The following is a 113,575-nucleotide window of genomic DNA, read 5'->3' on the forward strand; positions in this document are numbered from 1 at the left end:
ATAGCGGTGGTCGTGGTCGTCGTATAGTAGCCGACGCCGATAAGGATCAATGAGATCGAGGGAACGACGTTGAGCACGTCGACGCTCGCGATGCTGACGAGACCGGTCTCGTATTCGGAGTCGGAGACCTTCGAGATGAGCAACGCCGCAATCGGCTCGCCGCCGGCCTGGCCGAACGGGGTAACGTTGTTCGCAAAGACGGCTCCGGTGTAGACGAAGAACGACGTGACGACCGGAATCTCGACCCCGAGCGAGCCGAGGACGGTTCGAAGCATGAGGCTCCAGGCGGCTAACCACCCCAATGCGAGTGCGAATGTCGCGAGAACAAACATCGGGTCCGCCGATAGCAGCGAGTCGATGACGCGCTCTGCCCCGACGACGAAGAGCAGGACGGCAAACACGATCAGCGTTCCGACGACGCCGAGAAAGAACGCTCGTCGATTTCGCTCGTCCATACTGACTTTCTCTCGGTAGCTAACTTGAAACGTCTGATTCGTCCGAGTGATGTCGATTGATTCGTCCAGCCGCCGACGAGAGACGCTTCAATCGTTTTATCAGGATTGGGACGAGTGTCTTCAGTAATGGACGGGACTCGTCACTCGAACGTCCTCTTCGTCGTTCTGGATACGGTCCGGAAGGATCATCTCGGCATGTACGGTTACGAGAAGGAGACGACACCAACGCTGTCGCAGTTCGCCGAGGACGCGACCGTCTTCGAGTCTGCGGTCGCGCCCGCACCGTGGACGCTGCCGGTCCACGCGTCGCTGTTTACCGGCCGCTACCCGAGCCAGCACGGCGCGGATCAAGGCAGTCCGTATCTCGAAGACGCAACGACACTTGCCTCTATTTTGTCTGCTGCGGGCTACGATACGGCGTGTTACTCTTCGAACGCCTGGATCACCCCCTACACTGGGCTCACTGACGGATTCGATCACCAGGATTCCTTTTTCGAAGTCCTCCCGGGCGACGTTCTCTCGGGTCCCTTGGCCAGCGCGTGGCAGGCCGTCAACGATAACGACTACCTCCGCGAACTGGCCTCGAAACTCGTCAGAGTCGGCGCGATGGCCCACGCCAAACTCGCCAGCGGCGAGGGTGCCGACTCGAAGACGCCCACGGTCATCGACCGGACCAAGTCCTTCATCGACGACAGCGACAGCGACCAGGGCTGGTTCGCGTTCGTCAACCTGATGGACGCCCATCTGCCGTACTACCCACCCGAGGAGTACCGCACCGAGTTCGCTCCCGGCGTCGATCCCGACTCCGTCTGTCAGAACTCGAAAGAGTTCAACTCGGGCGCACGCAATATCGATGACGACGAGTGGGAGGCCATCCGTGGGCTATACGACGCCGAGATCGCTCACATGGACGCCGAACTCGGGCGGCTGTTCGCCTGGCTCCGCGAGACCGGCCAATGGGAGGACACGACGGTCGTCGTCTGTGCCGATCACGGCGAACTCCACGGTGAACACGACCTCTACGGTCACGAGTTCGCCCTCTACGACGAACTCGTCAACGTCCCACTGCTGGTGAAACACCCGGAGCTGGCGGCCGATCGACGGGATGAACTCGTCGAGTTACTCGATCTTCACGAGACGGTGTTGGATGCGCTCGATGTCGATCCCGCGGCTCTCAACCTCGCCGATGGCGACGGTGCGAGCGGTGACGGGGAAGAGAACGGCGATTCGCTCGCCCGCGACCCGACGCGGTCGCTGCTGTCGAGTTCGTACCGGTCGTTCGATACTGTGGCAGATTCGGAACTGGACCCCGGCCAGCGCGCTGTCCGCGAGCAAGCGGTTGCCGACGAGACGGCTGCAACGGCCGATGGGGACCGAGACCGAAACAGAGATGGGCACACCGATTACGCGTTCATCGAGTACGCACAGCCGGTCATCGAAACCCACCACCTCGAACAGAAGGCGAGCGAAGCCGGTATTGCACTCCCCGACGACCATCGGGCCTACTCGCGGCTGCGGGCCGCTCGCAGCACCGATGCGAAGTACGTCCGCGCGGACCGCATTTCGGACGAAGGGTACCGACTCGACGAGGACCCGGCCGAGGAAACACCAGTCGATCCGGCGGCGGACGCGGTCGTCGCGGCGACCGAGCGAGCGCTCGCCCGGTTCGAGGAGGCTGCCGGCGGCGCCTGGATCGATCCGAGCGAGACCGACGACGATACTGCCGGGCTAGACGACGCCGACGAGGAGACCCGCGAGCGCTTGCGCGAACTTGGATACCTCGAGTAGCGTTCGAGCGCCGACCGCGATATCGTTGTCGCGCTACGCGAACGGTGCTGACGGAACGTGCCGGCCAGTAGCGCTGAACTCGCCACCGGAACAGCTATGCTTGCCCGATCAATTTTCGACACTATGAATAAAAACACGTTATTCACCGCCTTAATCTTATCATCGTGCTACTGATCGTTATCTTTACCCTCCTGCTTGTTTCTCTTCTTCCGCTAGAACTGTTGTCCATCGGTGGGCTCTTCTTACTCTTTTGCCTCCCTGTTCTTCTCATCGCAGCCATTCGTCTTCTTCCGTAAGAGCGCCCCCGTATTTGCCGACTCATCCGGTTCTCTCCACCGGTCGAAATACAGAAATACGTTACCGTGAAACAATCGTATTCGCATCGCTCGCCGCTATTTTCCTTCCTGCAGTGACTGTCTCGACACCAATAAGAATACATAGGTCGACTCGAAAGGTGCCCCTAATCGATGCAGGACCAGCACTTCCTTGAATCGGAGTGGGACTATTGTCTGGTGCTGGATGCGTGTCGGTACGACGTATTCAGCGAGGTATACGATGAGTACCTCGATGGGACACTCGAAAAACGCCGCAGTATCGGGTCGTCAACGCCAGAATGGGCGTCTCGAACGTTCACCGGAACGCACGATCTCGCGTACTTCTCTGGGAATCCCTTCATCAACGATCTCGGGATTCCGCTAAACGAACTCAAATGGGGGGCCAGTTGCGACTACGAGTGGACCGCATCCGATCACATCGAGACCGTCTTCGACGTCTGGAAATCCGGCTGGGACGACGACCTCGGAACGGTCCCACCGGAGAGCATCGCAGACGCGTTCCATTCCAACCAGTCCGCCGTCGAACAGGCCGACCGAACAGTACTCCACTATATGCAGCCCCACGCTCCCTATCTCTCTCGCGGAAAAGGGCAGAAACTCAAACAGATCCAGAAGGGCATCCGGCGACAGGAGGAAGCCGAAGCTGAAACCGATACCGTCTCCGATGGCGGCACGCTCTCCTCGCTCAGCGATACGATCCGCCCGAAAGTCGAGAGCCGACTCGAGGACAGCGAACTCGCACAGAAGGCTGGTCTCTGGCTCGAACTCGACCCCACTGAACTCGTCAAGAACGGCACCCGCGAAACCGCACTTGAGCTCTATGAGGAAAACCTCCGAATCGCACTCGAATCCGTCGCCGACCTCGTCACCGAACTCGATGGTCGCGTCATCGTTACGGCCGACCACGGCGAAGCCTTTGGTGAGCAAGGCGTCTGGGAACACCACATCGAGACGTATATCCCGCCGCTCATGGAGGTGCCGTGGCTCGAAGTCGAGTGACGATTCATCCCTGTAATTGATTGTCGCTCATACCGACTCTCGGTTCACAGGTATCGACCATCGAACGGAAAGGGAACAAAGAAACACACCGGGGATGCCAACGATGAAAATCAGCCACTACTTCGAGTTCGAGGATCACGTCACTGGCGGGATCCATGAGTCCGTCGTCCACCAGCGAAAGATGCTGGACGGATTGGATCTGCAGTATACAACGGTTCCAACGCTTGATGCCGATGTCTTTCACTGCAACCTTATGGGACCGCGGTCAGCCTGGTACGCACGACGGGCCCACTCTCGGGGCATTCCGGTCGTCGCGAACACACACGTGACCGCGGAGGACTTCGGCGACAGTTTCCGCTTTACGAACGCACTCGCAAAGCCACTGAAACCGTATCTCGAGCGCGCCTACGGCCTGGCCGATGCACTGGTGTGTCCATCGGCGTACAACCAGCGTCTCATCGAGACCTACACGGACGCGCCGACAACGGTCATCTCGAACGGCGTCGACCGCGAGAAACTCGGGGGATTCGAATCGCTAACCGAGGAGTACCGCGACCGCTATAACCTCGAACCGCCGGTCGTCTTCCTCGTCGGCCACGTCATCAAGCGCAAGGGACTCGAGACGTTCGTCGAATTGGCTCGCCGACTCCCGGAACTGGACTTTGCGTGGTTCGGTCCGCTCGATCTGTCCCTGAAGGGCCGCGAGACGACGGCACTGATCGAGAACTCGCCGGACAACTGTACATTTACGGGCTTTATCGACGACATTCGCGGCGCGTTCGCCGCTGGTGACATCTTCTGTTTCCCCACCCACGAGGAGAACGAGGGTATCGCACTTCTCGAAGCAATGACTGCAGGGAAACCACTTCTCGTCCGGGACATCGAAACGTTCTCCTGGCTCGAAGACGGCACGGACTGCCTCAAGGTCTCAGAATCCGGCGTTGCAGGATTCGAGGCCGCGTTGCAACGACTCGAAGATCCGACAGTCCGCAACCGTCTCGGCGCAAACGCAGCGAAGCGAAGCGAAGACTTCTCGCTCGAATCGGTAGCCAACCAATACCAGTCACTATACTCGAGGGTGACCTGAATGAAAATTGGATTTTTCACGGACAGTTACTTTCCCGAAATCGATGGCGTAACGTACACGATCAAACTCTGGCGCGAGGAGTTAGAACGGCGGGGGCACGAGGTCTACGTCGTCTACCCCGATGGGGACTACGATCCCGGCGATAGAGAGATCCCGGTTCCATCACTGCCGAACCCCTTCTATGCCGGCTACCGCATTCCACTGTTCAGACGCCCGTCGACGCTCCCTGAACTCGATGTCGTTCACTGCCACGGTCCAGCGTCGATCGGTCTTCTCGGTCGCTACTACGCGCGCAAACACGATCTGCCGACTATTTACACCCATCACACACCGCTCGAGGAGTACTTCCACCAGAACGTCAAGTTCGAATCGATCGCGACTGGTCTCTCGAAACTGTACGTTCCGCTAGAAACTGCGTTTCTCCGGTCGTTTGACATTATCACCGCCTCTACCGGCCGTATCGAACGCGACGTCGAACACATCCAGCTCCCGGTCGGTATCGACATGGAGTTCTTCCAGCCGACCAACGAGGACTGGTATCCGGACCGGACCGTAATCGGTTACAGCGGTCGACTCAGCATGGAGAAGAACGTCCACGAAATTCTCCGTGCCGCCGAAGAACTTCCGGAATACGAGTTCGTCATCGTCGGTGACGGACCCTACCGTGGTCGACTCGAACGAAACGCGCCGGACAACGTCGAACTACGGAGCTTTCTCCCGCGCGAGGAGTTGCCAGTCTTTTACTCATCAATCGATACGTTCGTGACCGCATCCACCGCCGATACGCTCGGTCTGTCGACGCTCGAGGCAAATGCCTGCGGGACGCCGGTCGTTGCAGCGGACGTGGCTCCGTTCGATCAGACGATCGGGTCTGAGAACGGCGAACGATTCGCCTACGACGATCTAGAGGCAATGACGGACTCAATTGAGAAAGCGCTTCGAACGGATCGCGACACCAGAGTGGCTGTGAGAAAGTACGACGTCCACCGAACGCTCGAAAATCTCGAGTATCTGTATCGTGACGTGCAAGCATCTGCAGACGAGATTCCAACCGCGTCCGAGGATCGATGGTTCTCTGGCGATTCACAGCATTGAACAGCGAATAGTGACTGCAGTGTGAGTGACGGTGACATCGATCACTGGTTACTGTCGAGTATCCTTGGTCGCTCTTCGAAACGAGGATAGTAATCGGACGAAGTGCTTGGTTTCCGGATACGGCCTCTCGGAAGGCTGCTATCCGTGCACGGGCGGTTGTCACGATTGCAGTTGGCGGCATTAGTAGCAGTACCACGATGGACAGTATCGTGATAAAAGTGATACTCTTCGCGAATCCTGTCTACTGCTGGCTTATTTGACCGCCATGATTTCGCTTTGGTGGCGTGTTTCTACACGCCGTCTCGAGAACTTGATCCGCCGAAATAGTATTTCTTCAGAGACGAATTATATCACTACTGGGCGAGGGATGGACGGACAGTCATCCGAGGCTTAATTTTTGTCGAGTCACTAAACTGTACCGGGGTATAATTACCCGCAAATGTAAACCAAACCGGATCGAACAGGCAGTATGGACGACTCCCTTCTCGTCCCGGTTGATGGAAGTGATCCCGCAAAGGCAGCACTAGAACAGGCCCTCGATATTGCTGCTGATACGGGCGCAACTGTTCACGTTCTCCACGTTGTCCCTACGAGCGAGTCTCGCCTCCTCCGGTTCGGCGATCGCGATATCGACGTTCTCGAGGAAGAAGGCGAAGCGATCGTTGACCGCGCTCGTTCAGCGGCCACTGAGCGCAACGTCCCCGTCGTCGATCACATTATACAGGGGGAGCCACAGGAGAAAATCCTCGCCTATGGCGAATCCCACTCCGTCGACTGTATTATCATGGGAGCGCACGGTCGACACGGATTCGAGGAGTACATCCTCGGTAGTACGACAGAGCGCGTTGTTCACCAGAGTTCGGTCCCCGTAATGACGGTCCGTGCAGGCGAAGACGTGACACAGTCGTATCCGTACCGTTCCGTTCTCGTCCCAACCGACGACAGCGACCACGCTCGTGCGGCATTGGAACTGGGGTCGACAATTGCGGCTCGACATGATTCGATGCTTCACCTGCTCTTCGTCGCCGACGAACTCCCCGAGACGATCGATCCACGATCGACGCAACTCTCTGCAGAGATCAAAGAAAGCGCTAACGAAGTGTTACAGGACGCCGCGGATCGAACAGAACTCTCGGAAGAATCTATCGTCACGGCAGTCAAAGCTGGATCGGTCCCTCACATGATTACCTCGTATGCCGAATCAACGCCTACCGATCTCATCGTGATGGGCACGCACGGCTGGACCGGGTTGGATCGGTACTTGCTCGGAAGTTTTACCGAGCGCGTGATCCGTACCTCTCCTGTCCCGGTCTTGACGACCTCCCTGCCCAAGAACGAATCCCGTTCTTGAGTTCGGTGAACCAGTGTCCCGTTGTCGTTGCGAATCGGTTGCGTGTCGAACCACGCGAGTCGCGTAGTAAGCCCACATACTGAACTCGCTGATTCACCCCTTCAACCTCGTATTCAATGCAAGGTATGAACTAGAAAGTAACGAGAAAAACATCATAAGTGATGAATATTTTCATATTATAATAATGTTGTAACCGATCTGGTATCGAATCCACAGGTAAATCGTCTCGCGTTAATCAGAACACGAATGGAGCCTGTGAGATACACAACTTCTACTAAATCCGAATAGACCAGTACTGCTCGAGAGACCCGATGGTTGCGTGGTGGTGCCATGGTGTGGAATAATTCAAAGAGAGATCCTGATCTCAAGAATGGCCAGAAGATTCTACTATGATCGGAAGTTACCAGTAACCAAGAACAAGTAAAGATGTGGGATAAAAGTGACAAGATAACGGAGAATTGGCTTATGTTGATTGATTCACTCGCGGCAACCGTGGGACCCATATGACAAAAAATACAAATATCACGTCACGAGCCGCTGAATTGTACAGAGATGGAGGTTTATCTGAACTATCCAGAGGGATCCGGGACTTTACCCTGATCCGATCTGGCCAGGCGAGATGGATTGTTGGTGCTGCTCTCAACACTACTGTTCCTGTTGAAGTTGGTGAGCATCGAATAAATTTCAAGACCGAAACAGCCATTGAGTATCGACGAGCTCGCACTCAGATGCACGAGCGGCAGGTGCTTGAGGACTTTATCAGAAGCCTCCGTTCCGATGATATTGTCTGGGACTGTGGTTCGAATGTCGGGCTCTATGCAACGTTTGCTGCCGAGATTGCATCTGAATCTGTTGCTATTGAGCCAGCCCCAAGCAATGTCTCGGCGCTCAGTTATAATCTCTCTCAAAACGACCTAGAAGACGAATCGACAATCATCGCAACCGCACTAGGATCTTCAGAGGGGACTGTCGCGGTTCCCGCAGATGCAAAACCCGGTGAGAACCATAAACTGAGCTCTTCTGGTGGATCGACACAGGTTCCCATCAAATGTGGAGACGATATCACTGGCTTGGCAGACACATCTGATCCGACCGTGCTTACGATGGATATCGAGGGAGCAGAGGCTGATGCGCTTGATGGACTGCGCGAAACGCTTACGAATGTTCGACTGGCCTACGTCGAAGTCCATGAGGATCTCTTGGCTGACTATGGCCGATCTGCTGACGATGTAATGAATATCCTCGAAGAGACCGGGTTCAACGTTTCGTGTTTAAATGAGAGACGGTCAGGGAACTACCATCTCAAGGCAGTTGCGAACTCTCGAGAATAGATGGTTCTGGAGTTGACGATGGCCCTCTCGCCGATGAGAGTTTGTGAACATTCGAATTCGACGGCACTGTCTAGTTAGAGTGTTTGAGAAGCGAGCAGGTTGTAGTGAGTGGTACTCACGACACCCACAAACCTGCTCAGAGAGACCTTAGACATGGATTGTGATGATATTTGGGAGAACGCGCACATCCCGACACCCGTCAGGATGTTCGGGGTGCGCCCGCATTCGATAGGATTGTCGGTTCGAGAGGTCGTTGTAGTACTCGCGCTACTCGGTGTTGATCGTTCTCAGGGCGTAGTTTGGAACTGGACGCAGACTTTCGGAGGCTCAGAGCACCCACCGATGCCCACGAAAGTGGCGCTCTAGTGCGGCCTCTTGGAGCGCTTTGCGCTCCAACAGTCGGCGAATCGATGATTCGACAGCAGAACGCTTCGCGTTCTGAGGACGGCGACGCCATCGCGGATCGCATTCAATGAGACTCTGATCCGTTTGACGAGTAGACGTTTCAAGAACGATTCGATTAGACCGGGCCGAACCCGTGTCGATTGAACGTACTATTTGTTCTCAGTGTGACTGCGTTATTCCTCATCAAGGTACGCCTGACAGACGCGTTCGACGCCGTCTTCAAAGTCGATCCGCGGTTCCCAACCGGTCGCCTTGCGAATCTTCGAACTATCGGCCAGCGTATCGTGGACGTAGTTCGTCAGCGGGATCGGTTCGTACACCGGGTCGATGTCGGTTCCAAGCACGCCGTTGATCAACTCAACCATCTCGTTGAACGAGTAGGACTCGCCGGTCCCGAGGTTGTAGACACCCTCGAGTTCGTGATCGGCAGCGAGTTCAAGGCCGCGGACGATGTCGTTGACGTGAGTGAAATCGCGAGTCTGCGTTCCATCGCCCCACAGGACGGGAGGGGTTCCCTGTGCGATTTTTTCGGCGAACTGCGAGACCGTGTTTGCGTACGTCCCCTTGTGGGATTCTGCACCGCCGTAGCCCTGGTAGACCGAGAAAAATCGCATCCCGGCGAGCGTGAGGTCCGTGTCGGCGTAGAAGTCGTTGTAGTATTCCGCATAGCGTTCCCGGCCGAGCATCGACGCGTCGTAGCCCGTCGCCGCTTCGACATCGACGTCCTCGGGTGTCGGCGTCGTTCGACTGCCGTAGATCGACGATGTCGAGGCGTATACGATCGTCTCACAACCGTCCGCGATCGCCTGTTCGACGACGTTGACGAAGCCATCGACGTTGACTCGGGCCCCGTGGACCGGATTGTCTTCGAGAAGTTCCCGACTCGAGAGTGCTGCAAGGTGATACACGATGTCCACGTCAGTTGGCAGGTCCTCGTCGAGTACGTCCGCCTCGATGTACTGAACACTCTCGTCGAGATTGTCACTCGTTCCGAGATAGCCGTTATCGAGCGCGATAACCTCGTTCTCTTCGGCGAGCGTATTCGCGAGATTCGATCCGATAAACCCCCCGCCACCCGTCACGAGGATGCGTGCATCTTGCATGGGTACTGATTTCTGGATACGTCATATAGGGCTACTGGATTCACGTCTGTGCGCCTTGCTTTCCATTGCCAGCCCCGACTAGCTATCACTATTTCTCATCGTCCCGTTTCCCCTATATTTATTATATCTAGCTCCATACTCAATCGTATGTATGACTTAACCGGCTTCCAGCGTGACCTCCTGTACGTCGCGGCAGGACTTGAGGAACCACACGGCCTGGCAATCAAAGACGAACTCGAGAACTACTACGAAAGCGAAATCCATCACGGCCGGCTGTACCCAAACCTCGACACGCTCGTCGACAAAGGACTGATCGAAAAGGGAACCGCCGACCGTCGAACGAACGTCTACAGCGTCACCCGACGCGGCCGACGTGAACTCGAAGATCGCCGTGATTGGGAATCACAGTACGTCTCGGAGCTGGTCTAACTCTCTGAGTGGCCACTGGAATCACCGGAGCCGATTCGTGGTGTTCGGTTCCTCTAGCTAATAGCCCGAACGCGATACCCTGTCTCTCCGTTCTCGTCGTTCGCGGTACCAGCGACCGGAAGTATGGATGTAGGCGGACCGCAGTGTGCTGTCTGGCAGCGATCGATCACGCTGCCGGCAGCATAACTGAGACCGTCGCCCCCTCGCCAGGCTCCGAGTCGATCCAGATACTGCCGCCGTGGCGCTCGACGATTCGCTCACAGAGTGCGAGCCCGATTCCCGTTCCCTCGTACTCGTCGCGACTGTGGAGTCGATCGAAGACTGTAAACACACGCCCCTGGTTTTCCGGGTCGATTCCGATACCATCGTCCTCGACCGACACAACCCATTTCTGGCCGCGCTGTGACGCATCGATATGTATTCGTGGCGACTCCTCTCCACTGTAGGTGATCGCGTTCGAGAGTACGTTCTGTACAACCTGCCGGAGCTGGCTTGCATCACCTAGCACGCGCGGCAGTTCGCCGACGGTGAGTTCGGCGTTTTGTTCTTCGATACTGAGGTGCAGATCCTCGCGAACGTCCGCGACGACCCGCTCGAGTTCAACTGGCTCCAGCGGATCACCGCGGGTTTCGACGCGGGAGTATTCGAGCAGGCCGTCGATCATCGTTCGCATGCGCTCGGCTCCGTCGACGGCGAACTCGAGGAACTCTTCGCCGTCTTCGTCGAGTTCGTTGTCGTAGCGATTGTCGAGGAGTTGGAGGTACTCGTAACCATGCGAAGCGGTTCCTGCAGATCGTGTGAGGCTGCGTAGGCGAACTGTTCGAGGCGGTCGTTCGATGCTTCGAGTTCGCGTTCACGCTGGGTTTGCTCGAGTTCGTACGTGATCCATTGGGCCATCAGATCGTAGACGGTCCGTTCGGCGTCCGAGAACGGCTGTGATCGCGAGTCGGAGTCGACGAAGAAGAACGTCCGATCGGGTTCGTTTTCGAGTTCGATACGGGTCCCGAGATAGGTCTCGACGCCGAACTCCTGGTGGGCGAGGATTTCGTCGAGGTCTACCTGCTGGGGATCTGTGACGCCGATCGTCGTCTCGGTATCGACGGTGAGTTGGCAGTACGTTTCAGAGAGTGGTGCCTGTGTCCCCGGTGTGTGATGGTCGTGAGCAGCGCTTGTGGATTCGACTTCGAACGAGTTCGTCGCGGGATTGATCCGGGAGAGGCCACCCAGTTCGAGGTCGAACCGGTCACAGCCGAGTTCGACCATCGCCTGTAGTTTTTCGTCGAACGTGCGGGTAGCATCGGCCGTAATCTCACACAGCGTCTTCTTGTAAATCAGGGGAAAAATACAGTCATTCGTGAGAGAACTTTGGATAGAGCGCGCGCATTCTCCTACGCCGTGTCGGTGTCATCGTCGAGATACGACATTGCTTGCTCGTCGCTCACCTGACCGAAGTCGCGGTAGTACTGTCCGACCGCTCGGAAATCGCTCGGCGTCTCGAGGGCGATCACGTCGTCGGCTTCCGTTTCGAGTTCGGCGATCGAGTTCGGTGAGCCGACGGGGACGGCGAGGATGACGGCGGCTGCACCGGCGTCGGTTATCTGTCTGAGACACGCGATTGCAGTGGCACCGGTCGCGACGCCATCATCGACGAGGACGACCCGTTTGTCAGCCAGGTCGGGTATACGTCCGTCGTCTCGATACTGGCGAGCCTTCCGTTGGGCAGCATCGGCCTCCTGATCCCGTTGGCCGTCGATGTACTCCTGTGGGACGTTGACTTGGTCGACGAGGTCCTCGTTGAGCCAGAGGCTGCCGTCGCTGGCGACGGCCCCGAGCGCGAGTTCGGGATTTCCGGGGGCGCTCAGTTTTGATGCGACAACGACGTCGAGTGGTACCTCGAGCGCATCGGCAACTGGTCGTGCGACCGGGAGTGCGCCGCGCGGGATGCCGAGGACGATATCGGCGTCGACTCCTTCGGCTGCGAGCCGCTCGCCGAGTCGTTCGCCGGCATCCTGCCGATTCGAAAACATATGCTGCTACTGGTCTACGGGTTCCAACCCATTGTAGATATCACCCCGTTGGAAATCTGAAACCACTCGAATACGTCGCCGGCGAGTACTCAGTCGTCCGCCGCTCGCGTCGATTCGGACGGTTCCTCGTTGTCGGCCGAACTCGACGCAAGCACCCACTCGAGCGCTTCGATCCGTCCGCGAAGCACGCTGGCCCGCGGATCGTAGTAGTCACACGACTCCATCGCGCGTTGCATCTCTTTGAGTCGGTCGCGGATGTCGTCTTGCGAGTGCATCGATAGGTGCTCTCACTACTGGCTCCGCCATAAGCCATTCATCGGCGACCCTGAACTCCAGCATCTCGATCACGAACCCGCTTTCGGATACGACGGCCGTACCGCCGCCGTCGAGAGATGAGTTTCCTCTCGACGTGAGTCACCGAATGACCACGACGGGCACCGGCGAGCGCCGAACGACTTTCTCCGCGACGCTGCCGAGCAACACCCGCGAGACTCCTTCCCGACCGTGGCTGCCGATCACGATAGTCTCGTATCCACCCGCTGTCGCTTCCTGCTCGATAACCTGTGCCGGCTTTCCCGTCTCGACTGTCGTCTCGAGTTCACCATCGAAGTCGGCGGCGATGTCGCGTGCACCCTCGAGGACTCTGTTTCCGCGTTTTTGCGCTTTCTCGTCGTCGTGTTGTTTCTGGGAATCCGATTCGAAGGCGGCCCAGTACCCCTCCGGTCGTGGAACGACGTACAGGGCGGTGATCGCCGCGTCAGGGAACGTTTCGAACGCGTATTCGATCCCCTTCCGCGCCGGTGCTGAGTCGTCGTAGGGAACCAGAACTCGGTCCGTCATAGGGGCTTACACACCGCCGATCGATATAATACCCGTCTGTGATCATCCGGAGAGATCACGCCGCTCGAAGTATTCGCTACTGACGACGACGAGGACGGCGATGGCGAGTACGAGAACGGAGAGATCGGCCCACGATACGTCGCCGTCGACGAGAACCGAACCGGGGTCGAAGTACCGCGAAAGAGCGACGTCTCCGACCCACTCGTAGTCGGTATCGAACGTGAACGTATCGAGCAAGAATAGGCCGAAGACCGACCCGGCCCCGGTAGTCTGTGCTCGGCGAACGGAGTCGAACGCAACGGAAGCGAGGAGACCGACGGCGGTGCAGGCGAGCAAGTACGCAACCGAGTATGTGTGCACGGCGAACAGGTTGCCCACATCGATCGATTCGCCGACGAGTTCGACGCCGAGGGAGACCACGAGGAACGTGATCGTGTTCACGAGGACGACGTCGGGGATGAGCGAGAGAACCTTCCCGACCACTAACCGGGTCCGCGTCACCGGTAACGACAACGTCACGCCGACCGTTCCGCACTCTACTTCTCCGGCAATCGTGGAGCCGACGCGAGTTCACCGCTGCAAGCGGGGCTCCAACAAAACGATACCGACCCCACCGCCACTGACACCGATACTAACGAACCAGTCCCAGAACAGACCGAAGACGAGGGAACGCTCCCGCTCGGTCAAGCGGCCGAGGCCGAAAACGAGTCTGCGACGGTGCCGTCACCTGAAGTCGCACGGGAATCGCCGACCGAGCAGCCTGCTGCGGCCCCGAAACTCGTCCAGGGACCCGAAGCAAACGTCACCGTCGCCGTCGCAGACAACCAGTCCGTTCGGGCGGAAACCGCGACGACAGTTACGCTCGAGGTAACGAACGATGGTGACCAGCGGGCGACCGATATCGTCGTGACGTTGCAAGCGCCGAGCGGTGCAGTGTCTCTCGGTTCGCTCGCGTCGCCCCGGTCGAGTCAGTCGCGTTACCTCGAAGACCTCTCGTCCGACGAGACTGCGACCGTCGACGTCGATGTCGCAGCTTCCACCACCGAGCCAGGAACGTATCCGCTGTTTGCGACCGTTCAGTACCGCGTCGATGAACCCGGCGATGACGCCGACACCAGCGCCGGTTCGAACGAAACGACTCCCGACGAGGACGAACGCGTCGTGACCGGCGGCCCCTCGTCGCTCGGAATCGCCGTTAGGGAGGCACCCGTTTTCGATCTGACGCCCGTCGGCGGTGACATCCCGATTGACGGGGAGGGCGTCTACGAAGTCCGGATTACGAACGACGGAACCGAGACCGTGTCGGACATCGTCACCACGGTTGATGCCGGCCCGTCGCTGTCTAGCGAGTCGCCGATGGCATACGTTGGAACGCTCTCGCCGGGCGACGCGGAGACGGTTCGGTTCGCCTTCGAATCGTCCCCGGATGCGATCGAAACGACCGCCGGTGTCGCGATGACGCTCGCGTACGATACGGACGCCGACTCCCTCATTCCGTTCGTCGCCATCGCGATCGTGTTCGTTCTCGTGGGAATCTGGTGGTTCCGCCGGCGCTAACAGCGGACCGGCCACGGGACGAGTTCGAATCAGGTGCCGGTTTCGTTTTCCAGGGGAGTGTCGTCGGTGTCGCCCTCGTCCGTGCCGCCGTAGAAGTGCATGAATACGTCCTCGATGTCGGCCTCGCGGACCTCCAGGTCGAGTACGGTGTACTCGCTCAACCGGTGGACCAGAGCGCCGAACTCGCGTGAGAGAACGAGCCGGTACTCGCCATCCTGTCGGTTGACGTGTGCCACCCCTGGGAATTCGAGCGCCGCGGCTGGCGGTTCCTCGGCCAATCGGACGGTGGCGATCGTGCCGCCGTCCGCGAGGATACTCTTGACGGAGTCGAGTTCGATCAACCGCCCGTTCTTGATAATTCCGATGCGATCGCAGACGCGATGAACCTCGCTCAGGATGTGCGAGGAGAAAAACGCCGTCTGACCCGCTTCCTGTCGCTCCTCGAGCAGCTCGTAGAACTCGTTCTGGACGAGCGGGTCCAGTCCCGATGTGGGCTCGTCCATGATCGCGAGTTCGGGGTCGTGCATGAACGCCGCGACGATGGCGAGTTTTTGTCTGTTTCCGCTCGAGTAGGCCTTCACGTTCCGATCGAGCGGCACGGGAAAGCGTTCGAGGAGTTCCTCACGGCGCGCGTCACCGCGAATCCGGGCGAAGTAATCGAGCACCTCCGTGCCGGTTACGCGGCCGTAGAACGTAACGTCGCTCGGGAGGTAGCCGAGGTGCCGTTTCGCATCGCGGAGTCCGTTTCGATCCGTAACGTCGCGTCCCAGCAGGGACGCCTCGCCGCCGGTGGGCTTCAACAGTCCGAGGAGCACGCGAATCGCCGTTGACTTCCCCGCCCCGTTCGGCCCCAGAAAACCGAAAATCTCCCCGCGTTCGACGGTGAACGTGAGGTCTTCTACACCGCGGACATCCCCGTAGTACTTCGTCACGGAATTGAACTCGATCCGGTGTTGACCAGCGCTGCTCACGCGCTAAACGACGACGGCTCGAACCTTATACGTGCGAGGGAATTACCGCCGGGATACACGCTGTCTGTGTTGATTACGCCTCCTCTCTCGTAACTGGGAACAGGACAACGCAACTCCTCGAACGCTCTGCCTGGTCATCCTCTTTGCCAATCGCACGATCCTATACGCTCGAGTTACCGATATACTGGCATTAGCTGGGCGTTCGGCGTCGATTCTCTCATGACGAAGATCTGGAGAATGTCTTTGGTGTTAGCTATCAGTATTGATGTCTATGGTGGATGATGTCTAATCACACACGTCGTACATTCGTACGCTTCGGAGCAGCAACGGTAACAGCTGGAATCATCGGAACAAGCACGGGCTTCGCACAACAGCCACCCGAAAACGGCTGGGTGCAAGCGGATTCACCAACCCAGATGCCGTTCAACGATGCTGTCGGTACTTCTCAGGGACCGTTTGCTTGCGGAGCCGATGGCAATGTGGCCGCCCGTCACGAAGACGGCTGGGAACTCGTCGTTGAGTACGGTCCGCAGGCTCGAAGTCGCCGGCTGACGGGGATCGATGTAACCGATGACAGCGAGGCCGTCTGGTTCGTCGGCGGAAGCGGTGTCATCGGCGAATACAACATCACAACTCAGACGCTGACCAACTACTCCGCACCCATGGGAATAACGAGTACGTGGGAAGACTGCGCCGTCCGCGGAACCGCTGGCGAAGACGAGCGCCTGTACTTCGTGAACGGGTCCGGCGAGTTGCTCGTCGGCGTCCGACAGGAAAGCGGTGCCGTGCAGTACAACGACGTGATCGAACCCGGCGGTGGATCGACGATTCCTGGAATCGACTTCAATACCCGGATGCGGGGACACGTCTGTAGCACCAGTCAGTTCGTCGCGGAAACGTGCGACGGGGGCGACACGTGGGAACAAATCGGGATCGACTTCGCGGGCGGCGCGTTTTTCGACATTGCAAGCCAGGCGGAAGATTCCGTGAACGTCGCCGCCGGATCCGGTATCATCTACCGATACGACGGGTTCCGGTGGACCCCACACGTCGTCGACGATGATCGCGAGGCGATTCGAGCCGTCACTCGCGATGGGGAGGCGGGACTCGCAGCGGGAGCCAACGGAAAGGTCTACGAACGCCAATCTGCCGGCCAATGGCAGCGATCTGATACGCCCGTTGAAGCCGCACTGAACGGTGTCGCTCGAGGCGGGACGTACCACGCTGCAGTCGGAGAAAATGGAATTATCGTTGAACGACAAGCTAATTCTACCGCTGCTACCGCTTCGGAGGTATCTTCGAGTTCCCCTCCACGTGCGCCACAGAATCCGTCAAATTCTGATCACTCCCTTCCGCCCGGACCACTTTCGGTAGAACACTACACCCAGGGGGAATGGGTGAGCGCTTCCGAAGGGTAACGGGTAACGACTCGTTCACTATCGTCTCTGAAAGGGCACCCGTTACAGAGTCATTTTGCACGGAGATACTCCGCGATTCTCCTTTATTTCCGTCCGTAACGCCCGTGGCTAGTGCAACTCGGCGATTTGCAAGATTCGATCTTTCACCGCCGGCTTATGGTCTCAGAAAACCGCGGTGACTAGACGTTACATCAACTACGGAGACGAAGGCGGGAACGAGGCCCCGATGGCTTTCGTCTCGAAGCTGCATGCTATTGGTTGGTATGCACCCCTCTAGATCTCTCTGTACCACTCAATATCACAACTAGCAGTGGCTTTGTACAGCTGGTGAGTTGGCCAAGATAGCGTGAGTCACCAACAAGCCATGACGGAATCCTCGTCCACCCTCGAGTCGATCGTCGTTCGATACGAAAACCAATCGGACCGGTGTACGATTACCCCCGAAGAGTGTTCCGACATCGAGCGACTCACGGCGTGGTTATCGGCGGATATGGACGCGTTCGTCGATCTCGAGACGGCCCGCTAGTACCCGTACCCGCTTCGGACGCTTTCAATCGGCTGAAGCCCCACCTCTCATAGCTATTTTGTCTCGAATCCTCTCTCAGAACTCCCTCGTAGCCGAAACGCTAGTCGAACGCTGCTGCAACCAGCAGCGGGAAGACTAGCGTCGCTTCGGCTTCGACGAGCGTATAGTTCGTCTCCTCCTCGTCTTTGATCTTCCCCCAGGAAACCGCCTCGTTAGGTGGTGCCCCCGACAGCGATCCGTCCCCTTCCATCCCGGTCGAAATGTAAATCGCGTGGTCGGCACCCCCCCGGAAGAGATTCGTCATAATCGCGTGATGCTTCGGCACCCCGCCGCCGACCGCGATGAGACCCGTCGTGTCCGAGAGCAACCCGTCCTCGATCAGCGAGTCGTAATCGTCCAGAATCTCGATACCAACCTCCGAATCGTATCCCTGCCGGTAGTAATACAGGAAGTTCCCGACTTCGGCGTCAGTTAGCGCAGGGCAGTATACGGGCACGTCGTTGTCTGCAGCCTGTTTCAAAACGGAATCCTCGTCGTCCAACGTCGCCCCTAACTCCCAGGCAAACGCCGTCGGCGTTCGGACCTTTTCCTCCGCGAAGAAGTCGTCGAAGAAGTCATAGAGGTACTCCTCGAGCCAGACGTACCGGTCCGACGGCACGAAGATGTTTCCGAGTCTGTTGATCCCGCGTTCGCGGAGTTCAGCTTCGTCTGCATCCCATTCGCCCATCTTGAACGGCTTTGCCGTCTTGATCACGTCCTCGGTGAGCGAGCCTGACGTCGTAATGATCACGTCGACGTATCCCTTCCGGACCAGCGCGGCAACGACCTCGCGCAGCCCCGAAGAGATGATGTTCGACGTGAAGGTGAGATACACTGTCGCATCGTCCTCCTGCATCTGCTCGGCGATTTCGATCGCCTCCGCGAGGTGTGTCGCCTGAAAACCAGTCGTCGCGTACGAGTTCAGCAAGTCGTCGAAGTTGAACTCGCCGCGGAAGTCGTATCCTTCGACGTCCGGAGTAGTGAGTTCTTCATCGCTTCCAGGAATCACATGGTCGCGTGAGTCGTCGGTCATATACTCACTGAGGGCTCTGTCCGGTTTGAATCACTCGGGTTCGGTCGACCCTCCGTTCAGTCGCACGTGAGACTCGCAGTTCGCTCCTGGTAGCCGTTTGTTGACTGTATGGCAGTGTTTTGATGGTATTTTTGTGCGTTTTTCTCGGCTTTCGCAGATGCTCCGGTGGAGTACATGCTGCTGGAGTACAGCCGCGGGAGTTCTCTGCACGCTGCGAACGGCTACATGGGTGCGACCCGCTCTCCACACCGGTCGATTGATCGAGTAACGGACCACACTGCATCACTATCTTCCCTCGAAGAGGGTAGAAATAACCTCTTGCGTTTTTATCATTTTAGTGCCTTTTCAGTAGTATGCGCGCTCTCGTTGCTCGGCTTTATTTACAAATAGTGTTTGTTCTACTATCACTTGTCTGCATCACGGGTGCCCTTCTATAGTAATCCCCAGAAGTCTCTGCTCACAGCTCCCGATGGATCGGTGAGAATCGACGGACAGCGGTTGGTTACGTTAGCACGTACTGCAAAGACTTCCAGATTCTACTATAGTCGGCATTTGGGTTACGTTCTACGGATTGTTTGCGTATCTCGGCCTTGGAGTAGCCAGCCAGCTATCGGCTATCATCACTGGAGCGGTAATCGTAACAATCGGGTACCTCGAATATATCTAGCAACCCACCGTCGAGCACCTGACCGATGCTGAACCAGTTCGTCCAGCGGACGCTCCAGAATTACACCAGTTGATGACGAAGGTCGCTACGCAACTCAGTATTCCCGTCCCAACACTCGCCCTCCCTGATCGTGATACACCCGAAGCCGTCGCTGTGGGTTTTCACCCACAAACTGTTCATCTCGTTCTCTCCCAAGGAGCCCTCGATTCACTTGCCACCGCTGAAGAACTCGAATCGGTGATCGCACATGAACTCGCTCACGTGAAAAACTGGGATGCAATGGTGATGACGATTGCTTCGGTTCCCGTTGTCTTAGCTGATGGTCTTCGATCACAGGCTATTGAATTCAGTGACTTCCTCCCCCACCCTACTTGCTCACGGCTGACGCCGTTCGCTCCTTGAGGGTAGCGTGAGACCGAAGGTCTCACGGACCATGCGAACGGGCGCTTCGCGCCCGTGAGCAGATGGGGCTTCCTGTTTCCANCCGTTCGCTCCTTGAGGGTAGCGTGAGACCGAAGGTCTCACGGACCATGCGAACGGGCGCTTCGCGCCCGTGAGCAGATGGGGCTTCCTGTTTCCATGACGTTGTCAGACTGTGTCTGACAGCCCGCCAGACGGAGTCTGGCGAACGCGCTTTGCAGGAACCGAATCGGTTCCCGTAGGGAGCGCAGTCTCCGCAGGCGTTCGAAAATCGCTTTGCGATTTTCGCAGCCCATCAGAATCGCTCTGCGATTCTGAGGACGTTGATTCGGGACAGCCCGTCCCTACTTGCTTCAGACCGCGTACCAAGATGTTGTAGGCCGCGTTCCAGTCCCTGTCCGCCGTGAACCCGCNGGCACGAGTGCTCGCGAACCCACAGTGGTTTGTCCGTCTCGACGCCACAGGCCGCACACTCTTTGGTCGTTCCGGCCGGATCGACGGCCACTTGTGTTGTTGAGTTCGAAGCCGGTTTGACTGTACGTGATCGAGCGGTATTCCTGCGGGCCTTTCCACTTGAGTTCGCCAACGCGGTAGCCATTGTCCTTCCGGCCCTTCAGTGTTGAGAAGGTGTCGTACAGCTGCTGTACGACTTTCTGCAGCACTTTCGAGTGGACTTGTTTGAGGTCGGTCCACCAGTTCTTGAGGTCGGGAAGGACTGACTGCTCGGAGTATGCCGAGGTTCCGTTCTCTCGGTTGAGTCGGTGCAGAAAGTGGTTGGAGACCTGTCTGCAGGTATCGACAGTCCACGCTAACTGTTCGTGGAGTTCGTCGGTCGGGTTGAGCCGATACCAGTAGTTGTAGCGCATAGTCTACTCGTTTTCGTCGGTTGGATCGGTGACGCGGACGACTTTGACAGTGGCACCTCGCCACCGCTTGGGAACGAGCACGTGAGCGCCGTTGCCGGTTGGTTTGACGTCGGCTTCGTGGACTTCGTGCCCTTCGACCTCGTATCGATCCATTACCAATGTTTACACTACGTAGAAACATAANCCGGTTGGTTTGACGTCGGCTTCGTGGACTTCGTGCCCTTCGACCTCGTATCGATCCATTACCAATGTTTACACTACGTAGAAACATAAGGCTACTGATAGCGTTGGTCTGCGGGCCTGCTGTAGAACAGTGCAAGAAACACGAGCGGCGTTGACGAGACGCTCCGCGTCTCGTTCGCGCACGAGAGTTCTGCTCTCGTGAACGCTGTATCCCCTCCCTGCTCGTGCCTTCGGGCGTCGTCAGAAATCGTTGATTTCTGACTGCCAATCAGAACGTGTCGCGTTCTGATGACGCTCGCTGAGGAAGGGGCAGTANAATCGTTGATTTCTGACTGCCAATCAGAACGTGTCGCGTTCTGATGACGCTCGCTGAGGAAGGGGCAGTAGCGCCTCGATTTAGGTAAATTTCTTTGCGCCCCCGGGAGAACGCGGAGACGATGCCTTCGAACCACGCCGACCCATGCGAGAGGAACTATCCGTCGCGCACACGTGGAGGAAACCGATGACTGACACGCGAACCATCAAGGACCGAATCGTCGAAAGCGGCGTCATCGCCGTCGTTCGCGGCGTCGACGAGGAGCAAGTCGTTCCCGTCTCGCGCGCGCTCTACGAGGCCGGCGTCGACGCCCTCGAAATCACGGCTGATGGCACCCGCGCCGCCGAGATGATCGCCGCCGTCGACCGCGAACTCGCGGACACCGACGCGATACTCGGTGCCGGAACCGTCCTCGACGCCGCGACGGCCCAGTCCGTGATCGACGCGGGCGCGACGTTCGTCGTCTCGCCCTCCACCAGCCCCGAGGTCGTTCGCACCTGCAACCGCCACGGCGTCCTCTCCGCACCGGGCGTCATGACGCCCACCGAGGCCGTCACCGCGATGGAGGCCGGCGCGGACGTGCTCAAGATGTTCCCCGCCTCGACGGTCGGCCCCGGCCACATCAGCGCACTCAGCGGCCCGCTCGGCGATGTCGACATCATTCCGACCGGCGGCGTCTCGGCGGACAACGTCGACGAGTTCTTCGACGCCGGCGCGGTTGCGGTCGGCGCGGGCGGAGCGATTCTCGACGCGGACGCCATTGACCGCGGCGATATGGACCAGGTTCGAGCGACCGCCGAATCGTTCGTCGCCGCCGTCGAGGACGCCCGCAACAACTGACCGTCGAGACCTCCCCGCCGTTCTGAACTCGTTTTCTCCCCTCCGAGACACCCGCTTCGTCTCCCGTTCGCGCTCGGAGTCGGCGATAAACGGCCCAAAACGGTCCAATAACCTCCCGTCCGGATACTGCGGTTCTTTTGTCCCTTCCTACCAGCTCGTTACTGTTGGTCCTGCACCGCTGTTCAAAAACTGCTGTTGCCAATCAGGTATTGCCTGTTTCTGACGAATCTTCAGCCGCTTCGGGCGTACCGAGCCGCAGCGAATACTAGTTAAGAGACGGGACAGTCACGGTATACAGAATGCAGCGCCGAGCGTAGTATGGTCAGTACCGGGATCCGATCGTATCCGCCCGAACAACCCCCTCACAGGCCGTTACTCGCCGTAGTCAGGAAGTGAGTGACGCTACACCGGCCGCCCATTAATATAATGAAAATTATATTTACTGGCGACGGTCGACTCCTATTCAAGGATTTACTACTGGAGAGGTAAATTTTTATTTCACCGGTTCCCAGAGTCGGGTATGAAAGCGATCGCTGTCGAACCGGGTGCTGGGGAGCCTGCTCTCGTCGAGCGGCCCCGTCCCGAACCCGAACCGGGAGAAGCGCTCGTGCGCACGCTTCGCGTCGGGATCGACGGGACCGACCACGAAGTAATCGCGGGCCATCACGGAAACCTGCCCGCGGGCGCGGACCGACTCGTCCTCGGCCACGAGGCCGTCGGCGTCGTCGAAGAGCCAAACGGCACTGAACTCGACGCCGGCGAGTTCGTCGTGCCGACCGTCCGTCGTCCGCCGGGTCGCTCCAACGAGTTCTTCGAGCGCGGCGAGCCGGATATGGCACCCGAGGGCGAGTACTTCGAGCGCGGGATCGTGGGCGCACACGGGTTCATGGCGGAGTACTTCACTAGCCCCGCCGAGTATCTCGTTTCGATCCCGCCTGAACTCGCCGAACTCGGCTTTCTCGTCGAACCGATCAGCATCACCGAAAAGGCCATCGAGCACGCCGTCGCGACACGCTCTGCGTTCGACTGGACCCCCGAGACGGCGCTCGTCCTCGGTAACGGCCCGCTCGGGCTGCTCACGCTCGCGATGTTCGAATCGGTCCTCGACATCGACCGAACCTACTGTCTCGGTCGGCGGGATCGCTCCCATCCGACCGTCGAACTCGTCGAGGATCTCGGCGCGACCTACGTCGACTCCCGCGAGACGCCGGTTTCGGAAATTCCTGACGCCCACGAAGCCGTCGATCTGGTCTACGAGGCGACCGGCCACGCCAAACACGCCTTCGAGACGGTCGACGCGCTCTCACCCAACGGGGTCGGCGTCCTGCTCGGCGTCCCCGAACCCTGGGAGTTCGAGGTCGACGGCGGCCGCCTCCACCGCGAACTCGTCTTGCACAACAAGGCGCTCCTCGGTACCGTCAACTCCCACCGCGGCCACTTCGAGGCCGCCATCGACACGCTCTCGCAACTCCCCGAATGGTTCACCGACGAACTCGTCACGGGCGTCTACGGTCTCGACGACTACACGGCAGCATTCAAGGACGGCGACGATATCGTCAAAACTGCGGTCGAGTTCGACGCGCCGGCGGGCGGCTTCTGAGTGGGACTCGTGAACCCACCACGGATTCAAAACAATTACTACCATAGGTGTAAGTGGGGTTTCTATGGGAATCGATTACTCGCAGCTTCACGACCCGAACGCCGAGTACACGATGCGCGAACTCTCGGCGGAGACGATGGGCGTTACCCGAGAACGTGGGGGCGGCCGCGACGTGGAGATCACGGACATCCAGACGACGATGATCGACGGCAACTTCCCGTGGACGCTCGTACGAATCTACACGGACGCGGGGACCGTCGGCACCGGCGAGGCCTACTGGGGCGCGGGCGTTCCGGAACTGATCGAGCGCATGACGCCGTTCCTGCAGGGCGAGAACCCGCTCGACATCGACCGGCTCACGGAACACCTCGTCCAGAAGATGTCCGGCGAGGGCTCGATCGGCGGCGTCACCGTGACCGCAATCGCGGGAATCGAAGTCGCACTCCACGACCTCGCGGGGAAAATCCTCGACGTGCCGGCCTACCAGTTGCTCGGCGGCAAGTACCGCGACGAGGTCCGCGTCTACTGCGACTGTCACACCGAGGAGGAGGCCGACCCCGACGCCTGCGCCGACGAAGCCGAGCGTGTCGTCGAAGAACTCGGCTACGACGCCCTGAAGTTCGACCTCGACGTCCCCTCGGGCCACGAAAAGGACCGCGCGAACCGCCACCTTCGCGAACCCGAGATCGAACACAAGGCCTCGATCGTCGAAGCCGTCACCGAACGCGTCGGCGACCGCGCCGACGTGGCTTTCGACTGCCACTGGACGTTCTCCGGCGGCTCCGCCAAGCGTCTCGCGGAACGCCTCGAAGCGTACGACGTCTGGTGGCTCGAAGACCCCGTTCCGCCGGAAAACCACGATGTCCAGCGGGAGGTCACGCAGGGGACCACGACGCCGATTACCGTCGGCGAAAACGTCTACCGCAAACACGGCCAGCGCCGCCTGCTCGAAGAGCAGGCCGTCGACATCATCGCCCCCGACATGCCCAAGGTCGGCGGCATGCGCGAAACGCAGAAAATCGCTGACTTCGCCGACCTCTACTACGTACCCGTTGCGATGCACAACGTTTCCTCACCCGTCGCGACGATGGCGAGCGCCCACGTCGGCGCGGCGATTCCGAACTCGCTCGCCGTCGAGTACCACTCCTACGAACTCGACTGGTGGGCGGACCTGGTCGAAGAAGACATCATCGAGGACGGCTACATCGAAATCCCCGAGAAACCGGGACTCGGCGTCACGCTCGATATGGACGCCGTCGAGGAGCACATGATCGACGGCGACGAACTCTTCGACGAGGCCTGAGACGGTCTGCTGTAGGATTCCCGGCGTACTCGCAAGGCGGGTCGCGGGCAAGACGGGTCGCGGGTCGTCGGCGCTGACTGACCGCAGTCCGTATGAGACACATGCCACTGTCTGGTTTCTTTTTCCGTTCCCGTCCCTGTTCCCGCGCCCGTGCTGGGGCGTGTTTTATCCCCTTCGTCGGGGTGGGACCCCCACGACGATGCAACGAGAACGAGAGCGAGAGCGAGCACTTCCGCGACGGCAGTTCCTTCGAACACAGGCCGGCCTGGTCGGCACAGTTGCCCTGATCGGCGGCGGGACCACGACTGTACTGGCACAGGACTCCGAGAACGAATCCGGGTCCGAGACTGGGTCCGACTCCGGAACCGAATCCGAGAGTCCGTACACCGAGATCTACGACGAGAGCATCGACGATGTCGTTCTCGTCGTTGTTGGTGGCACCGGCGACGGCACCGAGACCGAAAACCAGCAGGGCGGGCTCGGCTCCGGATTCGTCGTCGACGACCATGTCATCACCAACGCCCACGTCGTCGGCGAGGCGAGCGACGTCGAACTCCAGTTTCGCGACGAGCAATGGCGAACTGGCTCGGTCGTCGGAGCCGATCCGCACAGCGACATTGCCGTTATCGAGGTCGACGACTTCCCCGACATCGTCAACGGACTCTCATTTGCCGACGACGACCCCGTGATCGGCCAGGAGGTGCTCACGCTCGGCAACCCGCTCGGACTTGACGCCTCCGTCTCACAGGGACTCGTCAGCGGGATCGACCGCTCGCTTCCGAGTCCGACCGGCTTCGCTATCCCCGCCGCGATCCAGACCGACGCGCCGGTCAACCCCGGCAACAGCGGCGGCCCGCTCGTCACTCTCGACGGCGACGTGCTCGGCATCGTCTTCGCCGGTGCCAGCCAGACGATCGGCTTTGCCATTTCCGCACTCCTCGCGGAACGAGTCGTCCCGCAACTTATCGACACCGGGACGTACGAACACGCCTACATGGGCGTCGGCGTCCTCCCGGTCGGGCCACAGATCGCCGAGGCGAACGACCTCGACGAACCGCGCGGCGTACTCGTCGCGGAAACCGTCCCCGATTCTCCCGCCGACGGCGTCCTCGAACCGGTCTCCGAGGAGACGACCGTCGACGGAACGCCCGTCCCCGTCGGCGGCGACGTAATCGTCGCCATCGAAGGCGAACCGATCCCGAACGAGGACCGCCTTTCGACCGTCCTGGCGCTCGACACCTCCCCCGGAGACACGATCGAAATCGAGATCATCCGCGACGGAGACCACCAGACGGTCGATCTCACCCTCGAAGAGCGACCCGAACAAGAGATGCAGACCCCAACACCACCCGAACCGCCCTGAGCAGCCGCTTGCCGAGACGCGGCAGTTGCAAGCGCGCAATTGTCGGCGTCGGATCTGGTGTGACCGATTACCCGACCCATGACCGACATCGGCTACAAACTCATCTGTGAGGAACACGGCCCGAACGAACTCGTCGACTACGCTACCCTCGCCGAACAGTCTGCCTTCGAGTTCGCGATGATCTCGGATCACTTCCATCCGTGGACCTCGACGCAAGGCGAGAGCCCGTTCGCCTGGAACGTGATCGGCGCGATCGCACAGGCGACGACCGACCTCCGACTCGGCACCGCGATCACGTGCCCGATTATCCGCTACCATCCGGCGATCATCGCCCAGGCGGCCGCAACGGCCGGCGTCCAGCTCCCCGGCCGGTTCTTCCTCGGCGTCGGCACCGGCGAGCAACTGAGCGAACACATCCTCGGCGACCGGTGGCCGGAACACGAGGTCCGCCTCGAGATGCTCCGCGAGGCCGTCGACATCATCCGCACCCTCTGGGAAGGGACCACCACGAGCTATCACGGAGACTACTACACCGTCGAGAACGCTCGCATCTACACGCTCCCGGAGGATCTCCCGCCGATTCACGTCGCCGCCGACGGCCCGAAAACCGCGCGAGCCGCCGGCGACATCGGCGACGGCCTCGTCGCCGTCCGTCCCGACGACACCCTCGTCGACTCCTTCGAGACAGACAGCACCGCGGACGCACCCCGCTACGCTGAACTCGACGTCTGCTACGCCGAAGACAAACAGGAGGCGATCGAGACGGCTCACGAGATCTGGCCGCAAGCGGCACTGCCGGGGAAACTAATGTGGGAACTCGCGACGCCCGCTCACTTCGAGCAGGCGACTGAAGCGGTTACGAAGGACGAAATCGCGGAGCTAGTCGTCTGCGGGCCGGATCCCGAAGCGCACATCTCGGCGATCCAGGAGTACATCGACGCCGGCTTCGACCACGTCACGATCCACCAGATCGGGCCGAATCAGGCCGAGTTCGTCGAGTTCTACGAGAACGAAGTGATACCGGCGATCGAATGAGTACCGTGTGTTAGTCAGTTGTCTCCGCTTGATCGTCCTCCTCGTCCTCCTCGTTCTCTTCTTCCTCGCTCGTTTCTTCGAGTTCATCGTCGGCAGCCCCGCCGCGGTCGTCGCGCCGTGGGGCGCTCTGCGAGCCGACTTCGCTGCTCCCGTCGTCGGCTTCGTCGGGGTCGCGGTCGATCCGTTCGAGTTCGTCTTCGATCTCCGCCTCGCGTTCGGATTCGTACTCGTCCGCGCGGTCGGTATCGTCTTCTGCCATGTACCCGGCTTCGTTGTCGAACGGTTTGGACGACAGGCCGTCGAGTGCAACGTGGGACACGAAAGACAAATAAAAGACCCCGCGCTGTGAATAGACAAATATGGACGTTCCCTACGACCTCACCTCGTACGTTCGGGTGTTGAAAATGGCGACGACACCCACCAGTCAGGAGTTCTTCCAGGTATCGAAAATCGCCGGTGCAGGAATCCTCCTGGTCGGATTGCTCGGATTCATCATTGGAGGGATCATGCTCCTGTTGCCGGGCGGTGGTCTCTGATGGGCATCTTCGCTGTCAAAACGACGGCGAGTCAGGAGCGCACCGTCGCGGACATGATCATCAACCGCGAGGAACCCGAGATTCACGCCGCACTCGCGCCGGACTCGCTTACCTCCTACGTGATGGTCGAGGCTGACGGTGACGCCGCCCTGAGCCGCGTCCTCGAGGACATCCCACACGCCCGCAACATCGTCCCGGGCGAGTCGGATATCTCCGAAGTCGAGCACTTCCTCTCGCCGAAGCCGGATGTCGAAGGGATCGCCGAGGGCGACATCGTCGAACTCATCGCCGGCCCGTTCAAGGGCGAGAAGGCCCAGGTCCAGCGCATCGACGAGGGCAAAGATCAGGTGACGGTCGAACTCTACGAGGCGACGGTTCCGATCCCGGTGACGGTCCGCGGGGACCAGATTCGCGTGCTGGACAGCGACGAGCGCTAAGACGACCACTGTCTGGCGCATCTCGTCTCGAATTGCGAACACCTACCAGCACCGCTTTTTCCCGACTGGCACTTCGACTGTCGCGCCGACCCGCTACCGATCTAACTCAGTTGCAATCGCTTCGGTGTCCGCCACATCCTCGATCGCCGACAGCAGTTCCTCGCGCTCGCGAACCTCGGCTGAACTCGCGCCGTACGCGCGGACGTACTCCGCACGACTATGTTCCGTAAAGGCGTGCCGAATCGCGAGATAGCCGTCCGGAACAACCGTCCCACAGACGTTGCACTCACACTGGTCGTGCTCGGTCGCCTGATGGACGACGGCCGATTCGACATCCGCGAAGACCTCGCCACAGCCATCGATTCCACATTCCCAGGCCATTCGTCTTCACGGTGAACTCGAGAGGCCGTCCTAATGGTCTTTTCGCAGTATATGTGATCGCAAACAGACATAGACGTGGCACCGCCAGGGAGCGAGATGGAACTCGTGGAGATCGAATCGGTGGCGACAAGGGCAGAGACGACGAAACCACCGTGAAAAGCCGGAGTCTGATAGTGACAGCCATACACTATTCCGGCCCAGATCCAACCGTTAACCGAGTTCAGAATCAGAATTCATAACTTTTCGGTCGCGAAACGAGGGTATGTGAGCGACGTGAGCGACGGAGTGGCGTCTCGAGTCGACTGTCACACGAAGGTCCTCAACGAGGCTGTGATCGAACGGGCGACCGAGGCAGGGCTCGACGCGATGGTCTATGCACCGCACTTCCGGCGGCTACCGGAGATTCGCGAGATTGCGGCCCGGTATTCGACCGAAGAGCTGTTGGTCATCCCCGCCCGCGAGGTGTTTACCGGCACCTGGACGGACCGGAAACACGTCCTCGCGCTGGGTCTCGAGGAGCCAGTTCCCGATTTCATCTCGCTCGAAGCGGCGATGGCCGAGTTCGACCGCCAGGACGCAACGGTTCTCGTTCCCCATCCCGAGTTCGCCACCGTCAGTCTCACGGCCGCCGATCTGTACCGGTACAAGGAGACGATCGACGCGATCGAGATTTTCAACCCGAAGCATCTGCCCCACCACAACCGGCGGGCGCGGGAACTCGCAACTGAACTCGAGTACCCGCCGTATACGTCGTCCTACGCCCATCTCCCGCGTTCGGTCGGGAGCGCCTACACCGTCTTCGATCGGGCAATCGAAACGGAACGGGACCTCCTCGATGCACTCGACAACGGCGTCTCGCGGCGCGTCGTCTATAAGAACGGCCTGCGACGGTGGCGAACGACGGCGAACGAGTTGCTCCATCTGGGCTATGAGAACACCTGGGAGAAGGCCGACCGGCTGTTTCTCTCCGGCACGGAGCCGACGCATCCGGAACACATCGCATATGACGGCCGGTTCGACGATGCGGCCGTTTACTGACGACGTCGATCGTTTCTCATCGCATCACAGCATCGTTCCGTCCGCTCCTCCTCCACCTCTACGCACTCTCCCCTCCCCCTCTTCCCAGCGCCGCAGTCCAGAGCGTCGATCAGCAACCGGGCAGCGTCTCGCTAACCCGGTCCCAGTGACTGCCGCGCCAGAAATACTGCCCGCACGATTGACAGCGCCAGACCGGGGTGGGCCCCGTCGACGACCGTGACGATCCGTCGTCCCGACCGGCGGCCGACGTTTCGCTTTCGAACACGCCAGGTTCGGGCGCGTACCCCGGCGTCGATTCCGACGGATCAATCCGTTCGAGCCGTCCGTTGCACCGCCCGCAAACGGCCGGCTCCAGCGGGAGTTCGAGTTCGACGCCGGCCTCGTGCAGTTGCGCGAGTTGCTCGTCGACCTCGTGTGCCGTCAAGAGAATCGCGTCCGCGGCACGGTTCGCGAGTTCACTATCCCGCGTCACGATCGTTCGGTTGTCGGCACGAGCGGCGGCGATCACGTCGTCGTCCGCCTCCAGGTTCCGGTCGCCGGCGTAGACGGTGTCGTAGTTACACATTCGGAGGTACGAGACGAGGCCGCCGCACATGGTGTCGAGGAGAAATTGCATGGGCTGTTCGAAAACGGGCATATCCACTCAGTGCAAGAACTCGCGTACCGCCTCGGGTTCCCAGGTGTTGATCACGTCTCCCGGTTCGGCCCACCCGCGGCGGGCCGTGTGAACGCCCCAGCGCATGAACTCGAGCGTCGACGGCTGGTGGGCGTCCGTGTTGATTGCGATCTTCGCGCCCGCGTTGATGGCGGCCTGGACGGCGCTACCCCACAGGTCCAGGCGTCGCGGGTTGCTGTTGACCTCGAGTGCGGTGTCGTGTGCGGCGGCCGCCTCGCCGAGGGTGGTCGCGTCGAAGTCGAGTCCGGAGCGTTCGTTCAGCAGTCGGCCGCTCGGATGGCCCAGTACGTCGACCGCGGGGTTTTCGACCGCCCGAACGAGGCGGTTCGTCGCCCGCTCGGTGTCCTGATCGAGGGCGCTGTGCGTCGAGGCGACGATTACGTCGAGGGCGTCGATGGCCTCCGCGGAGAGGCCGATCTCGCCGTCGGCGTCGACGTTCGCCTCGATACCGGCGAAGACATCGATGTCGTTCGCGGCGTCGACTTCGCGGATCTGTTCGACCTGCTCTAGGATTTCGGTGTCTGATAGTCCCATTCCGCCGACGATACCCGGTCCCTCGGCGTGGTCGGCGAGTCCGAAGTAGTCGTAGCCGCGCCCGTCGGCGGCCTCGACCATCTCCTCGATAGTGTTGTTGCCGTCCGACCACTCCGTGTGGCTGTGGAAGTCGCCGCGGATGTCCTCGCGCATAAGCAGGTCCGGAAGCGTTCCCGCTTCTGACGCCCCGATCTCGCCCCGATCCGTCCGCAACTCGGGCGGCATCCAGTCCAGCCCGAGGGCCTCGTACATCCCCTCCTCCGTCTCGCCCGCCAGCCGGTCGCCGATGCGCTGACTGCCGTCCGTCGCCGAGCCCGACCCGTCGCCGTCGGGGCCGGCGTCGATCTCGCTAACGTCGAACACGCCGTACTCGTTTACCTTCAGCCCTCGATCGATCGCGTAGTTTCGCAGGCTGACGTTGTGGTCCTTGCTCCCCGTAAAGTACTGCAGCGCCGCGCCGAACTCGTCGGGGACGACGACGCGAAGATCCACGCGAATCTCGCCGACGAGGACACTCGCCTTCGCCGGCCCAGACTCGATCTCGCTGTCGACGGAGTCCCACCCGACGAACTGCTCGATGACGGCCTCGTTGTCGTTCGTTCCGACGAGAACGTCGACGTCGCCGATCGTCTCGCGCCACCGCCGGATCGAGCCGGCGACCTCGCAGCGTTCGACTTCCTGGATCCCCTCGAGAAACCCGAGCACGTCGTCGGCGAGCGGGCGCGCCTCGCCGAGCAGCTGGCGCGTCCCGACCTCGCGGGCGAACTCGATGTTGTCGCGGATGTTCTGCTCGGTTTTCGGGCCGAAACCCGAGACCTCTTGTATCTCGTTCGCTTCGGCGGCCGCCTCGAGATCGTCTAGCGTTTCGATACCCAGCTCGTGGTACAGCTTCCCGGCCGTCTTCGGGCCGACGCCCTCGATCCGGGTGATGTCGGCAATGTCGATCGGGAGTTCAGCCTGCAGTTCCTCGAGTTCATCGATCGAACCCGTTTCGACGTACTCGACGATTTTGGTGGCGATCGCATCGCCGACGCCGTCGATGTCTTCGATGGCGTCGCGGTCGCCCGCCTCGACGTAGTCGGCGATCGGTGACGGGTGCGCACGGACGTTTTCAGCCGCACGGCGATACGTGCGCGGTTTGTACTCCACGTCGTCGGCCTCGAGCAGGTCGGCGAACTCCTCGAAGCGGCCGGCGATTTCGGCGTTGGTCGCCATCGCGATCAGCGCCCCCTCCGTGAACTCGCGTCGTCCTCGCGGCCGAGCGCCTGTTTCAGGAACGACATCCAGCGTTTCGTGTCGGCGGCCTGCTTGGCTTGCTGCTCGCGCTCGAGATCCGTCGGGCCGAGGTTCTCGAGGGCGTTCAGACCCCGGTCGATCCCGATGATGCTCTGTGCCAACGCCTCTCCCTCCTCGCGGGTGATGTCGCCTTCCTCGATCGCCTCGATGCGCTCGACGCGTTCCCGTCGGAGGTTGCGTTTCGCCTGCTCGACGCGGTCGCGCTCGCCGGGTGGCACCGTCTCGCGGCGCTTGATCTCGAAGACGAACGTCCGGAGGTCGATCTCCTCGCCCTGGACCGTGATCGTCTCCGGAATGTCCGCGCCGACGGTCGCACCCTCGCGCTCGACGCGCTCGAGCAGTTGCTTGCGCTCGAACTCTTGCACGTCTCAGTATGGGGCTCGCGGCGCTAAAAATGTACAGTCCGGTCAGAACTCCCATACTGCTCTCGTCATGCACTCGTCAGTCACACGAACCCCAAACCCCTTAGCGACGCCGTGCATACCCCCATCAATGGCTACGTGCGACGTGTGTGGGAAAGACGAAAACATGCCGTACAACTGTCGGCACTGTGGCGGCACTTATTGTGCCGACCACCGGCTGCCAGAGAACCACGATTGTTCCGGCCTGCAAAACTGGAACGATCCGAGCGGCGTCTTCGATAGCGGCTTCGACGAGAGCGTCAACGGCGGGACAAGCACGTCGAAGAGCGCGAGTTCGCGCGTTCTCGACGCCCTCCCGATCGATACCGGACCGGGCGGGCCGCTCGCGTACTTCCGCGGGAACATGACCTACACGTTCCTCGCGTTGATGTGGCTCACGTTCCTCGCTCAGTGGCTCACGCTTCTCATCGGGGGTGGGGCCCTCCACCGAACGTTGTTCGTGCTGACTCCCCAACATCCCGAATACGTCTGGACCTGGGTAACCTCGGTATTCTCTCACAGTCCCGGTGATATATTACACATCGTGTTCAACAGCATCGTGATATTCTTCTTCGGCCCGCTCGTCGAGCGCTACGTCGGGTCGCGGAAGTTCGCGGCGCTGTTTATCGTCAGCGGTGCCCTGGCCGGACTCAGCCAGGTTGCCATCCAAATCTATCAGGGGCCGGTCATCCCGGGCGTTGGCGGCGTCCTCGGTGCCAGCGGCGCAGCCCTCGCGATCATGGGCGTGCTCACCGTCCTGAACCCGAAACTCACCGTCTACCTCTACATGATCGTCCCAGTCCCGATCTGGCTTCTCACGGCCGGGACCGCGATTATCAGCGTCTTCTTCATCGGTCTCGGTACGAGCGGTGCTGGAAACGTCGCCCATGCCGCCCACCTCGTCGGTCTCCTCGTCGGCCTCGCCTACGGCGAGTACGTCAAACGAACCAAAACCGTCCGCACGTCGGGTCAGTTCAGACTCGGCGGTGGCGGACCGGGTGGCCCGGGCGGTCCAGGCGGGCCCGGCGGTCGTCGGCGCTTCTAACGGATCTCTCCGTCTTCTTTCCACGCCCGCATCCGGGGAGTTTGCCACACGGTCCTTCTCACGTCCGCAGTTTTGCACACCGTATCATCGACTACGCAGCGCTTCGGCACGTCTTCGCAGAACCATCCCCTACACACCGCCATCCGATTTTCCACATCCCAACCGCTATACCGCCACCGCGCTCTATCATCCTCAACGCCTATTTTCGCTCGGTCCCAACAGCCACTACCACGACCAATGTGTGCACCTCCGCCCCGCCCCGACCTTGCACCCGATCCCGAACTCGACCGCGCGGCAATGGAATCCCTCCAGCGCGAAATCGCCGACGTCGCCGTCTTCACCGACGAGTTCACGTTCGACAGTGAGTCGCTGACGAACCCGCTGGCCGCAAGCGCCGCGGCCGATGGCGATCCGCCGACCGTCGTCGGCATCGACCAATCGTTTCTCACGAACGAGGCGGGTGACCAGGACCGAGCACTGAGCGCCGTCATCGCCGTTCGCGGCGGCGAAGTGATCGAGCGCGTTGCCGCCGTGACTGAACTCGAAACGCCCTACATCCCGGGGCTGCTGTCCTTCCGCGAGGGCGGTGCCATCCTCGCGGCGCTCGCCGAACTCTCGGTCGAACCCGACCTCTTCCTCTTCGACGGGAGCGGCCGCATTCACTTCCGGCAGGCCGGAATCGCGACCCACATCGGCGTCGTGCGTGACGTGCCGAGCGTCGGCGTCGCGAAGAGTCTCCTCTGTGGCACGCCGTGCGAGGAAACGGCGGACCTGCAGACCGGAACGCGCGTCGGCATCGAGGCGAACGCGAAGGTCGACGCACCGGAGGGGACGCTGCTCGGCTACGCCGTCCAGACGCGCCAGTACGATTCGCCGAACCGGTACATCAACCCGCTGTACGTCAGCCCCGGCCACCGCGTCGGTCCCGAGACGGCCGCCGATATCGCGCTCGCGTTGGCGTCTTCCTACAAGCTACCGGAGCCCGTCCGCCTCGCCGATAGCTACGCCACCGAGGCCAAGCGCGACTACGTGGACTCCTGAATCCTGATCCCTGAATCCGCATTCGCGTCCCGCCGAACGCGGTGTTCGATACGCAGACGGCACCGGGATTCCGCTATCGGCAGCCTGATATGACGGATCCACCTCTTGCCAACATAGAGACAGATGGTCGACCGATCGCGCGTGCTCTCAGTCTGGCGACGGACGATCTCGCTGTCCTGGCCGATCGCGCTCCAGCAGACGTTCAACACGCTGATGCGGACGGTCGACATCGTCGTCACCGGACTCTTCTCGCCGGCCGCTGTCGCCGCAATCGGGCTCGCGGACCTCTACGCGCAGATTCCGCTTCGAATCGGACTCGGACTCGGGACCGGTTCGATCGCCCTCTCCAGTCAGGATACCGGCAGGGAGGCGACGACGACGCGCGACCGGGCGATCACCCAGGCGATCCTCATCGGGTTCCTGGCCGGCCTGCCGCTGATCGCCGTCGGCCTCGCTCTCTCGGACTCCCTGATCGCCGTCCTCGGTGCCGAACCCGATGTCGTCCGAATGGGCGGCCAGTACCTCGCGCTCATCTTCGTCGCAGCGCCCATGCGAATCGTCGGCCTCGTCGGCGCGCGGTCGCTCCAGGGAACCGGCGACACGCGGACGCCGATGGCCGTCAACGTCGTCGCGAACGGGGTCAACATCGTCATGACGGTCGGACTCGGACTGGGAACCGGCGTCTTTCCCGAACTCGGCATCGTCGGCGTCGGGCTGGCGACGGCGGTCAGTCGAACGATCGAAGCCATCATGATAACCGCCGCAATCGCGAGCGCCTGGACTGAACTCTCGTTCGCCCGCCCGCGATCGGTGACGATCACGCGCCAGTTGGTCGCCGTCAGCCTCCCGAACTTCGCAGAGGGGATGAGCACGTCGCTTGCGAACTTCCCGTTCAACGCGCTGTTACTCACGTTCGGCACGGAGGTAAACGCCGCCTATCACATCGGCCGCCGAATCTACCAGCAACTCACCGGACCGCTGTATCGATCGTTCAACGTCGCCGCGAGCATCGTCGTCGGGCAGACCCTGGGTGACGGCAGACCGGATGAGGCACGGTTTTCGGGGCTCGCAATGACCGCGCTCAGCGTCCTGACGCTCGGAATTGCCGGCGTTGTTCTGGTCGTCGGTGCAACGCCGATCGCCCGCGTGTTCACGAACGACGCCGAAACGCTCACCCACGCCGCCACGTTCACCCGCGTCTTCGGCGTCTCGATGCTGTTCTTCGGTATCTTCTTCCCGATCTCCGGAAGCCTCCGAGGCGCAGGTGACACGCGGACGCCGTTTTACGCCCGCTTTACCGGCACGTTCGGCTTCATGCTCGGCGTGTCCTACCTCGCGGGAATTACGCTCGACTACGGCCTTCCCGGCGTGTACGTCGGTATCATCCTCAGTTACGCCTGGTGGACGCTCGTCGTCACGGCGGGCTTCCTCTGGAGCGACTGGGCCGACACGGCAGCAGCACTCATCGATGAGCGGAGCGACCTTCCGGAGTGAACACTCGGCGCTGCACTCGTCCCCGTCACAGAACTGACTATCATCGCCGATAGAACTCCCACCGAGCGCGACAAACCGTCGATACTTAGGTATCGTCTCACGAACGGGTCACACATGGCCACCGCTGAGGAAGACGAGAGTCCCGCGGAATCCGACGAGGTCGGGGCCGACAGCGCCGACACTGATCGATCCCGGGAATCGACCGATCCCGAGACCGCGACCAGAACAACGACATCCCAGTCCGACCGTGACGACCACATGTCGTCGAATACCGACACCGACGACGACCGGTACACCCGAAAACAATCCGTCCTGATCACCGGCTGTTCGTCCGGTATCGGCCGTGCGACCGCCCGCGCATTTCTCCAGCGAGACTGGCAAGTCATCGCAACGGCCCGTAACACGGACGACATCACCGATCTCGAGGAGGCGGGTTGTACGATACTCGAACTCGACGTGACCGATCCCGACCAGATCGCATCCGTCGTCGAACGAACCGTCGATATCGCCGGTGCGATCGACTGTCTCGTCAATAACGCCGGGTACGCCCAGATGGGTCCCCTCGAAGACATTTCGACGGCAGATCTCCACCGCCAGTTCGATGTCAACGTCTACGGCCCCCACCGGCTCATCCGCGCCGCACTGCCACATATGCGCGCCCAGGGCGAGGGCCGGATCATCAACGTCTCGAGCGTGATCGGCCGCATCTCGATCCCCGGCTCCGGCACCTACGCTGGCTCGAAACACGCACTCGAGGCGATGACCGACTCGCTGCGCGCCGAGGTCGACGAGTTCGGTATCGATGTCACCCTGATCGAACCCGGCCCGGTCGAGACGAACTTCACGAACCGCGTCGACGAGGAACTGCCCGAAGACGAGCGGACCCCAGCCTACGAGTCGCTGTACGAACTTTACGACGAGGCGCAGTTGATCGGCGGTGGGGCAGGTGGCCCCTTCGCGTCCGAAGCCGACGATGTTGCGGCGGCGATTCTCGATGCGGCTTCGACGCCGGAGCCGCCGGCACGGTATCCGGTCGGTCCGCTGGCCCAGTACGGTGTCTACGCCCGCTTCCTGCCGGATCGGCTGCGAGATGCGGCCTACGGACTCCTTCGGAAACTCGCCTGACGCTGTCGTGACACGGTAGAACCGCTATTCTCTACGCCGACGAGGACGGGCCAGACGTTGGTCTTCCTGTCTCCACCAGTTCCGGAGAGTTCAACCACTATTGACCACTACAGCACTCGACAGCAACACCATCGACAGCAACGCCAGCAACACGACCAACGCCACTGCACTCACCACTTGTAACTAGTCACTGTACAGACCAGCGACAGGTCAATCCGCAGCCGCCTGCCGTACTGACGCTCCAGAACAGGTCAACGTGTACGCGCCACCCGGACGTCTATTCACGTAGCCCGCCCGCTGCAGCGCTCGACAGTGTCGGTCGACCGTCATCGGGTGGATCGTCATCTCGAGTGCCGTCGCGATCTCCGCAACGGTTATCGCCTGCGTCGTCTCGAGAACGGCGAGAATCGAACGTTCCTGGGCTGAAAGCGATGTCATGGGACAGAAGGGCCGAAGGATGACGAGTACAATGCTATGGGTGCGCAGTCTCCAAGCATGGCGTTTCGCCTGGGGACAGGTCGGGCGTCAGCGGAACTCGGCTGCGTCGGCGCATCGTGGTCATCGTGCCCGTGCCTATCGTTGGCGAGTTTCCCAATCAAGCGGCGCGCTGATTCTCAGTTGGTGGGAACGGTCCGGTATCCCGGACGAACGTCGGCTCGGGTGGAGTTAGCCGCCCCAGGCCTCGCCGAACTCGGTGGGGAGCGTTCCCAGGTCGATACCCCACGCCATCGGGAGCCACAGCAGTGCGACGAGCGTGATCAATACGATCCCGATGACGTTGAGTCCGACGCCGACGCGGGCCATCTGGGGGAGCGAGATGTAGCCACTTCCGAAGACGATGGCGTTGGGTGGTGTCGCAACTGGGAGCAGTATCGATTCCCGTCTTTCGACGGAGTTGGGCGGTACCACAGACGTTCAGCCATCGGTCGTCTGGAGATGGACGGAGCTCCGCTCATCGTCGTCACAGCAGCACAATCGCGAAGCACGACCAGTTGTGACGGATCGGACTACTCTGAGTCGGTCTCATCCCGTTTCTGCGTCTGCCACCAGTGGATCGCCCAGTTTGGGAGGAATAGCAGAACCACGGCTATAACGCTTACAAACGCGATTACCAGTGTCTCGATCATTGACGCTGAAATCGGATACCACGTGGTTTGTGGTATCTGTTTTGCTGCCGTACCGAACGAGTTCAAAGCGGTGTCCACCGGTGGAAATCCTGACAGTCGGAAGGGGGTGCCAATCAGTACCGATATATACGACTTCCCGTCCACGCGACTGATGGAACACACCGGCACCGATACGCCTTCAGGCGGAACTGCTCTTGGCGTAAAAACTCTTGCGGGCGACACGGGTCTCTGTGCGTTCGCCGTGGCCGGTTTCGGCATGTTCTCTATCGTCGAGCCTGAGCCACGTCTCGTGTCGAGAACTCTTTTGTCACTCGTCGCCCCGGCGTTGCTGCTCGGATTCGGCCTCGGTATGCTCGTTCTAGCCGCAGGATTGTGGAGCGGACTGTACTGGGCCTGGAGTTGGACGATACTCCTCTATACCGGGAGTACGTTCGGTGGTCTCGCCGCAGGAATCACCGCCGGCGACCTCTCAGCGCTCGGTAGCGCCGCTGTTTCGGGTCTCATTGCAGCATACCTCTACCGTCACCGCAACGAGTTCAAAACGACGACTCGCTGAGCGCTCCGCTTTCGTTGAGGTCGTAACCGGGCACGAGAGAAGGTAAACGCCGTTCTCGATCTTCCTGTGTCGTCAGACGGAGACGAGATCACTGTGGACGTACTCTACGTCCACGAGGAGGTGACCGGTCCCGATGCGGAATGGGCCGCAGGCGGTTTTCCGAGACTTACGCCGAAGAGATGACCGAGAACGCCGAGCGCTTCACTCGCCTGCCGGATACTATCGGTCTCGTGAGCGAACACCTCGAGTCGGCCGCCCTCGCGCATGCGGTCCACGAGACGAGCGGCGATTTGGCCGAGGCGATTCTCGACGCTGCAGCCGAGTTCGAGAGCGACACCATCGTTCTCGGCGTTCGGGACCGCTCGCCCGTCGGCAAAGTGCTGTTCGGCAGCGTCGTCCAGGCGGTGATTCTCGACAGCGACCGACCGGTGATGACGGTGCCGCCGGTATCGACGTGACGACCGGATCGCCTCGACGGATTCGAGAGCCGTTTCGACGCGAGACGATCGAGTGGCCGGCTACCGGAGACAGGCCGCAACGACCTCGAGCATCCCGATGCCGCGGACCTCGTCGGCGAACAGCGGCACTCGCCGCACGTCCGGTCCCCGAAAGAGGTCCTGGGCCTCCGCGAGCGCCGACTGCTGGACGTCCCAGCGGCGCTGACAGAACTCACAATCGTCCAGGTTCGGCTGCAAGAACTCGCCGTCGACATCGTCGGTGACGTTAGAAAGCGGCTCCATCACGCGGTTGACGACGACCGTGCCGACGGGAATCTCGAACTCCCGTAACTGCTCGCGCAGCCGCGTCGACTCGTAGACGCTCATCTCCTCGGGGATCATCACGATCCGAAAGTCCGTGCGCGTGGGATCCTGGAGCGCCGACCGGAGCCGTTCGATACGCGTTCGCAACTCCTTCAGGTCGGACAGATCCTGCGTCTGCTCCTCGTCGTCCTGGCCGCCGAACAGCCCCTTCATTCCCTCGAACATGCCGCTTAGTCGCTGGCGGAACTTGAGCATCCGGCCGACCATCGTGTCCATGACCTCCGGCAACTGAAGCAATCGCAAGGTGTGGCCCGTCGGTGCCGTGTCGACGACGACGCGGTCGAATCGCTCGTCGTCCATGTACGCAAGCAACAACTGCATCGCCGCGGCCTCGTCCGCACCGGGCATCGCACCACCAAGCATCGCTTCCATGGGATTCTCCCCGCCGAGCATGTCGCCGAGGCCCCCGAGTTCACCCAGCCCGCCGGCCTCGCTCTGGTCACTGGAGCCGCCGAACGGGCCGCCCTCGCCGAATCCATCGGACCCGTCGCCCGCACCGAACTCGGCGTCCTCACCGCCGCCACCGAAAATCGCCTGGCCGCGTTCCGCAGCCGCTTCGGGGTCGATTTCGGCACCGTAGAGCGGCACGTCCTCCCGAAGTCGGGCCGGTTCGGCGGGCACGTCGATTTCGAACGTATCGGAGAGCGAGTGTGCAGGGTCCGTCGAGACGACCAGCGTACTAGTCCCGCCGCGGGCGCTATCGAGCGCCGTCGCGGCGGCCATCGTCGTCTTGCCGACGCCACCTTTCCCGCCGTAGAGGACGTACTCCGGCCCGTCGATCGGCTCATCGGACGGCTCGACATCGACCGTTTCCCGCGCTGGCTCCTCGTCAGGCGAACTCGTCGGCGTGACCTCGATCGTATTCGAGTCGTCACTGTCGGTTTCGCCACCGTCTGCACCGGCGACAGTCTCCGTCTCGTCCTCGTCGACGACTCCAACGTCGATTCCACTCATGTCAGTCGCTTCGATTCGATCACACGAGTATTCGTCGGTCCAGCGTGGGTCTCGGGCCGAACGAAGGACAGAGACACGACGGGCAACACGAGTTATCGGACGACCGCAACCGGGACCGGTGACCGTCGAACGACGCTCTCCGCGACGCTCCCGAGCAACACGCGAGACACGCCGTCCCGCCCGTGGCTCCCGATAACGATCGTCTCGTAGCCTTCATCGGTCACCCGATCCACGATCCGCCGCTCCGGCTTGCCCGCTGCAACTTCCGTCTCGAGTTCACGATCCGCGCTCGCTGCGAGCGCGGTCGCCTCCTCGAGGAGGTCGGTCGCATACTCGCGGGCCTGCTCGGTGATGGGCAGGCGGAGTTCCGGTCCCTCGAGCGGTTCGACCGTCGTTTCTGCGATCGGGATCACGTAGAGGGCGGTGATCGCCGCGTCGGGGAACGTTTCGAGCGCGAACTCGAGTGCGGCCGTTGCCGGTTCCGAGCCATCGTAGGGGACGAGTATGCGGCTGTCACCGGCGTGCTCTCGGGTCATTCGAGAGTGGACTCGTCGATCAGTTCGAACAGCGGATCGAAATCCTCCGGCAAGCCGTTCCGTACTTTCTCAATGTTCCCTGAAGGAACCACAGCCGCGACGATGGCGACCAGTTGCTGGGCGTGGTAGTTCGCATCGGAACGATCGACGCCTTCCCGTTCGGCAACTCGGTCGAGAAACTCCTGATAATCGAAGCGCTGTCCGTGATCGGCCGCGATCAGATACCGGTCGATCTCCATCGGGAGTGGGCTGGCGAGGTCGGTTGCCTCTCCCTCCTGGAGCCGTTCTCCCAGTGTCGTCAGGACGGCTCGGGTCGCCCGAACGGCCTGGCCGGCCTGTGCGTACTCGAGTTCGTGTTGGACCTGGCCGATGAACTCGGTGTAGTTCATAGCGATAGGGATGACGACATCGACCCGGCTGATAAAGCTAGCAGTGGCAGCGGTACCCGGTATCCACTCGCTATAGCTGCTTCAGCGGCGTTCGAAAGCGCGAACTCGGGGGTCGTCAGTGTTCGAGCAGTGGAGCGAACTCGATTCGGCAGGAGTGGCCGATCAATCGAAGTACTGCGCCAACCGTTCCGCGGCTTCCTCGACGCGCGGGGTGACGAGGGCGAACCGGAGCCAGTCGCTGCGAGAGTCCCCGAACGCGTCGCCGGGCATCCCCGCGACGCCGATCTCGTCGATCAATTGCTCGATGTTTGCGAGTGTCCCCGGATACCCTTCGAACCGAGCCATGACGTAGAACGCACCTTGGGGCGTTGTATAGGCCGCGCCCGCGGCGTCCAGCGCATCGGTGAACGTCTCGACGCGCTCGCGCAGCAGCTCGCGGTTGCGCCGATAGTAGTCCGGGTCCGTCTCGCGCAGGGCGTGTAGCACCGCGTACTGGGCCGGGCGACTCCCGGCGACGTTGACGAGCATGTGCCGACTCCGCGCGTTTGCGACGAGTTCAGGCGGGAAGATAGCGTACCCGACTCGGAAGCCGGTGATCGCGAGCGATTTCGAGAAGGAGTTGGTGACGATTCGGTGATCGGAGTCGACGCCGAGGGCGCTCGAGAACTGGCCCGAGAGATCGAAGTGGTCGTAGACCTCGTCGCTGATGAGGATCGCGTCGTACGCGTCGGCGATGGCGACGAGTTCGCGAACGGTTTCCTCGGGGTATACCGCGCCCGTCGGGTTGTTCGGCGAGTTGACGACGATAGCGGCCGTCTCGTCGCTCGCGGCGGCGCGCACGTCGGCGGGATCGAGTTGGCCCGTCTCGTCCGTCGGGACGAAACGCTGCGTCCCGCCGAGCATCGTCGTCTTGCCGGGGTAGTAGGGGTAGACGGGTTCGGTCAACAGGATCTCGCTCCCCCGGTTGCGTTCCATCGCCCGGGCCATCGCGAGGTAGTTCGCCTCGCCCGCCCCGTTCGTGATGACGACCTGGTCGATGTCGACGCCGCGGCGGTCGGCGATTTCCGCGCGGAGTTCGACCAGTCCGTCGCTCGGGGGATACTGGAATCGGCCCGGGTCGGCGTCGGCGAACTCGTGGAGGCCGGTTCGAAGCGCCTCGGGTGGCTCCCAGTCGGGGTTGCCGCTGACCATGTCGATGACGTCGGTCTCCGCACGGTCGGCGTACTCCATGACGTGGAAGAAAAGCGGCGTCTCGTACTCCATGGGCGTGTATGGAACTGCCCGTACCGTCGTTCTTTCTGTTCCATCGTTCTCTCCGTTCCGTCGCTCTCGGTGGCCGCTTGGCCGTTCCATCCGTCGCCTCCGACGGTGAGCCAACCGCGCCTTGACAACGCTGGATCCCCTTCGGACAGCCATGAACGACGACATCGATCGCACCCTTCCGATGGACGTTGCCGATGCGCTTCGAGAGACCGAAGAGACGCTTTCGGTCGCCGAATCCTGTACCGGCGGCCTGATCGGGGCGGCGATCACCGCCGTGCCGGGCGCGAGCGACTACTTCGAGTCCGGGCTGACGACCTACGCCTACGACGCCAAACGCCGTCACCTCGGCGTTGGTCGAGAACCGCTCGATGAGCACGGTGCCGTCTCCGAACCGGTCGCACGGGAGATGGCCCGCGGCGTCCGCGACGTGACGAACGTCACCTGGGGCATCTCGACCACCGGCGTTGCCGGGCCCACCGGCGGGAGCGAGGAGACGCCGGTCGGTACCGTCTTCATCGGTATCGCCTACGCCGGTCCCTGGGGAAGCGAGTCCTCCTACGCGACGGTCTCGCGCTACGAGTTCAGCGGCGACCGGGCGGACGTTCGCGCGAAGACAGTCGACCGGGCGCTTGCGGATTTGCTTGCGGAAGTCAACGGCCAGCATCCCGAGGCGGTCGACGCCGAGACTAATATCGATCTCGAGACTGACACTGACGCCGATACCGGCACCGGAACCGACACCGAGACTGATACTGATACAGCCGAGTGAGAGTCACAAAAGAAAGCTATTCGGCGGTCGGATTTCGAGTATCGGGTGATGAACAAGAAGGGGCACGTCCTCAACGCCGCGCTGTTGAGTATCGGACTGGGATACCTGCTCGAACCGGCCGGGAATCTGGCGACCTTCGAGACTATCGTCTCCATCGGCGTTCCGATCACGCTCGGCGCGCTGTTTCCGGACGTCGACACCGCGTTCGGCAAACACAGAAAGACGCTGCACAACCTGCCGATTCTAGCCGGCTTCGTCGTCTTTCCCGAACTCTTCGGCAACCTCGAGTGGGTCTGGGTCGGTATTCTGACGCACTACGTCCTCGACGTGGCGGGGAGCAAGCGCGGGATCGCACTCTTCTATCCCCTCTGGAAGCAGGAGTTCGGCCTGCCGGTCGGCGTCGCGGTCAGCAGTCGGCGCGCCGATCTCGTGACGGTCCTCGTGACCGCTGCGGAGGTCGCACTGGCGGCAGTTCTCGTGTTCCGGTTCCCGCAGGAAGGTATTGAACTCGCGCGGCAGTCGATCGGCCTGTAATCCGATTGACGACGGCCGCTACCGACGGTTCGGCGTCCACTCCTCGCAGGCGTCCATATCGTCCATGCCCTGTTCGTGGTAGGCGCAGTAGGGGACCATTCCCGAAGACGAGCGGACGTACTCGAAGTGCTTGCAGTTGCCACAGTAGCGGTCGGTCGGCTCGTCTGGTTCGGTCGCCGTGGCATCGTCCGGCGCGTCCGTGACGATTTCTGCGTCCGTGCCGTCGCCGAGCGGCTCGGACTTGATCGGCGAGGAGAGTTCAGTTGCGGTTGCGCCGCCGTCGCTCGTGACGGCTCCGGAGGCAGCTGTCGACTGTGTCGTGGCGGCCTCTCTCGTCGTCTCCGTTTTCGGAGCAGATGAGGCGGATCGGGTCGATTGAGACGTGGATGATCCGCCGTCGGTATCGTCGCCGTTCGTCTGCGTTTCGACGTCTCCATCGGGGGTCCCACCGAGGAATCCGATGCCGCCGAGGCCGCCCGGATCGGTCGATTCCTCGACTTCGACGACCGTCTGATTGTGCCGTGTCACGTTCATCTCGAGCATGCCGCCGGGATCGTTTCGCGTTTTGAAGTTGACGACGGCGACGAACAGACACCAGACGGCGATGAAGAGGCCGAGGAGGTAGATCGCGGATACGTGTAGCGTGAGTTCCTTCCCGTACCCCCGCCAGTGGTGGGGATAGGCGTACCAGAAGAGCACGACACCGAGGAGACAGAGGCTCGCACTGATCGCGGCGGCCGCGCGGACGCGGCGACTCGCTGGCAAAACCGTGAAGACGCCGACGAGCGCCGCCGGGACGCCGATCCCCGCGAGGACGCCGGCGATCGCGACGATCGCAAACTGGTCGGCCATCCCCCAGTCGGCGAACCCGACCGCGAAGTCGGCGGCGACATCCGTCGTGGCGACGAGTACGGCGACGACGGCGAGAATCGCACCCACCAGGACGAGCCCCGTGCCGGCGTACAGCCGCCGTCGGCTCGTCACCTCCCGGGTGTTCCCCTCGTACGCCTCCGTCAGGCTTGTCATGCTGGCTTGTTCGCCCTCCCAGCACAAAACGATACGTCAGACACACATAAGAAAACAGATACGTTTGCTGTACAAGTGCATAGTCGAAACGGAGATCCCCCACCCCTCAACGGTCGACGACCGGCACGTCGACGACGACCGGCCCATCGTGCTCGAGCGCCTCGCCTATCGTCTCATCGATCTCCGCCGGCGATTCCAGGGTGATACCGGTCGCCCCGTGCGCCTCGGCGCTCCCGACCAGATCGACCGGCGGTTCGAACTCGATGCCGGCGTAGTCGAACTCGTCCGGATCGCCGCCCATCAGCGCCGCCGTGTTCTCCTTGAGGATGCGATAGTTGCGGTTGTCGGGGATGACGACGGTCAGATCGAGGTCGTACCGCGTCGCCGTGTACAGCGTCTGCGGATAGTAGAGGTACGAGCCGTCGCCGACGTACCCCAGGACGGACCGATCGCCGCCCGCCTCGCGTTCGGCGACGGCAGCGCCGACGCTCGCGGGCAGTCCGTAGCCGAGGCCGCCGCCCTTCGTTCCCAGTAGCTGGGTGGCCTCGAACGGGAACTCGTCGAGGAGCGGCGGCGACGCGGTGATGGCCTCGCTGACGACGAGCGCGTCCGGCGCGACGCGGCGAAACGCCCGCGCGAGACCGGCTTTCGTGAGCGTCCCGTCGACAGTCTCGGGCGTCGTCGAACCGGACGCCTCGCTCTCGGCCCACGCGCGAACGCCCTCGAGTCGCCGCTCCCGTTCGCCCTCGTCGACGGCCGCCGCGACCCGATCCGCGAGTTCAGGCAGGATCGCCGCCGGATCGCCGAGCACCGCCGTATCGGCGGGGGCGTGTTTGCCGAGTTCCCAGGCGTCGGCGGCGATGTGGACGCAGTTCGCGTCCTCGGGGACCAACCGTCTCGTCGGTCGCGTGACCGTCGTATTCGTCGAGCAGCCGACGAAAACGAGCGTATCGGTGTCCATCGCCGCCGCCGTCGCGGGCGCTTTCGTCGAGAGGACGCCTTGCCACTGCTCGTGAGCCGTCGGAAAGTTCACCTCGTAGGCCAGGATCTCGTTGTGAACTCGTGCGCCGGCGGCCTCGGCGAGTTCGACCGCGGCCGCGACCGCGTCGGAGCCTCGTCGGCCGACCTCGTCGCCGAGGACGATGACGGGGTCCTCGGCGTTGGTAAGCGCTGTGGCGGCCTCGCCGATGGCGTCCGCGTCGCCGCGTCCGGCGGTCGGAATCTTGCCGAGTCGTTCGGGCGACTGCTCCGTCTTGGCCTGCTGGACGTCGACGGGGAGCGAGAGGAAAACCGGCCCTGTCGGCGGCGTCAGCGCGGTTCTGACGGCCCGACGGACCATCCGCGGAAGCGCTGCAACGTCTTTCACCTCGGCGCTCCACTTCGTGAACGGTTCGGCCATCGAGACGAGATCGCCGCTCAGGATCGGCTCTTCCTGCTGGAAGTCCCGACTGTGCGTCCCGGCGGTGAGCAATACCGGCGCACCCGAGATATTCGCGTTGTAGAGGTTGCCGAGTCCGTGTGCCAGACCGCCGGCGAGGTGGAGATTCGCGACGCCGAGCGGGAGGACGTCCGTCTGTGCCGCGGTCCGGGTTTCGTCCGTAGCCGCATTCGCGTGGTGCCGCCGCCGCATCGCGTACCCCGCAGCGGCCCCGACCGCAACGTCCTCGTGAAGCCCGAGTACGTACTCGAGTTCACTATCGACGACCGACTGCATCAGCGGGAGTTCGGTCGTTCCCGGATTCCCGAATAAGTGGGTCACACCGTACGATTCGAGACTGTCGACAAGGAGATCGGCCCCCGTATATCCCATGTGAAAACCTCTCTCGATAGCGCCCTTATAGAACTATCGTGGGTTCGTTGACGTGTCTGGCCCCCAGACGGCGGGCAATAGCGCGGAGAGACGTGCTGGCGAGACCTGTCGGGACCGGAAACGAAACCTTGAATCGACGCGCTCGCAAAGTTTCGGCTATGAGTGACGAGGACGATTCGGAGCCGGCCGTCACGCTCGGCGAGCACACGCCCGTCGAGGGTGCGCCGCTCGCCCGCGTGAGTTCGCGACTGACCTGGCCCAAAGAGCGAAGCGAAGTCGACCGCCTCGAAGGCGACAGCGTTATTCGCACGCCTGCCGGCCCGAAAGAACTCTCGGCCGTCCTCGAGGACGTAGACGAGACGTACTTCCAGCGCCGACAGGAGTTCGAGACTCACGTTCGCGAGGTTATCGGAACGGGACCAGTTTCGACAGCAGACGGCGAGTAATAGTAATCCGTGGCAACTGGGGACGAACAACACGCAAGCGGGCTGCTCCGATGGGTTCAGGAGCAGGGAAACCGCCTCTCCTGGGTCCAGAAATCACTGCTCGTCGGGGCTGTTCTGACGGTGGTGTGGATGCACGCCGTCCCCGGTGAGTTAGATCGCCGTGCCGTTGTCGATGGTACCCTCTTGATCGGCGGCCCGCTTGCACTCGGGCTGACCCACGGCCGACACGTCGGCTGGAACATTAACCGAGTGGCAATCCGAAACGCCGTCCTGCTCTCGCTTTTCGTGCTCCCGTTCTACCTCGTCGGCTCGACGCTGCCGACGATCCGCGAGTTCTATCCGATGTGGGGGACCTCCGCCGCGCCGGCCGAGTTCGTCCCGCACGCGATCAGGCTGTTCGTGCTCGCGTTGGCGGCCGAGACGTACTACCGCGGCTTGCTCTGTGTCGGGATTCGAGAGATCGGCATCAAAGCGGTGTTCATCAGCCCGATCGTCTACATGATTCACCACGCCTCGAAGCCACCGATCGAGTTCGTCCTGTCGGGGCCGACGGACGTGCTGTTCGGTGCGGTAGACTACGAGTCGGACTCGATTTTGCCTTCGGTCATCGCCCACGGAGCGGGGCTCGTCTTGCTCGACTGGCTCGTCCTCCACGACCCGTTGTTCGATCCGACGCCGGTCCTCGAACTCGTCGAGTGGCTGCCGGTGCCGTTGTAAGCGCCCCTCGAAATTCGTCCATGTCCGGCGGAACGACGCCTGGGCTGAACTACATCTGAGCGGAACTCGAGCAGATACGAGAGAGGGTCAGATACCGAACGTCGCCCGAAGCATGTCCCGTGTTCCGGGACCAAGGCCGACCGCGACGACGGTAATCAACAGGAGGATCGCGTAGCGGGGGCTCTCCTCGAAGATCGTGTCGTCGAAGATCCAGACGACGAAGACCGCTGCCGCGAGTTTGACGAGGAGGAACGGCCAGGCGTCGCCGGTGACCGCGACGATGCTCTCGGGCAGAATCGAATCGGTTAGATCGACGACCGCTGCGTTGATCGGGTGTTTCGGGATCAGGTTCCTGTCGTGGCCGAACGCTGTCGCCCAGTCGAGTCCGACGACGTTTGCGACGCCGTCGATCGAGTGTGCCCAGATGACGACTGCACCGATGAACTTCGTCCCGCGGTTGATTCCGGGGACGAACCGATCAATCACGGCCCAGGTGATCGCCGTGGCGACGGTCGCACCGCCGAGGATCGTGAGCAGGAGCAACGGGTAGAACTCCACGTAGTCCGTCGTCGCGGAGAGATACCCGAGGTAGCCGACCGTTCCGGCGAGCAACGTCGTCCCGATTGCACCGAGTGGATACTCATAGCCCGACACGTAGTCGTTTCGCTCGAGCCAGACCGAAACGACGACGGCCAAAAGCGTCAGGAAGAAGACGGTGAAGTAGATGAGCGGACTGATGATGATGCCCGACCACGGGAGCTGAATGGGGAGTTCGCCGGTCGCGCGGTAGGCGGCGACGTTCGAGTCCTCCACGACGCGCAACGCCCCGCCGAAGAGCATGAACGGGAACAGGCCGTAGAAGCCGGCCCGGTAGCGCTCGATCTCGAGGCGGTCAATCAGGAAGACGACGCCGACGACGGACAGGATAAGCGTCGGAATGTAGCCGGCGTAGGAGACGAACGTGTAGCCGGGCGACGCCGTCGGTCCGGCACCGACACCAGCCTCACCGCACCGTAGCTGCTCGCCGCCTGCCCAGGCGACGCAATTCCACCCGTGGGCGTCCGCGACGACCGGCCCCCAGAAGTACTGCCAGATGATGTCGACGTACACTTGCTGGTAGAAGGCAGTCGCGGCGAGGGCCACCACTGCGACGAGAGTGACGACGGTGAGGGCCCACACTTTCAACGGGCCGTACCGCTCGATCGACTCGTACATACCGGATATCCGTTCGAGCGAGCGCTTACCGTTTCCGGTTTCCGTCGTCTCCCGATTACCACTGAACTCGCTGTCCAGTCACCGACTACGCGGCGTCGATCTCCCGTGCAACCGCGAGCACTTCGTCGTGCAACGCGCCGTTCGAGGCGACCAACCCGTCGCTATCGTGTCGCCAGCGGTCTCCCTCGAGATCGGTGACGACCCCGCCCGCCTCCCGGATCAAGCCGACGCCGGCAACGGTGTCCCACGGGTTAGCTCGCCGGTTCGTCACGACGCCCTCGAGTGCTCCCGACGCAACCATCGCGAGTTCGAGTTGCGCACAGCCGAAGCGGCGCATATCGCTAAACCGGGTGACGATCGCTCGCGTCGCCGCGGCGTACTGGTCTCGCCGGTCGGTCGGCCACCAGTAGGTCGGACACACCGTGCTCGTCTCCGGATCGGTGCGGTCGCTGACGGTAAGCGGATCACCGTTTACCGACGCACCGGCTGGACCGAACCGGTAGGTGTCATCCAGGGCGGGACAGACGGTCGCCGCGCCGATTGGCTCTCCGTCGACGACGGCCGCGACTGCGGTGCCGAAGGCGCGGATCTCGTCCACGTAGTTGTTCGTGCCGTCGATCGGGTCGACGATCCAGGCGGGCCCGGTGTCGGGAACGGTCTTCAGCGCGTCGTCCTCCTCGCCGACGATAGGGTCGTCCGGGTACGCCTCGCGGATAACGTCGATCACGGCCGCCTGCGCGTCGCGGTCGGCCTGGGTCACAACGTCTGTCTTGCCGTCTTTGAACTCGAGTTCGAGTTCGGTGCGAAAGGAGTCGAGGGCGACCGCCGCGCCGGCGGTCGCTGCGCGGGTGGCGAGGGTTGCGCGGTGGTCGCTATCTATCTCTGTGTCCGTTTGTCCGTCCGCGTCCGGTTCCGGATTCACACCTGACTCGGGATCGCCCTGGCGATCACTCATTGCTCAGCAGTCCGGCGTCTGTCCTGATAAGCACTGGCGATTTGCGAGCGTCCCGTACTCGCAACTCCCGGTGAGCGCTGGATAGACGAACCGTGTATTACTTCCAGTCGATCAGCGTCCGACGGGGTCAGAGGCGCGTGCTGAACTTGCACCCGGTACCGGAGACGTAATTCTTAGTTATCGTGTCGTCACCGTGCAGCCGTTCGCCGTTACGATGGCGGTATGCTCGGACTGACTGACAAGCGCTCCTCGTTCCGCTTTGAGAACGGGGTCGCTCTTGAGGACGCCCTTATTTTCTAGGTTTCGAACGGTCATTGTGAGTCCGGAGATATCGTACCAGCGAGTCGTAAACGGGAGATTTCGTCGCGTCTCGCGGAGCGTGTCGAGCAATTTTCGGCTGCGTCGATCGCGTACAGGTCGGTCAGTATCGAGACGGAAAATGCGTTCGTCGCTTCCCTCCGTAACGCGGCCTCGACCGGTGGTGGCGAACGTCTCGACGGCGAGAACGTCCCCTTCGGAAAGCTCGATCCCGTTGTCACTACCGGTGTTTGGGAGCATCGGAGCCGTGTGAGCGTCGTAGTGGCCAAGACCATGTCCGGCGAGATTCACAACTGGGCGAAATCCACGGTCCCGAATCGCTTGCTCGATACTGTGCCCAACTGTCCCGGTGTGGACGCCGGCTTCGATCGTCCGAAGTGCCGCCGCTAACGCGGCGTCGCTGGCAGCAACGAGTTCGTCGTGTGTCCCCGAGAGATCGATCGTTACAGCGGCGTCGGAGCACCAGCCGTTGACGTGGACGCCCATATCGAGCGTCACGAGATCCGCGTCGCCAAACGTACTCTCATCAGCCGGTGTCGGAATCGCATGGGATGCTTCTTCGTTGATATTTATGTTGACTGGGAACGCTGGGCTCCCGTCGAGGTCCCGGATTCGCGTTTCGGCGAAGTCAGCGATTTCGAACTGACTGACCTCGGGTTCGATTCGAGGGATCGTCTCGTCAAATACCTGCGAGAGAATCTCGCCTGCTTTTTGCAGATCTGACCACGTTTCTTCCGATACGTCGCCGGGAGCCATAGCTTTTGCATCGATCCGCCCATACATAGTGGTTTGTCTCAGAGTGCGTTTCAGTCGTTCCGATGCAACTGTGTAGTCACTGGACGGAATAGAGGAACAGAGCGTCGGCGGACGGCAGCAGCTACCGTTCTGTCGTCCGTCTGTGAGAATTTGCGAGGGCAAGAGGCTCGCTCTTGCCGCACTATGGTGAGTGCGAGGGGAGGGGATCGAACCCACGAACGTCTACACGAGCGGATCTTGAGTCCGCCGCCGTTGACCGCTTGGCTACCCTCGCACGCATCCCGTTGTTCGGGGGTCGTCGGGTTAAACGGTCCGGTTTCGATTCCACGTCGCACTCATCGCCGCGTTCACCGCGGCCCGTCTGGAACCCCGACGACTGTCAGTAGTTGGAAATCTGGTTTCGGTATTCAGCGTTGATCGTGGAACTCGCGTTCAGTATAGATGAAACACATGCTGAGTGTACCTCGCGGAGGTTTCTGGCAGATCGTCACTCCTCGCCGTCTCGGATGACCATCACCTTGACCCGATTTACGCCGTCAAAGTCGCGGAGTCGGTAGGTGAGGTTACGTACCTGCTCAGCTGGTCCCCGACAAAACAGTGATTCGAGGCACCACTCCCCTTGGTGCGTATGGCTTGTGTTGAGAATAACGTCTTGGTACCCGTGTTGGACTGCGTGGAGTTCCTGTATCACCTCGTGGTGACGATAATCGAACGCGATGAGTGCGACGATTTCCCCGCTTGTCGCTTCGAGGCGGGAGTGAGACTCGATATACTCCAGCATCGCTTCTCGGACCGCCCGCGACCTGTTTTCGAGATCCTGCTCTTGCCAGACTCGGTCGAACTCTTCGACGACTTCGTCTGGAATATTGAAACTCGTTCGCATAGGTACTGGTTCGTCGGGATTCTACAAGAGGTTCTCGTATGACGATGCACCCATTTCGGTATTAACAACCGTTATTCACGTCGGTAGCAGATTCTCAATCGGGATGTTACACGGCGACGCACTCGGTCTCTTCTTTGGAGCGGTCGCTCTCGGTGCTGTTCATGGCATCGAACCAGGTCACGGATGGCCCGTTGCCGCCTCGTACGCTCTTGACCAGACGAACAAGTGGATGTACGGGTTCGCGGCGAGCCTCATTATCGGCGTCGGCCACCTTATCAGCAGTATCGCGATGGTGGGAGTATTCTTCTACGCGAAGGACTACTTCAACCTCACGCAGGTAAACGAGCCAATGACGATACTTGGTGGTATCCAAATCGGCGGGCCAGTCGGTCTTGTTGCCGGTGTCCTGCTCGTCGTGCTTGGGATTCGTGAATACTCTCACGGACATTCTCACGGCAATCACGCTGATGATGGCCACTCCGACCATCACAGCCACGACCACCAACACGATCTGAACGAGCAGGGCCATTCGCATGACCCTGACCACGGCCATTCACACGAACACAACGATGGAATAATCAACCGTTTGATGGGCTTCGCTCCCTTCCTCGGTGGGCACACTCACTCACACGAGGATCCCAAAGAGACAACTGACCGTGGCCTCCTCGGGATCGCGTGGTTCGCGTTCGTTCTCGGTTTTGCCCACGAAGAAGAGTTCGAGATTATTGCGCTCTGTGCCGGGTCAAACCACTGTCTCGAACTGATAAGTGCGTACGCCCTCACCGTCATCGTGGGTATCGTCGGACTGACGATGCTGTTGATTGCAGGCTACCAGCACTCCGAGGAGAAAGTCAAGCAGTACACGCCGTACCTCCCAGCGTTTTCCGCAACCGTCCTCATCATCATGGGATTTGGTTTCATCGTCGGAGTATTCTGACTTGCCTGTTCAATTCGCACACGTAGTTGTTGAATAATTTATTTTGTTTCATGAGAATTGTTAAATGAAGGGGGTACGACACGATCTACTGTTATCGTACCAACTGCACCGATTTACACACCGATTACACAGCCCTCGTGCCATCGGGCGTGCAGGACTTGCAGTAGCTACTAGAGACAGTCCTCCCAGCTACCATCGCCCGTCACGGGCAGGGACCGCCTTTTTGGATAGACTGTGTGTCCGAATACCATGGCGAACAGGAGACCGCTCGTCGTCGAACTCGAGGACCGAGAAGCAACCGTCGGACAGCCGTTTCAGCTCCGCGTTCGAACCTCCTCGCACCGCCCGATCGACGGTGCGACGATCACGACGCTGACAGGATCGAAGCGGACGACAACGGATGCAAACGGCCGCTGTCAGCTGACGTTTCAGTCGCCCGGCTTCTGGAAACTGCTCGTGATCGCTCCCGCAACCGACTGCGAGGCATACCGGCCCGCAACTGAACTCGTGCGAGCAGTTACGTCGTCCGCAACGAGACAGCGTGCGCGACGAGCGCTCGTCTGTCGCGCGTAACTCGTGACTACGGCGTCTGTGGCGTCTTGGGGACCGTTGGCGTCTCCTCTTCGGACGAAGCGTCCGTAGACTCGGTCTGGCAATTCGGACAGCGATAGCCGCCGGAGACGTTCCCGTAGAGTCGCTCGCCACAACAGTGACACCGTCCGTCGGGATGAATCATCTATCCGGACGTTAGCCGCGACCGAAATAAACACTTCGCTTACCTGATCGAATACGTGACAGTCACGATTGCTTGCGGGGAACTACGAGTATACATAACTGTCAGCGCGACGGACGACTACGTATGGACGAGCACACGAACGATCCCTCCGTCGACCCGCCTCCGAACGCACCGACCGGCTGGATCGAACACGAAGATGGCGGTCGCTGGGAGCACGCGACACTTCGTCGGGCGACAGTTCACGGCGTCCGGCTGTTCAACGACGGCGCGTTTCACGAGAGCCACGACTGCTTCGAAGCCGAGTGGTACAACTACGGCCGCGGCACGGTCGAGAGTTCGTTCTGTCACGGCATGGTCCAGGTCGCTGCGGGCGTCTACAAACGTGTCGGGTTCGCCAATGATGATGGCTTGCGCTCGCTTTTCCGGACGGCACTCCAGTACATTCAGGGCGTCCCGCGAGACTTCTACGGCGTGGATCTGCTCGACGTACGAACTGTCCTGACGAATGCGATCGAAACCCCAGAACACGTCGACGAGTGGCAGATTCGTCTCGACAACGACTATCCCACCGCCGACCCAGCCGACTACGAGTTCGCCGCGACGCGTGCGGACTAAGCAGTCGCCCGGTGGCGAAGATCGAATTGCCTTTGGGATCGAAGCGGTAATAGATACCTAATGAGAGTTGCACAGCTCGGGTCAGGGACGCCGGAGATCGCGATTGTGGCCGGTGTTCACGGCGACGAACCCTGTGGTGTCCGGGCGATCGAGCGATTGCTTGACGAACAACCGACCGTCTCCCGGCCGGTCAAGCTAATCGTCGCGAACGAGAAGGCCCTGGAGCGACAGGTCCGTTTCGTTGACGAGGACCTCAACCGTGCGTTCCCCGGCGACCCCGACGCCGAGACACACGAGGGTCGGCTCGCGAACGAACTCGTTTCTGCACTCGGCGACTGTCTGACGTTCTCGATGCATTCGACGCAAAGCCACGCCGATCCGTTTGCCATCGTCAACGAGGTCAGCGAGACCGCGACGACGGTGTGTCCACAGCTTCCGGTCGTCGCGATGGTCGAAACGAGCGAGTTCGCCGAGGGACGGCTCTTCTCGACGGTCGAAACAATCGAGGTCGAGTGCGGACTCCAGGGCTCGGAGACGGCAGCCCAGAACGCGGATCGACTGACGCGCGCGTTCCTCACTGCCGTCGGTGCGCTGCCAGGTGATACCGTCCGACGCGATCTGCCGGTCTTCCGGCTCACCGACGTGATTCCAAAAGAGCGAGCGGAGAAGTACGAGGTCTTCGTCGAGAATTTCACCGAAGTTCCGGCCGGTGATCCGTTCGTTGCAGCGGACGGCGTCGAACAGATCGCTGAAGAAGCCTTCTACCCGGTTCTCATGTCGTCGAACGGCTACCGGAACGTCTTCGGATACTCCGCGGAAAAGATCGACGTGATCACGTCGTCCCCGACTGCAGAGTGAACGCGATCAGTTGGGTAGCGACTATCCCATATCGCTTCGGTGGGCCGATCTCGACACCCAAAACGCGCGGCCGAAACGCACCCGCTCGCTGGATAGCATTCATACGGACTGCTGTAAGTCATTTCCGACGCAACCGCGCCCGTCCTGCGGTTGCGCCGGTAAATCGTTACAGCAGACCGTATCAGTCCCTTACTGTGGCGATAGACCCGGGAGAACGACCGCAATTGCTGTGTGCTGCGTTCTCGCTTCGGGACAAAGCTATTAGTTGCTCTCCGTGGTAGCTCAGATGTGGTCTATGTTCACAAATAGCATAGACTACACTCGATCCCCGAACTGGGGTGTGATTTCCGTGCCAATCAAAGATATCGCTCGCCCGCGTACCGAACTCGTCTCGGCGGACCCGACAGCGTCCCTTCGAGAGATCTGTCAGCTCATGGATGACAGGCGAGTTGGCTGTGTCGTGATCGAATCGGATGAACGGCCAGCCGGAATTATTACTGACCGCGACATCGCGATGGAGTTCAGTGGCGGAGCAACGCTTGACGACCTAACAGCGGACGATATCATGCATCGTGACCCGTACACGATCTCGTCTGATGACGGCGTGTTCGACCTCTGTGCAACGATGGCCGAACACGGCGTCCGGCGCATGCCTGTCGTTGAAGGCGATGAACTCGCAGGCATCGTCACGTTCGATGATCTGGTCGTCCTCCTCGATGATGAACTGAGCAATCTCTCCGAAGTCGTCCGGACTGAATCACCGCCGTATGAGGAACCCTGAGAACTGGTTTCAGTACCCCTTTTTACGCACTCGAGCTGGGACTCAGAACGCCGATTATCGGTGCCGACGGCTAGCTGCAAATCAGTTTTACAAGTAGTTCCCTACGGGTATTTCGTGTGCTACTACGTAGCCCCAAACTGGCAGACCCGATCGCCGATCAAGGCGCAAGGTCTATCCCGCCTACCGACATAGACCAAGAAGACATGGACTTTCCACCGAACCAGGGCCTCGATCAGGAGGACGTGACCGAACAGGTCGAGACGGCCATCGACGACAACGAGGTCGTGCTCTTCATGAAGGGCACCGAACTCATGCCCCAGTGTGGCTACTCCCGCCGCGCGCTCGGACTCCTCTCCGAGCACCGTGACGAGTTCGAAACCGTCGACGTGCTCGAGTCGCTCGACGAGTTCCGCGTCGCACTCGAAGATCGAAGCGGCTGGGAAACGATTCCCCAGACGTACGTCGACGGCGAGTTCGTCGGTGGCTCCGACATTCTCGCTGAACTCGACGATCGTGGTGAACTGGCTGAAACGCTTAACGGCGAGTGAATCCCGCCCGCTGGGGTGGACATTCATCCAGACCTGTCGCGGACGGTTTCAATGGCAGGTCATATAAGCCCGGCACCCGTATTGAACATAACGCCTGTCGCTGCACACCTTCCCACTATGTCAACAGAGGAATCCAGACACGTTTATCGGCTGCATTCGACGCTCGAATTGCCCCTCGAAGACCTTCGTGACCACATCGCTGACGCGACGTATCCGGACGGGATCGACGACGTAGAGATCACACGCCGGAACAACACCCTCATTCTGAAGGCCGTCGCCGAAGACCAGTCGGTCAGCAAGTACACGCCGACGGCCCAGCTCAAGGCCAGCGTCACCGAAAACCGCGTCTACGAGGAAGACCCCGACGAGCGGCGCAACTCCTTCCGCTGGGACGAAGAGGAAGAAGAGGAAATCGAATCCGAACTCGTCGAGTTCGCCGCGTTCAAGGGCGACCGCGAGACCGTCCTCCAGAACTCGCTTCTGCAGTACGAGATGTTCCTCGTCCTCTGTGAGATCGCCTCGGCTGCCGAGAAAGGCACCCTCACGGCGATTTCGGAACACGACGGTGATCTCGAGGCGACGCGAATCGTCGACGGCGAGACCCGACCGGCGGATATCGAAGTCGTCGAAGGGCCTCGAGATCGTGGCTCCGGCGAGACGGGTGTTAATTGGCGCGATAACAAGTTTATCAGCGACTGACGGCGGTTCTAGCGGTGTTTTCTCCGAGTCGAGATGGACAGTCACTTGAGATCAATCGAACCCTCCCTGCCCGAGTTCAGTGAGGTCGTCACCAGCCAGTTTTCATCGCCCGATCAGCGGCCGTCGACGAGTCGATCGTACAGGGCCGGGTATTCCCGAAGTCTCGCGCGGCCGACGAGCGCACTGAGGTCGGATTGAACGCGTTCGTTCCAGGGTTCCCACGACCCGTCCTGCCAGGAATCACGATCCACGTCCGCGGTCCGGATATCGCCGATCGCCGGCTTGGCGAGGACGACCATAACGGGCGTCTGGGTCCCGCCGACGACCGTCCGATAGGTCGATCGCGCTCGGCGCTGTTCATCCAGTACGTGTCCGGAATCGAATCCGCCGTCGTCGGCATCGATCTCGAGTTCGTCGACGGCGTCGTCGTAGGCTCGCCAGTCCGCAAGCGCTCGCGTCGCCTCGAGAACCTGGAGTAGCAGGAAGTCGTCGTCGACCGTCTCCCACGGCGACGGGCCGTCCCAGTCACCCCATCGTGCGAGCCGATAGTGGGCGAACTCGTACGGGCCGTACGAGCCGGTATCGTCGTCCATGGACGACAGGACCTCGTCTCGGGTCGGTATCGACTCGAGGTCGGTTTGCAGTTCGTCGGCGATCCGCTGGAGGTGGTCGGCGTATCCGTCAGCTCCATCGACGGTCTCCCATAGCAGGTCGCGGTATCGTTCGGCGCTCTTGACGGCGATTTCGCCTCGCAGAAGACCGGACGTGATCGTCCCAATAGTCTCCGGATCGGTGTCTGTGCGATCCGGTTCGGCCTCGCTGTCAGTCGTGCCATCCTCGCGCTCGGTGGTATCGCTCTGGGAGGCTTCTTCCGCGCTCTCATCTGCTCCATCGCTTCCCGTGTCCGTTTTCGCACCCGCTTTCGCGGCATCGTCGTGGACCGTCTCGAGGGCATCCCAGTCGGCGAGTCGGTGGCCGCGCCGGAGTTCGCGTTCGATGTGGACGTACCACGCCAGATCGCGTTCGGGGTCGGCGACCGGATACGACTCGATATCGGCGACGACTGCATCAATCCGGTCGAACAGCGCGACGGCACGGTCCGCGAGGTCGTCGAGATCGGCGTCGCCGAGTTCCGCTCGCGCCTCACCGAGAGCCTGCCCGGCGAACTGCATCCCGTAGCTGGCGTCAAACAGTGCACCGGCGTAGTCGCCGTTTTCGAGCGCCTCCTCGGCGTTCGAACGCCAGCCGCCAGAGCCGGGACCGTGCGCGCGCTCGCGGTCGAGTTCCGCCCAGCGGTCCCGCGATTCGTCTTCGGTTTCGGCGAGGAGCGCGACCGCAGTGCGGGCGTGTGCTTCCGTTACCGTCGGCTGCCAGAGTGAACTCGCCGGCGGTGGCGTCGGGTAGGTCGTCGTCGCCCAGTCGGTTATCCGGTCCGGCAGCGCCGTCGGAAGGGTTGCACCGGTAGCACCGACGACGAGGACGCCGAGTTCGGCGCTGCCGGCGAGTCCGACGAGGAGCTGGCGTCGGCTGAGAGACGAGATGTTGGGGACCATATTTTCGTCAATGAATAGTATGTATATAAAACAACTCGTTCTCGGTCACAGCGAGGACGGCCGAGCAACCGTTCGAACGATGATCCAACGGCCGTTCACGCTCGACTGCGACAGTGACCGCTCTCCGTCGTGGGAGTCGGCGGTAGCCTTCAGTACGCCGTGTGAACCCGTCGAGTTCGCAGCCAATCACGTGCGGTAGTCACCGTTTTCCGTCCGTAACCGATCCGTATCAACGGTTCGAGCGTCGGTTCGAGTGCAGTCCGACGCGGACTGCGGAGCCGTCTCAATGGGCGTTCGATTGCACGACGGTCTTCCGTTTCGGTCGGTCAGGTTGACCGAACAGTCATCGTGCCGGTAGTAGTCGGTTCATTCGATAGTTCGCCTGCGGATAGCGTCGCGATACTCGTCGGGTGGTCACCCAACTTTCGATCACGTTCTCACCGCCCACTCATTCGAATCCAAGACTTTCAGGCGAATCGGGTGCTTCCGTTCGGTAGCGCGCTGATAACGATATGACTCGTCCCGGAAGTCGTGACTGCCATGATTCACGAGGTGATCCGACGTGCGCTGTCTCTTCTGTAATACCCCGCCAGCACACGTCACGCTGTACACCGAGATCGGCTCACGGCCCGGTGCGTCGGAGCACGAGGTCCTCGTGCAAAGCGATGAATCGGCAGTCGAGAACGTGACGCGGCGACACACCGGTGACGCCCGCACAGAGGTGACGGCGAACTAATGCACGTCTGTTCCATCGTCGGTGCCAGACCCCAGTTCATCAAGGCCGCGGTCGTCTCTCGAAAACTTCGCACCGTCGCCGACGAAACCCTGATCCACACCGGGCAACACTACGATGAGACACTCTCGGACGTCTTCTTCGACGAACTCGACATTCCCGAGCCCGAGTTCAACCTCGGTGTCGAGTCGGACACCCACGGGCGACAGACCGGAAAGATGGTGGCGGCGATCGAGCCCGTGATCGAAGAGACCGACCCGGATGCCATCCTGCTCTACGGCGATACGAACTCGACGCTCGCGGGCGCGATCGTCGGCTCGAAGCGGGAGGTCGCCGTCGCCCACATCGAGGCCGGACTCCGCAGCGACAATCGGTCGATGCCCGAAGAGATCAATCGGGTGCTAACGGACCACGCGTCAGACCTCTGTTTCGCGCCGAGCCGAGATGCGATCGAGAACCTCACGGCGGAGGGTATCACTGACGGCGTCTTCTGGACGGGCGACGTGATGTACGACGCCATCCTCGATGCGCGCGACCGATCGGTCGCACAGTCGACGATCCTCGACGATCTCGGGCTGGCCGAAAGCGAGTTCATCCTGGCGACCGTCCACCGGGCGAGCAATACGGACGACCGCGCGAATCTCGCGGCGATCCTCGACGGCCTCGCGGACGCACCGCTGCCGGTGGTCTTCCCGGCGCACCCACGGACGGTCGATCGACTCCGGGAGTATGGGCTCTGGGAGCGCACGACGAGTGAACTCGACGTGATCGAGCCGCAGGGGTATCTCGACTTCGTTCGGCTGCTCGATGCCGCAGAGCGGGTGGCGACGGATTCGGGCGGCGTCCAGAAGGAGGCGTTTTTCCTCGAGACGCGCTGTGTGACGCTGCGGGAGGAGACGGAGTGGGTCGAAACCGTCGACTGCGGCTGGAATCGGCTCGTCGGCCCCGACCGGTCGCGCATTCGGGAGGCCATGTCGGCGGACTGGCAGCCGGAGTCGACGCCGCGGCCGTACGGCGACGGGTTGGCCGGCCAGCGGATCATCAGCCTCTTACAGCAGCGCCTGGCCGACAGCGAACCGGACGACCGTCTCGAAGCGCCGCCGCTCGGCTGAGCCGCGGGTTGCAACCGGTACGGCCTTACTCTCGAATGTGGTCGGTATCGATCACAGATGGCGACAGAGGTTTCCGGTCCCCCAAAGGGTTTAATCCTGGTAATTATATGTAATTACACGCGATGACTGAGAACTTCCCCGATTACGTCGATGTCGATTACGACGACGGTACCGGCGAAGATCCGGCGGACTATCCGCACATCAATGACAAGATCGAAAAGGCGATCGAGGTCACTCGTCAGGGCTTAGAACAGTACGAGAATCCAGCTGTCATGTGGACCGGTGGCAAGGACTCGACGCTCGTCCTGTACTTCGTCACCCAGGTCGCAGAACGCTACGACCTCGACGTGCCGCCGGCGATTTTCATCGACCACTACCAACACTTCGACGCGATTCACGATTTCGTCGACCACTGGGCCGACGAGTGGGGTCTCGAGGTTATCTACGCGCGCAACGAGGACATTGGTCAGTACGTCGAGGAGAACGACTTGGAGCCCGGCGACGACATCCCTGTCAATGAACTCGACGAGCACAATCAGCACCACGTCGAGAACATCCTCGAGTACGAGGAGGACACCTTCCCGTTCCTGCTTGACACCTACGCGGGCAACCACCTGCTGAAGACGGTCGCGCTCAACGACGCCCTGGAGGAGCACGACATCGACGGCATCCTCTCGGGCGTCCGCTGGGACGAGCAGGAAGCTCGCGCCGACGAGACGTTCTTCTCCGAGCGTCACGACCCGGACATCTACCCACCCCACGACCGCGTCCAGCCCATCCTGCAGTTCGACGAGGCCGCCGTCTGGGAGGCCTTCTGGAATTTCGTCGTGCCCGACACCGTCGACGAGTTCCCGGACGACGGCTACGTCCCCGAAGGCAAGGACGACCTGCCGGACGATCTCGAGCCCGCTGACACCCCGGTCTCGCCGAAGTACTGGGAAGGATTCCGGTCGCTCGGCAGCGAGATCAGCACCGAGAAGACCGAGGACGAGCCCGCGTGGTTGCAGGACCTCGAGGGAACGACCGAGCGCGCTGGCCGCGCCCAGGACAAGGAGGACCTGATGGAGCGCCTGCGCGACCTCGGCTACATGTAAGACAAGTGATTGCCTAACGGCGGCGATCCGCCTGCCTATCGACACGCTCCGTTCTCACGCTTCACCCCTCACGCCGTCGCTTCACAGCCCTTTCTATCCACGCGCCTATTTCATCCGCCGCCACTTTCCCGGAGGTATATGGTGTCGGCCTCGGTACCCTCGGACACGTGACGATCTACCGAACTCGAGCCGCCCTTCGACATCAATTCAGAGACGTTCTCAACTTTTACTACCCGGACTGTCTCGACACACGGATCGGCGGCTACATCGCCCAACTCGACGAACGGGACGGCCACGTCTACGACGAGCGCACCCGACACCTCGTCGCCACGGCCCGCGGCGTCCACAACTTCAGCCTCGGCGTCCTGGCCGACGGTCCCCACTGGTGTCGCCACGCCGCCGAACACGGCCTGCGCTTTCTCTCGACGGCCCACTGGGACTCCGCTACCGAGGGGTACGACTGGCTGCTCGACGGCCGAACGCCGACCGACCGAACGCGATACTGCTACGGCCACGCGTTCGTTCTCCTCGCGAGCGCCCGCGCGCTCCAAGCCGGGATTCCCGGCGCACGCGCCGAACTCGAGCGCGCCTTCGCTGTGCTCGAAGAGCGCTTCTGGGAGCCGACTCACGAACTGTACGCCGACCAGGCCGCCCCGGACTGGACGCGAGTCGATCCCTATCGCGGGCAAAACGCGAATATGCACGCCTGCGAGGCCCTGCTCGCAGCCTACGAGGCGACCAACGAAGAGCGCTATCTGGACCGCGCATACACGGTTGCCGACCGGTTCACCCGACAACTCACGCGGACGCACGACCCCGACGAACTCCTCTGGGAACACTACACCGAATCCTGGGACCCGGACTGGTCGCACAACGCCGATAATCCGCGCCACCAGTTCCGTCCACCGGGCTTCCAGCCAGGCCACCACGCCGAATGGGCGAAACTCCTCGCGCTGCTTGCGGACCATCACTCGGCGGACTGGCTTCTGCCGCGCGCACGCGAACTGTTCGACGCCGCAGTTGAACTCGGCTGGGACGACGAGTTCAGCGGGCTCTATTACACGGTCGAGTCGGACGGGACGCCGATCGTCCCCGACAAGTACGGCTGGGCGCACGCGGAGGCGATCGGCGCGAGCGCGCTGTTGAGTCGGGAGGACGAGGCCTATCTGTCGTGGTACGACCGTCTCTGGGAGTACGCTGAGTCGCACCTGATCAATCCGCGGTACGGCAACTGGTACGAGCGGCTGGCACGCGACCACGAGCGGGAGGGGCCGAACCGCGGGACGGCGGTCGAGCCGGGCTACCATCCGTTGACGAACTGCTGGCTTGCGATGGATGCCATTGCGGACGACACGGGTGAGAAGTGAAGGCGGTGTCGACGGCGGACCGCCGGTGACTCAGTTCGTCGCGCGGTACTCGCCGTGTTTGACGCCGATCGCGAGCATGATCGCGCCGAACACGGCCATCGACGGTGTGACCATCATCAGGATCGTGTCCGTGCCCATACTAACCGGCATCATCACCATCGCGGCCGTTCCGATGGCGACGATCAGGACGAACGCGCCAATCGTCTTCGGCAGGTCGAGTGCCATACTCGCTCCTCGGGACCGAATCGGCCTAACGTTATCGAAACTGACTGTTCGTTCACTGGCAATCAAACGGATGCCGGTTCTCAGAATCGCGGGAACTCACTCGGAGGGTCGAACCAGGTTCGCCAGCGCCACGACGCTTCCGAAGAACCAGCCGAGCGGGAACGAAATGCCGACCCACATCGCCGCGTAGGCCGCCCCTTCGAGTTCGTAGTTCGACCGCAGGAACTCGTTGAGGCCGCCGACGTGGAGGACGTTATCGAGCGCCCAGGCGGCGAACTCGTAGCTGGGTTCGAGGATAGCGCCCTCGAGCGAGGGGGTGACGAGGGCGGCGACGACCGGCGGGAGGAACAGCGCGGTCATCGCGAACGGATAGGCGAGGAGCACGGAGACGAACCGTCCGCCCGCCTTCGAGAACCCGGCTGCAAGCGCCGTCGAGACGGTTGCGACGGCACTGGCAGCGGCGATCGCGACGGTCTCCTCCATCGGAAGCTGCAGGTGAGCAACGACGGTTAGCGTCCCCCAGACGAGGAGGGCGATACCGGTAACGCCAACGATGCCGAGTCGCGTCCGCGTCGAGTCGAGTTTCGCCGCGTAGTAGCGGGTTGCAAAGCCGAGAACGGTAAGCGGATACATGACGAGTAGCCCGATCGTGCCGAGCACGCTCCAGAGGTAGTAGGTGCTTTTCTGCGGAAGCGTTTCGGGTTGCCACTTTCCCATGACGGAGTGGCCGCGGCCGCGCTGTCGCGGGAAGACCAGTTCCATCCAGGCGCCGTGTAACTGGGTCAGGTCGGCCCTGATCGCGCCGACGATCCCCCCACCGCCGCCACGTTGCGTACGGGTTGACATACGTGAGCCAAAAAACTGACGTACCGTAAACTTTCCTCCTTTTCTGTGTTTCAGCCTTCTCTAGACGTATAGAAATGGACGGCGTCTCGATCCGACGGCCCGAAAGCGAGGTCCGCCTGTCAGTTCCAGGGACCGAACTCGGGATCGACCTGGCGACTCGTTTCGTCGATCGCGTCGATCGCATCGACGTCTTCCTGCTCGAGTTCAAGCGTCAGGGAGTCCCAGTTGTCCCGAATGTGTGCCTCGCCCGTCGCCTTCGGAATCGCGGTGACGCCCTTCTCGCGCAGCCAGGCGAGGCTAACCTGCGCTTCGCTGGCGTCGTGTTTGGCCGCGATATCCTGAATTGCTGGCTGCTCAAACACAGCACCCCGGGCCAGGGGCGAGTAGGCGACGACTTCGACGTCGTTTTGCTCGCAGGTTGCGCGGATCTCCTCCTGTGGCAGCAGCGGGTGGAGTTCGACCTGGTTTGCGAAGATCGGCGCGTCGCAGACGTCGACGGCCGTTTCGACCTGTTCGGGGAGGAAGTTGCTGACGCCGACGTTCTCGATCAGCCCCTCATCGTACAGTTCCGAGAAGGCCGACAGCGTCTCCTCGGCGTCGTACGTTCGGGACGGCCAGTGGATGTACAGCAGGTCCAGGTAGTCGACGCCGAGGCGGTCGATACTCGCGCGAGCGGTCTCGAGCACGTCGTCGTGGGAGAGGTTCGAGATCCAAATCTTGGTCGCGAGGAAGATGTCCTCGCGGTCGACGTTCGCGCGAGCGATACCCTCGCCGACCGCTTCCTCGTTGTCGTAGGCCTGTGCAGTGTCGATGTGGCGATAGCCCGTTTCGAGCGCCGTTCGAACGCTTTCGGTGCAGTCCTCCGGGTCGTCGTTCTGCCAGGTTCCGAGTCCGAGCATCGGCATGCCGTTTGCGGTCGGACACGTCTCTGGAGCGATCGTCTCAACGTTGTCGGCAACCATGTCCGAATCAAGGGGCGGGACGCGAAAATGGGTTTGGGTTACGGATGGACTGTGATCACCAGAGACACACTCACACCGGCGGAGAACCGCCAGACCGAGTCGGGTTAGTACTTCGGACTGGCTCCCGTAATATCGTATACCTGGTCCATCAACGCATCACGTTCTGCCTGCCAGGCATCGAAGTGACCGGGGCTATCGGGATAGCTGTCGTACACGTCCTTGAGCGAGCCGGCGGCGTCCTGGACCTTGTAGAGTTCATAAAGGGTACCCCAGTGGCCGAAGGTCTTCATGACCGTCTTGAGCTTGAGCCCGAAACTCATCTCGGCGGTCCCCTTCTTGCCGATCGCGTCGACGAGTTGTTGGCCCGGAATCGCGGTGACGACCGAGACGAGTTCACCGAGGTCGTGGGCGGTGCCGAAGATGTTGTAGAGGTCCATCGCGGCGAAGCGCTTGCCGAAGTCGGTCTGGACGCGTTGGTTGTACTCCCAGAGGGCGGCTTCGCTCACGTCGCCGTCAGCGATCGCGTCGACGGCGACCTGTGCGGCCCAGTGGGCGGCCTTTGCGGCACCGGGGATTCCGCCGCCGGTACAGGGGTTGACGTGCCCCGCGGCGTCGCCGACGGCCACGTAGCCGGGGTGGACCGCCGAGTCGTAGGGTCGCCGCGTCGGGAGCGCAGCGCCGAGTTTGTTCTTGACCGTGGCGTCTGCGAACTCGGCGCGATTGGCGATGTCGTTTTTGAGCACGTCGACGAGTTCCATCGGCTCCTCGGTCATCTGGAAGCCCAGGCCGGCGTTGATCTCGGTCGCCGAGCGCGGGAAGTACCAGAGATAACCCAGTTCCTCGGTGGGCTTGAACACGAGCGCGTCGTCCCACTCGACCGGTTCGGGAATCTCGAGCACTTCTCGGTAGGCCGAGCAGAACTGCGAGTAGTTCACGTTCGTATCGAACGTCGAGGCGGAGAGGTCGGCCTTGTCCTGCAGGACCGAGAGCGCGCCCGCGGCGTCGATGACGATCTCGGCCCCGTACTCGAGGGGGTCGCCGTCCCTGACTGCGGTGACGCCTCGCACCGTGCCGTTCGGTTGAATCACGTCGTTGACGACCGTATTGTAGTGGATGTCGACGCCGGCCCGAGCGGTTTCCTCCAAGAGGATCTGGCCGTACTTCCAGCGGTCGACGACGCCGCCCGTCTCGTTGAACGGGATCTCGATCGTCTCCTCGGTCTCGGGGTTCTCGAAGACGGCGCGTTCGATCCCCTGGTTCGTAAACGCCTCGTCCTTGAGCCGCTCGCGATCGAGGACGTCGGGGAACGAACTCTTTCCTTTGATCCCGTCGCCGCAGGCGATGTATCCCCCCTCCTCCTCGCTTTTCCGTTCGAGGAGGACGACGTCGAGCCCTTCTCGGGCGGCGGTCGTCGCAGCGAAGCAGCCGGCAGTCCCCCCGCCGACGACCACAATATCGTAGGCCTCCGTAGCCGAAGTCATCTCTGTTCCGGTCGAAGGGTATCAAGAATAAAAAATACGTGGGAAGTGTTTTGATGCCGTCAGAAGGACGGAATTCCCGATTTCGGTCCGAAATCGAGTATCCGATCTCTCGTTACTGGTACATTCGAAGCGGCTGCGCCTGCGTACTCTGTTCCTGGCCGGCGGCTTGCATCTGCTGTGCGAGTTGTTCGCGCTTCTCGCGAATCTCCTCGGCCCGCTCGACGAGTTCGCGAACGTCGACGGAGAGGTCGGCGAGTGGCGCGATGGCGTCATCGAGGAGGATGCTCGCGGCCTCGGGGTCGGGGAACTGCGGACTGCATTCGACGACGAGGCCGAGGCTGTCGTAGTCGGCCTGGGCGGCGTGGTTGATGAGCGCGCCGGTTGGGCCGGTAACTACGCCGTTTTCGGGAGGAACGTCGATTTCGCGCTCGTCGAGGAGGGTGGCCGCGTCGCCGGTCGCGATGCCGTAGAGGTCGGGTTGCCGGCCGTCGTCGCGTTCGGCCGGAAGGCCGCTGAGATAGAGCGGCGTCGCCCCGTGGTCGACGATCCAGTTCGTTATGCACTGAGCCACGTCACCGAGTGCTTCCGATCGAATCGGTGCATCGCTCTGGAGAGCGAGCAGGTTGTGTTCCTCGCTGATGTAGAGCCTGACAGGCGGGCGCGCAGTCCGGTCACCGCTTCGGTAGACGCCGACGCGGGGGAGTCCATCGCAGTGGACGCTCGCGTAGTAGCGCATATCGAGTTCGTCCACGAGGTGGTCAGTCGCGATCTTGCCGACGAGGCCGAGCCCGGGAAAGCCCTCGACGAAGGTGGGATTTTCGAGCGTGGCTTCGTCCCCCTGCAGGCTGATTCGTGCCATGGATTGGCAGACACGGTGGATCGCCATAAAAACGACGCCGACTTCTGACAAGCGAACGCGATGGGACGGCCTTCGAAACCCACAAACGCCGGGCGTTCGAACCGGGTGCTAATGGAGCCACTCGAGCGGTATCGACCGATTATCGACGACTTCGAGGCGTTTCTCGCCGCCTGCGAGCGACCGCTCGGCAACGCCGTGCGCGTGAACACGATCAAGACCTCGGTCGAACGCGCGACGACCGCCCTCGAGGAGGACGGCGTCGCCTACGATCAGGCCGACTGGAACCCGCGCGTGCTTCGCCTCGAGACGAACTCGCCGGGGTCGACGTGGACTTCGTTCCACGGCTTCACGCACGGTCAGGAGGAGGTTTCGGCGGTCCCACCGGTCGTCCTCGATCCCCGACCCGGCGACCGCGTCTGGGACTGCTGTGCGGCCCCGGGCGGGAAGGCGACCCAGCTCGCCGCGCTGATGGACGATCGCGGGACAGTTGTCGCAAACGACAGCAATCTCGGTCGCATCTCGGCGCTGCGGTTCAACGCCGAACGCCTCGGTGCGACCAGCCTCGCCGTGACGAACGACGACGCGCGCAACTATTCCCTGCAGCGGTTCCCGTTCGACGAGTTCGATCGCGCGCTCGTCGACGCACCCTGCTCTTGCGAGGGGACGATCCGGAAGAACCCCGACGCGCTCGACAACTGGTCGCCGGACCACATCAACTCCGTCGCAGGCATTCAGAAGGGTATCCTCCGCCGCGCGCTTCAGGCGACCTGCGAGGGCGGTACCGTCGTCTACTCGACGTGTACCTTCGCGCCCGAGGAGAACGAGGCCGTCGTCCAGCACGCCCTCGAGACGGAAGACTGCCGCGTCGTCGACTTCGATCTCGGTCTCGAGTACGCGCCCGGCCTCGCCGAATGGGACGGCGAGACGTTCGACGCCGCGCTCGAACGGGCCGCGCGGATCTACCCGCACCACAACGACACGGGCGGCTTTTTTGTGGCGAAACTGGAGGTGACCGCCTGATGGAAGACGACACAACCGACGAGAGGGCCGACGACGCGGAGCGAGAACTCGAGCAAAACGTCGGCCAGCGGTTCGGCCGTCTGCCCGAAACCGCCGCCGAGCGGACCGTCGAGGGCCGCGCCAGCCGCGAGGAGGTCCTCGAGTTCTTCGCGGACCGCTTTGCCATTCCGCCGGCAACCTTCGATGACGACACGTTCTGGGAGAAGGGTGCGGGCAAGATCTGGCTCTACAGTGGGGAGGCTTCGACGCCGGTCGAAATCGAGGCCATCGGTATGACCTGCCTGCGCACCCGCCAGGAGCACTGGAAGCCGACCACGGACTTCGTCCAACGCTTCGGCCACCACGCCAGCGAGTGCGTGATCGACTTGGATCGCGAGCAGGCCCGACGGTTCGCCGCGGGCGAGGATCAAGAACTCGCGTGGGACGGCGACTGGGGCTACCTGATCGCGGCCCACACCGTTGCAGGCGAGCGCGAACCGCTCGGCGTCGGCCTGTACGTCCACGGCGAACTGCGCTCGATGGTGCCGAAGGGACGCCAGCGCGACCTCTAGTCGTCGCCCGCCGGTAGATTGTCGCGTTTTCGGCGGTACCGCCCAATCGACCAGCCCGTGAAAAGACGGCTGTCTCGCCCCTGCTTGGTCGTGCTAAACTCTGAGTCGCCGGTCGTCCTGCTGTTTCCCGCTGGCCGGCACACGCCCGTTCCGATGCTTCCCGGCGTCGAACCGGGCATTCTTCCGGTGACAATCGTCTTTTGTGCGATCGGCCTCGTGGATCTCGCTCGCACGGGCTACGAGAGACTGACCACCGAAGAACGACTCAGCCGCGGACGGCACCGTAGAGCGCTCGCACCGTCGCCGGACCGTTCTCGAGCAGCGCCCTTGGAAACCGCCGCCTCGCTCCCGCTAGCGCGAACTCGAGCGCCCGCGTTGCATCCTCGAGAACGCCTGCGCCATGGCCAACGAGAACTCGATCCGGCTCGAGTTCACGAAGCGAGCGGGGCGGGTCGAGTCGGCGAAACAGTTCGAGCCCGATTCGCTCGTCGCCAATGGTATAGGGATCGACGGTCCCCATCGATTCGGGGACGTACAGGGTGTTGTGATCGTCCCAGTACAGAATCGCCTCGTTCCACAGCGGGATCGGTTCGCAGCGAACGGTTCGGACCGCCGGGTCGACCGATTCCTCGTAGCGGCGTACCGACTCGCCCGTGCGCTCGTCGACCCGTCCCATCCATTCCGGGACGAAGACCGGCACATCGTACCGGTGTGCGAACCGGTCCGCGTCGCGGGTGTGCCAGTTCGAACAGATCGCAACGCCCGCGACGTCGTCCTCGCGGTCGGCGATGAACTCGTCGAGCAGGTCGTCGACGCCGGGTGCCCAGAGGGGGTCAAGCAGCCAGATACCGTCGGCACCGGCGACCGCGTGACTCGCTCGACGGCTGCCTTCGTCGGGATGGGCAAGCCAGCCGACGCCGTCGTCCCAGCGGTCGATCTCCCGGTATTCGGCTGGAACACCTCGATCGTATATCATACGCGCCTATCGACCCGAACGATAATAACGGTGTTCGCTCCCCGCGTTTTCGGAGCGCGAAACCGGCGATCGGCTCGGTCGGTCGTACCCGGTGGCATCTCCGTCCCGAATCTCGATAGCCAGGGTCGTCTGACGCAGTGTCGCCGATTATCGTTCGACGACCGTCCCGCCACTCAGCCCCTCCCACTCGACGCGATAGCCGAGTTCAGCGAGCGCCGCGCTCGAATCCGAGATGTCGTACTCCGCAAAGACCGCCTCGGCCTCCTCGAACGCCAGTCCTGACTCGAGTTCTGCGCGAAGCGCATCGAGCACCGCGGGCCGGACGAGCGTTCGCCCGATGAACTCGTGGTCCGGATAGCGCTTGTCGGCGAGCGCGTCCGTGCTGACGCCGTGGCGTGCTGCCAGGGTTTCGAGTTCAATCACGTCTGCGTCGGGTGTGAACTCGTCAGGTAGGTCGGCCGCGCTCTCGCGCACGAGGTCGGTCTCGTACTCCCGGAGCACGTCGACGATATCCTTGAGGCGAACGGTACCCGAGTAGGGGATTGCCCGGTGGTCGCGCGTCTCGATCTCCTCGCCGACGCCGAGCGATTCGTCGACGGCGACGAGGAGAGCGACGTCTTCCAGGGTCTCGAGTTGGGAGAGCTTCTTTTCGACGTATTCGGGGGTCCAAAACCCCATAATCTCGAAATAGACGCGGAAGTCGCCGCGGCCACCGTCTCCCGCGTCCGACGAGTTCCCGCGGGTGCTGCCAGCGGGACGATACTCGAACGCGAAGTCGGGGATCATCACCCGCGTGCCCGTCGCGAGGGGCTCGGGCTCGCGCACGAGATCCCAGTCGAGGCCGACCTGTGAGAAGCGGGCGGCGAAGTCGGCCTCGACGCTGCTATCGAAGGTCACGTCAGCGACCGGCTCGGCGTCGGGGACGCCCACGGGGTCTTCGTGGGAGAGCGAAAGCGTCCGCTCGGTGCCGCGGTCGTCGATGGTGGCTTCGAGGTGCCACTCGTCGGCCTTCGCGATCGTCCGGAGGAGCCGCGCGAAGCGGGTGCCGTACCGCCGGGTTGCCCGGAAGAGGTGCGTCGGGCCGGTGACGACGATCTTACGGTTACTCGCGATGTCGCCCGTCGTCCCGACCGCGGCGTCCGGGTTGTGAATTTCGTACATCAATCGCAGCCGCTTAATCGCCGACACCAGCGCCTTGGGATCGTTCGAGCGCACGCGCACCTCGGTCGCGTCGAACAGCGCCGTCTGAGCCAGCGAGAGGTTGTACTGGGCGAGCAGGCCGTCCGGATCCCAACGGGGCTCGACCGATGCGAGGACCTGCCGATCGTCGAGGTCGGCGTACAGCGCGTGCTCGAGTTCGTCCGCCGAGAGCGAGAGCGACTCGCCGGCGCGGATGAGTGCCATCGCGCGTTCGTCCCGATCCACGACGTCGACGGACTCGGCGGCTTCGAAGGCGGCTTTGCGGGCGCGTTCGGGGTCGATCGCGGCGTCGGTTTCGAATGTCGACTCGCGCTCGACGAGCGCCGACAGGCCGCGGACGAGTTTGAAGTCGTCCGCATCGCGCTCGAGGTCCGTCAGAGCCGACTCGAGCGTCGCCCGCCGCTCGCCGACGTGGCCCTGATAGGTGCCGATGACGCGGGCGGCGAGCGGGCGGTGCTCGCGCGTCGCGAACTGCGGATGGAAACCGCCGCCGGCGCGGGAGACGCGCAGCAGGTCCTTCGTCAGCATCTAAGTGTTGTTCCGGGCGAGGATACCAAAAGTGGCGCGGCTGCCGCGACCCCGTCCGACGAACTTGGAAAGAATCTTTAGGGGACGTTCCACCGTTGACCTGTGAACGCACTCCAACTACAGGGGACTTCGGACGAAGCCGTCCCGACGCTTACAGACATCATACCGGCGATTATCGACGGCGTGACGATCGCCGGGCTGTTCCTCGTCTCGTTCGCGGTTCTCTACTGGCTCGGCAAATCCGTCGTCATCGGTCTCACCGAACGAGCGCTCGAACGCAGAGGGTTCAATCAGGGACTCATCTCCCTCGCGCGGAGCATCGTCTCCGCGCTCGTGTTGCTTGGCGCGATCGCACTCGCCGCCACCATCGCCGGCTTCGGGATGGTTCTCGTCGGTCTCTCAGCGCTCGGCGGTGCCGTCGTCCTCGCCGTCGGGTTCGCGGCCCAGGACCTGATCGCGAACTTCGTCGCCGGCATCTTCATCGTCAAGGACGAACCGTTCACCGTCGGCGATACCATCGAGTGGGACGACAACCGGGGTATCGTCCGCGATATCCAACTGCGCGTCACGCGCCTCGAAACGCTCGACAACGAACTCGTGACGGTCCCCAACTCCGAACTCGCGAACTCGGTGCTCGTCAACTCGACGCGAAACGGCTTGCTCCGAGTGTCCTACGAGTTCGGCATCAGCTACGACGATGACATCGAGCGGGCCCGCACAGCGATTATCGACGAGGCCGAGCGGGTTCCGGGCGCGCTCACGGACCCTGCGCCGTCGGTGGCAGTCACCGATCTCGGCGATTCGTCGGTCGTCCTTTCCGGCCGCCTCTGGATCGACCCGGTCGAGCATCGACCGCCAGCCGCGCGAACCGCGTTCGTCGAAGCCGTCAAGGAACGCTTCGACGCCGAGGGAATCGATATGCCGTATCCGCACGCTGAACTCGCGGGGGAAGTCACGATCGACGAACGCACCGAAACGAGATCTGCGTAGACTCATCCCGTGTGGAGATCGAGGGTACCCGGTCTCAACCCTCGGTATCGGAGTCGGAGCCCATATCCATCATCGAGCGCAGGTCCGTTACTGACACCGGTATTGCGTTACTTCCACTTCGGGTCATCCGTCCACCGACGAGGTGATATCTATCTGTCCTGTCGGTGTCAGAATGAAACGACGATCGCTGCTCGCCGCGTCTGGAACCGCACTGGTCGCCCTCTCTGCGGGCTGTTCGGATATCGTTTCCAGCGACGAGCAGGAAACGTATTCGTTCGGCGTGTATAACGGCTCGCGCGTTGCATACGAGTTCAAAATCCGGGTTGGGAACGAACGAGAGACGTGGTTTCACGAGGAAACACTCGAACTGGATGCTGAAATGGCGAACGAGGAGATCCCGATCGACGATGTCCCCGTCTCCTTTACCCTCGAAATCGACGCCGTTGCCGAGGAAGAGCAAGAGTTTCCGTGACCGGCGTCGTACGCCGAGTTAGGATCGCTCTCCCAGCACATGGATCTCTGATACGAACCGACGCTCGATCAGGAAATCGTCATCGAGGGCGAGTAACACCGCACCCACAACGCACCGCTGAATCGGGGCTCAGCGGTCGGTTCGAAGCTGAATTGCGACTCCGCGGGCCGTTACGATCGCCGTTCGGCGGTGTTCTCCTCCGACGTTTCCGCGCTCACGACCTCGTAGAGAATCGCCCGACCGGCGCGGGCCGCGGCGATTTCGTCTTTCTCCTCGTTCCTTTTCGTCTTCTCAGTGTTGCCCTCGTCTTCGGATTCGGATACGGATGCGTCGACGACCCCATCCGCTCCGAGTTCACCGCCCGACTTCGGCCTGAGTACCCGCCCCAGTCGCTGGGTGAACTCGCGCTCGCTGCCGCTGCCCGAGAGGACGACGGCGACGTTGGCGTCCGGCACGTCCACGCCCTCGTCTAACACGTTCGATGTCGCGATCCGGGAGTACGTCCCGTCGCGAAAGCGGTCCAGGATCTCGCGTCGCTCCGCCGCCCCGGTCTGGTGGGTGATCGTCGGGACGAGAAAGCGCTCGCTCACGTCGTAGGCCAGGTCGTTGTAGGCGGTGAAGATGATGATCCGGTCGTCGCGGTGGTCGTCGAGAATGTCCTGCAGCGCGTCGAGTTTGGCCTCGCTGCCGCGGGCGATTTCGCGGGCGCGCTGGCGGGCGAGCAGCGCCTCCCGTGCTTCGGGATCGTTCCCCGAGCGCTTGACGAGTTCTCGATAGTCCGAGCCGCTTTGCATCCGGATATTCGATCGGGCGAGATAGTCGGCGAAGACCTGCTGTTTTTCGTCGTACTCCGCTCGTTCGGCCGGCGTGAGCGACACCTCGAGTCGCTTGAGGTCGTAGGCGGCGAGGTGGTCGCCCGCCAGTTCGTCGACCGCGACGCGGTGGACGAGCGGGCCGACGATTTCGGCGACGATCTCGTGGGCCTCGTCCGGCCGTTCGAACGTCGCGGTGAGCCCGAGTCGAGCGGGTGCGGCGAGCAGGCGGGCGATTTCGCGGTACCCTTCGCCGCCAAGGTGGTGGACCTCGTCAAAGACGACCAGTCCGAACCGGTCGCCGACCGCATCGGCCTTGAGGTACGCCGAGTCGTACGTCGACACCGTGATCGGTTCCAGTCGCTGTTCGCCCCCGCCGAAGCGACCGATCGGACAGTTGAACTCGCGCTCGAGTTCGCGTTCCCACTGTTCGAGCAGGTCGATCGTCGGGACGACGACGAGGGTCGGGACGGCCAGCCGTTCGATGGCCGCGAGTGCGATGACGGTTTTCCCGCTGCCAGTGGGGAGTTCGAGGATGCCGGCGGGGGCGCGAGCGCGGGCGAGCGGGCCGTCGTCGCCCGGGGCTGGCACGTCGGCCCACCGGTCGGTTTCGAGCCAGTCGGTGAGCGCCTCGCGCTGGTACGCGCGGAGTTCGTAGGCCGAATGCAGGACGGGATCCGAATCCGAACCCGGTGACGACTCTGAATCCGAACCTGAACTCGAGGCCGAAAGCGCAGGCAGGTCGAGAACGCGATCATCGATCCCGACGGCCGAGTCCGCTTCGGAGTCGGTTTCGAGCGCAGCGAGTCCGCGACGAAGCGCGGCGTACCGGAACGCTGGCACGCGCCAGCCGTCCGTTCGAGGATCGCGCTCGAGTTCACTGTCGGAGACGGTGCGTCGGAGCGACTCGGCGGTCGCGGGATCGAGTTCCGGAAGCCGAACCGTTCCGTCCTCGTAGTGGAGTTCGACGGGGGACGTGTCCGAGGTCCGCGTCACGCTCGATGGTCGGGGAGAGAGATACATATACTGTTGGATGGGCGGCGCTGTCGCGCGGGGACCGGAGTCGACACGCGGGCCAGCATGGGTGCTTCGACACGCGGGATAATGTGGGTGCGGAGACGAGGTGTGGTATGCCGACGTACCGACACACCTCCGTCGTTCCCGTCGACTTTGCGACCGTGTGGGTGTTTTACGACGCTATCGAGGGATTAGAGGCACTGACACCCGAATGGCTCGGTGGCCGCGTGTCTCGGGTCGTCGGGCCGGACGGAACGGTCGCCCCGGACGAGTTCCGCGTCGGGACGGAAGTCCACCTGACGATTCAGCCGTTCAATTGCGCTTTCCTTCCGGAACGCGAGTGGGTCGTTTCGATCACCGACCGCGAAGTGAGCGACGACCGTGCGGGATTCGTCGACGAGCAGGTTGACGACCGTGGCCCGTTCGAGACCTGGCGACACACTCACCGGTTCGCGGCGCTTGACGGCGACACCGTTCTCCATGATCGGATAACGTACCGCGTGCCGACCGCGGGAGACCTTCCCGTGATGACGCCGTTTCTCGCGGGATTCCTCCGGTATCGCCATCGCCGAACTCGCGCGTTGCTCGCCGAGTAACGCACCGTCGTTCGCGCGAGTTCAGCGAGGAGTCGACTGTTGATCCCGTGTAATCCTCGTTTCACGTCCGACCCGCTACTGAGGGGATTGTCAGTCGCAATACGGTCTCTCGCCGCCGACAGCGGGCAGTATACCGACGGTCGGTGGAGCGGTGACGACGCAAGCGGCTACCTCAACCCTTTTAGTATCGCTGTTCGTTGACCTGAACATGAGCGAAGACGAGGGCACGAACACGCCAGCCCAGGGTGTCCCGTCCGACGAGGAATCCTCCGAGACGACGGCCGACGCCGACGTTGTGTCCGCTGTCGAGGACTCGGAATCCGACGCCGAATCGCCGGCGGAATCGACCGCGGCGGACGCTCCCGCCGCGTCGGATCGGACGGATGACACGACCGACGCTGCCGAATCGGGATCGGAATCGGAACCGAAGCCAACGAACAATACTGACGCCCCAGCCGATGCAGACGAGACGACCGAGTCGGAGGTGAGCCAGTCGGCGACGAGTGCAGACACGTCCGCATCATCCGCATCATCCGAATCGACCCAACCGGCCGAACCGACCGAATCGGACAGTTCCACAGACCCACCGTCCGATGTCCAGCAACTCATCGACCGCGTCACCGCCTACGACGACGATCTCGCCCAGACCGTCAACGCCGTCGTCGAACACGCCCGCGACCTCTCGACCACCGTCGACCACCAGCGCGCCGAACTCGAGGACCTCACCGAACGCGTCGAGGCCCAGGCCGAAACGATCGGCGACCTGCAGGACGAACTCGAGGCGCGCGAGGAGACGCTGGCGGAGGACGAAGCGCAACTCGAGGAGTACGAGGCGGAGATCGAGGATCTGAAGGGGCGACTCAAGCGCAAACAGGCCGACTTCCAGAACTACAAGAAGCGCGCGAAGAAACGCCAGGACCAGATCAAAGACCGCGCGACCGAGGACCTCGTCGAGCGCCTCATCGGCGTCCGCGACAACCTGAAACGCGCACTCGAGGAGGGCAGCGACGACGTGGACGGCCTTCGAGACGGCGTCGAAATGACGCTTCGCGAGTTCGATCGCATTCTCGAGGACGAGAACGTGACCGAGATCGATCCCGACCCGGGCACCGCGACGGACCCGCAGCGCCACGAAGTGATGATGCAAGTCGACAGCGAGCAGCCCGAGGGAACGGTCGCGGACGTCTACACCCCCGGCTACGAGATGGGCGACAAAGTCATCCAGAACGCACAGGTGACGGTGTCGAACGGTGAACTCGCAGGTGAGAGTGCCGGCAGTGAGGAGAGTGACGACAGCGACGGTGCTGGCGGCACCGGCGGTGAAGACACGGATGGATCCGGTGAACCGACTGCAGCCGCTGAGGACACTGCTACAGACGCTGCGGCCGACGAGTCAGGAGCGGCTGCAACTGCAGGGACGGGCACGGACGACGGCGCTGGCGGCGAAGATGCATCGAGTGTGTCCGAGAGCGAGTAGGTGACAGGAGCGTCAAACGTAGCCTTGCTGCGAGGAACCGGAATGCGGCGCAGAATCTATTGGTAACGAGGCACTCACGATGATATACGCGATTTGGGAACGGGGCGAACACGGCGCGCTGCGCTGACAGACCACACCAAGAGTTATTCGCCCGGCGGCCCTAGTATTCCTGATGGAGACACTGTCATACGGTACCCTGTCTCAAAACCTGCAATTACAGCTACCGCTGCAGGTACAACTCGACGATCCACTCCTCATCGCCGGGGCACTCGTCCTCGCAGTTGTGGTGGTCACCGTCTGGTCGATGGTCGAGATCGTCGACGCGTACAACAGGGCCGCACTCACCGTTTTCGGCGAGTACCGCAAGCTTCTGGAGCCGGGACTCAACATCGTGCCGCCGTTCGTCTCGCGTGTCTACACCTTCGACATGCGAACACAGACGATCGACGTTCCCAGCCAGGAGGCGATCACCCGGGACAACTCACCCGTCACCGCCGACGCCGTCGTCTACATCCGCGTCATGGACGCGACCCGGGCCTTCCTCGAAGTCGACGACTACAAAAACGCCGTCTCGAATCTCTCCCAAACCACCCTGCGCGCCGTGCTCGGCGACATGGAACTCGACGACACGTTGTCCCGCCGCGAACTGATTAACGAGCGCATTCGGCAGGAACTCGACGAACCCACCGACGAGTGGGGTATCCGCGTCGAGTCCGTCGAAGTCCGCGAGGTCAATCCGTCGCCGGACGTCCAGCACGCGATGGAACAACAGACCTCTGCCGAGCGCAAACGCCGCGCCATGATCCTCGAAGCCCAGGGCGAACGCCGCAGCGCCGTCGAGACGGCCGAAGGTGATAAACAGTCGAATATCATCCGCGCTCAGGGTGAAAAGCAGAGCCAGATCCTCGAAGCGCAGGGTGACTCCATTTCGACCGTCCTGCGCGCTCGCTCGGCCGAATCCATGGGCGAACGCGCCGTCATCGACAAAGGCATGGACACGCTCGCCGATATCGGCCAGGGCGAGNTCGCTCGGCCGAATCCATGGGCGAACGCGCCGTCATCGACAAAGGCATGGACACGCTCGCCGATATCGGCCAGGGCGAGTCCACGACGTTCGTCCTCCCACAGGAACTCTCCTCGATGCTCGGCCGCTACGGCAAACACCTCTCCGGCAGTGACGTCAGGGAAGACGGCACCGAACTCGAGAGCCTTGGGTTCGACGAGGAGACCCGTGAGTTGATCGGCTTGGACGACATCAGCGAGATCATCGGCGAAATCGAGGAGACGGAGATGGATATCGAAGCGATGGAACAGGAAGCACAGGCGATTCAGGAAGGTGAGGATATGGGCGGGGAATCGGGAGATGTCATCGACATTTCGGAGACGCGCCAAGAATCGGTCTCTAACGCGGAGTCTGACACGGAGCAGTAGCGAGCGACTCGAACACGACATTTTTGCCCGCCGCCTGTGAGGTTCAGGTATGCACGTACACGTCGTCGCCGACGATCCAGTTCGTGCGGCCCTCGTCGCTGCACTCGACGATGCCGACGTTACCGTCGAGGACGCCACCCCGGCGGACCTGGCCGACGCTCGATTCGCCATCGTCAGTGACGTCGCCGGCGCACGGACGTTCGAGCGGGCGAACGAGGCGGCTCGCTCCGGTGACACCCCGTGGATCGCCGTCGAAATCGGTGGTATCGGCGGCCACCCGCTCCCGGAAGTCGATGCTGCCGTCTCCGGGTTCGCCCCCGCAGCCGGCCCGGGCGTCGGCTGTTACGACTGCCTCCGAACGCGCGTCGGCGCGGCGCTCGACCGGGACAACAGCGGCAGCCAGCCACGCACCGACCGTTCGACGGCCCGCTTTGCCGGTGCCCTCGCGGGCAGGGAGTGCGTTCGCGTCTTTTCGGGTGCCGAACAGTCCGTGATCGGCCACACGATCGAACTTCCGCACGTCCGACGCCGAGTGCTTCCCGTCCCCGGCTGTGCGTGCGCGTCGAGCGAACGCGACCGGACCCTCCCTCGAGACGACGACTCGCTCGAACTCGACGCGGCCGCCGAACACGCAGAGCAAGCGATCGACGACCGCGTCGGAATCATCGAGACCATCGGCGAGGCCGACTCCTTTCCCGCACCCTATTACCTTGCCACGAGTTCGGAGACGCGCGAGTTCAGTGACGCCAGCGCGCCGACCCAGGCCGCCGGCGTGGCCGACGACTGGAACGCCGCGCTGATGAAAGCCGTCGGCGAGGGATTGGAACGGTACTGCGCCGGCGTCTACCGGGACGACGAGTTCGTCCACGCGAGCGAGGACGACCTGGATACCGCCGTGTCGCCGACCGAACTCGTGCGGCCGGCCGACGCGCCCGCAGACGACGCGACGGCATCCCGTCGCTGGGTCCCCGGCGAGAACCTCGCGACCGGCGAAGCGGTTCACCTGCCCGCGGCGGCGGTGCAGTTCCCCCCGCCCGGCGACGAACTCGTGCCTGCGATTACGACCGGGCTCGGGCTCGGGTCCTCGACAACCAATGCACTGCTGTCGGGATTGACGGAGGTTATCGAACGTGACGCGACGATGCTCGCGTGGTATTCGACGTTCGAACCGCTCGGGTTATCCGTCGAGGACCCGACGTTCGATGTCCTCTCGCGACGCGCACGAAGCGAGGGGCTCACCGTGACGCCGCTGCTCGTCACGCAAGATATCGACGTCCCGGTCGTCTCGGTCGCCGTCCACCGAGAGCCGGCGGCTGTCAGCACGATGGCCCGCGGTGATGACGGTGACGACAGTACCGGCAGCGGCGGTGACGACGCATGGCCGGCGTTCGCCGTCGGCTCCGCGGCCGCCCTCGACGCGACGGCTGCCGCTGTCTCGGCGCTCGAAGAGGCACTGCAGAACTGGATGGAACTGCGAAGTCTCGGCCCCGAGGAAGCGAGCGAGGCGTCCGGCGCGATTGGCGAGTACGGCACGTTCCCCGAGGCGGTCCGCTCGTTCGTCGATGTCGAGCAAACAGTGCCGGCCGCCGGCGTTGGTCCCGATCCCGGGGTGCTTTCGAGCGGAAACCGTCAGGAGAGCAAGGGCGAGGGTGAAGGCGAAGGGAACCTCGCTGAACTCGAGGCGGTCATCGAGCGAGTGCGCGACGCCGACCTGACTCCCTACGCCGCCCGCCTGACGACGCGGGACGTCGAAGCTGCCGGCTTCGAGGTCGTTAGAGCCGTCGTTCCCGGCGCACAGCCCCTGTTTACTGGCGAGCCGTTTTTCGGTGAGCGAGCGCAGCACGTGCCGGCGACACTCGGATTCGACGCTCGACTCGACCGGGAATTTCACCCGTATCCCTGAGCAGCGGAGTCACTCGTCCGTTTCGTTGGACGTTTCGTTCGGTGTCTCGTCGGTAGTCGTCTCGTTTGTCGTGTTATTGCTATTCGGAACACCCGTCTCAGTCTCGTCATAACGGGCCTCTATCTCCAGATCATTGTCGGTGATCGTGACCAAAACCAGCTCCGTTTCGCCCGAAATAGAGACCTCTCGAACCGTCTCCTGGCCATCTTCCTCGCCGTGTTTTACGATTTGAAGGCTCTGGTTGACGGCGCTTAGGTGCTCCGGCTGGACGTTTTCGCCCGGCGTGACGGCGAAACTATGATCGTAGGTCTGTCGGCTTGTTTTCCGTTCGTATGCCTGAATCTGGATGTTATAAGAGCGACTCGCCTCGCTGTGGATCTCCATCGGGATCACGCCCTGCACGCTCCCCATGAAATGCTCCTGGACGCCCTCGATACAGCCCGAAAGTCCAACGAGGGCACCCACACCAGCAGACTGGATGACCGTACGGCGGTTCACAATTCTTCATCGGGAGCCGATACCTGTAGGCGTTACTCTTTGTCGTCGAGTATACAACAGCACGTCTCTCGAGAACTTGCCACTGGGATTTATGTTAATCTCCGTGAACACCCGTGTATGGAACGCGTCACGATCGACGAGGTCGAAAACCAACCGAATCCGATGGCCGTCCACTCCGTCCGGCGACCGATCTCACAGGCGCTCGGTCTGTCGGACTTCGCGATGAACTACTTCGAACTCGAGCCCGGCGAGTCCTTCTCGGGCGGCTTTCACACCCACCACGATCAGGAGGAGGTCTTCTACGTCCAGTCGGGAACGGCGGCGTTCGACACGGAAAACGGGACGGCTACCGTCGATGCGGGCGAGGTGATCCGATTTGCCCCCGGCGACTTCCAGCAGGGGTACAACCCCGAAGACGCCGACGAACCCGTCGTCGGCTTCGCGTTCGGTGCGCCGGGATCACAACACGACTGGGACCAGATCGAATCGCTCGTCTACTGCCAGGAGTGCGAAACCGAACGGGGCCACGGACTCGAACTCACCGATGACGGCCAGTTTCGACTCACCTGCACCGAGTGTGGGAACTCGTTCGTCCTCAGTTAGCGACTAGCTATCGTCCGGCGAGTAGTTCGGTGCTTCGTCCGTAATCACCACGTCGTGGGCGTGGCTCTCTGCCTGTCCCGCTGAAGAGACGCGGACGAACTCTGATCGCTCCTTGAACGCCGGGATCGTCTCTGCACCGACGTAACCCATTCCGGACTGCATTCCGCCTGCGAGCTGGTGGAGTTCAGATTGGAGCGAGCCCTTATACGGTGTCGCCGCTTCGACGCCTTCGGGGACGTACTCGTCGTCTTCGTCGGGTTCGTCCTTGAGATAGCGGTCGCTGTCGCCGGATTTCATCGCACCGACGCTGCCCATGCCGCGGTACTGCTTGTACTTCTTGCCGTTCATCGTGACGACACGGCCTGGTGCCTTGTCGGTGCCGGCGAAATACGAGCCGAGCATGACGGCGTCGGCACCGGCTGCGACCGCTTTGATCGCGTCGCCGGAATAGCGAATGCCACCATCCGCAATGACGGGAACGTCGTGTTCGTTGGCAACGTCGGCTACCTGGGCGACGGCCGTGATCTGTGGCATCCCGGAGCCGGAGACGACGCGAGTCGTACAGATCGATCCGGGGCCGATGCCGACCTTGATTCCGTCCGCAAAGTCGACGAGTTCAGCGGCGGCCTCTCGGGTCCCGATGTTGCCGACGACGACATCGGCGTCGACGTGCTCTTTGATCTCGCGAGCGCCGTCGATGACGTTCATGTTGTGCGCGTGTGCGGTGTCGATAAAGAGCACGTCCGCGCCGGCCTCGTCCGCGGCCTCGGCGCGGTCCCGTTCGAACGGGCTGACGGCGACGCCACAGCGGAGGCGGCCGTCCTCGTCGCGGACGGCTTCCTGGTACTCGCGGCGCTGGAGAATGCCCTGCATCGTGACGAGTCCGACCAGCAGGTTCTCGTCGTCGACGACGGGGACGCGTTCGATCTTGTGCTCGTACATCAGGTCGAACGCCTCGCGGGCGTCGATGTCTTCGGGGGCTGTGATGACCTCGTCGGTCATCGCTTCCGTGACGGGATCGTCCTCGTTGACCTCGAGGTGCGGCCGGATGTCGGTGCTCGAGATGATTCCCAGCACTTCCCCGTTCGTATTGACGACCGGTGCGCCGCCGACGCCTTCCCGGGCCATCAGGTCGTCAACCTCACGGACCGACATCTCTGGGTCGGCGGTGACGACTGAATCGAAGGGAATAACGAGTTCGTCGGCGCGCTTGACGCGTTCGATCTCGTCGACCATCTCGTCGACGTTCATGTTTCGATGAAGGACGCCGAGGCCGCCGTGGCGAGCCATCGCGATAGCCATGTCGCCCTCGGTGACGGTATCCATCGCTGCCGACAGGATCGGAACGGAGACCTCGACGGTTTTCGAGACGTTCGACGTGAGATCCGCGTCGTCCGGTTCGACACGGCTCTCCTTCGGTCGAAGGAGGACGTCGTCGAACGTAAGCGCTTCTGGTACCTGGAGTTTCGAAGAATACGGCTCGTGCTCTGGAACGTCGTTCGCCATGTAAACTGTCCGAACGCCCGGGCAAAAAGCGTTGCGAGATGGGGACCGGAGTGAGAATCGCTGACGGGATAGCTGAACTCGTCCCGTCCACCGATACGGCGGCCAGGTTGAGAGTTGGAACCAATCGATCAGATTAGTGCACCTTCGTCAGGATCTGGCCGTCGACGGCGAAAGTATGCCGAGTTGTGTAACCGTATCTCACGCAACGTTTATTGACGGGCCGGTATTCCACTCGTGTATGAACGCTGTGAGTTCCAGCGAGACCCGAACCGTTGGCCGGACGACCGCCGTCTCCGCCGCGAAAAATATGTTCGGGAAATTTACAATTTCACTCAAACTCACAGCACGAGGCATTCGCCGGGCGCAGTGGCCGAATCGGTCCGCCCCGGCAAACTGGTGTGATGGAGTCCAGTCCGTGCGGAGCCGGTTATCACATCACCCACTGGCCTCGGGTCATGGCCATCGTCCCTGAGCGATGAGTACGTCCCAGCACCCGGTTGCCCTTCGTCTCGAGCGATTAGTAGGGGGTGACGCTCGGCTGTTAGCGCTGGTGATGATGCTCCCGCTGGTCGATGGCGTCTTCCCGGCGCTTATCCTCGCCGGTGCAATCGATAGTCCTTCGAGTGCCATCCAGACCGGCCTGCTGATCTTCGGTGGCAGTGCCACCGTCGCCGTCATGCTCGCCGAGATGAACGGCACCCCGCGCGAGCAGGTCGCGATCGTCTTGCTCGTCGGTATTCCGCTGATACTGCTCGCCGCCGTCCAGGCTGCGCTCGCTCCCGCAATCGGGAGTCTCCTTCACGAGGCGATTATCGAGCGGTTCGCCGCCGTCGTCATCCTCGCAATCGCAGCGAAGACAGCAAGCGCAACGATCGGCGAATACCTGCCAAGTCCCGGCGTTATTATCGGACTGGGGATGGTCGCAAGTATCGATCCAAGCGGTGTCACGCTTGCACTCATGAACGATCCGGCACTCGTGGCCAACGCCACGTTGGCAGCCGTGACCGGGGTTGCATTTGCACTCGCCGTCGCAATCAGCGGCCCCTATCTGCGCGAGTACATGGACATCGATCGCTTCCGCTTCGGCAGCGCCGTTGCACTCGGACTGTTGCCACTGTCCCTGGTCGGGATGGGCTTCGGACAGGCCCCACTGGCTGCCCTCGTCGTCGCGGCCGTCTTCGCGATCGATATTCCGTTCGATAGCGACGAGACTGCCTCGACGAGTTCGACGATCACGAACCAGCGCGGACCGGATGACGAGACTCCGTCCGTTCCCTCGGCGACGGCTGCGTCGGAATCGCTGCCGGTGAACGCGACGGAATCAGGCGGATCATCGGCGGCGCGAACGGCTGCCTCGTTCGTTCCCGCTGTCGGCACCGGTCCACTCTCTGATGGCGGGGATACTGCCAGCCGCGAGGGAGATCGCAAGCACCACGGCGTCTCTGAGACGGACGGCGGTGTTGAACACGATGAGGAGCAAGCGGAGGCAGCGTCGGATGCGGACGATGGTCCCTATCCGAGCGACGATACGACCAAAACCGAGGGCCGCGCCCCGTGGCTGTAGTCCGAATCGAAACCACTTTAGGCACTATCCCCCAACGAGATATCGAGGGGTCGTGGCCAAGCCAGGGATGGCGACTGACTCCAGAGGCACCGCGCCCGGGACGACACTCCAGACTGATATACTGATCGGGCACCTGATCAGTGTCCGTGTGATGACCCTCTGGAGTTCCGAGGCGCACCGGAGATATCAGTCGATCGGGGGTTCAAATCCCTCCGACCCCATATCCTCACCGCGAACAACATCGTGAGCGGTGAGTATTAGACAAGGGGGATTTGAATCAGGGAGCAGCTTTGCTGTGACCGTGGTTCAAATCCCTCCGACCCGATTTAATTACAAAGCCAGGAGAGGCTTTCTCGCGTTCTCGACGGAGGTCCGTTGCTGATCAAAGCGGATCGCATGTCGAGAGGGCAACGGGGAGGTGCTATGAACTCGTGTTCAGCTCGCTTTCTAGTTCGATAAACGACGTAGAGCCGCACTGACACCCCATTTTCCGACCAATTGGGACGATCGAACCGTCGGGGTCCCGCTTAGATGTATAGACGGTCTCGCACTCACGACACTGTGCAAGAATTCGCTCTTTCTCTGCTTGGTTGCCCATATAGATAGCACGGTATCACCACACATATAGAGCTGGCAGGCTCATTACAGGTGTGTATATAAGACATTGTTATAAATAGAATATATTGCTGTATATAGTACTATTATCTCTACTTTCACGCGGTATTGTAAACCATTCGCCTAGCTGGTACTACGGAACGCTCTACTCGGGAAATCTGTCCCTGATTACGAACGCTGAGAATAGAGCCACTATGGGCCCATTGGGTTCCGCGGTGATCGCCGCCGCTGTGCCAGCGGAAACGGAAACCCGTCATCGAACCAGTCTGTCTTGGAGGATTCTCAGTCTTGGTCCCCCATGCGGTCAGTAGCCGGCGAAACGATCTCTCCGCCAAGAGACTCCACAGAACCACTTTTGCAGCTACTTCCGTTACTGAAGTCTGGACGAGAGAAGTGCAACTGGTGACCGTCGTTCGTTGCCTGCACAGCGGTCAGTAGCTGACCTATTATCACTAAGTGCCTACATATTCCGGTCACTCGTAGCGTTAGGTGCCAAAATCGATTTGACGGTCATGCATCAATCCAAAATCCAAAGAAGATCTCACAGTCGTGGACACCCCGGACGCGATGGTACCGAACATGCGTCGACCAGGATGGACGACTAACCGATGGCAGCAACAGCAAACCGAGAGCTAGCGACTATCTCTTGTCCGCACTGCGAGCAGGAAACGGTGGTCTCGGTTCCGGACGCGGATGCCGAACTCGAAGTCAGACGGTACGTCGCCCTCTACGGGAACTATACGACTGCCGTGTGTCCGGCCGATCACAAATTCTGGGTATACTTCTGTTAGATCAATCAGAAATGGATCGTCGCTCTGCAGTACGTTGTTTTTAGAGCAACCCCACACTGGAGTCGCGCTCATTCGCCGGCAGACGACCGACGAGACGAGTTCAGTTGCACATCCGCGTCACCGAGTTCAGCGCAAAAGACGGAATCAGATACGGTCCGATGGATCACCAACTCTCACGGGTGTCTGCATCAGAGTAGGAGTCCGAAAGAATGCAGAGTTTGGAGTCACTACAACACCCGTCCGTCCGACCCACGGGGTGCAGATCGCCGTTTGCGCGCTCGACAGCGGCGTATGCGGACCCACCCACTTCACAGACTGCTGCTACTTTCCGGGACTCATCGTCTTCGTCCATGACACTCAGTGCTGGTAGACAGCCAGCAGATATAGCGTTCTCGAGTGACAGCGTTCCGATCTGACACGGGTCGGGCCCCTGAGTGAACTCGGGCCTCGGAAGTGATGAGGCAGAACGTCTCTGAGGCGAATTCTGGTCGTCAAGTGTGTCTCTGCGGGATGAGCAAGCACAGCCACACGATCGTCTTGGAGTGATCCCGAACGGAGGAGTGCTCAAAGGGAGTAATAGATGGTGGGACGATCGAGTATAGAAAGGGGTCCCATCGAGTGCGTTCGGTGGGCCGGTGGCGGACACGATGACAAGTTCGACTGGGCGATTGCAGTTGCTGAGGTGTCTCCTTGTCCGTCCGGTGTGGATCGGGAACGGGACCCGAGAGCCGGCCTTCGGAGGCAGAAAAAGGATAATGACGGCGCTACACAGATCACGGATTCTCGCGCGTTACTCGTCGGATAGCAACCCGACCCGGTTTCCTTCGGAATCCGTGATTACGGCGTAGTGTCCGCTCATTTCGGGGATGGGTTCTTTCGGGATTAGCGCCCGGAACAGCCGGACACCACTCCACAGCAGAATCACGAATACAAGCGTTCCAGCGCGCACGATATTGGTATCAGTGGTCCCCGTAACGAGGATCGCGTCATGAGTGAGAACGTCCTCGAGTTCAGTTGCCGCCTCGACGGCGCGAAGCAGTGGTTCGAGCGCGTCGACGAGGCTCATCCCGACGAGCAGCAGGATGAGGAGCGGGACGAGTGCGTTGAACGCGTGATATGCGAAGCCAGCGGAGATGGCGGAGCGGTCAGTTGCGGGCGACAGCAACGACGTTGCTGACGAGTGCGAGTGAACTCGCCTTCCGTGTCCGTGAATCGGCCATACGCTGTCGACAACGAACAATCAGAAGTGAGTACGGTTGTCGGCAGGCGTCTGGTGGGCGTCTGTTGACACGTGAGATCGCCGAAAGTCGTCTCGGTCCCGTGGGTGGGGAGATAACAATATTTAACATTTTGTGGCGACTATGTTATTATATGAGTGTCGTTAGCGTCTCGATGCCCGAAGCGTTACTCGAACGGATCGACCAATTTTCCGAGGATCATGGCTACTCCGGCCGGAGCGAAGTACTCCGAGAGGCGAGTCGTAATCTCCTCGGCGAGTTCGAGGACAAGAAACTGGAAGGTCGCGACCTGATGGGCGTCGTGACGGTGGTGTTCGACTACGAGACGACGAGCGTCGAAGAGAAGATGATGCATCTCCGCCACGAACACGAGGAGCTCGTCGCTTCGAACTTTCACAGCCACGTCGGTGGGCACCACTGTATGGAACTGTTCGTGCTCGAGGGATCGCTCGATGAGATTTCGACGTTCGTCGGCAAGATTCGAGCGACGAAAGACACGCTCACGATCGATTATTCGGTGCTTCCCGTCGACGATTTCGGGCCGCTGGCCGAGATGAGCTAAGGACGAAACCGCCATACCGTCTCGGTCACCATTCAGTGGCCGTCTCAGCGGGGTGTCAAAATCGCAACTTGAACGCGGACCTCATTGTTGGCACTTATTAATACCCAAACAAGTTTTAGTACCAATAGTTAATATTTTAGTAGAAGATATTCATAATCGGGGTATGCAATCGAGCACGATCCGGTTGCCGATCCCAGCGCCTGTTTCGAGTGAGAGCCTTGGTACCGGACTCTCACAGCGCGGCGAGAACTTCCTCGATCGGGGACGACTGCCGTCGATTCCACGGCGACATGCTCGCGGAAATCGGCCGACTGGCCGACGAACGGGATTTGGAGTATCCGGTCGCGAACGAATGATGTGCTACGACCGACCGGTCTCACCTCAGCCGACGACCGTCAATGAGTACGCCGCGACGAAACCCGAAGTTTTACAATCATATTTTCACTACTACAATTCATATTGCATGGGAGGGCGCTCGACGGTGATCGACGGAGAATCGACGACCGCCATCGCGGACTGTACTCTCGGGCGGGGACGAGCGACGATCCAGCACTAGCATGCTGCGATCCCTCCTCGCTCGACTCGGCTCGCTGTCGGTCGTGATGGCCGGCGTCTCGCTGATCACGTACGGGTTCGTGTTTCTCACGCCGGGTGATCCGGCGCATACGATCCTCAGAGAACAACGCCAGAGTTCACCCTCGGCCGCGGAAGTTGCGGCCTTTCGCGCGGAGCACGGACTCGACGATCCCTTCCTCGTCCAGTACGGTTCGTGGCTCACCGACGCCGTACAGGGCGATTTAGGCACCTCGTATCTACAGTCCGAACCCGTCACCTCGCTGGTGCTCGCACAGCTTCCGAACACGCTCGAACTCGCGCTGGCGGCGACGGCCGTTTCGGTGCTACTCGCCGTTCCGATGGGCGTGGTAAGCGCCGTCCACCGCGGTACCTGGATCGATCGGACGAGCCAGATCGCCGCGCTGGTCGGTGTCTCGATGCCGAACTTCTGGCTCGGGTACCTCCTGATCCTCGTTTGCTCGCTGTGGCTCGGCCTGACGCCGGTCAGCGGCGCGGGAACGCTCGGCCAGCTCGTCCTCCCGGCGCTCACGCTCGGCACCGGGATGGCGGCGATCGTCACGCGCCTCGTCCGCGCATCGATGCTCGAGGTACTCGACGCCGACTACGTCGATACCGCGCGATCGAAAGGCGTCCGCGAACGGCTCGTGGTGTACAAACACGCGCTCCGGAACGCTCTCGTCCCAGTCGTGACGATCGTGGGGCTCCAGTTCGGGACCGTCATCAACGGTGCCGTGGTCGTCGAAGCCGTCTTTCAACGACCGGGTCTCGGCACGCTGCTCGTCGATGCCGTCTTCGCCAGAGATTATCCGATCGTGCAGGGAGTCGTCCTACTCACGACGTTCGCGTTCGTCGTGACCAATCAACTCGTCGATCTCGCGTACGTCGCCCTCGATCCGCGCATCGAACGCAGAGGTGAGCGACCGTGAGTAAATCGACGACTGAACTCGTCCCGTCGAACGTTGGTCTCGGCGGGCTGTACCGGCGGTACCGGCGGTTCGCCCTCCACACGAATACCGCAATCCGCCTCGGAGGCGGGGTCATCGGACTGCTCGTCCTCGTCGCCCTCGTCGGTCCGGTGGTGTCGCCATACGATCCGACGACGCAGGTGCTCGAGATGCGACTGCGGGGCCCGTCGCTCGCCCATCCGCTCGGTACCGACGCGCTCGGTCGCGACGTGGCGACCCGACTCGCGTACGGGGCCCGCGTCTCGCTCGCGCTCGCGCTCGCGGCGACGCTCGTCAGACTCGTCCTCGGGACGACGGTCGGCCTGCTCGCCGCCACGGGCGGCCGACTCGTCGACATACTGTTGATGCGACTTGTCGACATCCAGCTCGCGTTCCCCGGCCTCGTGCTCGCGCTCGTGATCGCCGGCGTTCTCGGACCGAGCCTGCGAAACGTCGTCATTGCGCTGTCGATCGTCGGCTGGGCGTCGTACGCGCGGGTGGTTAGAGGGACCGTCCTCTCCGTCAAAGAGCGCCCGTTCGTCCAATCCGCGATGCTCTACGGGACGCCGTGGCACCGACTGGTCAAGCGCCACCTACTACCACACATCGTCAATCCAGTGCTGGTCCTCGCGACGCTCAACCTCGGAACGATCGTCCTCGCGGCTGCCGGGCTCTCCTACCTCGGACTGGGTGCACAGCCCCCGACGGCCGAGTGGGGGTCGATGATCGCCGACGGGCGAAACTACATGCGATCGGCCCCGTGGCTCATCACCGCACCCGGCGTCGCGATCATGGCGACCGTTATCGGTTTCAACCTGCTCGGTGATGGGCTGCGAGACCGATTTGATCCCGACCATCTGGACGACCGACAACGGAGGCGAACCTGACGATGGGCGGTCCGCTCGAAATCGACGATCTCCACGTTCGCTTTCGCACCCAGTCCGACACCGTGCACGCCGTCAACGGCGCGTCGTTCGAGATCGCCCCCGGCGAAATCGTCGGTCTGGTCGGCGAAAGCGGCTGCGGCAAGTCGGTCACCGCCCGATCGATCGTTCGCCTCGAATCCCCGGGCGAAATCGTCGACGGACACATTCGCTACGACGGCCGGGACCTGACGACGGCCGACGACCGGACGCTCCGACGGCTCCGCGGCCAAGAACTCGCGATGGTCTTCCAGGACCCGTCGACGACGCTGAACCCGGTTTACCCGATCGGCGAACAGATCGCCGAGGCCCTTCGAGTTCACCGCGAGCCGGACGCGCAGCCGTTTTTCAAAGAACTCGCACGCGGGGCGAGTGCACGGCTCCGATCGACGAGCGTACGCTCGACCGTCCTCGAACTCATGGAGACCGTCGGGATTCCACAGCCCGACCGACGAGTCGACGACTATCCCCACCAGTTCAGCGGCGGGATGCGTCAACGGGCGATGCTCGCGATCGCGCTCGCTCGGCGGCCGTCCGTCCTGATCGCCGACGAACCGACGACGGCCCTGGATACGACGACGCAGGCGGCGATCCTCGAACGCCTGGCCGAACTCAACGACGAACGCGGGATGGGAATGCTGGTGATCAGCCACGACTTCGATGTCGTCTCGGCGCTGTGTGAACGGATCGTCGTTATGTACGACGGGGTCGTCGTCGAACGGGGCCCGACCGACGAACTCCGGTCGAATCCTGCACACCCCTACACGAAGGCGTTGCTCGGGTGTCTGCCGCGCCGCACCGAGCCCCGGTCGCGGCTCCCGACGGTCGCGGGGACGCCGCCGGACGGAGCCGCGTCATCGGGGTGTGCGTTCGCCGATCGGTGCCCGTTCGCGACCACCGATTGTCGGACATCGACACCGCCGACGGTCGCCGTCGGGTCGGACCGAACGGTTCGGTGTGACGTGCCGGCTGCCCGCGACGCGCCGGTCGAGGCGGTGCGGACCCCCCGGCCGGACACCCGGAGCGACGCGCAACGCGACGCGCCGTCGCTGGCCGTCGACGGCGGCACGGATACAGCCGCGGCTGCGACGGCTGCTCCGGGCGACGATTCCGGGCGGGACCCGGGCGACAACTCAGGATCGGGACCGGGGCCGGGACCGGGACCGGAACACGCGGCCGAGCCGATCGTCGAACTCGAGGGCGTCACGAAATCCTTCCGACAGTCGGACGCGCTCCTCGATCGACTCCTCGGAACCGACGACCGAGTGCCGGCCGTTACCGGCGTGTCCCTCGACCTTCGACCAGGAGAAACCGTTGGCCTCGTCGGCGAAAGCGGCTGTGGAAAGTCGACGCTCGCCCACCTGGTCGCCGGCCTCGAAACGCCGGACGACGGAACGGTCAGCCTCCGCGGCCAGCGGGTCGGCGGCGTCGACGCACGGACGAGTTCACAACTGGCCGAGATCGACATCGTGTTCCAGCACCCGGGCGCGAGTCTCAATCCGAAACGGACGGTGGCACAGTCGATCGCCGAACCGCTCCTCGAAGCGGGCTGGGCGGAGCCGCGGCGGGACGATCGCATCGCGACGGTGCTCTCGCTGGTCGGGCTCTCGTCCGCCGTCGCCGATCGGTACCCGCGACAGCTCTCGGGCGGCCAGCGCCAACGCGTCGCGATCGCTCGCGCGCTCGCGCTGGAGCCGTCCGTGCTCGTCCTGGACGAGCCGACGGCCGCACTCGACGTGTCGACGCAGGCGACGGTCCTGAATCTGCTCGCCGACCTGCAGGACGAACTCGAACTCGCGTACCTGTTCGTCTCGCACGATCTCGACGTCGTTCGCCACATCGCAGATCGGGTCGCGGTGATGTACTGCGGTGAACTCGTCGAGGTCGGGCCGGCGCGATCGACGCTCTCGAATCCGGCACATCCGTACACACAAACGCTGCTGGATGCGATTCCGGACGGTCGAACGGGAGCCGACCGCGAGTCGCGATCGGCGACGGGGTCGGGCAGCGATGCGCTCGCGGGAGCCCCTCCGAGTCCCGCCGCGCCGCCCGCGGGCTGTGCCTTCCACCCCCGCTGTCCGGCCGCCACCGAGGAGTGTTCGCGAACTGAGCCGACGTTCGAGGCCGTCGGCGACGCGCGTTCGCGGTGTCTGTACGCTCCGGAGTGGCGGGACGATGCGGATCGCCGGGAGACCGATGCGGACGATTCGCGAGCGAGCGAGGACCGCCCGGGAATCAGCGAGGGAGCGCCGGTTCCGGACGTCGAGGCCGCAGAATCGATCGAGACCACCGACGAGACCGACACGCAATGACAGACGAGAGATGGCACATGATGGATCGGCGAACCGCACTGCAAACGACGCTCGGAACCGCAGCGCTCGCCGTTGCGGGGTGTCTGGCAAACGATGCAAACAGGGCTGACTTCCGAATCGGTAGCCCGTGGAAACCGAACCGGGACCCGCTCGACGGCGGCAGCACGATTCGCCGGCTCGGAATCACCGAGGGACTGGTCGGCGTCGATTACGACGCGTCGCCCGCGCCCGAACTGGCGACCGACTGGGAGCGACGCAGCGACCGGGAGTGGGAGTTCACGCTTCGAGAGGACGTTACGTTTCACGACGGAGAGGCGTTCGATGCGACGGCCGCCGTCGACTCGCTCACCCGAACCGTCGACGCGCCCGCATTCGAGGACGTTCCGATCGACGCCGTCGAGGCGGTCGACGAGACGACCGTCACCGTCACAACCGAAACGCCGTTCGCGCCGTTGCCGGCTCACCTCTCGCGTAACGAGGCGGTGATCCTCAGCCCCCGCGCCGTCGACGACGACGGGTCGGTCACCGAGACGATCAGTACCGGACCGTTCGCCGTCGAATCGTTCAACCCCAACACCGAGATCCTGACCGCCCGCAACGACGACTACTACGGGCAGGTTCCGGCCCTCGAGTCGGTTCGCTACGAGGTCGTCGACGACGATCAGACGCGCCGGATAAAACTCGAGAACGGCGAACTCGAGATGGCGCGAATCCTCCCGCACGAAACGGTCGACGCGCTCGAATCGACCGGCGGGATCGACGTCTACACGCCACCGGTTCCGCGAATCCGATTCCTCGCGTTCGATACGGATTCGGAACCGTTCGACGACCGGCGAGTTCGGCAGGCCGTGTCCCTTGCGATAGACAGGAAGACGATCACTGAGTCGCTCCTGGGCGGACTCGTCGAGCCCGCAGTCGGGCCGTTTTCGCCGTCGATCACCGAGTGGGCGAATCCGGATCTGGAGTCGAATCCCTACGATCCGGACCGGGCCCGGACACTGCTCGACGATGCCGGATGGACCGGAACCGCCGGCGAGACCAGGACGCGCGACGGTGTCGAACTGACCGTCGAGTTTCTCACCTTCGACGCCAGAAGCCTCCCCCAGATCGCCGAGGTGATGCAAGATCACCTCGCTGCGGTCGGCATCAGCGTTGACGTGCGAACGCTCGAGTACAGCGCGATGATCGATCGGGTCCATCAGCGGTCGTTCGACGCTTACTTCACGTCGTGGGGAACGCTTTGGTATCCCGATCCGGACCGACTCGCGGAGCTGTACCACTCGACGGCCGCGTCGATACCCCACGGCTACGGGAACGATCACGTCGATACGCTGCTCGAAGACGCACGAGAACTCGACGAGCGCGGGGCGCGACGGGAACGCTATCGCGAGGTCCAGTCGATCGTCGTCGAAGACGCGCCGATCGCCGTCGTGACCAACGACACGAACGTCATCGCGACCGGGGACGATGTCCGTGGCTACGAACCTCACCCGACGGAATTGCACTACGGGCTCGAGGCGATTTCGATGGACGGCGAGTGAACGCGGGGCATTCGTCTCCTCATTCGGACACGTCGACGGCCACGAGATACAGTTCCTGCTCCGGCTCTTCCCCCCAGAGCACCGGCTCCGACAGCGGTTCGCACTCGACGGTGTCAAATCCCCCCTCCCTGAGAAACGCAGCCAGCTCCGCGGGCGGACGGCCGTCGTACAGCGGCAAATCGTCGTGAATCGTTTCGTAGCCCTCGAACGGTTCCGGAAAGTCCCAGTAGCCCTCCACGAGCACGAGACGGCCGCCGGGACGAACGACCCGCCGCCACTCCTGCACCGCCGCCGCGGGCGTCGGAAGCGTCCAGATGAGGTGTCGCGCCGTCACCACGTCGTAGCCGTTCTCGGGAACTGGTAACTGCTCGGCATCTCCGACGCCGAAATCGATCGACAGTCCCGCCCGCTGTGCCTTCTCTCGAGCGCGGCCGAGCATTTCAGGCGAGAGGTCGATTCCCGTCACGTCGTGTCCGGCCGCCGCCAAAAGCACCGAGAGCGTTCCCGTTCCGCATCCGAGATCGAGGACGGACTGCGGTCCCTCGCCGACCCACGGACGGAGAACGGACAGCCACGCCTCGCGCTGCTCGTCGGCGTGGACGCCAGAAATACCGTCGTCGTCGTACGACTCGGCCCGTCCGTTCCAGTACTGTTGGACAACCGCTTTGACCGGTTCGTCGGGCCGCTCCGACCGCGTCACGACCGATCACCGTCAATCGATCGCGGGAGTTGCCCCGTTCGTTTCAGGTGCCGACGACACCGCGCGTATCGAACCATGCTCACGACTCCGTCACGCTCCACTAACTGCATTTCGTCATACACGGCCAAGCGCGACCCGGTTCGGTCGAAACCGCCTCTCCCACACCGCTTCCGTACTGCTCCCATCACACCGATTCCGTACCGCTCTCACCCCCTACCGCTCCTGTTGCCGCCTTCACCTCACCTTGCCTGCTTGACCGCCCTCACTGCCGACTCCACCGCTCCCCGCCCTACTGCACGCGCCCCAAAAACGACACGAGCGCATCAACGACCGCCACAAACACTTCTTCGCCCTGTTCCGAACTCGCGTTCGTCGCATCACCAACCGCGCCGTTCTCGCTGAACTCGTCGGTGAACTCGTGGAGAACCCCGCCGTCGACCGTGCTCGCCCACGTCGTTGCGTCCCCAGCGACCGGATCATCGACATCATCCGGACAGAGATGAAGGAGAACTGCTGTCTCGAGTTCACCGGCGTGTCCGACGTGGTCGTCGAGAGCGCGCATCCACTCCCAGCGGTACGCGGCGAGATCGATCGAATCCGACTCGGTCACCTCTCGAGCCAGGTGTGAGAGCGTCTCGCCGTTTCCGCCGTGTCCGTTGACGAACACGACCGTGTCGATGCTCGAACAGGACTTCGCTAGCGAGTCGACGATGTCGCGGGCGTAGCGGCGAAGCGTCTCCGGCGAGATCGACAGGGTTCCGGGGAAGCGGCCGTGGTAGGGTGCGATTCCGACGGGAATCGGCGGGAGCACGACTGACGTACCGTCCCACTCTCGGTCGGCCGCAGCGGCGATCGCACGGGCGACGATCGTATCGGTACCGACCGGTGCGTGCGGACCGTGTTGCTCCGTGCTGCCGACGGGAACGAGCGCCGTCGTCGGTGCTTCGGCTTCGATCTCCGGCCACGAACTCGTCTCTAGGTGCATCGGTCTGATTTGTTGAACCGCAATCGGAATACAAGCGACGGTTTGCGCCCGCTCATCGTGGAACGGTGCCGACCGCGATATACTGGTCGTAGTTCGGCTCGTTGCCCCAGAGCGCCGAATCCATCAGGGGGTCGTACTCGACGGCCTCGAGTCCGTGCTCCGTGAGGAACGCGGCCAACTCCGCGGGCGGACGACCGTCGTACAGCGGCAGGTCGTCGTGAATCGCCTCGTAGCCCTCGAACGGCTCCGGGAAGTCCCAGTGGCCCTCGATGAGCGCGATGCGACCGCCGGGACGGACGACTCGCTGCCACTCCCGGATCGCGCTCGCGGGCGTTGGAAGCGTCCAGATGAGATGCCGGCCCGTCACCAGATCGAACTCGTTCTCGGGTTCGTCCAGATCCTCCGCGTCACCCGCATAGAACTCGGGCGACACTTCGGCCTGACGGGCTTTCCCTCTCGCCCGCTCGAGCATCTCGGTCGAAACATCGACTCCCGTCACGTCGTGGCCGAGTTCAGCGAGCAATAACGAGATAACGCCCGTCCCGCAGCCGAGATCGAGTATCTGCTGTGGCGGGTCACCCGTCCACGTGCGCAGAACCGAGAGCCACGCCTCGCGTTGCTCGGTGTCATGGATGGCGTGGTGGCTGTCGTCGTCGTACGTCTCGGCGCGGTCGTTCCAGTACGTTTGGACGTGCGCTTTGATATCCTCCGCAGACGGGTTGGAGTCGGGCATTATCAGTCACCCCTGATTCGCTCGGTAGACATCCTGCAGCGCCTACCGCCGGGTCTCATCGCGATATCGGTCCTCCGGCCCGCAGCGGCGGCGTCCGTTCGTGCGTTCTGGCCGGCGTCTCCCAGACGGTTCCGTCCGCCGTCGTCGCCCATCGTCGTTCGAGACATGTGATATTAATCTTGGAGTCGATATTATTTATAATTCCGTATCCGGCGGCCGGATGCCGTCTCGCCGGTCGGTGCCACCGGGTGTCGCTACGTGCTTCTCTCGCAACCGCCGCCGCATCGTCCAGCGGACCGATGGACTCGCTCGTTTCGACCCTCGCCGTTCAGACATCGGTTCGGCACTGATCTCCACATCTGGTATTTCAAGATACACTAACTTTGAATGGTGGTCTCTGAGATTTATAAGCGTATATAAGGAATATTGAGTGAGGCACTAACACCAGTTGTAGTAAATTCTGCACTATGTTGGCCAAATAGCGGCGCTGCAAACCCGGGTGACGATTCACCTGCACGATTCGACCCGTTCCGTTCGTCCGGTATCGTCGATAACTATCATCGAAAACGATGTATATGGCCGGCTGAGCACCTGCAAGGATTTTTTACCGTTCAACTCACACCCCTATGATATGCGACTACACAACAGGGAAGTCCGGCAGGATGTCCGGGAACTCGGCACCCTACTCGGCGACATCCTTGAGGAGCAGACCTCACGCCAGGCCTTCGAAACGGTCGAGTCGTGTCGCCAAGCAGCCATCGATTACCGCGCGGGCGAACTCGACTCCAGAGAGTCACTCATCACCGAACTCGAGGGGCTCTCACCCCACCAACAGCGGATCGTCGCCCGCGCGTTTACGACGTACTTCGAGCTCATCAATCTGGCCGAGGAACGCGAACGAGTTCGGTCTATCCGAACCGATTCCCAGGAGGGGGCGCTCGCGGACAGTCTCGAGACGGCGGCGGCTGAACTCGGAGACGAGGATATCGAGACGGTACGGCAGGTTCTCGAGGACGTATTGATCGAGCCGACGTTTACAGCGCACCCGACGGAAGCGCGGCGGAAAACGGTCAAGTCGAAGCTCCGGACGATTGCGACGGCGCTCGAAACCTTAGACGAACGGTTGCTCACCGACAAGGAGAAACGACAGGTCTGGAAGGATGTCGACTCCGAGGTGACGAGTCTCTGGCAGACGCCGCAGGTTCGAAACCGGCAGCCGGAACCGGAAGACGAGGCGCGAAACGTGCAGTGGTATCTGCAGAATACGCTGTTCGACGTGGTCGGCGAGATCTACGACGAGTTCGCCGACGCGATCGACGAGGAGGTTGCGGGCGATCTCGATATTCCGAAACTATTCGAGTTCAGGTCGTGGGCGGGAAGCGATCGCGACGGGAACCCGTACGTGACCCCGGAGGTAACGGCGACGACGCTCGAACGGCAGCGCTCGGTCGTGCTCGAGCGCTACCGCGAGCAACTCAAGCGACTGTCGGGGGTGCTGAGCCAGGACGGCAGTCGGATCGACACCGGACCGGCGTTCCAGGCTGAACTCGAGGCGGATCGAGAGCGGTTGCCAGGGAGTGCCGAGACCGCGGCAGAGCGGTATCCGGGCGAGCCGTACCGCCAGAAGCTCAAGTTGATGCGAGAGCGACTGGATCGCGTTGGCGATGTGCGGCCGGGCGGGTACGACGACGCCGAGGAATTGCGGTCGGATCTGACGGTGATCGCATCGAGCCTCAGGGACAACGGCGCGGAGAGCGTGGTCGACGCCCACGTCGATCCGATTCGCCGACAGGTCGCGACGTTCAGCTTTTCGCTCGCGAGTCTGGACCTGCGCGATCACCAGCAGAAACACACCGACGCGATCGCGGAGGCACTGGAAGCGGAGGGCGTCGATTACCACGGCCTTTCGGAGGACGAGCGCGTCGAGTTGCTGACCGACGCGATCTTGCAGGACGAACCGGTGATCGACCTGACGGCGACCGACGGTCTCTCCGAAGAGTCCGCCCGCGTGCTTCGCCTGTTCGACCGGCTCGCAGACTGGCAGACCGAGTACGGCGTCGAGGCGATCGACACCTACTGCATCTCGATGACCGAGGAGCCGAGCCACGTCCTCGAAGTCCTGTTCCTGGCTGATCAGTCGGGCGTCATCTCCCTGCCCGAACACTGCGGGATCGATATCGTGCCGCTGCTCGAAACCGAGTACGCACTCTCGGGCGCACGCCGAATCATGGGCTCGCTGTTCGAGAACGAGGCCTACGCGAAGGCGCTCGAAGCGCGCGGCCGCACGCAAGAGATCATGCTCGGCTACTCGGACTCGAACAAGGAAAACGGCTTCCTGGCGGCGAACTGGTCGCTGTACAAGAACCAGCGCCGACTCGGGGAGATCTGCGACGACCACGACGTGACGATGCGGCTGTTCCACGGCCGCGGCGGGTCGATCTCGCGCGGCGGTGGCCCGATGAACGAGGCGTTGCTCGCGCTGCCAAACAGCACCGTGACGGGCCAGGTCAAGTTCACCGAGCAGGGCGAGGCGATCGCCGAGAAGTACGCCAACCCGCGCATTGCCGAGCGCAACATCGAACAGATGCTCAACGCACAGCTTCGGGCGCGTCTCTACGCGGAAGACCAGCCCGAAGAGGAGGTCCGCGAGGAGTGGGTCGACGCCATGGAGACCATGGCCGATGTCGCCCGCCAGGAGTACCGCGACCTGCTCGAGAGTAACGGCTTCGTCCAGTACTTCGAACAGGCGACGCCGATCACCGTCATCGAGGACCTCGACCTGGGATCCCGCCCCGCCTCACGCTCCGGCGAGCGGACCGTCGAGGACCTGCGGGCGATTCCGTGGGTGTTCTCCTGGACTCAATCGCGGTGTATCCTACCCGGCTGGTACGCCATCGCAACCGGGATCGACGCGTACCTCGACGACGGCGGCGACGTGGAAACCCTCCAGGAGATGTACCAGTCGTGGCCGTTCTTCCGGACGACGCTCGACAACGCCGCACTCTCGCTCTCTCGCACCGAACCCGAAATCGCAGCCCAGTACGCTGAACTCGCGGACGAGGATCTCCGCGAGCAGTTCTTCCCGCGACTGCTCGATGAGTACGAGCGAGCGGCCGACCTGATCACGCAAATCGGCCAACGCGAGCAACTGCACACCCGCGACTGGCTGGGCGAAAACCTGGAGCGACGCAACCCCTACGTCGATCCGCTTAACCTGCTCCAGACGTACCTGCTCAACCGCACGCACCGGACGGACATCGAAGAGCGAACGCTCCGATTGACGGTCAAAGGGATCGCCGCCGGGATGAAAAATACCGGATAACACCGGATAACAGCGCGACCGAGAGCCGGTCGACTACGCGTTCTCGTCCGAAGCCTCGATCGTGGGGACCGGAACGGACTCGAGGACACCGTCGACGACCTGTGATTTGTCGACCCCGTTGACGGTCGCGTCCGGCGTCAGTACGAGTCGATGGGCGAGCACCGACTGGGCGACGCGCTTGATGTCGTCCGGTGTGACGTACGACCGTCCGGTAATCGTCGCGTAGGCCCGCGCCGCCTCGAACAACCGCTGTGTGCCACGCGGTGAGACGCCCACCTCGACACGACCGTCGCTTCGCGTCTCGCGGGCGAGCGCCGCAATGTACTCCAGTAAGTCCTCGTCAACCCGAATCGTTTCCGGAGCCCGACGGAGCTGTTCGACCTGCTCGGGTTCGAGCACCCGTTCGACGGACGGACTCGTCGTCTCCCGATCCGCGCGCCGCCGCAAGAGTTCAACTTCGCCGGCCTCGTCGGGGTAGCCCATCGACGTTTTGACGAGGAATCGATCGACCTGGGCTTCCGGAAGCGGGAAGGTCCCCTCCTGTTCGACCGGATTCTGGGTGGCAATCACGATAAAGGGGTCGGGGAGCTGACGGGTTTCGCCGTCGACGGTGACCTGTCCTTCTTCCATGGCCTCGAGCAGCGCGGCCTGAGTCTTCGGCGGGGCGCGATTGATTTCGTCTGCGAGGACGACGTTCGCGAAGATCGGGCCCTTGTTGAACTCGAAGGTGCGTTCGCGTTCGTTGAAGATGTGGGTGCCGGTGACGTCCGCGGGGAGTAAGTCGGGCGTGAACTGGATGCGGGAGAACGAGAGGCCGAGTGCGGTGGCAACGCTGCGGGCGGTCAGCGTCTTGCCGGTGCCGGGAACGTCCTCGACGAGGACGTGGCCGCGGCCGACGACCCCGACGAGGATGTCCTCGGGGAAGGATCGGTCGCAGATGACGGCGTCGTCGATCGTCTGGAGGACGGCCGTGCACTCGGTGCTGGCCTGGGTGACGTCCATGAAAGCGTCCTCGGCCGCTCGTGTCAAATGGTTTTCGCTCTTGGTGGCTCTACTGGACCGTGATCGCTGGAACGCGTTCGTGACCGGTTCCTCGGCTGGCTTCCCTCGTTCGATGATCGCCGACGGCGGCCACCCGACTGGACATGACCGATCCACAGACTGCGAGAGAGATCGAAACCGGTAAAAACGTTACCCGAGTATCAACGGATGAGCCGAGATAGCCTAGCCCGGCCAAGGCGGCAGATTCGAAATCTGCTGTCCCCACGGACTCGGGAGTTCAAATCTCCCTCTCGGCGTTTTTCAGCAGCAACAACCGATGACCATATGTAGTGGCGCGAATCGGTTTGGCGCTTGAAACGGTCCGGAGATTTGAATGAGACCGAGGTTCTGCCGAAGGCAGGGTCTCGGACGTAGTTCAAATCTCCCTCTCGGCGTTTTTCGCGAGACGCTACCTCCGAGCGCCGCGGAGCGTGTGCTCGGTCTCGGATGCAACCTGCACCCGTAGCGAGCACGAGCTGTACCGGAACGCCGCTGGACGAGAGAAACGCACGCTCTGCTCGCCGTCATCTGCAGGGGTCCCCATTATTCACGTCGGGCTGGTCGATAACCCTGACAATGAGTGTCATAATTCAGGGTGCGATCGACAGCGGGGTGGGCAGCGACGATGACTGATCCAGGTGACCGAGACGAGCACGATGATCGATCGGTCAGCGATCGAACCGATCCGGATGACTCCGCCGAGAAACAAGATCGAAAGCGAGAATCAGAGGGACCGTCGGCAGACGACACACAGCCGGACGATACACAGACAGACGATACAGACCTCGAAACCGGAGAGCTATTCCACCCGCTCGGCGAGAGCGCACAGACCGATTTCAGGGACATGCTCGAGGAGACCGAGTACGACACGGACCTCGGCATGGAGATGGCCAGAGACGCGATGCGGCTCACGAAAGGTGAACTCTCTGAGGAAGCGTTCTACGACCGATACCATGACGAGGTCGTCGACGAGTTCGGCGAGGACGAACGGCCGATGGCCGAGCGAGTCGAGGCGGCCCGCGAGGAGGGACGGTTCGACCGGGCGCTGTCGCGGTTCGGCGCGGAAGACGAGTCACGGCGGGAGCTACTCACGAAGATGGGTGCGAGCGCGGGTATTTTCGGATTCAGCGCGTGGGGTGCCTCACACGCCGATGAGTCGGACCCGGCGGCCGGAGCGATACAAAACGAGACGGACGAAGATGGAGGAGACGACGGCGACCAAACGCAGTGGGGGATGGTTCTCGACCACGAAACCTGTGACGGCTGTCTCTCCTGTGTGGTCGCCTGCAACGACGAGCACAACTGGAACGACGGCGCGAACTGGATGTACATCCTCGCCTACGACGACGGAACCGTCGAATCTCCTGATGCCGACGAGTTCGAGGACACGCGGGATTTCAACTACCTGATCCGACCCTGCCAGCACTGTACTGATGCGCCCTGCGAAAAGGTCTGTCCGACGACGGCCCGCCATACCCGCGAGGACGGTGGCCTCGTTCTGACGGATTACAACGTCTGTATCGGCTGTCGGTACTGCCAGGTTGCCTGTCCCTACGGCGTCAACTACTTCCAGTGGGAAGACCCGGAGTCCGAGGCGCCCTCAGAGGACCTCGGCGAGGACATGATGTACGACGAGCGCGGCCGCTGGGTGAGTGGCCGCGGTCCGCGCGGCGTCATGGAGAAGTGCATCTTCGATCCGGCCCGCCAGGACGGCAATATGGGCGAGGAGATGGTCGGGACGACCGCCTGCGAAGAAGCCTGTCCGCCCGGCGCGATCCAGTTCGGGAATATGAACGATCCCGACAGCGATCCCCAGCAGTACATCGAGAACGTCCCGCTCGCGCGAGCGCTCGAACACGACCCCGACGACGAGGAACTGCAGGAAGCCATTGCAATCGTCGAGGGCGAGGAGGAACTGGCGGGCGAGGACGACGAGGACGGCATGACCGAAGAGGACGCGATGCGACTGTTGCGCGGCGAGTACGGCGATAACTCCTCATCGTTCAAACTCCTCGAAGAGTACAACACCAACCCGAACGTCACCTATCTCGGCAACCAACCCGGTTCCGAGGCCGAACAGGTCGAGGGCCCGGTCGCCTACGACGATGTCAATCTGGTCGATAACCGGATGGACGAAACCGACGAACGTACCTTCGGCGGCCTCGAGTTATAGCGAGCACCGAATACGGGGCGTTCATAACGCTGCACACGAACGAGTTCACATCCACATGATCAGTCGCGATCGGCTTTTTATCGGAACCCTCTGGATCGGGGTGGCTGCGCTGATGACCGTCCCCCTGTCGCTCGATTCGGGGTTCCCCAGTTCGGCCGGTGAACTCGCACAGGTGTTCGTGATCGTCCTTGCGCTCTTTCTGGCCGGTATCTATCTCCTCGATCCCTGGGGTGTGCTCAGTCGACAGCTGTTTCAGTGACTCGAGAGGGCGGGTCGCTGGCTGAACTCGGTGTGTAGCACTCGGTGTGGTGCTCTCGGCAGGTAGCATTTGCATGATGCTCTCGAATCGAAGCGCAGCACTCGTTTACCGTCCACTGTCCACCGATTCGGTCGTCTGCCGGATTCAGTCGTCCGCCGGCGTGAGCGGTTGCTGATCGACTGCAAGCAACCGATCGAGCGCGTCAACCATGGCTTCGACGCTCGCCCGTGTGATGTCCGCTTCACTGCGGGCGACGGTCACGGATCGGTCGTTTCGAACCATGGTTACCTCGACGGTCACGACGGCATCGGTGCCGCCCGTGACGGCATCGACGTGGTAGGATTCGAGTTCAGCCGTGGCGTTCGACCCGAGCGCGTCGCGGATGGCGGAGACGGCGGCGTCGACGGGGCCGGAGCCGGTGCCGCTGGCGACGCGGTCCTCACCGTCGACTTCGAGGCGGATGCTCGCGGTGGGAACGGAGCCGCCGCTCGTGGCGGTGAGATCGTGCAGTTCGACGACGCGCTCGCGGTCGTCGCCGGTTACGTCCTCGGCGATGGCGAGGAGGTCGGCGTCGGTGACGCGGCGGCCGCGGTCGCCGAGTTCGGTGACGCGGGTCGCGATTTCGGCGACTTCCTCGTCGCTGGCCTCGACGTCGTGTTCCTCGAGTGCGGCGGCGACGCCGGCGCGGCCGGTGTGCTTGCCGAGGGCGAGGCGTCGCTCGCGGCCGACGGTCTCGGGCGCGTAGGGCTCGTACATCTTGTCGTCCTTGAGGGTGCCGTCGGTGTGGATGCCGCTCTCGTGGGTGAAGGCGTTCTCGCCGATGACGGCCTTGTTCGGCGCGAGTTCAACGCCGGTTGCGCGGGCGGCGCGCTGGGCGAGATCGTACAGTTCGTCGAGCTCGAGCGTCTCCACGTCGTAGACGTGTGAGAGGGCGATTGCGACCTCCTCCAGGGCGACGTTCCCGGCGCGTTCGCCGAGGCCGTTGACGGTGCAGTGGACGAGGTCTGCGCCGGCCGAGACGGCCGCGAGCGCGTTTGCGACGCCGAGACCGAGGTCGTCGTGGGTGTGGGCGCTGACGGGGCCGAGATCGGCGAGCCGGGAGACGGCCTCGATGGTCCGTTCGGGGCCTGTATGGCCGACTGTGTCGGCGAAACAGAAGCGGTCCGCGCCAGCCTCAAGTGAGGTTTCGGCTAACGCCTCCAGGTAGTCGAGGTCGGCTCGGGAGCCGTCTTCGCCGATGACTTCGACCCAGAGGTCGTGGTCGGTCGCGTACGCGACGAGTTCGGCCGTCGTCGCGAGGTTGTCCTCGCGGGAGGTGCCGACCTTGCCTTCGACGTGGCGGTCGCTCGAGGGGACGACGATGTGGACGCCGTCGACGGCGCACTCGAGCGCGAGGTCGATATCGGTCTGCATCCCGCGGCAGAAACTGGTGACGCGGGCGTCGAGGTCAAGGTCGGTGACCCGCGAGATAGCTCGTCGCTCACCCGCGCCGGTACAGGCGCTGCCGGCTTCGATGACGGCGACGCCGGCGCGTTCGAGTCCCCGGGCGAGGTCGACCTTCTCGTCGGGCGAGAGGGAGACGCCGGGTGCCTGCTCGCCGTCGCGAAGCGTAGTATCGAGTAGTCGAACGGTTCGGTCCGGGTGAATCGTCTGGTCGGGGGTGAGCGAAGTCATGTCAGAATCAGGTGCAGTTTCTGTCGCGGGTTGTAGAGAAGCAGTACCACAGAACGATGCGGTGTGACTACGTTCGCCGTAGAATTTCGCGTCCAGCCGGGTCGCCCCGACTTCCTCTATCCTCCGGCGATGAGACGGAATCTCGTGCCATTGTACCTCGGTCTACCGTGGCACACCCCCTTAAACGCGCCGGTGACGGTACTATCTGCGACGGCCGCGTTCGGACTACTCGTCCGCGAGTACGAGTTCGTCGCCGGGTTCGACCCCGTCTGCAGCCCCCGCCGGCAATTCGAGGATCGTGTCCGCTCGCTCGCGGGCGAAGCCGAGCCACGGCCGGAGGCGTTCGATCCGCTGGACGACGCCGTCGACGACCCAGACCACGTCGAGCGGCACGAAGACGAACAGCATGTGTACGTCACGGGTGCTCGCGGCGTCGAACCGAAACGCGAGGGCGAACTCGTCGGGGAGCGACCGGCGGAACATGAGCCCGCGCGTCTGGGCGAGTAGCGAGTCCGCGAGTTCGACCTGCGAGGCGAGTACCGTCGCGCCGTCTCTCGCGTTGGCGTCGTGGACGAGGTGCACGACCGCGAATCGATGCGCAGATGGCAAAAAGACTGCCGATTTCGGCGGCTCGAAGCGCCGTCTCGCGAGTCGCCGATGTCGTCCCGAGGGCGAGGTAGATTCCGAGTGGTTCCACGTGGTTCCGAGTGATTCCGAGAGGCTCCGAGGGGTTCAAACCGATCGACGCCCTGGTTCGGTTCGAGGATGGAGCGAACGCCAAACGGCACGTCCGTCGGCGTCGACGACCCCTACGAGTTCGCCGGCGTCTGCGATCATCTCACGGGTGAAGGGCAGTGTCGGTACGCCTTCGACTACTACGAGCACGATCCCGAGTTCGCTCGCGAGCGCGCCGACGAGGACTACGCCTGTCCCGTCGTCGATCCCGAGACTGACGAGACGTGGGCCGACTGTCCGCACTTTCGCTCGCGCAACCGCGACCGCGAGTGTGTCCGCTGCGGGCTTGCCGAGAAACGGCTTGCCCACGACGACGAACGGCCGTTACTCGAGGAACACCACCTGTCCTACAGCGATGGGCATCGTCCATCGAGCAATCAGAACGCGGCGCGTTCCGAAGACGCCAACGACGGCGAGACGCTCTCCCACGAGATTACGATCTACCTCTGTCGCTGGTGTCACGCCAAGGTCCACAACTCGTGGGCGCGGATCACCGACGACGCCGCACCCGACCCCGAGGCGATCGCCGAACTCGAAGGACGGCGCGGCCGCGAGCGCGACGAGTTCGGATTCGAATCCGCGGCGGAGCGGTACGACCGCGACGGCGACGACGAGTAACGCCCGATCTCGAGTCGGTCGACTCGCTGGCGTCGGGCGGCGCTCGCCGGGCCATCGTTTACCCACCGGGGAATCGGATTCGTGCGTATGTCCTCACCATCAGTCCTGCTGTACGGCTCCTACGGGTTCGTCGGAAACCTGGTCGCACGGAAGGCAATCGACCGCGACCTCGACGTGCTCCTCGCCGGCCGCGACCGCGAGGCGCTCGCGGAGCAGGTCGACGAACTCGAGCGGCCCGGCCGCGCGTTCCCCCTCGAAGACCCGGCCGTCGTCACCGACGCGCTCGACGATGACAATCTCGACTGCGTGTTGAACTGCGCCGGCCCGTTCTCGAACACGGCGGACCCGCTCGTCGAGGGCTGTCTGCGAACCGGCACGGACTACGTCGACATCACCGGCGAAATCCCCGTTATCGAGGGCATCAGAAAGCGAGACGGCGACGCGAGCGACGCCGGCGTCACGCTTCTCCCGGCGGTCGGATTCTCCGCGGTGCCGATGGACTGCCTCGCCGCCCACCTTGCAGAGCGCCTCCCCGAAGCCGACACCCTCGAACTGGGCGTCGACTCGTTTCGCCCGCCGTCGATCGGCACGGTCAGGACGGTCATCGAAGGGATCAAGGACGGCGGTGCGATCTACCGCGACGGCCGACTCGAACACGTTCCGGCCGCGTGGCGAACGCGGCGCATCGACTTCGGCCGCGGCAAACGCTCCGCAGTGACGATGCCGATGGGGGACATATCGACGGCTCACTACACGACCGGGGTCCCCAACGTCTTCGTCTACGCGATCGCACCCCAGCCCGCACGGCTCGCGCTGCAATCCCACCGGTACCTCGCGCCGCTGCTCGACGCGACGCCCGTCCGAGAGGGCATGAAGCAACTCGCGGGGCTGGTCCGCGAGGGACCCGCCTCGTGGTCGCGAAAGCGCGGCTCGGCGTACCTCTGGGGCGAGGCGCGGGTCGAAGGTGAGGAGGGTGACGACGAGCGCGGATCCGGAGCCGCGGACGATGCTGACGCCGATGGCGAAGACACGAACGGTGTCGAGCGAGCGGTCTCTCGCCTGCAAACGCCGGACCCCTACGTCGTCACCGTCGACGCCGCCGTCGCGGCCACCGAGCGCATCCTCGACGGCGAGGTCGAGGACGGTTTCCGGACGCCAGCCGGCGCGTTCGGACCCGAGTTCGTTCTCGAACTCGAGGGCGTCGCGGGGTTCTTCGACGAGTCGACGCCCGAATCCGACTCGCCAGCGGTCGACGTACCGTCGTGAGCCGCCAGGGAGACCGGGACTGGGTCGACCTTACGGCACGAACACCGGCCGAACGCAGCCGTCTTCCTTGTGCTTGAACAGATCGTATCCCCGCGGGGATTCCTCGAGTTCGAGTTCGTGGGTCGCCAGGTACGAGGGGTCCATCTCGCCCTCGGCCGCGTACTCGAGCAGGTCCGGCACGTACCGCTGGCCGTGTTGTTGGGCCGTGCGCACGGTAAGCCCCTTGTTCATGACGATTCCGAGCGGGAACTTGTCCATCAGCCCGTAAACGCCCAGTATCGAGAGGGTGCCGCCCTTGCGGCAGGCGACGATGGCCTGGCGGAGCGCCTCGCCGCGGTCGGTGTGTAACTTCAGTTGCTGCTTCGCGCGGTCGTAGGCGTGAGCCGGGCCGGTTCCGTGGGCCTCCATGCCGACCGCGTCGATGCAGGCGTCCGGACCGCGCCCGCCGGTCATGGCTTTGAGCGTGTCGACGACGCTGTCGACCGCGGTGTAGTCGATCGTCTCCGAGCCCGCCTCCCGCTCGGCGAGTCGCAGCCGCTCCGGGAACCGGTCGATCCCGATCACGCGCTCGGCACCCATGAGGGCGGCGCTCTGCTGGGCCATCAGTCCGACGCCGCCGCAGCCCCAGACGGCGACGGTGTCTCCCTCCTCGATGTCGCAGAAGTCAGCGCCCATGTAGCCCGTCGCCCAGGCGTCGGAGGCGAACAGCGCCTGCTCGTCGTCGAGTTCCTCGGGCACGTGAAAACAGTTCTCGTCGGCGTGGGGCACTCGGACGTACTCGGCGTGTGATCCCGCGTAGCCGCCGAAGGCGTGCGTGTAGCCGTAGATTCCGGCGGTCGTGTCACCGAGAACGGGCTCTTGCAGCGCCGCGTTCGGGTTCGTATTGTCACAGAGCGACCAGAGGTCACCCTGGCAGTAGCCACAGCTCCCGCAGCCGATGAACGAGGGGACGACGACGCGGTCCCCCTCCTCGACGCTCTCGACCTTGCGGCCGACTTCCGCGACCTCGCCCATGAACTCGTGGCCGATCACGTCGCCCTCGCGCATGGTAGGGAGATAGCCGTCGATGAAGTGCAGGTCCGACCCGCAGGCCGTCGTCAGCGTCACTCGCAGGACGACATCTCGCGGGTTGACGAGTTCGGGTTCGGGCACGTCGTCGACGCGCAGATCGTTGACGTCGTGCCAGCATAGTGCGCGCATGCTCATACCAGATCACCCGCTCCGCGAGCGGAGGGGTTGGCCTCGAGCGTCGGGATTTCTCCCGTTTCGGCGAGGCTCTTGAACCGACGAAGTGTCGTGCCGACGAGTACGTCGGGGGCGACATCGAGCCATCGCATGACTGCAGTGCCGAGTGCACCGCCGGGCGGGTCGTACTGCACCCGAAGCGTCACCTCGGTTCCGCGGTCGCCCGGTGCCGGACGGAACTCGACCGTTCCGTCGTGAGGAATCGGCGCATCCTCTATCGTCTCCCAGTGCAGGTCATCGGAGTGAGCCGCGTCCGGCTGGTCACCGTCGGGCTGCTCCGTGTCGGGCCGATCCGAGACGAGTTGCGTATCCCACTCGATCGTCTGCCCGAACGGGCCGTATACGCGCCAGTTGTATCGGTCCTCGCCCCAGGTGGTCACGTCGGCGAAGTGGCCGACGAGTTGCGACAACTGCTCGGGGTCCCGCCAGTACGAGACGAGTTCGTCTGCCGGCTTCCCGATGGTGATCGAGCGTTCGACCGTGGCGGAGTCAGTTCGTGTTTCGGCATCTCGGTACTCGTCGCTCGCCGTGTTCACGCCGAGACGGCGGTACAGGTGACTGTGACCGCGCGCGCCACGGGAAACCAATGCCCCGCCGACGAGTGCCATCGCTGCGCCGCCGAGCGAGCGTTTCCGGAGCCCGCGGACGAGGAGGATACCGCCGAGCGCGGCGGAGCCGAGTCGGTCCCAGCGTCCGACGTTGCCGGTCGGACCGGATTCGGAACGACTCGAGGGCGTGGCTGGCTCGTCCGACATCGCGAGCGAGGTGTCGTTCGGCTGGGCGGTCATGGTTCCACCGTCGGGCTGGTTCTCCGCGCGAAAGCAAGTTCCGTCCCGTCCGGTCGATACGTCCGCCGCTCGTCGCCGACGTACGCCAGTTTAACTCGTTCCATAGCGTCTCAGTCCGATACGTAATCGGGTGAACCGATCCATTGGTGATTCGGGCTGCAAGTGCAACGCTGGACGTGACTCGGGAACGAATGCGGCGAACGGGAACGGAAAACCGACTGACGACTGTCTGATGACCTGTCGACGCGAGTTCGGCGCGAGTTCGCGCGCTACGCGAGAATATCGCCGACGCGGCGCGGTTCGCCCTGGAGGTTCGGCTGCTCGGCGACCATCTGCAGGACCTCGTGATCGGTTACGTCGTAGTAGGACTTCTCGACGGCTTCTTCGATGAGTTCGCGGTCGAGGCGAAACTCGGTGCCCTCGTAGACGACATCGACGCCGTCGTCGTCGAATGCAAGCGTTGTCATGGCCTGGTGTATGTGATGGGGAATATAAAAGGAACCGAACGCTACCACGGACCGACAGCCCCGTTCGGATAGCGGCTGTGATGATACCGCGCTAACAGGCGTCAGACGAACGGCGGACGACGCGCGAGGTTTATTACCGGGCACTCACATTGGGTGAGAGTGTGGCCGGACACAGGGACCCACTCGACGAACTCGTCGTTCCTGACGGGACGGAAGCCAAGGAAGTCGCGCTCGAAACCGATGGAGACGTACTGATCGGCAGTCGCTCGACCATCGAGTTCGGTGTGCGCGGTCGCAACGTCCTCGCCGGCGAGGGCGTCTCCGTCGACGGCGAGATCGAAGCCGGAGGCGACTGTCGACTCGACATGTGGTGTGACGTTGCGGAGAACGTTCTCGTCGGCCAAGATGCCTATATCGGCGAGCGAGTGCATATCGCAGGCAAACTCAAAGTTGCCGGCGACCTGGATATCGGCGACGACGTGGATATCGAAGAGGGATTCGAGGCCAACGGCTGGATCGTCATCCGCAACCCCATGCCGACGATCGTCCTCATGTTCGTCTACCTCAAACACCTCCTCCTGATCGGCGAGGAAGACACCGCCCAGCGGCTGATCTCCGAACTCGTCGACGAGGATGCGGACGAAGACGACCCCGACACGGAGCCGCTTGTCATCCCCGGGAACGCGACGGTCGGCGACGACGCCTGGCGCGTCTCGACGCCCGCGACGATCGGCGACGACTGCCGTCTGCACGGCAACGTCCGCGCCGAAACGATCGCCGTTGGAAGCGACTGCAACATCTTCGGGAGTCTCCGCGCCCGTGATAACGTAACCGTTGGCAACGGAACGCGCATCCACGGCGACCTGACGACGCGAAACGGCGACGTCACGATCACCGACGACGCGCGCATCCTCGGCGACGTGTCGTGTGCCGATCTCGAACTCGGGCCCGGTGCCGAAATCGACGGCACGATCCGGGCCGACGGCGAAATTACGATGGCGACGGGCGAGCGCGATCTCGAGTAGGTTCCATTTTAGCGCCACCGCTTGCTCGTCCCACCCGAACAATCATCGGGCCACAACCTGGATACCAACCCGTGTCCCTCATCGTCGAGTTCGAACTGGAAACGCCGATCCTTCGCACCGCAGCGTCGGCGATCGAAACGCTGCGGATCGAGGAGCTCTACCGGACCGAAACCGGCGAGCCGAAACTGCTCTTCTGGGCAATGGGCGAGGAGTTCGACGCGTTCGAACGCGCACTGGGGGCCGACGACAGCGTCGATCGGTTCGCCGAACTCGAGTCGCTGGCCGAGCGACGCCTGTACAGCGTGGTCCTCTCGGAGGAGGCAACCGCGAAGCTCACCTATCCGGTCGCCGCCGAACACGACGTCGGGATTCTGGACATCGTCGTTACAGAAACGACCGTCGTTCGCGCCCGCGTCCCCTCTCGAGAGGCGCTTCGCGCGTATCGCGAGGGCTGTCTCGAGCGAGACGTCGGCTTTCTCGTCCGGCGAATCTACCAGGAACACCGGACTGAAACCGCACAGTACGATCTGACGGCACACCAACGTGAGGCCCTCCTTACCGCCCTCGAACGCGGCTACTTCGAGGTCCCGCGGACGGTTACCCTCTCGAAACTCGCCGCCGAACTCGATGTTTCGGATCAGGCCCTCTCGGCCCGACTCCGACGCGGACAGGCGAATCTGCTCTGGAATACGCTCGCAGCCGACCTCTCTTAAAAGGTTGGCCAGTCAACGGACGGTCTTTCCCGGCTCCCGTTCGTTAGTTGATCCGTGAACCAGACACCTCACCGTACTCACGCCGACGCGACGATCCAGCCGGCCGCAAGCGACGACCGGTTCGTCTACCAGGCCGACCCTGAGCAACCCTTAAGCGTCGCCGTTATCTCCGCAATCGCGAGCCAGGACGGCCGCGACATGATGGCGGTCGCGGACGAACTCGATCCACTCTACAACGTGATCGATCCAGCGGCGCTCGATTCCCTCTTCGAACCCGAGACCGGTGACGCGTCGGCCGCCCCTTCTTCCCTCGACCGCGCAGGCGGCAGCGTAACGTTCTCCTACGCCGGCCGCACCGTCACGGTCGATACGACCGGCCGCGTTGAACTCGAAGATGCGTAACGAGGGCCTCCGTTCAGGTTTGGATTGTTTTCGGTCTGTCGCTTAATTCGCGCTTGCTCTGTCGGTGTTTAGATTCTGATTCGCGTTCGGCTCAATAGATCAGTTCGTCGTCGTTCTCGACCATGTACAGCGTCCGTGCGGCGATGTTGACGGCGTGATCACCGACCCGTTCGAGGTCTCGAATCGTCAGCAGAAGACGCGAAACGTCCTGCAGAAGTCGTTCGACCTCGTCGGGCGAATCGAGTTCGCGTTCGATGAGGTCGCGGACGACGATTTCGCTCGCGCGCTCGGCGAAGTGATCGAGGTCGTCGTCGCGTTCCGCCAGTTCGCGGCAGCCGTCGATGTCTTCGCTGTCGTAGGCGAGCATCGCGTCTTCGATCATATCGAGGGTCATCTCGCCCATCTCCTGCACGTCGACATCGGGGAAGAGGTCGTGTCTGGCGTCGAGGGTGTATTCGCCGAGATTGACCGCAAGGTCGCCGATTCGTTCGAGGTCCGTGATAATCTTGAACGATGCAGCGATAAACCGCAGATCGCTGGCGACGGGTTGCTGGAGGGCGAGCAGTTCGATACACTGCTGTTCGAGGTCGAGGTACTGCTGGTTGACCTCGCTGTCGCCTTCGATGACCTCGCGGGCGAGATCGTTGTCCTTCTGTTCAAGGGCGTCGAGCCCCATCCGAAGGCGTTCCATGACGATCTCGCTCATGTAGAGGATATCCTCACGAAGCGTTTCGAGTTTCTCCTGGTAGGATTGGCGGGCCATACTGCAGAAAGCACGCTGGTGATTGATAAAGATTGGTAGCGATGAACTCTCGTCTCAGTTCGTTGCTGCTCGTGACTCGCTTAGGGATGCAACAGCACCTTCGTCACGCCCTCCTCACGCTCGTCGAACCGTTCGTACATCTCGGGGGCATCC

The 113,575-nt window shown here is 62.4% G+C and carries 111 protein-coding genes, 3 tRNA genes and 6 pseudogenes (1 of these 120 cut by a window edge); 67 read left to right on the plus strand and 53 right to left on the minus strand.

Annotated features, from left to right (window positions below; genetic code table 11):
• The coding region (locus tag C484_RS02255) for a flippase-like domain-containing protein (protein WP_006824358.1) at nt 1-455 on the minus strand (455 nt) is incomplete at its 3' end.
• A 126-nt stretch (nt 456-581) separates the two neighbouring features.
• Between C484_RS02255 and C484_RS02260 the strand changes: the two genes are divergently transcribed.
• From C484_RS02260 to C484_RS22655, 7 genes and pseudogenes are all read left to right on the plus strand, one after another.
• Nucleotides 582-2,243: a sulfatase gene (locus C484_RS02260; RefSeq protein ID WP_006824359.1), complete on the plus strand. Its 1,662-nt coding sequence runs from the start codon at nt 582-584 to the stop codon at nt 2,241-2,243.
• 467 nt (nt 2,244-2,710) lie between these two features.
• The gene (locus C484_RS02265) at nt 2,711-3,577 is read left to right on the plus strand and encodes a hypothetical protein (protein WP_006666775.1); all 867 of its coding nucleotides are present in this window, start codon (nt 2,711-2,713) and stop codon (nt 3,575-3,577) included.
• A 103-nt stretch (nt 3,578-3,680) separates the two neighbouring features.
• The gene (locus C484_RS02270) at nt 3,681-4,664 is read left to right on the plus strand and encodes a glycosyltransferase family 4 protein (protein WP_049914999.1); all 984 of its coding nucleotides are present in this window, start codon (nt 3,681-3,683) and stop codon (nt 4,662-4,664) included.
• Nucleotides 4,665-5,759: a glycosyltransferase gene (locus C484_RS02275; RefSeq protein WP_006824361.1), complete on the plus strand. Its 1,095-nt coding sequence runs from the start codon at nt 4,665-4,667 to the stop codon at nt 5,757-5,759.
• Between the two features lie 469 nt (nt 5,760-6,228).
• Entirely contained in the window at nt 6,229-7,110 is an 882-nt protein-coding gene (locus tag C484_RS02280; protein ID WP_006824362.1) for a universal stress protein, read from the plus strand.
• 503 nt (nt 7,111-7,613) lie between these two features.
• Nucleotides 7,614-8,441, plus strand: coding sequence for an FkbM family methyltransferase (locus C484_RS02285; protein ID WP_239640909.1), 828 nt, complete (start codon nt 7,614-7,616; stop codon nt 8,439-8,441).
• Nucleotides 8,442-8,594: 153 nt separating this feature from the next.
• Nucleotides 8,595-8,804: pseudogene (locus C484_RS22655) on the plus strand (IS6 family transposase); the annotation flags it as partial.
• Between the two features lie 215 nt (nt 8,805-9,019).
• On the opposite strand, the gene C484_RS02290 reads toward C484_RS22655, so the two are convergent.
• Nucleotides 9,020-9,949, minus strand: a complete 930-nt coding sequence (locus tag C484_RS02290) for an NAD-dependent epimerase/dehydratase family protein (protein WP_006824364.1) — start codon at nt 9,947-9,949, stop codon at nt 9,020-9,022.
• Nucleotides 9,950-10,096: 147 nt separating this feature from the next.
• Here C484_RS02290 and C484_RS02295 point away from each other — a divergent pair, with 147 nt between their 5' ends.
• Nucleotides 10,097-10,378 (plus strand): PadR family transcriptional regulator, encoded by a 282-nt coding sequence (locus tag C484_RS02295; RefSeq protein WP_006107041.1) that lies wholly within the window; start codon nt 10,097-10,099, stop codon nt 10,376-10,378.
• A gap of 166 nt (nt 10,379-10,544) precedes the next feature.
• Here C484_RS02295 and C484_RS21945 read toward each other — a convergent pair.
• From C484_RS21945 to C484_RS02325, 5 genes and pseudogenes are all read right to left on the minus strand, one after another.
• Nucleotides 10,545-11,707: pseudogene (locus C484_RS21945) on the minus strand (sensor histidine kinase); the annotation flags it as partial.
• 59 nt (nt 11,708-11,766) lie between these two features.
• The gene (locus C484_RS02310; protein WP_006824367.1) at nt 11,767-12,405 is read right to left on the minus strand and encodes a phosphoribosyltransferase; all 639 of its coding nucleotides are present in this window, start codon (nt 12,403-12,405) and stop codon (nt 11,767-11,769) included.
• Between the two features lie 89 nt (nt 12,406-12,494).
• On the minus strand, nt 12,495-12,680 hold the full coding sequence (locus C484_RS02315) for a hypothetical protein (RefSeq protein WP_006824368.1): 186 nt from the start codon (nt 12,678-12,680) through the stop codon (nt 12,495-12,497).
• A gap of 139 nt (nt 12,681-12,819) precedes the next feature.
• Nucleotides 12,820-13,245: a universal stress protein gene (locus C484_RS02320; protein WP_006666785.1), complete on the minus strand. Its 426-nt coding sequence runs from the start codon at nt 13,243-13,245 to the stop codon at nt 12,820-12,822.
• A 42-nt stretch (nt 13,246-13,287) separates the two neighbouring features.
• Entirely contained in the window at nt 13,288-13,797 is a 510-nt protein-coding gene (locus C484_RS02325; RefSeq protein ID WP_275040107.1) for an ABC transporter permease, read from the minus strand.
• A gap of 165 nt (nt 13,798-13,962) precedes the next feature.
• On the opposite strand from C484_RS02325, the gene C484_RS02330 reads away from it, so the two are divergent.
• Entirely contained in the window at nt 13,963-14,802 is an 840-nt protein-coding gene (locus C484_RS02330) for a COG1361 S-layer family protein (RefSeq protein WP_006824370.1), read from the plus strand.
• Nucleotides 14,803-14,831: 29 nt separating this feature from the next.
• Here C484_RS02330 and C484_RS02335 read toward each other — a convergent pair whose 3' ends face one another.
• Nucleotides 14,832-15,773: an ABC transporter ATP-binding protein gene (locus tag C484_RS02335; protein ID WP_006824371.1), complete on the minus strand. Its 942-nt coding sequence runs from the start codon at nt 15,771-15,773 to the stop codon at nt 14,832-14,834.
• Between the two features lie 281 nt (nt 15,774-16,054).
• On the opposite strand from C484_RS02335, the gene C484_RS02340 reads away from it, so the two are divergent.
• Together C484_RS02340 and C484_RS22785 are read left to right on the plus strand one after the other, a co-directional pair.
• Nucleotides 16,055-17,191, plus strand: a complete 1,137-nt coding sequence (locus C484_RS02340; protein ID WP_049915000.1) for a WD40/YVTN/BNR-like repeat-containing protein — start codon at nt 16,055-16,057, stop codon at nt 17,189-17,191.
• A 346-nt stretch (nt 17,192-17,537) separates the two neighbouring features.
• Nucleotides 17,538-17,717, plus strand: a complete 180-nt coding sequence (locus tag C484_RS22785) for a DUF7511 domain-containing protein (RefSeq protein ID WP_152422649.1) — start codon at nt 17,538-17,540, stop codon at nt 17,715-17,717.
• Between the two features lie 100 nt (nt 17,718-17,817).
• Here the strand turns inward: C484_RS22785 and C484_RS02345 are convergent, their stop codons facing one another.
• The gene (locus tag C484_RS02345; RefSeq protein ID WP_006824374.1) at nt 17,818-18,789 is read right to left on the minus strand and encodes a deoxyhypusine synthase; all 972 of its coding nucleotides are present in this window, start codon (nt 18,787-18,789) and stop codon (nt 17,818-17,820) included.
• A gap of 685 nt (nt 18,790-19,474) precedes the next feature.
• Between C484_RS02345 and C484_RS21950 the strand changes: the two genes are divergently transcribed.
• Nucleotides 19,475-19,858 carry a M48 family metallopeptidase gene (locus C484_RS21950; protein ID WP_275040108.1) on the plus strand — a complete coding sequence of 128 codons (384 nt, stop codon included), beginning with the start codon at nt 19,475-19,477 and terminating at the stop codon, nt 19,856-19,858.
• A gap of 515 nt (nt 19,859-20,373) precedes the next feature.
• Here the strand turns inward: C484_RS21950 and C484_RS25105 are convergent.
• Together C484_RS25105 and C484_RS22790 are read right to left on the minus strand one after the other, a co-directional pair.
• Nucleotides 20,374-20,742 (minus strand): annotated as a pseudogene (locus tag C484_RS25105) (helix-turn-helix domain-containing protein); the annotation flags it as partial.
• A gap of 3 nt (nt 20,743-20,745) precedes the next feature.
• On the minus strand, nt 20,746-20,895 hold the full coding sequence (locus tag C484_RS22790) for a DUF2080 family transposase-associated protein (protein WP_006824376.1): 150 nt from the start codon (nt 20,893-20,895) through the stop codon (nt 20,746-20,748).
• Between the two features lie 532 nt (nt 20,896-21,427).
• Between C484_RS22790 and C484_RS02355 the strand changes: the two genes are divergently transcribed.
• The 5 genes from C484_RS02355 (at nt 21,428) to C484_RS02375 (ending at nt 27,382) form a co-directional block, all read left to right on the plus strand.
• On the plus strand, nt 21,428-22,081 hold the full coding sequence (locus tag C484_RS02355; RefSeq protein WP_006824377.1) for a bifunctional 4-hydroxy-2-oxoglutarate aldolase/2-dehydro-3-deoxy-phosphogluconate aldolase: 654 nt from the start codon (nt 21,428-21,430) through the stop codon (nt 22,079-22,081).
• 520 nt (nt 22,082-22,601) lie between these two features.
• Nucleotides 22,602-23,681: a glucose 1-dehydrogenase gene (locus C484_RS02360; RefSeq protein WP_006824378.1), complete on the plus strand. Its 1,080-nt coding sequence runs from the start codon at nt 22,602-22,604 to the stop codon at nt 23,679-23,681.
• Between the two features lie 64 nt (nt 23,682-23,745).
• On the plus strand, nt 23,746-24,984 hold the full coding sequence (locus C484_RS02365; protein WP_006824379.1) for a mandelate racemase/muconate lactonizing enzyme family protein: 1,239 nt from the start codon (nt 23,746-23,748) through the stop codon (nt 24,982-24,984).
• Nucleotides 24,985-25,183: 199 nt separating this feature from the next.
• The gene (locus tag C484_RS02370) at nt 25,184-26,347 is read left to right on the plus strand and encodes a S1C family serine protease (RefSeq protein ID WP_006824380.1); all 1,164 of its coding nucleotides are present in this window, start codon (nt 25,184-25,186) and stop codon (nt 26,345-26,347) included.
• A 78-nt stretch (nt 26,348-26,425) separates the two neighbouring features.
• On the plus strand, nt 26,426-27,382 hold the full coding sequence (locus C484_RS02375; RefSeq protein ID WP_006824381.1) for a TIGR03557 family F420-dependent LLM class oxidoreductase: 957 nt from the start codon (nt 26,426-26,428) through the stop codon (nt 27,380-27,382).
• Between the two features lie 10 nt (nt 27,383-27,392).
• Here the strand turns inward: C484_RS02375 and C484_RS02380 are convergent, their stop codons facing one another.
• Nucleotides 27,393-27,701, minus strand: a complete 309-nt coding sequence (locus C484_RS02380; RefSeq protein ID WP_006824382.1) for a hypothetical protein — start codon at nt 27,699-27,701, stop codon at nt 27,393-27,395.
• 40 nt (nt 27,702-27,741) lie between these two features.
• Here C484_RS02380 and C484_RS02385 point away from each other — a divergent pair, with 40 nt between their 5' ends.
• A complete protein-coding gene (locus C484_RS02385; protein WP_006108780.1) occupies nt 27,742-27,918 on the plus strand; it encodes a protein translocase SEC61 complex subunit gamma in 177 nt (58 codons plus the stop codon).
• Entirely contained in the window at nt 27,918-28,355 is a 438-nt protein-coding gene (locus C484_RS02390) for a transcription elongation factor Spt5 (RefSeq protein ID WP_006824383.1), read from the plus strand. The genes C484_RS02385 and C484_RS02390 overlap by 1 nt, the downstream gene beginning before the upstream one ends.
• A gap of 93 nt (nt 28,356-28,448) precedes the next feature.
• On the opposite strand, the gene C484_RS02395 is transcribed toward C484_RS02390, so the two are convergent.
• Nucleotides 28,449-28,736, minus strand: a complete 288-nt coding sequence (locus C484_RS02395) for a DUF7565 family protein (RefSeq protein WP_006666485.1) — start codon at nt 28,734-28,736, stop codon at nt 28,449-28,451.
• 264 nt (nt 28,737-29,000) lie between these two features.
• Here C484_RS02395 and C484_RS02400 point away from each other — a divergent pair, with 264 nt between their 5' ends.
• On the plus strand, nt 29,001-29,774 hold the full coding sequence (locus tag C484_RS02400) for a PHP-associated domain-containing protein (RefSeq protein WP_006824384.1): 774 nt from the start codon (nt 29,001-29,003) through the stop codon (nt 29,772-29,774).
• Nucleotides 29,775-29,883: 109 nt separating this feature from the next.
• Here the strand turns inward: C484_RS02400 and C484_RS02405 are convergent, their stop codons facing one another.
• The 3 genes from C484_RS02405 to C484_RS02415 are packed head-to-tail and all read right to left on the minus strand — an operon-like array spanning nt 29,884 to nt 32,645.
• Nucleotides 29,884-30,390 carry a Mut7-C RNAse domain-containing protein gene (locus tag C484_RS02405; protein ID WP_006824385.1) on the minus strand — a complete coding sequence of 169 codons (507 nt, stop codon included), beginning with the start codon at nt 30,388-30,390 and terminating at the stop codon, nt 29,884-29,886.
• Nucleotides 30,391-30,417: 27 nt separating this feature from the next.
• On the minus strand, nt 30,418-32,199 hold the full coding sequence (polX, locus tag C484_RS02410; RefSeq protein ID WP_006824386.1) for a DNA polymerase/3'-5' exonuclease PolX: 1,782 nt from the start codon (nt 32,197-32,199) through the stop codon (nt 30,418-30,420).
• A gap of 5 nt (nt 32,200-32,204) precedes the next feature.
• A complete protein-coding gene (locus C484_RS02415; RefSeq protein WP_006824387.1) occupies nt 32,205-32,645 on the minus strand; it encodes a DUF5788 family protein in 441 nt (146 codons plus the stop codon).
• Between the two features lie 127 nt (nt 32,646-32,772).
• Here C484_RS02415 and C484_RS02420 point away from each other — a divergent pair, with 127 nt between their 5' ends.
• The 4 genes from C484_RS02420 to C484_RS02435 all read left to right on the plus strand — a co-directional run bounded on the left by C484_RS02420 (nt 32,773) and on the right by C484_RS02435 (nt 37,386).
• A complete protein-coding gene (locus C484_RS02420; protein ID WP_049914984.1) occupies nt 32,773-33,726 on the plus strand; it encodes a rhomboid family intramembrane serine protease in 954 nt (317 codons plus the stop codon).
• A 237-nt stretch (nt 33,727-33,963) separates the two neighbouring features.
• Complete coding sequence (locus C484_RS02425; protein WP_006824389.1) at nt 33,964-34,767, plus strand: endonuclease V; 804 nt, start codon at nt 33,964-33,966, stop codon at nt 34,765-34,767.
• A 123-nt stretch (nt 34,768-34,890) separates the two neighbouring features.
• Nucleotides 34,891-36,261 (plus strand): MATE family efflux transporter, encoded by a 1,371-nt coding sequence (locus tag C484_RS02430; protein WP_006824390.1) that lies wholly within the window; start codon nt 34,891-34,893, stop codon nt 36,259-36,261.
• A 114-nt stretch (nt 36,262-36,375) separates the two neighbouring features.
• Entirely contained in the window at nt 36,376-37,386 is a 1,011-nt protein-coding gene (locus C484_RS02435; protein ID WP_006824391.1) for an SDR family oxidoreductase, read from the plus strand.
• 210 nt (nt 37,387-37,596) lie between these two features.
• Here C484_RS02435 and C484_RS02440 read toward each other — a convergent pair whose 3' ends face one another.
• Both C484_RS02440 and C484_RS02445 read right to left on the minus strand, forming a co-directional pair.
• Nucleotides 37,597-37,824, minus strand: a complete 228-nt coding sequence (locus C484_RS02440) for a MarR family transcriptional regulator (protein WP_006666475.1) — start codon at nt 37,822-37,824, stop codon at nt 37,597-37,599.
• A gap of 228 nt (nt 37,825-38,052) precedes the next feature.
• A pseudogene (locus C484_RS02445) lies at nt 38,053-38,262 on the minus strand (anion permease); the annotation flags it as partial.
• A gap of 60 nt (nt 38,263-38,322) precedes the next feature.
• On the opposite strand from C484_RS02445, the gene C484_RS24130 reads away from it, so the two are divergent.
• Nucleotides 38,323-39,069, plus strand: a complete 747-nt coding sequence (locus C484_RS24130) for a hypothetical protein (protein ID WP_239640911.1) — start codon at nt 38,323-38,325, stop codon at nt 39,067-39,069.
• A gap of 27 nt (nt 39,070-39,096) precedes the next feature.
• A pseudogene (locus C484_RS24865) lies at nt 39,097-39,527 on the plus strand (universal stress protein); the annotation flags it as partial.
• Between the two features lie 60 nt (nt 39,528-39,587).
• On the opposite strand, the gene C484_RS02460 reads toward C484_RS24865, so the two are convergent.
• The 4 genes from C484_RS02460 to C484_RS02475 all read right to left on the minus strand — a co-directional run bounded on the left by C484_RS02460 (nt 39,588) and on the right by C484_RS02475 (nt 43,032).
• On the minus strand, nt 39,588-40,844 hold the full coding sequence (locus C484_RS02460) for an ArsA family ATPase (RefSeq protein ID WP_006824395.1): 1,257 nt from the start codon (nt 40,842-40,844) through the stop codon (nt 39,588-39,590).
• A 92-nt stretch (nt 40,845-40,936) separates the two neighbouring features.
• Nucleotides 40,937-41,380: a universal stress protein gene (locus C484_RS02465; RefSeq protein WP_006824396.1), complete on the minus strand. Its 444-nt coding sequence runs from the start codon at nt 41,378-41,380 to the stop codon at nt 40,937-40,939.
• A complete protein-coding gene (locus C484_RS02470) occupies nt 41,377-41,769 on the minus strand; it encodes a DUF2267 domain-containing protein (RefSeq protein ID WP_006824397.1) in 393 nt (130 codons plus the stop codon). Before C484_RS02470 ends, C484_RS02465 begins: the two co-directional genes overlap by 4 nt.
• Before the next feature lie 162 nt (nt 41,770-41,931).
• The gene (locus C484_RS02475; RefSeq protein ID WP_006824398.1) at nt 41,932-43,032 is read right to left on the minus strand and encodes a pyridoxal phosphate-dependent aminotransferase; all 1,101 of its coding nucleotides are present in this window, start codon (nt 43,030-43,032) and stop codon (nt 41,932-41,934) included.
• Nucleotides 43,033-43,183: 151 nt separating this feature from the next.
• Between C484_RS02475 and C484_RS02480 the strand changes: the two genes are divergently transcribed.
• Nucleotides 43,184-43,801 (plus strand): CinA family protein, encoded by a 618-nt coding sequence (locus tag C484_RS02480; RefSeq protein ID WP_006824399.1) that lies wholly within the window; start codon nt 43,184-43,186, stop codon nt 43,799-43,801.
• 48 nt (nt 43,802-43,849) lie between these two features.
• Nucleotides 43,850-44,335 carry a metal-dependent hydrolase gene (locus tag C484_RS02485; RefSeq protein WP_006824400.1) on the plus strand — a complete coding sequence of 162 codons (486 nt, stop codon included), beginning with the start codon at nt 43,850-43,852 and terminating at the stop codon, nt 44,333-44,335.
• 18 nt (nt 44,336-44,353) lie between these two features.
• On the opposite strand, the gene C484_RS02490 is transcribed toward C484_RS02485, so the two are convergent.
• Together C484_RS02490 and C484_RS02495 are read right to left on the minus strand one after the other, a co-directional pair.
• Nucleotides 44,354-45,361 (minus strand): DUF7139 domain-containing protein, encoded by a 1,008-nt coding sequence (locus C484_RS02490; RefSeq protein WP_006824401.1) that lies wholly within the window; start codon nt 45,359-45,361, stop codon nt 44,354-44,356.
• A 106-nt stretch (nt 45,362-45,467) separates the two neighbouring features.
• The gene (locus tag C484_RS02495; protein ID WP_006824402.1) at nt 45,468-47,171 is read right to left on the minus strand and encodes a thiamine pyrophosphate-binding protein; all 1,704 of its coding nucleotides are present in this window, start codon (nt 47,169-47,171) and stop codon (nt 45,468-45,470) included.
• 158 nt (nt 47,172-47,329) lie between these two features.
• Between C484_RS02495 and C484_RS02500 the strand changes: the two genes are divergently transcribed.
• Together C484_RS02500 and C484_RS02505 are read left to right on the plus strand one after the other, a co-directional pair.
• Nucleotides 47,330-47,617: a DUF5789 family protein gene (locus C484_RS02500; RefSeq protein ID WP_006824403.1), complete on the plus strand. Its 288-nt coding sequence runs from the start codon at nt 47,330-47,332 to the stop codon at nt 47,615-47,617.
• A gap of 9 nt (nt 47,618-47,626) precedes the next feature.
• Complete coding sequence (locus C484_RS02505; RefSeq protein WP_006824404.1) at nt 47,627-48,334, plus strand: CPBP family glutamic-type intramembrane protease; 708 nt, start codon at nt 47,627-47,629, stop codon at nt 48,332-48,334.
• Nucleotides 48,335-48,421: 87 nt separating this feature from the next.
• Here the strand turns inward: C484_RS02505 and C484_RS02510 are convergent, their stop codons facing one another.
• The 5 genes from C484_RS02510 to C484_RS02530 form a co-directional block, all read right to left on the minus strand.
• On the minus strand, nt 48,422-49,549 hold the full coding sequence (locus C484_RS02510) for a DUF63 family protein (protein WP_006824405.1): 1,128 nt from the start codon (nt 49,547-49,549) through the stop codon (nt 48,422-48,424).
• Between the two features lie 85 nt (nt 49,550-49,634).
• Nucleotides 49,635-50,504 (minus strand): inositol monophosphatase family protein, encoded by an 870-nt coding sequence (locus C484_RS02515; protein WP_006824406.1) that lies wholly within the window; start codon nt 50,502-50,504, stop codon nt 49,635-49,637.
• Nucleotides 50,505-50,681: 177 nt separating this feature from the next.
• Nucleotides 50,682-51,578 (minus strand): type II methionyl aminopeptidase, encoded by an 897-nt coding sequence (gene map / locus C484_RS02520; protein ID WP_006824407.1) that lies wholly within the window; start codon nt 51,576-51,578, stop codon nt 50,682-50,684.
• Nucleotides 51,579-51,769: 191 nt separating this feature from the next.
• Nucleotides 51,770-51,852, minus strand: a tRNA-Leu gene (locus C484_RS02525).
• 213 nt (nt 51,853-52,065) lie between these two features.
• A complete protein-coding gene (locus tag C484_RS02530) occupies nt 52,066-52,461 on the minus strand; it encodes a CopG family ribbon-helix-helix protein (RefSeq protein ID WP_006824408.1) in 396 nt (131 codons plus the stop codon).
• A gap of 103 nt (nt 52,462-52,564) precedes the next feature.
• On the opposite strand from C484_RS02530, the gene C484_RS02535 reads away from it, so the two are divergent.
• Both C484_RS02535 and C484_RS02540 read left to right on the plus strand, forming a co-directional pair.
• Complete coding sequence (locus C484_RS02535; RefSeq protein ID WP_049914985.1) at nt 52,565-53,398, plus strand: hypothetical protein; 834 nt, start codon at nt 52,565-52,567, stop codon at nt 53,396-53,398.
• Nucleotides 53,399-53,647: 249 nt separating this feature from the next.
• On the plus strand, nt 53,648-53,971 hold the full coding sequence (locus C484_RS02540) for a carboxypeptidase regulatory-like domain-containing protein (protein WP_006824411.1): 324 nt from the start codon (nt 53,648-53,650) through the stop codon (nt 53,969-53,971).
• 7 nt (nt 53,972-53,978) lie between these two features.
• On the opposite strand, the gene C484_RS23530 is transcribed toward C484_RS02540, so the two are convergent.
• A complete protein-coding gene (locus C484_RS23530; protein WP_162832071.1) occupies nt 53,979-54,134 on the minus strand; it encodes a hypothetical protein in 156 nt (51 codons plus the stop codon).
• A gap of 123 nt (nt 54,135-54,257) precedes the next feature.
• On the opposite strand from C484_RS23530, the gene C484_RS02545 reads away from it, so the two are divergent.
• From C484_RS02545 to C484_RS02565, 5 genes are all read left to right on the plus strand, one after another.
• Entirely contained in the window at nt 54,258-54,749 is a 492-nt protein-coding gene (locus tag C484_RS02545) for a DUF309 domain-containing protein (protein WP_006824412.1), read from the plus strand.
• 60 nt (nt 54,750-54,809) lie between these two features.
• Complete coding sequence (locus C484_RS02550) at nt 54,810-55,607, plus strand: succinylglutamate desuccinylase/aspartoacylase domain-containing protein (protein ID WP_006824413.1); 798 nt, start codon at nt 54,810-54,812, stop codon at nt 55,605-55,607.
• 349 nt (nt 55,608-55,956) lie between these two features.
• Complete coding sequence (locus C484_RS02555) at nt 55,957-56,388, plus strand: CBS domain-containing protein (protein ID WP_049915003.1); 432 nt, start codon at nt 55,957-55,959, stop codon at nt 56,386-56,388.
• Nucleotides 56,389-56,591: 203 nt separating this feature from the next.
• On the plus strand, nt 56,592-56,936 hold the full coding sequence (locus C484_RS02560) for a glutaredoxin family protein (protein ID WP_006824415.1): 345 nt from the start codon (nt 56,592-56,594) through the stop codon (nt 56,934-56,936).
• A gap of 117 nt (nt 56,937-57,053) precedes the next feature.
• The gene (locus tag C484_RS02565; RefSeq protein ID WP_006824416.1) at nt 57,054-57,635 is read left to right on the plus strand and encodes a DUF7110 family protein; all 582 of its coding nucleotides are present in this window, start codon (nt 57,054-57,056) and stop codon (nt 57,633-57,635) included.
• 113 nt (nt 57,636-57,748) lie between these two features.
• On the opposite strand, the gene C484_RS02570 is transcribed toward C484_RS02565, so the two are convergent.
• Nucleotides 57,749-59,188 carry a hypothetical protein gene (locus C484_RS02570; RefSeq protein ID WP_006824417.1) on the minus strand — a complete coding sequence of 480 codons (1,440 nt, stop codon included), beginning with the start codon at nt 59,186-59,188 and terminating at the stop codon, nt 57,749-57,751.
• A gap of 562 nt (nt 59,189-59,750) precedes the next feature.
• Here C484_RS02570 and C484_RS23335 point away from each other — a divergent pair.
• The 4 genes from C484_RS23335 to C484_RS02590 all read left to right on the plus strand — a co-directional run bounded on the left by C484_RS23335 (nt 59,751) and on the right by C484_RS02590 (nt 63,494).
• Entirely contained in the window at nt 59,751-59,924 is a 174-nt protein-coding gene (locus tag C484_RS23335; protein WP_160164216.1) for a hypothetical protein, read from the plus strand.
• Nucleotides 59,924-61,033, plus strand: a complete 1,110-nt coding sequence (wecB, locus tag C484_RS02580) for a non-hydrolyzing UDP-N-acetylglucosamine 2-epimerase (RefSeq protein ID WP_006824418.1) — start codon at nt 59,924-59,926, stop codon at nt 61,031-61,033. The genes C484_RS23335 and wecB overlap by 1 nt, the downstream gene beginning before the upstream one ends.
• 122 nt (nt 61,034-61,155) lie before the next feature.
• On the plus strand, nt 61,156-62,127 hold the full coding sequence (locus C484_RS02585) for a phosphoadenosine phosphosulfate reductase family protein (RefSeq protein WP_006824419.1): 972 nt from the start codon (nt 61,156-61,158) through the stop codon (nt 62,125-62,127).
• Nucleotides 62,128-62,294: 167 nt separating this feature from the next.
• Nucleotides 62,295-63,494 carry an AGE family epimerase/isomerase gene (locus tag C484_RS02590; protein ID WP_006824420.1) on the plus strand — a complete coding sequence of 400 codons (1,200 nt, stop codon included), beginning with the start codon at nt 62,295-62,297 and terminating at the stop codon, nt 63,492-63,494.
• Nucleotides 63,495-63,524: 30 nt separating this feature from the next.
• Here the strand turns inward: C484_RS02590 and C484_RS02595 are convergent, their stop codons facing one another.
• The 5 genes from C484_RS02595 to C484_RS02615 form a co-directional block, all read right to left on the minus strand.
• On the minus strand, nt 63,525-63,719 hold the full coding sequence (locus C484_RS02595; protein ID WP_006666447.1) for a DUF7333 family protein: 195 nt from the start codon (nt 63,717-63,719) through the stop codon (nt 63,525-63,527).
• A gap of 96 nt (nt 63,720-63,815) precedes the next feature.
• The gene (locus C484_RS02600; RefSeq protein ID WP_006824421.1) at nt 63,816-64,565 is read right to left on the minus strand and encodes a hypothetical protein; all 750 of its coding nucleotides are present in this window, start codon (nt 64,563-64,565) and stop codon (nt 63,816-63,818) included.
• 119 nt (nt 64,566-64,684) lie between these two features.
• Nucleotides 64,685-65,527, minus strand: coding sequence for an aldo/keto reductase (locus tag C484_RS02605; RefSeq protein WP_006824422.1), 843 nt, complete (start codon nt 65,525-65,527; stop codon nt 64,685-64,687).
• 104 nt (nt 65,528-65,631) lie between these two features.
• Nucleotides 65,632-67,008, minus strand: coding sequence for a geranylgeranyl reductase family protein (locus tag C484_RS02610; protein ID WP_006824423.1), 1,377 nt, complete (start codon nt 67,006-67,008; stop codon nt 65,632-65,634).
• Between the two features lie 112 nt (nt 67,009-67,120).
• Nucleotides 67,121-67,867, minus strand: coding sequence for a proteasome assembly chaperone family protein (locus C484_RS02615; RefSeq protein WP_006824424.1), 747 nt, complete (start codon nt 67,865-67,867; stop codon nt 67,121-67,123).
• A 111-nt stretch (nt 67,868-67,978) separates the two neighbouring features.
• On the opposite strand from C484_RS02615, the gene C484_RS02620 reads away from it, so the two are divergent.
• Complete coding sequence (locus C484_RS02620; RefSeq protein ID WP_006824425.1) at nt 67,979-68,887, plus strand: RsmB/NOP family class I SAM-dependent RNA methyltransferase; 909 nt, start codon at nt 67,979-67,981, stop codon at nt 68,885-68,887.
• Nucleotides 68,887-69,438, plus strand: coding sequence for a DUF7122 family protein (locus tag C484_RS02625; RefSeq protein WP_006824426.1), 552 nt, complete (start codon nt 68,887-68,889; stop codon nt 69,436-69,438). Before C484_RS02620 ends, C484_RS02625 begins: the two co-directional genes overlap by 1 nt.
• 265 nt (nt 69,439-69,703) lie before the next feature.
• Here the strand turns inward: C484_RS02625 and C484_RS02630 are convergent, their stop codons facing one another.
• Together C484_RS02630 and C484_RS02635 are read right to left on the minus strand one after the other, a co-directional pair.
• Nucleotides 69,704-70,414, minus strand: a complete 711-nt coding sequence (locus C484_RS02630) for a hypothetical protein (RefSeq protein ID WP_006824427.1) — start codon at nt 70,412-70,414, stop codon at nt 69,704-69,706.
• 147 nt (nt 70,415-70,561) lie between these two features.
• Nucleotides 70,562-72,142, minus strand: coding sequence for a DUF790 family protein (locus C484_RS02635; protein WP_006824428.1), 1,581 nt, complete (start codon nt 72,140-72,142; stop codon nt 70,562-70,564).
• A 102-nt stretch (nt 72,143-72,244) separates the two neighbouring features.
• On the opposite strand from C484_RS02635, the gene C484_RS02640 reads away from it, so the two are divergent.
• Nucleotides 72,245-73,132 carry a mechanosensitive ion channel family protein gene (locus tag C484_RS02640; protein ID WP_006824429.1) on the plus strand — a complete coding sequence of 296 codons (888 nt, stop codon included), beginning with the start codon at nt 72,245-72,247 and terminating at the stop codon, nt 73,130-73,132.
• Nucleotides 73,133-73,304: 172 nt separating this feature from the next.
• On the plus strand, nt 73,305-73,604 hold the full coding sequence (locus C484_RS02645; protein WP_006824430.1) for a hypothetical protein: 300 nt from the start codon (nt 73,305-73,307) through the stop codon (nt 73,602-73,604).
• A gap of 170 nt (nt 73,605-73,774) precedes the next feature.
• On the opposite strand, the gene C484_RS02650 is transcribed toward C484_RS02645, so the two are convergent.
• Nucleotides 73,775-75,439, minus strand: coding sequence for a DEAD/DEAH box helicase family protein (locus tag C484_RS02650; RefSeq protein ID WP_049914987.1), 1,665 nt, complete (start codon nt 75,437-75,439; stop codon nt 73,775-73,777).
• A gap of 107 nt (nt 75,440-75,546) precedes the next feature.
• Between C484_RS02650 and C484_RS02655 the strand changes: the two genes are divergently transcribed.
• The 4 genes and pseudogenes from C484_RS02655 to C484_RS02670 all read left to right on the plus strand — a co-directional run bounded on the left by C484_RS02655 (nt 75,547) and on the right by C484_RS02670 (nt 80,840).
• The gene (locus C484_RS02655) at nt 75,547-76,029 is read left to right on the plus strand and encodes an SRPBCC family protein (RefSeq protein ID WP_006824432.1); all 483 of its coding nucleotides are present in this window, start codon (nt 75,547-75,549) and stop codon (nt 76,027-76,029) included.
• 208 nt (nt 76,030-76,237) lie between these two features.
• Nucleotides 76,238-77,506 carry a nucleotide exchange factor GrpE gene (grpE, locus tag C484_RS02660; protein WP_006824433.1) on the plus strand — a complete coding sequence of 423 codons (1,269 nt, stop codon included), beginning with the start codon at nt 76,238-76,240 and terminating at the stop codon, nt 77,504-77,506.
• 172 nt (nt 77,507-77,678) lie between these two features.
• Nucleotides 77,679-78,937: pseudogene (locus C484_RS02665) on the plus strand (SPFH domain-containing protein).
• A 49-nt stretch (nt 78,938-78,986) separates the two neighbouring features.
• A complete protein-coding gene (locus C484_RS02670; RefSeq protein ID WP_006824434.1) occupies nt 78,987-80,840 on the plus strand; it encodes a YcaO-like family protein in 1,854 nt (617 codons plus the stop codon).
• Nucleotides 80,841-80,849: 9 nt separating this feature from the next.
• Here the strand turns inward: C484_RS02670 and C484_RS02675 are convergent, their stop codons facing one another.
• Nucleotides 80,850-81,338: a fibrinogen-binding protein gene (locus C484_RS02675; protein WP_239640912.1), complete on the minus strand. Its 489-nt coding sequence runs from the start codon at nt 81,336-81,338 to the stop codon at nt 80,850-80,852.
• A gap of 117 nt (nt 81,339-81,455) precedes the next feature.
• Here C484_RS02675 and C484_RS02680 point away from each other — a divergent pair, with 117 nt between their 5' ends.
• On the plus strand, nt 81,456-81,941 hold the full coding sequence (locus tag C484_RS02680; protein ID WP_006824436.1) for a cupin domain-containing protein: 486 nt from the start codon (nt 81,456-81,458) through the stop codon (nt 81,939-81,941).
• A gap of 3 nt (nt 81,942-81,944) precedes the next feature.
• On the opposite strand, the gene guaB is transcribed toward C484_RS02680, so the two are convergent.
• Nucleotides 81,945-83,447: an IMP dehydrogenase gene (gene guaB / locus C484_RS02685; RefSeq protein WP_006824437.1), complete on the minus strand. Its 1,503-nt coding sequence runs from the start codon at nt 83,445-83,447 to the stop codon at nt 81,945-81,947.
• A gap of 475 nt (nt 83,448-83,922) precedes the next feature.
• Here guaB and C484_RS02690 point away from each other — a divergent pair, with 475 nt between their 5' ends.
• The 3 genes from C484_RS02690 (at nt 83,923) to C484_RS02695 (ending at nt 86,417) form a co-directional block, all read left to right on the plus strand.
• Entirely contained in the window at nt 83,923-85,011 is a 1,089-nt protein-coding gene (locus C484_RS02690; protein ID WP_049914988.1) for a DUF5794 domain-containing protein, read from the plus strand.
• Between the two features lie 46 nt (nt 85,012-85,057).
• Nucleotides 85,058-85,232 (plus strand) — tRNA-Trp (locus tag C484_RS22795).
• A gap of 1,002 nt (nt 85,233-86,234) precedes the next feature.
• The gene (locus C484_RS02695; protein WP_049914989.1) at nt 86,235-86,417 is read left to right on the plus strand and encodes a hypothetical protein; all 183 of its coding nucleotides are present in this window, start codon (nt 86,235-86,237) and stop codon (nt 86,415-86,417) included.
• A 790-nt stretch (nt 86,418-87,207) separates the two neighbouring features.
• On the opposite strand, the gene C484_RS24135 is transcribed toward C484_RS02695, so the two are convergent.
• Nucleotides 87,208-87,582: a hypothetical protein gene (locus C484_RS24135; protein WP_006824440.1), complete on the minus strand. Its 375-nt coding sequence runs from the start codon at nt 87,580-87,582 to the stop codon at nt 87,208-87,210.
• Between the two features lie 206 nt (nt 87,583-87,788).
• Between C484_RS24135 and C484_RS02705 the strand changes: the two genes are divergently transcribed.
• The 5 genes from C484_RS02705 to C484_RS02730 all read left to right on the plus strand — a co-directional run bounded on the left by C484_RS02705 (nt 87,789) and on the right by C484_RS02730 (nt 94,513).
• Nucleotides 87,789-88,217 (plus strand): CopG family ribbon-helix-helix protein, encoded by a 429-nt coding sequence (locus C484_RS02705; protein WP_006824441.1) that lies wholly within the window; start codon nt 87,789-87,791, stop codon nt 88,215-88,217.
• Nucleotides 88,218-88,774: 557 nt separating this feature from the next.
• Nucleotides 88,775-89,719, plus strand: coding sequence for a nickel ABC transporter permease (gene nikB / locus C484_RS02715; protein WP_006824443.1), 945 nt, complete (start codon nt 88,775-88,777; stop codon nt 89,717-89,719).
• Nucleotides 89,716-90,624 (plus strand): nickel transporter permease, encoded by a 909-nt coding sequence (gene nikC, locus C484_RS02720; protein WP_006824444.1) that lies wholly within the window; start codon nt 89,716-89,718, stop codon nt 90,622-90,624. The genes nikB and nikC overlap by 4 nt, the downstream gene beginning before the upstream one ends.
• Before the next feature lie 2 nt (nt 90,625-90,626).
• Complete coding sequence (locus C484_RS02725; protein ID WP_006824445.1) at nt 90,627-92,972, plus strand: dipeptide ABC transporter ATP-binding protein; 2,346 nt, start codon at nt 90,627-90,629, stop codon at nt 92,970-92,972.
• On the plus strand, nt 92,969-94,513 hold the full coding sequence (locus C484_RS02730) for an ABC transporter substrate-binding protein (protein ID WP_049914990.1): 1,545 nt from the start codon (nt 92,969-92,971) through the stop codon (nt 94,511-94,513). The genes C484_RS02725 and C484_RS02730 overlap by 4 nt, the downstream gene beginning before the upstream one ends.
• 19 nt (nt 94,514-94,532) lie before the next feature.
• Here C484_RS02730 and C484_RS02735 read toward each other — a convergent pair whose 3' ends face one another.
• The 3 genes from C484_RS02735 to C484_RS02745 all read right to left on the minus strand — a co-directional run bounded on the left by C484_RS02735 (nt 94,533) and on the right by C484_RS02745 (nt 96,931).
• Nucleotides 94,533-95,213, minus strand: a complete 681-nt coding sequence (locus C484_RS02735) for a class I SAM-dependent methyltransferase (protein WP_006824447.1) — start codon at nt 95,211-95,213, stop codon at nt 94,533-94,535.
• 289 nt (nt 95,214-95,502) lie between these two features.
• Entirely contained in the window at nt 95,503-96,198 is a 696-nt protein-coding gene (locus C484_RS02740; protein ID WP_006824448.1) for a creatininase family protein, read from the minus strand.
• Nucleotides 96,199-96,250: 52 nt separating this feature from the next.
• Nucleotides 96,251-96,931, minus strand: a complete 681-nt coding sequence (locus C484_RS02745) for a class I SAM-dependent methyltransferase (protein ID WP_006824449.1) — start codon at nt 96,929-96,931, stop codon at nt 96,251-96,253.
• Nucleotides 96,932-97,562: 631 nt separating this feature from the next.
• On the opposite strand from C484_RS02745, the gene ppc reads away from it, so the two are divergent.
• Entirely contained in the window at nt 97,563-100,253 is a 2,691-nt protein-coding gene (gene ppc, locus C484_RS02750) for a phosphoenolpyruvate carboxylase (RefSeq protein WP_006824450.1), read from the plus strand.
• A gap of 33 nt (nt 100,254-100,286) precedes the next feature.
• Here ppc and C484_RS02755 read toward each other — a convergent pair whose 3' ends face one another.
• The gene (locus tag C484_RS02755; RefSeq protein WP_006824451.1) at nt 100,287-101,255 is read right to left on the minus strand and encodes an AAA family ATPase; all 969 of its coding nucleotides are present in this window, start codon (nt 101,253-101,255) and stop codon (nt 100,287-100,289) included.
• A 211-nt stretch (nt 101,256-101,466) separates the two neighbouring features.
• On the opposite strand from C484_RS02755, the gene C484_RS02760 reads away from it, so the two are divergent.
• The 3 genes from C484_RS02760 (at nt 101,467) to C484_RS02770 (ending at nt 103,726) form a co-directional block, all read left to right on the plus strand.
• Nucleotides 101,467-101,551: transfer RNA gene (locus C484_RS02760), tRNA-Ser, on the plus strand.
• Nucleotides 101,552-101,919: 368 nt separating this feature from the next.
• On the plus strand, nt 101,920-103,467 hold the full coding sequence (locus C484_RS02765; protein ID WP_006824452.1) for a 4Fe-4S ferredoxin N-terminal domain-containing protein: 1,548 nt from the start codon (nt 101,920-101,922) through the stop codon (nt 103,465-103,467).
• Between the two features lie 55 nt (nt 103,468-103,522).
• A complete protein-coding gene (locus tag C484_RS02770) occupies nt 103,523-103,726 on the plus strand; it encodes a hypothetical protein (RefSeq protein ID WP_006824453.1) in 204 nt (67 codons plus the stop codon).
• A gap of 144 nt (nt 103,727-103,870) precedes the next feature.
• On the opposite strand, the gene C484_RS02775 is transcribed toward C484_RS02770, so the two are convergent.
• Together C484_RS02775 and C484_RS02780 are read right to left on the minus strand one after the other, a co-directional pair.
• Complete coding sequence (locus C484_RS02775) at nt 103,871-105,400, minus strand: (R)-citramalate synthase (RefSeq protein WP_006824454.1); 1,530 nt, start codon at nt 105,398-105,400, stop codon at nt 103,871-103,873.
• 225 nt (nt 105,401-105,625) lie between these two features.
• A complete protein-coding gene (locus tag C484_RS02780; RefSeq protein WP_006824455.1) occupies nt 105,626-105,982 on the minus strand; it encodes a DUF192 domain-containing protein in 357 nt (118 codons plus the stop codon).
• A 183-nt stretch (nt 105,983-106,165) separates the two neighbouring features.
• Between C484_RS02780 and C484_RS02785 the strand changes: the two genes are divergently transcribed.
• A complete protein-coding gene (locus C484_RS02785) occupies nt 106,166-106,753 on the plus strand; it encodes a DUF7097 family protein (protein ID WP_006824456.1) in 588 nt (195 codons plus the stop codon).
• 87 nt (nt 106,754-106,840) lie between these two features.
• Nucleotides 106,841-108,019 carry a saccharopine dehydrogenase family protein gene (locus tag C484_RS02790; protein ID WP_006824457.1) on the plus strand — a complete coding sequence of 393 codons (1,179 nt, stop codon included), beginning with the start codon at nt 106,841-106,843 and terminating at the stop codon, nt 108,017-108,019.
• Between the two features lie 30 nt (nt 108,020-108,049).
• Here C484_RS02790 and C484_RS02795 read toward each other — a convergent pair whose 3' ends face one another.
• The 3 genes from C484_RS02795 to C484_RS02805 form a co-directional block, all read right to left on the minus strand.
• Nucleotides 108,050-109,219, minus strand: coding sequence for a zinc-dependent alcohol dehydrogenase (locus C484_RS02795; RefSeq protein WP_006824458.1), 1,170 nt, complete (start codon nt 109,217-109,219; stop codon nt 108,050-108,052).
• Nucleotides 109,220-109,221: 2 nt separating this feature from the next.
• Complete coding sequence (locus C484_RS02800; protein ID WP_006824459.1) at nt 109,222-110,052, minus strand: YgaP-like transmembrane domain; 831 nt, start codon at nt 110,050-110,052, stop codon at nt 109,222-109,224.
• Nucleotides 110,053-110,321: 269 nt separating this feature from the next.
• Nucleotides 110,322-110,519: a DUF5800 family protein gene (locus C484_RS02805; RefSeq protein ID WP_006824460.1), complete on the minus strand. Its 198-nt coding sequence runs from the start codon at nt 110,517-110,519 to the stop codon at nt 110,322-110,324.
• Between the two features lie 161 nt (nt 110,520-110,680).
• Between C484_RS02805 and C484_RS02810 the strand changes: the two genes are divergently transcribed.
• From C484_RS02810 to C484_RS02820, 3 genes are all read left to right on the plus strand, one after another.
• On the plus strand, nt 110,681-111,544 hold the full coding sequence (locus C484_RS02810) for a polymer-forming cytoskeletal protein (RefSeq protein WP_006824461.1): 864 nt from the start codon (nt 110,681-110,683) through the stop codon (nt 111,542-111,544).
• 71 nt (nt 111,545-111,615) lie between these two features.
• On the plus strand, nt 111,616-112,257 hold the full coding sequence (locus tag C484_RS02815) for a helix-turn-helix domain-containing protein (protein ID WP_006824462.1): 642 nt from the start codon (nt 111,616-111,618) through the stop codon (nt 112,255-112,257).
• A 54-nt stretch (nt 112,258-112,311) separates the two neighbouring features.
• Nucleotides 112,312-112,659: a HalOD1 output domain-containing protein gene (locus C484_RS02820; protein WP_006824463.1), complete on the plus strand. Its 348-nt coding sequence runs from the start codon at nt 112,312-112,314 to the stop codon at nt 112,657-112,659.
• Nucleotides 112,660-112,750: 91 nt separating this feature from the next.
• Here C484_RS02820 and phoU read toward each other — a convergent pair whose 3' ends face one another.
• A complete protein-coding gene (gene phoU, locus C484_RS02825; protein WP_006824464.1) occupies nt 112,751-113,422 on the minus strand; it encodes a phosphate signaling complex protein PhoU in 672 nt (223 codons plus the stop codon).
• Between the two features lie 80 nt (nt 113,423-113,502).
• Nucleotides 113,503-113,575 carry the 3' portion of a glutathione-independent formaldehyde dehydrogenase gene (locus C484_RS02830; RefSeq protein WP_006824465.1) on the minus strand. It continues 1,085 nt past the right edge of the window, so 73 of the gene's 1,158 nt are visible here — the last part of the coding sequence; its start codon lies beyond the right edge, outside the window; its stop codon occupies nt 113,503-113,505.

The organism is Natrialba taiwanensis DSM 12281 (assembly GCF_000337595.1).
GTDB lineage: Archaea > Halobacteriota > Halobacteria > Halobacteriales > Natrialbaceae > Natrialba > Natrialba taiwanensis.

Bases quoted from the DNA above. Each gene is read 5' to 3' on its own strand.
- C484_RS02485 (WP_006824400.1), top strand. From the start codon at position 43,850: ATGAACAAGAAGGGGCACGTCCTCAACGCCGCGCTGTTGAGTATCGGA.
- C484_RS02570 (WP_006824417.1), bottom strand. From the start codon at position 59,188: ATGGTCCCCAACATCTCGTCTCTCAGCCGACGCCAGCTCCTCGTCGGA.
- polX (WP_006824386.1), bottom strand. From the start codon at position 32,199: ATGGCGACCAACGCCGAAATCGCCGGCCGCTTCGAGGAGTTCGCCGAC.
- C484_RS02425 (WP_006824389.1), top strand. From the start codon at position 33,964: ATGTGTGCACCTCCGCCCCGCCCCGACCTTGCACCCGATCCCGAACTC.
- C484_RS23530 (WP_162832071.1), bottom strand. From the start codon at position 54,134: ATGATTCATCCCGACGGACGGTGTCACTGTTGTGGCGAGCGACTCTAC.
- C484_RS02625 (WP_006824426.1), top strand. From the start codon at position 68,887: ATGGAAGACGACACAACCGACGAGAGGGCCGACGACGCGGAGCGAGAA.
- C484_RS02285 (WP_239640909.1), top strand. From the start codon at position 7,614: ATGACAAAAAATACAAATATCACGTCACGAGCCGCTGAATTGTACAGA.
- C484_RS02790 (WP_006824457.1), top strand. From the start codon at position 106,841: ATGTCCTCACCATCAGTCCTGCTGTACGGCTCCTACGGGTTCGTCGGA.
- C484_RS02745 (WP_006824449.1), bottom strand. From the start codon at position 96,931: ATGCCCGACTCCAACCCGTCTGCGGAGGATATCAAAGCGCACGTCCAA.
- C484_RS02705 (WP_006824441.1), top strand. From the start codon at position 87,789: ATGAGTGTCGTTAGCGTCTCGATGCCCGAAGCGTTACTCGAACGGATC.
- ppc (WP_006824450.1), top strand. From the start codon at position 97,563: ATGCGACTACACAACAGGGAAGTCCGGCAGGATGTCCGGGAACTCGGC.
- C484_RS02405 (WP_006824385.1), bottom strand. From the start codon at position 30,390: ATGCAATTTCTCCTCGACACCATGTGCGGCGGCCTCGTCTCGTACCTC.
- C484_RS02270 (WP_049914999.1), top strand. From the start codon at position 3,681: ATGAAAATCAGCCACTACTTCGAGTTCGAGGATCACGTCACTGGCGGG.
- C484_RS02545 (WP_006824412.1), top strand. From the start codon at position 54,258: ATGGACGAGCACACGAACGATCCCTCCGTCGACCCGCCTCCGAACGCA.
- C484_RS02785 (WP_006824456.1), top strand. From the start codon at position 106,166: ATGGAGCGAACGCCAAACGGCACGTCCGTCGGCGTCGACGACCCCTAC.
- C484_RS02440 (WP_006666475.1), bottom strand. From the start codon at position 37,824: ATGACATCGCTTTCAGCCCAGGAACGTTCGATTCTCGCCGTTCTCGAG.
- C484_RS02605 (WP_006824422.1), bottom strand. From the start codon at position 65,527: ATGGTTGCCGACAACGTTGAGACGATCGCTCCAGAGACGTGTCCGACC.
- C484_RS02265 (WP_006666775.1), top strand. From the start codon at position 2,711: ATGCAGGACCAGCACTTCCTTGAATCGGAGTGGGACTATTGTCTGGTG.
- C484_RS02460 (WP_006824395.1), bottom strand. From the start codon at position 40,844: ATGAGTGGAATCGACGTTGGAGTCGTCGACGAGGACGAGACGGAGACT.
- C484_RS02530 (WP_006824408.1), bottom strand. From the start codon at position 52,461: ATGCGAACGAGTTTCAATATTCCAGACGAAGTCGTCGAAGAGTTCGAC.
- C484_RS02290 (WP_006824364.1), bottom strand. From the start codon at position 9,949: ATGCAAGATGCACGCATCCTCGTGACGGGTGGCGGGGGGTTTATCGGA.
- C484_RS02275 (WP_006824361.1), top strand. From the start codon at position 4,665: ATGAAAATTGGATTTTTCACGGACAGTTACTTTCCCGAAATCGATGGC.
- C484_RS02725 (WP_006824445.1), top strand. From the start codon at position 90,627: ATGGGCGGTCCGCTCGAAATCGACGATCTCCACGTTCGCTTTCGCACC.
- C484_RS02680 (WP_006824436.1), top strand. From the start codon at position 81,456: ATGGAACGCGTCACGATCGACGAGGTCGAAAACCAACCGAATCCGATG.
- C484_RS02465 (WP_006824396.1), bottom strand. From the start codon at position 41,380: ATGACCCGAGAGCACGCCGGTGACAGCCGCATACTCGTCCCCTACGAT.
- C484_RS02600 (WP_006824421.1), bottom strand. From the start codon at position 64,565: ATGTCAACCCGTACGCAACGTGGCGGCGGTGGGGGGATCGTCGGCGCG.
- C484_RS02515 (WP_006824406.1), bottom strand. From the start codon at position 50,504: ATGAGTGATCGCCAGGGCGATCCCGAGTCAGGTGTGAATCCGGAACCG.
- C484_RS02500 (WP_006824403.1), top strand. From the start codon at position 47,330: ATGAGTGACGAGGACGATTCGGAGCCGGCCGTCACGCTCGGCGAGCAC.
- C484_RS02595 (WP_006666447.1), bottom strand. From the start codon at position 63,719: ATGGCACTCGACCTGCCGAAGACGATTGGCGCGTTCGTCCTGATCGTC.
- C484_RS02645 (WP_006824430.1), top strand. From the start codon at position 73,305: ATGAAACGACGATCGCTGCTCGCCGCGTCTGGAACCGCACTGGTCGCC.
- C484_RS02295 (WP_006107041.1), top strand. From the start codon at position 10,097: ATGTATGACTTAACCGGCTTCCAGCGTGACCTCCTGTACGTCGCGGCA.
- C484_RS02340 (WP_049915000.1), top strand. From the start codon at position 16,055: ATGTCTAATCACACACGTCGTACATTCGTACGCTTCGGAGCAGCAACG.
- C484_RS02430 (WP_006824390.1), top strand. From the start codon at position 34,891: ATGGTCGACCGATCGCGCGTGCTCTCAGTCTGGCGACGGACGATCTCG.
- C484_RS02655 (WP_006824432.1), top strand. From the start codon at position 75,547: ATGCCGACGTACCGACACACCTCCGTCGTTCCCGTCGACTTTGCGACC.
- C484_RS02695 (WP_049914989.1), top strand. From the start codon at position 86,235: ATGGCAGCAACAGCAAACCGAGAGCTAGCGACTATCTCTTGTCCGCAC.
- C484_RS24130 (WP_239640911.1), top strand. From the start codon at position 38,323: ATGGACGGAGCTCCGCTCATCGTCGTCACAGCAGCACAATCGCGAAGC.
- C484_RS02490 (WP_006824401.1), bottom strand. From the start codon at position 45,361: ATGACAAGCCTGACGGAGGCGTACGAGGGGAACACCCGGGAGGTGACG.
- C484_RS02670 (WP_006824434.1), top strand. From the start codon at position 78,987: ATGCACGTACACGTCGTCGCCGACGATCCAGTTCGTGCGGCCCTCGTC.
- C484_RS02365 (WP_006824379.1), top strand. From the start codon at position 23,746: ATGGGAATCGATTACTCGCAGCTTCACGACCCGAACGCCGAGTACACG.
- C484_RS02480 (WP_006824399.1), top strand. From the start codon at position 43,184: ATGAACGACGACATCGATCGCACCCTTCCGATGGACGTTGCCGATGCG.
- C484_RS02420 (WP_049914984.1), top strand. From the start codon at position 32,773: ATGGCTACGTGCGACGTGTGTGGGAAAGACGAAAACATGCCGTACAAC.
- C484_RS02360 (WP_006824378.1), top strand. From the start codon at position 22,602: ATGAAAGCGATCGCTGTCGAACCGGGTGCTGGGGAGCCTGCTCTCGTC.
- C484_RS02650 (WP_049914987.1), bottom strand. From the start codon at position 75,439: ATGTATCTCTCTCCCCGACCATCGAGCGTGACGCGGACCTCGGACACG.
- C484_RS02615 (WP_006824424.1), bottom strand. From the start codon at position 67,867: ATGGCACGAATCAGCCTGCAGGGGGACGAAGCCACGCTCGAAAATCCC.
- C484_RS02730 (WP_049914990.1), top strand. From the start codon at position 92,969: ATGACAGACGAGAGATGGCACATGATGGATCGGCGAACCGCACTGCAA.
- C484_RS02585 (WP_006824419.1), top strand. From the start codon at position 61,156: ATGACTGAGAACTTCCCCGATTACGTCGATGTCGATTACGACGACGGT.
- C484_RS02770 (WP_006824453.1), top strand. From the start codon at position 103,523: ATGATCAGTCGCGATCGGCTTTTTATCGGAACCCTCTGGATCGGGGTG.
- C484_RS02690 (WP_049914988.1), top strand. From the start codon at position 83,923: ATGAGTACGTCCCAGCACCCGGTTGCCCTTCGTCTCGAGCGATTAGTA.
- C484_RS02635 (WP_006824428.1), bottom strand. From the start codon at position 72,142: ATGCTGACGAAGGACCTGCTGCGCGTCTCCCGCGCCGGCGGCGGTTTC.
- C484_RS02630 (WP_006824427.1), bottom strand. From the start codon at position 70,414: ATGATATACGATCGAGGTGTTCCAGCCGAATACCGGGAGATCGACCGC.
- C484_RS02435 (WP_006824391.1), top strand. From the start codon at position 36,376: ATGGCCACCGCTGAGGAAGACGAGAGTCCCGCGGAATCCGACGAGGTC.
- C484_RS02765 (WP_006824452.1), top strand. From the start codon at position 101,920: ATGACTGATCCAGGTGACCGAGACGAGCACGATGATCGATCGGTCAGC.
- C484_RS02550 (WP_006824413.1), top strand. From the start codon at position 54,810: ATGAGAGTTGCACAGCTCGGGTCAGGGACGCCGGAGATCGCGATTGTG.
- C484_RS02260 (WP_006824359.1), top strand. From the start codon at position 582: ATGGACGGGACTCGTCACTCGAACGTCCTCTTCGTCGTTCTGGATACG.
- C484_RS02540 (WP_006824411.1), top strand. From the start codon at position 53,648: ATGGCGAACAGGAGACCGCTCGTCGTCGAACTCGAGGACCGAGAAGCA.
- C484_RS02495 (WP_006824402.1), bottom strand. From the start codon at position 47,171: ATGGGATATACGGGGGCCGATCTCCTTGTCGACAGTCTCGAATCGTAC.
- C484_RS02390 (WP_006824383.1), top strand. From the start codon at position 27,918: ATGGGCATCTTCGCTGTCAAAACGACGGCGAGTCAGGAGCGCACCGTC.
- C484_RS02805 (WP_006824460.1), bottom strand. From the start codon at position 110,519: ATGACAACGCTTGCATTCGACGACGACGGCGTCGATGTCGTCTACGAG.
- C484_RS02620 (WP_006824425.1), top strand. From the start codon at position 67,979: ATGGAGCCACTCGAGCGGTATCGACCGATTATCGACGACTTCGAGGCG.
- wecB (WP_006824418.1), top strand. From the start codon at position 59,924: ATGCACGTCTGTTCCATCGTCGGTGCCAGACCCCAGTTCATCAAGGCC.
- C484_RS02345 (WP_006824374.1), bottom strand. From the start codon at position 18,789: ATGACCGACGACTCACGCGACCATGTGATTCCTGGAAGCGATGAAGAA.
- C484_RS02470 (WP_006824397.1), bottom strand. From the start codon at position 41,769: ATGAACTACACCGAGTTCATCGGCCAGGTCCAACACGAACTCGAGTAC.
- C484_RS02315 (WP_006824368.1), bottom strand. From the start codon at position 12,680: ATGCACTCGCAAGACGACATCCGCGACCGACTCAAAGAGATGCAACGC.
- C484_RS02355 (WP_006824377.1), top strand. From the start codon at position 21,428: ATGACTGACACGCGAACCATCAAGGACCGAATCGTCGAAAGCGGCGTC.
- C484_RS02560 (WP_006824415.1), top strand. From the start codon at position 56,592: ATGGACTTTCCACCGAACCAGGGCCTCGATCAGGAGGACGTGACCGAA.
- C484_RS02375 (WP_006824381.1), top strand. From the start codon at position 26,426: ATGACCGACATCGGCTACAAACTCATCTGTGAGGAACACGGCCCGAAC.
- C484_RS02535 (WP_049914985.1), top strand. From the start codon at position 52,565: ATGTTACACGGCGACGCACTCGGTCTCTTCTTTGGAGCGGTCGCTCTC.
- C484_RS02800 (WP_006824459.1), bottom strand. From the start codon at position 110,052: ATGACCGCCCAGCCGAACGACACCTCGCTCGCGATGTCGGACGAGCCA.
- C484_RS02565 (WP_006824416.1), top strand. From the start codon at position 57,054: ATGTCAACAGAGGAATCCAGACACGTTTATCGGCTGCATTCGACGCTC.
- C484_RS02385 (WP_006108780.1), top strand. From the start codon at position 27,742: ATGGACGTTCCCTACGACCTCACCTCGTACGTTCGGGTGTTGAAAATG.
- C484_RS02610 (WP_006824423.1), bottom strand. From the start codon at position 67,008: ATGACTTCGGCTACGGAGGCCTACGATATTGTGGTCGTCGGCGGGGGG.
- C484_RS02280 (WP_006824362.1), top strand. From the start codon at position 6,229: ATGGACGACTCCCTTCTCGTCCCGGTTGATGGAAGTGATCCCGCAAAG.
- C484_RS02310 (WP_006824367.1), bottom strand. From the start codon at position 12,405: ATGTTTTCGAATCGGCAGGATGCCGGCGAACGACTCGGCGAGCGGCTC.
- C484_RS02320 (WP_006666785.1), bottom strand. From the start codon at position 13,245: ATGACGGACCGAGTTCTGGTTCCCTACGACGACTCAGCACCGGCGCGG.
- phoU (WP_006824464.1), bottom strand. From the start codon at position 113,422: ATGGCCCGCCAATCCTACCAGGAGAAACTCGAAACGCTTCGTGAGGAT.
- guaB (WP_006824437.1), bottom strand. From the start codon at position 83,447: ATGGCGAACGACGTTCCAGAGCACGAGCCGTATTCTTCGAAACTCCAG.
- C484_RS02755 (WP_006824451.1), bottom strand. From the start codon at position 101,255: ATGGACGTCACCCAGGCCAGCACCGAGTGCACGGCCGTCCTCCAGACG.
- C484_RS02370 (WP_006824380.1), top strand. From the start codon at position 25,184: ATGCAACGAGAACGAGAGCGAGAGCGAGCACTTCCGCGACGGCAGTTC.
- C484_RS02740 (WP_006824448.1), bottom strand. From the start codon at position 96,198: ATGCACCTAGAGACGAGTTCGTGGCCGGAGATCGAAGCCGAAGCACCG.
- nikB (WP_006824443.1), top strand. From the start codon at position 88,775: ATGCTGCGATCCCTCCTCGCTCGACTCGGCTCGCTGTCGGTCGTGATG.
- C484_RS22790 (WP_006824376.1), bottom strand. From the start codon at position 20,895: ATGGATCGATACGAGGTCGAAGGGCACGAAGTCCACGAAGCCGACGTC.
- grpE (WP_006824433.1), top strand. From the start codon at position 76,238: ATGAGCGAAGACGAGGGCACGAACACGCCAGCCCAGGGTGTCCCGTCC.
- C484_RS02775 (WP_006824454.1), bottom strand. From the start codon at position 105,400: ATGACTTCGCTCACCCCCGACCAGACGATTCACCCGGACCGAACCGTT.
- C484_RS02395 (WP_006666485.1), bottom strand. From the start codon at position 28,736: ATGGCCTGGGAATGTGGAATCGATGGCTGTGGCGAGGTCTTCGCGGAT.
- C484_RS02795 (WP_006824458.1), bottom strand. From the start codon at position 109,219: ATGCGCGCACTATGCTGGCACGACGTCAACGATCTGCGCGTCGACGAC.
- map (WP_006824407.1), bottom strand. From the start codon at position 51,578: ATGGCTCCCGGCGACGTATCGGAAGAAACGTGGTCAGATCTGCAAAAA.
- C484_RS02510 (WP_006824405.1), bottom strand. From the start codon at position 49,549: ATGTACGAGTCGATCGAGCGGTACGGCCCGTTGAAAGTGTGGGCCCTC.
- C484_RS02475 (WP_006824398.1), bottom strand. From the start codon at position 43,032: ATGGAGTACGAGACGCCGCTTTTCTTCCACGTCATGGAGTACGCCGAC.